Source organism: Vibrio sp. 10N.286.52.C3 (assembly GCF_041468865.1).
GTDB lineage: Bacteria > Pseudomonadota > Gammaproteobacteria > Enterobacterales > Vibrionaceae > Vibrio > Vibrio crassostreae_C.
This window is the reverse complement of sequence record NZ_JBFRJM010000028.1, coordinates 1-113,122: the sequence shown is the minus strand read 5'-3', so window position 1 is coordinate 113,122 and position 113,122 is coordinate 1. Positions and strand designations below refer to the sequence as shown.

110 protein-coding genes, 2 tRNA genes and 7 pseudogenes (1 of these 119 cut by a window edge) are annotated in these 113,122 nt (G+C 43.9%); 60 read left to right on the top strand and 59 right to left on the bottom strand.

Going from position 1 to position 113,122, the window contains the following annotated elements; translation table 11 throughout:
* The 3 genes from AB4138_RS11550 to AB4138_RS11540 form a co-directional block, all read left to right on the top strand.
* Positions 1 to 1,287 carry the 3' portion of a hypothetical protein gene (locus AB4138_RS11550; protein WP_017077908.1) on the top strand. The gene continues 438 nt to the left of window position 1, outside the view, so only the last 1,287 of its 1,725 coding nucleotides appear in the window; its start codon lies off the left edge, out of view; the stop codon is at positions 1,285 to 1,287.
* A 206-nt stretch (positions 1,288 to 1,493) separates the two neighbouring features.
* A complete protein-coding gene (locus AB4138_RS11545; RefSeq protein ID WP_372306130.1) occupies positions 1,494 to 2,366 on the top strand; it encodes an alpha/beta fold hydrolase in 873 nt (290 codons plus the stop codon).
* 296 nt (positions 2,367 to 2,662) lie between these two features.
* Positions 2,663 to 3,589 carry a hypothetical protein gene (locus tag AB4138_RS11540; RefSeq protein ID WP_372306127.1) on the top strand — a complete coding sequence of 309 codons (927 nt, stop codon included), beginning with the start codon at positions 2,663 to 2,665 and terminating at the stop codon, positions 3,587 to 3,589.
* Between the two features lie 122 nt (positions 3,590 to 3,711).
* Here AB4138_RS11540 and AB4138_RS11535 read toward each other — a convergent pair whose 3' ends face one another.
* A complete protein-coding gene (locus AB4138_RS11535) occupies positions 3,712 to 4,092 on the bottom strand; it encodes a hypothetical protein (protein WP_372306125.1) in 381 nt (126 codons plus the stop codon).
* Between the two features lie 607 nt (positions 4,093 to 4,699).
* Here AB4138_RS11535 and AB4138_RS11530 point away from each other — a divergent pair.
* The 3 genes from AB4138_RS11530 (at position 4,700) to AB4138_RS11520 (ending at position 6,838) form a co-directional block, all read left to right on the top strand.
* On the top strand, positions 4,700 to 4,843 hold the full coding sequence (locus AB4138_RS11530) for a hypothetical protein (RefSeq protein ID WP_157938615.1): 144 nt from the start codon (positions 4,700 to 4,702) through the stop codon (positions 4,841 to 4,843).
* A gap of 75 nt (positions 4,844 to 4,918) precedes the next feature.
* The gene (locus AB4138_RS11525) at positions 4,919 to 5,650 is read left to right on the top strand and encodes a GTPase (protein ID WP_065583531.1); all 732 of its coding nucleotides are present in this window, start codon (positions 4,919 to 4,921) and stop codon (positions 5,648 to 5,650) included.
* Positions 5,651 to 5,695: 45 nt separating this feature from the next.
* Complete coding sequence (locus tag AB4138_RS11520; protein WP_372306122.1) at positions 5,696 to 6,838, top strand: MFS transporter; 1,143 nt, start codon at positions 5,696 to 5,698, stop codon at positions 6,836 to 6,838.
* Positions 6,839 to 6,934: 96 nt separating this feature from the next.
* On the opposite strand, the gene AB4138_RS11515 is transcribed toward AB4138_RS11520, so the two are convergent.
* Positions 6,935 to 8,443, bottom strand: a complete 1,509-nt coding sequence (locus tag AB4138_RS11515) for a DUF3360 domain-containing protein (RefSeq protein WP_017087374.1) — start codon at positions 8,441 to 8,443, stop codon at positions 6,935 to 6,937.
* Between the two features lie 317 nt (positions 8,444 to 8,760).
* Here AB4138_RS11515 and AB4138_RS11510 point away from each other — a divergent pair, with 317 nt between their 5' ends.
* The 3 genes from AB4138_RS11510 (at position 8,761) to AB4138_RS11500 (ending at position 10,439) form a co-directional block, all read left to right on the top strand.
* Positions 8,761 to 9,099, top strand: a complete 339-nt coding sequence (locus tag AB4138_RS11510) for a cytosolic protein (RefSeq protein ID WP_372306120.1) — start codon at positions 8,761 to 8,763, stop codon at positions 9,097 to 9,099.
* A gap of 83 nt (positions 9,100 to 9,182) precedes the next feature.
* The gene (locus tag AB4138_RS11505; RefSeq protein WP_372306225.1) at positions 9,183 to 10,055 is read left to right on the top strand and encodes a patatin-like phospholipase family protein; all 873 of its coding nucleotides are present in this window, start codon (positions 9,183 to 9,185) and stop codon (positions 10,053 to 10,055) included.
* A gap of 15 nt (positions 10,056 to 10,070) precedes the next feature.
* Positions 10,071 to 10,439, top strand: a complete 369-nt coding sequence (locus AB4138_RS11500) for a hypothetical protein (protein ID WP_372306117.1) — start codon at positions 10,071 to 10,073, stop codon at positions 10,437 to 10,439.
* 184 nt (positions 10,440 to 10,623) lie between these two features.
* Here AB4138_RS11500 and AB4138_RS11495 read toward each other — a convergent pair whose 3' ends face one another.
* From AB4138_RS11495 to AB4138_RS11485, 3 genes are all read right to left on the bottom strand, one after another.
* On the bottom strand, positions 10,624 to 11,304 hold the full coding sequence (locus AB4138_RS11495) for a haloacid dehalogenase type II (protein ID WP_372306114.1): 681 nt from the start codon (positions 11,302 to 11,304) through the stop codon (positions 10,624 to 10,626).
* Between the two features lie 197 nt (positions 11,305 to 11,501).
* Positions 11,502 to 12,305 (bottom strand): MetQ/NlpA family ABC transporter substrate-binding protein, encoded by an 804-nt coding sequence (locus AB4138_RS11490; protein ID WP_017059075.1) that lies wholly within the window; start codon positions 12,303 to 12,305, stop codon positions 11,502 to 11,504.
* 331 nt (positions 12,306 to 12,636) lie between these two features.
* The gene (locus tag AB4138_RS11485; protein WP_102394668.1) at positions 12,637 to 13,545 is read right to left on the bottom strand and encodes a dienelactone hydrolase family protein; all 909 of its coding nucleotides are present in this window, start codon (positions 13,543 to 13,545) and stop codon (positions 12,637 to 12,639) included.
* Positions 13,546 to 13,953: 408 nt separating this feature from the next.
* Between AB4138_RS11485 and AB4138_RS11480 the strand changes: the two genes are divergently transcribed.
* Complete coding sequence (locus tag AB4138_RS11480; protein ID WP_372306111.1) at positions 13,954 to 14,580, top strand: type II secretion system protein; 627 nt, start codon at positions 13,954 to 13,956, stop codon at positions 14,578 to 14,580.
* An 11-nt stretch (positions 14,581 to 14,591) separates the two neighbouring features.
* On the opposite strand, the gene AB4138_RS11475 is transcribed toward AB4138_RS11480, so the two are convergent.
* Positions 14,592 to 15,047: an Lrp/AsnC family transcriptional regulator gene (locus AB4138_RS11475; protein WP_017059083.1), complete on the bottom strand. Its 456-nt coding sequence runs from the start codon at positions 15,045 to 15,047 to the stop codon at positions 14,592 to 14,594.
* A gap of 142 nt (positions 15,048 to 15,189) precedes the next feature.
* Between AB4138_RS11475 and AB4138_RS11470 the strand changes: the two genes are divergently transcribed.
* On the top strand, positions 15,190 to 17,001 hold the full coding sequence (locus tag AB4138_RS11470; RefSeq protein ID WP_372306108.1) for a PLP-dependent transferase: 1,812 nt from the start codon (positions 15,190 to 15,192) through the stop codon (positions 16,999 to 17,001).
* A gap of 116 nt (positions 17,002 to 17,117) precedes the next feature.
* Here the strand turns inward: AB4138_RS11470 and AB4138_RS11465 are convergent, their stop codons facing one another.
* Positions 17,118 to 17,360, bottom strand: coding sequence for a hypothetical protein (locus AB4138_RS11465; protein ID WP_017059085.1), 243 nt, complete (start codon positions 17,358 to 17,360; stop codon positions 17,118 to 17,120).
* 406 nt (positions 17,361 to 17,766) lie between these two features.
* Here AB4138_RS11465 and AB4138_RS11460 point away from each other — a divergent pair.
* Positions 17,767 to 18,078 (top strand): annotated as a pseudogene (locus AB4138_RS11460) (biotin/lipoyl-binding protein); the annotation flags it as partial.
* Positions 18,066 to 18,881 (top strand): annotated as a pseudogene (locus AB4138_RS11455) (DUF2955 domain-containing protein); the annotation flags it as partial. The pseudogenes AB4138_RS11460 and AB4138_RS11455, both read left to right, overlap by 13 nt.
* Here the strand turns inward: AB4138_RS11455 and AB4138_RS11450 are convergent.
* The gene (locus AB4138_RS11450; RefSeq protein WP_372306105.1) at positions 18,878 to 19,762 is read right to left on the bottom strand and encodes a LysR family transcriptional regulator; all 885 of its coding nucleotides are present in this window, start codon (positions 19,760 to 19,762) and stop codon (positions 18,878 to 18,880) included. The pseudogene AB4138_RS11455 and the gene AB4138_RS11450 overlap by 4 nt on opposite strands.
* A gap of 164 nt (positions 19,763 to 19,926) precedes the next feature.
* Here AB4138_RS11450 and AB4138_RS11445 point away from each other — a divergent pair, with 164 nt between their 5' ends.
* Together AB4138_RS11445 and AB4138_RS11440 are read left to right on the top strand one after the other, a co-directional pair.
* Positions 19,927 to 20,427 (top strand): nuclear transport factor 2 family protein, encoded by a 501-nt coding sequence (locus tag AB4138_RS11445; RefSeq protein ID WP_017059088.1) that lies wholly within the window; start codon positions 19,927 to 19,929, stop codon positions 20,425 to 20,427.
* 197 nt (positions 20,428 to 20,624) lie between these two features.
* Entirely contained in the window at positions 20,625 to 21,371 is a 747-nt protein-coding gene (locus AB4138_RS11440) for a nuclear transport factor 2 family protein (protein WP_372113092.1), read from the top strand.
* A gap of 156 nt (positions 21,372 to 21,527) precedes the next feature.
* Here AB4138_RS11440 and AB4138_RS11435 read toward each other — a convergent pair whose 3' ends face one another.
* The 11 genes and pseudogenes from AB4138_RS11435 to AB4138_RS11385 all read right to left on the bottom strand — a co-directional run bounded on the left by AB4138_RS11435 (position 21,528) and on the right by AB4138_RS11385 (position 32,460).
* Positions 21,528 to 22,085, bottom strand: a complete 558-nt coding sequence (locus AB4138_RS11435) for a GGDEF domain-containing protein (RefSeq protein ID WP_157938577.1) — start codon at positions 22,083 to 22,085, stop codon at positions 21,528 to 21,530.
* Positions 22,086 to 22,406: 321 nt separating this feature from the next.
* The gene (locus AB4138_RS11430; protein WP_240798951.1) at positions 22,407 to 22,784 is read right to left on the bottom strand and encodes a hypothetical protein; all 378 of its coding nucleotides are present in this window, start codon (positions 22,782 to 22,784) and stop codon (positions 22,407 to 22,409) included.
* A 249-nt stretch (positions 22,785 to 23,033) separates the two neighbouring features.
* On the bottom strand, positions 23,034 to 24,203 hold the full coding sequence (locus AB4138_RS11425; protein WP_372306101.1) for an MFS transporter: 1,170 nt from the start codon (positions 24,201 to 24,203) through the stop codon (positions 23,034 to 23,036).
* 128 nt (positions 24,204 to 24,331) lie between these two features.
* Positions 24,332 to 24,670 (bottom strand): annotated as a pseudogene (locus tag AB4138_RS11420) (LysR substrate-binding domain-containing protein); the annotation flags it as partial.
* Between the two features lie 88 nt (positions 24,671 to 24,758).
* A complete protein-coding gene (locus tag AB4138_RS11415) occupies positions 24,759 to 25,484 on the bottom strand; it encodes a metallophosphoesterase (RefSeq protein ID WP_029235480.1) in 726 nt (241 codons plus the stop codon).
* Positions 25,485 to 25,563: 79 nt separating this feature from the next.
* The gene (locus AB4138_RS11410) at positions 25,564 to 26,058 is read right to left on the bottom strand and encodes a YcxB family protein (protein ID WP_017059097.1); all 495 of its coding nucleotides are present in this window, start codon (positions 26,056 to 26,058) and stop codon (positions 25,564 to 25,566) included.
* Between the two features lie 467 nt (positions 26,059 to 26,525).
* Entirely contained in the window at positions 26,526 to 27,365 is an 840-nt protein-coding gene (locus AB4138_RS11405; protein WP_372306098.1) for a hypothetical protein, read from the bottom strand.
* 39 nt (positions 27,366 to 27,404) lie between these two features.
* Positions 27,405 to 28,526 (bottom strand): choice-of-anchor X domain-containing protein, encoded by a 1,122-nt coding sequence (locus tag AB4138_RS11400; protein ID WP_372306095.1) that lies wholly within the window; start codon positions 28,524 to 28,526, stop codon positions 27,405 to 27,407.
* Between the two features lie 12 nt (positions 28,527 to 28,538).
* Positions 28,539 to 30,056 carry a triacylglycerol lipase gene (locus AB4138_RS11395; RefSeq protein WP_171732109.1) on the bottom strand — a complete coding sequence of 506 codons (1,518 nt, stop codon included), beginning with the start codon at positions 30,054 to 30,056 and terminating at the stop codon, positions 28,539 to 28,541.
* Between the two features lie 489 nt (positions 30,057 to 30,545).
* On the bottom strand, positions 30,546 to 31,643 hold the full coding sequence (locus tag AB4138_RS11390; protein ID WP_136982812.1) for a nickel/cobalt transporter: 1,098 nt from the start codon (positions 31,641 to 31,643) through the stop codon (positions 30,546 to 30,548).
* Positions 31,644 to 31,737: 94 nt separating this feature from the next.
* Positions 31,738 to 32,460 carry a DUF1007 family protein gene (locus tag AB4138_RS11385; RefSeq protein WP_136982811.1) on the bottom strand — a complete coding sequence of 241 codons (723 nt, stop codon included), beginning with the start codon at positions 32,458 to 32,460 and terminating at the stop codon, positions 31,738 to 31,740.
* 475 nt (positions 32,461 to 32,935) lie between these two features.
* Here AB4138_RS11385 and AB4138_RS11380 point away from each other — a divergent pair, with 475 nt between their 5' ends.
* Both AB4138_RS11380 and nqrM read left to right on the top strand, forming a co-directional pair.
* Positions 32,936 to 33,382, top strand: a complete 447-nt coding sequence (locus AB4138_RS11380; protein ID WP_136982810.1) for a NifB/NifX family molybdenum-iron cluster-binding protein — start codon at positions 32,936 to 32,938, stop codon at positions 33,380 to 33,382.
* Positions 33,379 to 33,576 carry a (Na+)-NQR maturation NqrM gene (gene nqrM, locus AB4138_RS11375; RefSeq protein ID WP_017059103.1) on the top strand — a complete coding sequence of 66 codons (198 nt, stop codon included), beginning with the start codon at positions 33,379 to 33,381 and terminating at the stop codon, positions 33,574 to 33,576. Before AB4138_RS11380 ends, nqrM begins: the two co-directional genes overlap by 4 nt.
* A gap of 63 nt (positions 33,577 to 33,639) precedes the next feature.
* On the opposite strand, the gene AB4138_RS11370 is transcribed toward nqrM, so the two are convergent.
* On the bottom strand, positions 33,640 to 33,918 hold the full coding sequence (locus AB4138_RS11370) for a DUF134 domain-containing protein (RefSeq protein ID WP_029235478.1): 279 nt from the start codon (positions 33,916 to 33,918) through the stop codon (positions 33,640 to 33,642).
* 34 nt (positions 33,919 to 33,952) lie between these two features.
* On the opposite strand from AB4138_RS11370, the gene AB4138_RS11365 reads away from it, so the two are divergent.
* Both AB4138_RS11365 and AB4138_RS11360 read left to right on the top strand, forming a co-directional pair.
* Positions 33,953 to 34,402: a PaaI family thioesterase gene (locus AB4138_RS11365; RefSeq protein ID WP_102320058.1), complete on the top strand. Its 450-nt coding sequence runs from the start codon at positions 33,953 to 33,955 to the stop codon at positions 34,400 to 34,402.
* Positions 34,403 to 34,436: 34 nt separating this feature from the next.
* A pseudogene (locus tag AB4138_RS11360) lies at positions 34,437 to 34,565 on the top strand (ABC transporter substrate-binding protein); the annotation flags it as partial.
* A 42-nt stretch (positions 34,566 to 34,607) separates the two neighbouring features.
* Here the strand turns inward: AB4138_RS11360 and AB4138_RS11355 are convergent.
* Positions 34,608 to 34,811, bottom strand: a complete 204-nt coding sequence (locus AB4138_RS11355) for a hypothetical protein (RefSeq protein ID WP_017059106.1) — start codon at positions 34,809 to 34,811, stop codon at positions 34,608 to 34,610.
* A gap of 364 nt (positions 34,812 to 35,175) precedes the next feature.
* Here AB4138_RS11355 and pnuC point away from each other — a divergent pair, with 364 nt between their 5' ends.
* The 3 genes from pnuC (at position 35,176) to AB4138_RS11340 (ending at position 37,450) form a co-directional block, all read left to right on the top strand.
* Positions 35,176 to 35,910: a nicotinamide riboside transporter PnuC gene (gene pnuC / locus AB4138_RS11350; protein ID WP_017069647.1), complete on the top strand. Its 735-nt coding sequence runs from the start codon at positions 35,176 to 35,178 to the stop codon at positions 35,908 to 35,910.
* Between the two features lie 8 nt (positions 35,911 to 35,918).
* Complete coding sequence (locus AB4138_RS11345; protein ID WP_372306091.1) at positions 35,919 to 36,647, top strand: nucleoside phosphorylase; 729 nt, start codon at positions 35,919 to 35,921, stop codon at positions 36,645 to 36,647.
* A 125-nt stretch (positions 36,648 to 36,772) separates the two neighbouring features.
* Complete coding sequence (locus AB4138_RS11340; protein ID WP_372306088.1) at positions 36,773 to 37,450, top strand: Crp/Fnr family transcriptional regulator; 678 nt, start codon at positions 36,773 to 36,775, stop codon at positions 37,448 to 37,450.
* A 155-nt stretch (positions 37,451 to 37,605) separates the two neighbouring features.
* Here AB4138_RS11340 and AB4138_RS11335 read toward each other — a convergent pair whose 3' ends face one another.
* The 6 genes from AB4138_RS11335 to AB4138_RS11310 form a co-directional block, all read right to left on the bottom strand.
* Positions 37,606 to 39,309, bottom strand: coding sequence for an FAD-dependent oxidoreductase (locus AB4138_RS11335; protein ID WP_372306085.1), 1,704 nt, complete (start codon positions 39,307 to 39,309; stop codon positions 37,606 to 37,608).
* A 268-nt stretch (positions 39,310 to 39,577) separates the two neighbouring features.
* Positions 39,578 to 40,480, bottom strand: coding sequence for a VirK/YbjX family protein (locus tag AB4138_RS11330; RefSeq protein WP_136974869.1), 903 nt, complete (start codon positions 40,478 to 40,480; stop codon positions 39,578 to 39,580).
* A gap of 320 nt (positions 40,481 to 40,800) precedes the next feature.
* Positions 40,801 to 40,944: a hypothetical protein gene (locus AB4138_RS11325; protein WP_017059112.1), complete on the bottom strand. Its 144-nt coding sequence runs from the start codon at positions 40,942 to 40,944 to the stop codon at positions 40,801 to 40,803.
* Between the two features lie 25 nt (positions 40,945 to 40,969).
* Positions 40,970 to 41,245, bottom strand: a complete 276-nt coding sequence (locus AB4138_RS11320) for an HU family DNA-binding protein (RefSeq protein WP_017059113.1) — start codon at positions 41,243 to 41,245, stop codon at positions 40,970 to 40,972.
* Positions 41,246 to 41,601: 356 nt separating this feature from the next.
* A complete protein-coding gene (locus tag AB4138_RS11315; protein WP_136974849.1) occupies positions 41,602 to 42,297 on the bottom strand; it encodes a VC0807 family protein in 696 nt (231 codons plus the stop codon).
* A gap of 321 nt (positions 42,298 to 42,618) precedes the next feature.
* On the bottom strand, positions 42,619 to 43,191 hold the full coding sequence (locus AB4138_RS11310; RefSeq protein ID WP_017069838.1) for a YceI family protein: 573 nt from the start codon (positions 43,189 to 43,191) through the stop codon (positions 42,619 to 42,621).
* Positions 43,192 to 43,467: 276 nt separating this feature from the next.
* Between AB4138_RS11310 and AB4138_RS11305 the strand changes: the two genes are divergently transcribed.
* Both AB4138_RS11305 and AB4138_RS11300 read left to right on the top strand, forming a co-directional pair.
* Positions 43,468 to 44,184: a DUF1826 domain-containing protein gene (locus AB4138_RS11305; protein WP_372306222.1), complete on the top strand. Its 717-nt coding sequence runs from the start codon at positions 43,468 to 43,470 to the stop codon at positions 44,182 to 44,184.
* A 343-nt stretch (positions 44,185 to 44,527) separates the two neighbouring features.
* Positions 44,528 to 46,414 (top strand): methyl-accepting chemotaxis protein, encoded by a 1,887-nt coding sequence (locus tag AB4138_RS11300; RefSeq protein WP_017069836.1) that lies wholly within the window; start codon positions 44,528 to 44,530, stop codon positions 46,412 to 46,414.
* A gap of 106 nt (positions 46,415 to 46,520) precedes the next feature.
* Here the strand turns inward: AB4138_RS11300 and AB4138_RS11295 are convergent, their stop codons facing one another.
* Positions 46,521 to 46,922, bottom strand: a complete 402-nt coding sequence (locus tag AB4138_RS11295; protein WP_017069835.1) for an ACT domain-containing protein — start codon at positions 46,920 to 46,922, stop codon at positions 46,521 to 46,523.
* A 145-nt stretch (positions 46,923 to 47,067) separates the two neighbouring features.
* Positions 47,068 to 47,961: a LysR family transcriptional regulator gene (locus AB4138_RS11290; protein ID WP_017059121.1), complete on the bottom strand. Its 894-nt coding sequence runs from the start codon at positions 47,959 to 47,961 to the stop codon at positions 47,068 to 47,070.
* Positions 47,962 to 48,121: 160 nt separating this feature from the next.
* On the opposite strand from AB4138_RS11290, the gene AB4138_RS11285 reads away from it, so the two are divergent.
* The 3 genes from AB4138_RS11285 (at position 48,122) to AB4138_RS11275 (ending at position 52,452) form a co-directional block, all read left to right on the top strand.
* The gene (locus AB4138_RS11285) at positions 48,122 to 49,021 is read left to right on the top strand and encodes a Vmh family MBL fold metallo-hydrolase (RefSeq protein WP_372306082.1); all 900 of its coding nucleotides are present in this window, start codon (positions 48,122 to 48,124) and stop codon (positions 49,019 to 49,021) included.
* A 310-nt stretch (positions 49,022 to 49,331) separates the two neighbouring features.
* Complete coding sequence (locus AB4138_RS11280; protein ID WP_372306080.1) at positions 49,332 to 50,147, top strand: TauD/TfdA dioxygenase family protein; 816 nt, start codon at positions 49,332 to 49,334, stop codon at positions 50,145 to 50,147.
* A gap of 256 nt (positions 50,148 to 50,403) precedes the next feature.
* Positions 50,404 to 52,452: a response regulator gene (locus AB4138_RS11275; protein WP_372306077.1), complete on the top strand. Its 2,049-nt coding sequence runs from the start codon at positions 50,404 to 50,406 to the stop codon at positions 52,450 to 52,452.
* Positions 52,453 to 52,602: 150 nt separating this feature from the next.
* On the opposite strand, the gene cqsA is transcribed toward AB4138_RS11275, so the two are convergent.
* Both cqsA and AB4138_RS11265 read right to left on the bottom strand, forming a co-directional pair.
* The gene (gene cqsA / locus AB4138_RS11270) at positions 52,603 to 53,784 is read right to left on the bottom strand and encodes an alpha-hydroxyketone-type quorum-sensing autoinducer synthase (RefSeq protein WP_372306074.1); all 1,182 of its coding nucleotides are present in this window, start codon (positions 53,782 to 53,784) and stop codon (positions 52,603 to 52,605) included.
* Between the two features lie 275 nt (positions 53,785 to 54,059).
* Positions 54,060 to 55,346, bottom strand: a pseudogene (locus AB4138_RS11265) (PLP-dependent aminotransferase family protein); the annotation flags it as partial.
* Between AB4138_RS11265 and AB4138_RS11260 the strand changes: the two are divergent.
* A pseudogene (locus AB4138_RS11260) lies at positions 55,337 to 56,068 on the top strand (DMT family transporter); the annotation flags it as partial. The pseudogenes AB4138_RS11265 and AB4138_RS11260 sit on opposite strands and share 10 nt — an antisense overlap.
* 117 nt (positions 56,069 to 56,185) lie before the next feature.
* Here AB4138_RS11260 and AB4138_RS11255 read toward each other — a convergent pair.
* Positions 56,186 to 56,323 (bottom strand): annotated as a pseudogene (locus tag AB4138_RS11255) (GTP-binding protein); the annotation flags it as partial.
* Positions 56,324 to 56,772: 449 nt separating this feature from the next.
* Here AB4138_RS11255 and ihfA point away from each other — a divergent pair.
* Complete coding sequence (ihfA, locus tag AB4138_RS11250; protein WP_004734853.1) at positions 56,773 to 57,069, top strand: integration host factor subunit alpha; 297 nt, start codon at positions 56,773 to 56,775, stop codon at positions 57,067 to 57,069.
* Between the two features lie 172 nt (positions 57,070 to 57,241).
* Here ihfA and AB4138_RS11245 read toward each other — a convergent pair whose 3' ends face one another.
* Together AB4138_RS11245 and AB4138_RS11240 are read right to left on the bottom strand one after the other, a co-directional pair.
* The gene (locus tag AB4138_RS11245; RefSeq protein ID WP_372306071.1) at positions 57,242 to 58,237 is read right to left on the bottom strand and encodes an ABC transporter substrate-binding protein; all 996 of its coding nucleotides are present in this window, start codon (positions 58,235 to 58,237) and stop codon (positions 57,242 to 57,244) included.
* Between the two features lie 193 nt (positions 58,238 to 58,430).
* Positions 58,431 to 59,207 carry a RelA/SpoT domain-containing protein gene (locus AB4138_RS11240; protein ID WP_017059130.1) on the bottom strand — a complete coding sequence of 259 codons (777 nt, stop codon included), beginning with the start codon at positions 59,205 to 59,207 and terminating at the stop codon, positions 58,431 to 58,433.
* A 324-nt stretch (positions 59,208 to 59,531) separates the two neighbouring features.
* On the opposite strand from AB4138_RS11240, the gene AB4138_RS11235 reads away from it, so the two are divergent.
* The gene (locus AB4138_RS11235; protein ID WP_017065593.1) at positions 59,532 to 60,185 is read left to right on the top strand and encodes a thiopurine S-methyltransferase; all 654 of its coding nucleotides are present in this window, start codon (positions 59,532 to 59,534) and stop codon (positions 60,183 to 60,185) included.
* A gap of 177 nt (positions 60,186 to 60,362) precedes the next feature.
* Here AB4138_RS11235 and purT read toward each other — a convergent pair whose 3' ends face one another.
* The 7 genes from purT to AB4138_RS11200 all read right to left on the bottom strand — a co-directional run bounded on the left by purT (position 60,363) and on the right by AB4138_RS11200 (position 67,537).
* Positions 60,363 to 61,538, bottom strand: a complete 1,176-nt coding sequence (gene purT / locus AB4138_RS11230; RefSeq protein ID WP_372306068.1) for a formate-dependent phosphoribosylglycinamide formyltransferase — start codon at positions 61,536 to 61,538, stop codon at positions 60,363 to 60,365.
* 167 nt (positions 61,539 to 61,705) lie between these two features.
* Positions 61,706 to 62,593 carry a cytidine deaminase gene (gene cdd / locus AB4138_RS11225; RefSeq protein WP_004734864.1) on the bottom strand — a complete coding sequence of 296 codons (888 nt, stop codon included), beginning with the start codon at positions 62,591 to 62,593 and terminating at the stop codon, positions 61,706 to 61,708.
* Between the two features lie 286 nt (positions 62,594 to 62,879).
* A complete protein-coding gene (locus AB4138_RS11220) occupies positions 62,880 to 63,557 on the bottom strand; it encodes an LrgB family protein (RefSeq protein WP_017059134.1) in 678 nt (225 codons plus the stop codon).
* 2 nt (positions 63,558 to 63,559) lie between these two features.
* The gene (locus AB4138_RS11215) at positions 63,560 to 63,931 is read right to left on the bottom strand and encodes a CidA/LrgA family protein (protein WP_086713213.1); all 372 of its coding nucleotides are present in this window, start codon (positions 63,929 to 63,931) and stop codon (positions 63,560 to 63,562) included.
* A gap of 25 nt (positions 63,932 to 63,956) precedes the next feature.
* On the bottom strand, positions 63,957 to 65,381 hold the full coding sequence (gene sbcB / locus AB4138_RS11210; RefSeq protein WP_048617316.1) for an exodeoxyribonuclease I: 1,425 nt from the start codon (positions 65,379 to 65,381) through the stop codon (positions 63,957 to 63,959).
* A gap of 206 nt (positions 65,382 to 65,587) precedes the next feature.
* Complete coding sequence (locus tag AB4138_RS11205) at positions 65,588 to 66,436, bottom strand: sterol desaturase family protein (RefSeq protein ID WP_372306064.1); 849 nt, start codon at positions 66,434 to 66,436, stop codon at positions 65,588 to 65,590.
* 87 nt (positions 66,437 to 66,523) lie between these two features.
* On the bottom strand, positions 66,524 to 67,537 hold the full coding sequence (locus tag AB4138_RS11200) for a DUF2804 domain-containing protein (protein ID WP_017070924.1): 1,014 nt from the start codon (positions 67,535 to 67,537) through the stop codon (positions 66,524 to 66,526).
* A gap of 170 nt (positions 67,538 to 67,707) precedes the next feature.
* On the opposite strand from AB4138_RS11200, the gene AB4138_RS11195 reads away from it, so the two are divergent.
* The gene (locus AB4138_RS11195) at positions 67,708 to 68,742 is read left to right on the top strand and encodes an AraC family transcriptional regulator (protein WP_017059139.1); all 1,035 of its coding nucleotides are present in this window, start codon (positions 67,708 to 67,710) and stop codon (positions 68,740 to 68,742) included.
* Positions 68,743 to 68,746: 4 nt separating this feature from the next.
* Here the strand turns inward: AB4138_RS11195 and AB4138_RS11190 are convergent, their stop codons facing one another.
* Positions 68,747 to 69,697 (bottom strand): chromosome partitioning protein ParA, encoded by a 951-nt coding sequence (locus tag AB4138_RS11190; protein WP_137002070.1) that lies wholly within the window; start codon positions 69,695 to 69,697, stop codon positions 68,747 to 68,749.
* Between the two features lie 39 nt (positions 69,698 to 69,736).
* The gene (locus AB4138_RS11185; RefSeq protein WP_372306060.1) at positions 69,737 to 71,071 is read right to left on the bottom strand and encodes a sphingomyelin phosphodiesterase; all 1,335 of its coding nucleotides are present in this window, start codon (positions 71,069 to 71,071) and stop codon (positions 69,737 to 69,739) included.
* Between the two features lie 415 nt (positions 71,072 to 71,486).
* On the opposite strand from AB4138_RS11185, the gene AB4138_RS11180 reads away from it, so the two are divergent.
* Positions 71,487 to 72,008, top strand: a complete 522-nt coding sequence (locus AB4138_RS11180; protein WP_010441213.1) for a DUF2058 domain-containing protein — start codon at positions 71,487 to 71,489, stop codon at positions 72,006 to 72,008.
* 128 nt (positions 72,009 to 72,136) lie between these two features.
* Here AB4138_RS11180 and AB4138_RS11175 read toward each other — a convergent pair whose 3' ends face one another.
* A complete protein-coding gene (locus AB4138_RS11175) occupies positions 72,137 to 72,358 on the bottom strand; it encodes a hypothetical protein (protein ID WP_017059142.1) in 222 nt (73 codons plus the stop codon).
* A gap of 307 nt (positions 72,359 to 72,665) precedes the next feature.
* Positions 72,666 to 73,550, bottom strand: coding sequence for a LysR family transcriptional regulator (locus AB4138_RS11170; RefSeq protein WP_017068270.1), 885 nt, complete (start codon positions 73,548 to 73,550; stop codon positions 72,666 to 72,668).
* 132 nt (positions 73,551 to 73,682) lie between these two features.
* Here AB4138_RS11170 and AB4138_RS11165 point away from each other — a divergent pair, with 132 nt between their 5' ends.
* Both AB4138_RS11165 and AB4138_RS11160 read left to right on the top strand, forming a co-directional pair.
* Positions 73,683 to 74,693: an aldo/keto reductase family oxidoreductase gene (locus tag AB4138_RS11165; protein WP_017059146.1), complete on the top strand. Its 1,011-nt coding sequence runs from the start codon at positions 73,683 to 73,685 to the stop codon at positions 74,691 to 74,693.
* A 9-nt stretch (positions 74,694 to 74,702) separates the two neighbouring features.
* A complete protein-coding gene (locus tag AB4138_RS11160; RefSeq protein WP_017066157.1) occupies positions 74,703 to 75,095 on the top strand; it encodes a heme-binding protein in 393 nt (130 codons plus the stop codon).
* Positions 75,096 to 75,207: 112 nt separating this feature from the next.
* Here the strand turns inward: AB4138_RS11160 and AB4138_RS11155 are convergent, their stop codons facing one another.
* Both AB4138_RS11155 and AB4138_RS11150 read right to left on the bottom strand, forming a co-directional pair.
* Positions 75,208 to 76,581 carry an L-cystine transporter gene (locus AB4138_RS11155; RefSeq protein WP_372306057.1) on the bottom strand — a complete coding sequence of 458 codons (1,374 nt, stop codon included), beginning with the start codon at positions 76,579 to 76,581 and terminating at the stop codon, positions 75,208 to 75,210.
* 185 nt (positions 76,582 to 76,766) lie between these two features.
* On the bottom strand, positions 76,767 to 77,462 hold the full coding sequence (locus AB4138_RS11150) for an NAD-dependent epimerase/dehydratase family protein (protein WP_372306054.1): 696 nt from the start codon (positions 77,460 to 77,462) through the stop codon (positions 76,767 to 76,769).
* A 718-nt stretch (positions 77,463 to 78,180) separates the two neighbouring features.
* Here AB4138_RS11150 and AB4138_RS11145 point away from each other — a divergent pair.
* From AB4138_RS11145 to AB4138_RS11095, 11 genes are all read left to right on the top strand, one after another.
* Entirely contained in the window at positions 78,181 to 78,792 is a 612-nt protein-coding gene (locus AB4138_RS11145; protein ID WP_372058460.1) for a flavin reductase family protein, read from the top strand.
* A gap of 57 nt (positions 78,793 to 78,849) precedes the next feature.
* Complete coding sequence (cobT, locus tag AB4138_RS11140; protein ID WP_017065520.1) at positions 78,850 to 79,896, top strand: nicotinate-nucleotide--dimethylbenzimidazole phosphoribosyltransferase; 1,047 nt, start codon at positions 78,850 to 78,852, stop codon at positions 79,894 to 79,896.
* Complete coding sequence (locus tag AB4138_RS11135) at positions 79,896 to 80,702, top strand: adenosylcobinamide-GDP ribazoletransferase (RefSeq protein ID WP_017066160.1); 807 nt, start codon at positions 79,896 to 79,898, stop codon at positions 80,700 to 80,702. The genes cobT and AB4138_RS11135 overlap by 1 nt, the downstream gene beginning before the upstream one ends.
* A 9-nt stretch (positions 80,703 to 80,711) precedes the next feature.
* On the top strand, positions 80,712 to 81,332 hold the full coding sequence (gene cobU / locus AB4138_RS11130) for a bifunctional adenosylcobinamide kinase/adenosylcobinamide-phosphate guanylyltransferase (protein ID WP_372306051.1): 621 nt from the start codon (positions 80,712 to 80,714) through the stop codon (positions 81,330 to 81,332).
* Positions 81,333 to 81,341: 9 nt separating this feature from the next.
* Positions 81,342 to 81,959, top strand: a complete 618-nt coding sequence (cobC, locus tag AB4138_RS11125; protein WP_372306049.1) for an alpha-ribazole phosphatase family protein — start codon at positions 81,342 to 81,344, stop codon at positions 81,957 to 81,959.
* A gap of 200 nt (positions 81,960 to 82,159) precedes the next feature.
* Complete coding sequence (locus AB4138_RS11120; protein ID WP_372306046.1) at positions 82,160 to 83,956, top strand: M3 family oligoendopeptidase; 1,797 nt, start codon at positions 82,160 to 82,162, stop codon at positions 83,954 to 83,956.
* Between the two features lie 278 nt (positions 83,957 to 84,234).
* Complete coding sequence (locus AB4138_RS11115; protein WP_017059157.1) at positions 84,235 to 85,263, top strand: succinylglutamate desuccinylase; 1,029 nt, start codon at positions 84,235 to 84,237, stop codon at positions 85,261 to 85,263.
* 133 nt (positions 85,264 to 85,396) lie between these two features.
* Positions 85,397 to 86,392: a vitamin B12 ABC transporter permease BtuC gene (gene btuC / locus AB4138_RS11110; protein WP_372306043.1), complete on the top strand. Its 996-nt coding sequence runs from the start codon at positions 85,397 to 85,399 to the stop codon at positions 86,390 to 86,392.
* Positions 86,379 to 87,137: a vitamin B12 ABC transporter ATP-binding protein BtuD gene (btuD, locus tag AB4138_RS11105; protein WP_136974865.1), complete on the top strand. Its 759-nt coding sequence runs from the start codon at positions 86,379 to 86,381 to the stop codon at positions 87,135 to 87,137. The genes btuC and btuD overlap by 14 nt, the downstream gene beginning before the upstream one ends.
* 58 nt (positions 87,138 to 87,195) lie before the next feature.
* Positions 87,196 to 87,555, top strand: a complete 360-nt coding sequence (locus AB4138_RS11100) for a DUF6559 family protein (RefSeq protein ID WP_017066163.1) — start codon at positions 87,196 to 87,198, stop codon at positions 87,553 to 87,555.
* A gap of 375 nt (positions 87,556 to 87,930) precedes the next feature.
* On the top strand, positions 87,931 to 89,397 hold the full coding sequence (locus AB4138_RS11095) for a lytic polysaccharide monooxygenase (protein WP_372306220.1): 1,467 nt from the start codon (positions 87,931 to 87,933) through the stop codon (positions 89,395 to 89,397).
* 224 nt (positions 89,398 to 89,621) lie between these two features.
* Here AB4138_RS11095 and AB4138_RS11090 read toward each other — a convergent pair whose 3' ends face one another.
* The 3 genes from AB4138_RS11090 to AB4138_RS11080 all read right to left on the bottom strand — a co-directional run bounded on the left by AB4138_RS11090 (position 89,622) and on the right by AB4138_RS11080 (position 91,572).
* The gene (locus tag AB4138_RS11090) at positions 89,622 to 89,855 is read right to left on the bottom strand and encodes a hypothetical protein (protein WP_102427813.1); all 234 of its coding nucleotides are present in this window, start codon (positions 89,853 to 89,855) and stop codon (positions 89,622 to 89,624) included.
* Positions 89,856 to 89,914: 59 nt separating this feature from the next.
* Positions 89,915 to 90,634 (bottom strand): hypothetical protein, encoded by a 720-nt coding sequence (locus AB4138_RS11085; RefSeq protein WP_372181331.1) that lies wholly within the window; start codon positions 90,632 to 90,634, stop codon positions 89,915 to 89,917.
* A 98-nt stretch (positions 90,635 to 90,732) separates the two neighbouring features.
* The gene (locus AB4138_RS11080) at positions 90,733 to 91,572 is read right to left on the bottom strand and encodes a LysR family transcriptional regulator (RefSeq protein ID WP_017068280.1); all 840 of its coding nucleotides are present in this window, start codon (positions 91,570 to 91,572) and stop codon (positions 90,733 to 90,735) included.
* Between the two features lie 192 nt (positions 91,573 to 91,764).
* Here AB4138_RS11080 and gntH point away from each other — a divergent pair, with 192 nt between their 5' ends.
* The 4 genes from gntH to AB4138_RS11060 all read left to right on the top strand — a co-directional run bounded on the left by gntH (position 91,765) and on the right by AB4138_RS11060 (position 95,331).
* A complete protein-coding gene (gntH, locus tag AB4138_RS11075; protein ID WP_017068281.1) occupies positions 91,765 to 93,390 on the top strand; it encodes a guanitoxin biosynthesis MBL fold metallo-hydrolase GntH in 1,626 nt (541 codons plus the stop codon).
* Positions 93,391 to 93,516: 126 nt separating this feature from the next.
* Positions 93,517 to 94,032 carry a hypothetical protein gene (locus AB4138_RS11070; protein ID WP_372134068.1) on the top strand — a complete coding sequence of 172 codons (516 nt, stop codon included), beginning with the start codon at positions 93,517 to 93,519 and terminating at the stop codon, positions 94,030 to 94,032.
* 185 nt (positions 94,033 to 94,217) lie between these two features.
* Positions 94,218 to 94,727: a hypothetical protein gene (locus AB4138_RS11065; RefSeq protein WP_017070904.1), complete on the top strand. Its 510-nt coding sequence runs from the start codon at positions 94,218 to 94,220 to the stop codon at positions 94,725 to 94,727.
* Between the two features lie 115 nt (positions 94,728 to 94,842).
* A complete protein-coding gene (locus AB4138_RS11060; RefSeq protein WP_017109820.1) occupies positions 94,843 to 95,331 on the top strand; it encodes a GNAT family N-acetyltransferase in 489 nt (162 codons plus the stop codon).
* A 207-nt stretch (positions 95,332 to 95,538) separates the two neighbouring features.
* On the opposite strand, the gene AB4138_RS11055 is transcribed toward AB4138_RS11060, so the two are convergent.
* Complete coding sequence (locus tag AB4138_RS11055) at positions 95,539 to 96,114, bottom strand: nucleoside triphosphate pyrophosphohydrolase family protein (protein WP_304564037.1); 576 nt, start codon at positions 96,112 to 96,114, stop codon at positions 95,539 to 95,541.
* A 213-nt stretch (positions 96,115 to 96,327) separates the two neighbouring features.
* On the opposite strand from AB4138_RS11055, the gene AB4138_RS11050 reads away from it, so the two are divergent.
* On the top strand, positions 96,328 to 97,398 hold the full coding sequence (locus tag AB4138_RS11050) for a diguanylate cyclase domain-containing protein (protein WP_017070903.1): 1,071 nt from the start codon (positions 96,328 to 96,330) through the stop codon (positions 97,396 to 97,398).
* Between the two features lie 28 nt (positions 97,399 to 97,426).
* On the opposite strand, the gene AB4138_RS11045 is transcribed toward AB4138_RS11050, so the two are convergent.
* Positions 97,427 to 97,993: a DUF1415 domain-containing protein gene (locus tag AB4138_RS11045; protein WP_017065531.1), complete on the bottom strand. Its 567-nt coding sequence runs from the start codon at positions 97,991 to 97,993 to the stop codon at positions 97,427 to 97,429.
* An 85-nt stretch (positions 97,994 to 98,078) separates the two neighbouring features.
* Positions 98,079 to 99,278: an MFS transporter gene (locus tag AB4138_RS11040; protein ID WP_017065532.1), complete on the bottom strand. Its 1,200-nt coding sequence runs from the start codon at positions 99,276 to 99,278 to the stop codon at positions 98,079 to 98,081.
* A 110-nt stretch (positions 99,279 to 99,388) separates the two neighbouring features.
* On the opposite strand from AB4138_RS11040, the gene AB4138_RS11035 reads away from it, so the two are divergent.
* The gene (locus tag AB4138_RS11035) at positions 99,389 to 100,261 is read left to right on the top strand and encodes a LysR family transcriptional regulator (protein ID WP_017065533.1); all 873 of its coding nucleotides are present in this window, start codon (positions 99,389 to 99,391) and stop codon (positions 100,259 to 100,261) included.
* An 88-nt stretch (positions 100,262 to 100,349) separates the two neighbouring features.
* On the opposite strand, the gene AB4138_RS11030 is transcribed toward AB4138_RS11035, so the two are convergent.
* Positions 100,350 to 100,586: a glutaredoxin family protein gene (locus AB4138_RS11030; RefSeq protein ID WP_016786183.1), complete on the bottom strand. Its 237-nt coding sequence runs from the start codon at positions 100,584 to 100,586 to the stop codon at positions 100,350 to 100,352.
* Positions 100,587 to 100,723: 137 nt separating this feature from the next.
* Between AB4138_RS11030 and AB4138_RS11025 the strand changes: the two genes are divergently transcribed.
* Entirely contained in the window at positions 100,724 to 101,221 is a 498-nt protein-coding gene (locus tag AB4138_RS11025) for a YgjP-like metallopeptidase domain-containing protein (protein ID WP_004734935.1), read from the top strand.
* Between the two features lie 4 nt (positions 101,222 to 101,225).
* The gene (gene rlmF / locus AB4138_RS11020) at positions 101,226 to 102,548 is read left to right on the top strand and encodes a 23S rRNA (adenine(1618)-N(6))-methyltransferase RlmF (RefSeq protein WP_372134065.1); all 1,323 of its coding nucleotides are present in this window, start codon (positions 101,226 to 101,228) and stop codon (positions 102,546 to 102,548) included.
* Positions 102,549 to 102,638: 90 nt separating this feature from the next.
* Here rlmF and pilW read toward each other — a convergent pair whose 3' ends face one another.
* Together pilW and metA are read right to left on the bottom strand one after the other, a co-directional pair.
* On the bottom strand, positions 102,639 to 103,406 hold the full coding sequence (gene pilW / locus AB4138_RS11015) for a type IV pilus biogenesis/stability protein PilW (RefSeq protein WP_372306037.1): 768 nt from the start codon (positions 103,404 to 103,406) through the stop codon (positions 102,639 to 102,641).
* Positions 103,407 to 103,574: 168 nt separating this feature from the next.
* A complete protein-coding gene (metA, locus tag AB4138_RS11010; protein ID WP_017059174.1) occupies positions 103,575 to 104,516 on the bottom strand; it encodes a homoserine O-succinyltransferase in 942 nt (313 codons plus the stop codon).
* Positions 104,517 to 104,791: 275 nt separating this feature from the next.
* Here metA and AB4138_RS11005 point away from each other — a divergent pair, with 275 nt between their 5' ends.
* Both AB4138_RS11005 and AB4138_RS11000 read left to right on the top strand, forming a co-directional pair.
* A complete protein-coding gene (locus AB4138_RS11005) occupies positions 104,792 to 105,160 on the top strand; it encodes an ATP-binding protein (protein ID WP_017070899.1) in 369 nt (122 codons plus the stop codon).
* A gap of 74 nt (positions 105,161 to 105,234) precedes the next feature.
* Entirely contained in the window at positions 105,235 to 105,657 is a 423-nt protein-coding gene (locus AB4138_RS11000; protein WP_017065538.1) for a DUF3859 domain-containing protein, read from the top strand.
* Positions 105,658 to 105,765: 108 nt separating this feature from the next.
* On the opposite strand, the gene AB4138_RS10995 is transcribed toward AB4138_RS11000, so the two are convergent.
* Positions 105,766 to 106,872, bottom strand: a complete 1,107-nt coding sequence (locus tag AB4138_RS10995; RefSeq protein WP_017065539.1) for a M20/M25/M40 family metallo-hydrolase — start codon at positions 106,870 to 106,872, stop codon at positions 105,766 to 105,768.
* A 262-nt stretch (positions 106,873 to 107,134) separates the two neighbouring features.
* Between AB4138_RS10995 and AB4138_RS10990 the strand changes: the two genes are divergently transcribed.
* Positions 107,135 to 109,093 carry a diguanylate cyclase domain-containing protein gene (locus AB4138_RS10990; protein WP_372306033.1) on the top strand — a complete coding sequence of 653 codons (1,959 nt, stop codon included), beginning with the start codon at positions 107,135 to 107,137 and terminating at the stop codon, positions 109,091 to 109,093.
* 135 nt (positions 109,094 to 109,228) lie between these two features.
* Here AB4138_RS10990 and AB4138_RS10985 read toward each other — a convergent pair whose 3' ends face one another.
* Positions 109,229 to 109,414, bottom strand: coding sequence for a hypothetical protein (locus tag AB4138_RS10985; RefSeq protein ID WP_017059179.1), 186 nt, complete (start codon positions 109,412 to 109,414; stop codon positions 109,229 to 109,231).
* Between the two features lie 273 nt (positions 109,415 to 109,687).
* Here AB4138_RS10985 and AB4138_RS10980 point away from each other — a divergent pair, with 273 nt between their 5' ends.
* The gene (locus AB4138_RS10980; RefSeq protein ID WP_017065541.1) at positions 109,688 to 110,347 is read left to right on the top strand and encodes a DUF2726 domain-containing protein; all 660 of its coding nucleotides are present in this window, start codon (positions 109,688 to 109,690) and stop codon (positions 110,345 to 110,347) included.
* Positions 110,348 to 110,474: 127 nt separating this feature from the next.
* On the opposite strand, the gene AB4138_RS10975 is transcribed toward AB4138_RS10980, so the two are convergent.
* Positions 110,475 to 111,488: a porin gene (locus AB4138_RS10975; protein ID WP_229647281.1), complete on the bottom strand. Its 1,014-nt coding sequence runs from the start codon at positions 111,486 to 111,488 to the stop codon at positions 110,475 to 110,477.
* 758 nt (positions 111,489 to 112,246) lie between these two features.
* Here AB4138_RS10975 and AB4138_RS10970 point away from each other — a divergent pair.
* The 3 genes from AB4138_RS10970 to AB4138_RS10960 all read left to right on the top strand — a co-directional run.
* Positions 112,247 to 112,323 (top strand) — tRNA-Val (locus AB4138_RS10970).
* 70 nt (positions 112,324 to 112,393) lie between these two features.
* Positions 112,394 to 112,470: transfer RNA gene (locus tag AB4138_RS10965), tRNA-Val, on the top strand.
* A gap of 498 nt (positions 112,471 to 112,968) precedes the next feature.
* On the top strand, positions 112,969 to 113,122 hold a 154-nt coding region (locus AB4138_RS10960; protein ID WP_372128420.1), incomplete at its 3' end, for a transposase.

Sequence of the window (113,122 nt, the reverse complement as noted above, 5' to 3'; positions counted from 1 at the left end):
AGTTGGGATCAACCATGGGGTGGATTTGAAGGGCTTGGTCAATACAGCAATTTCAAATCTACCCTTATTAAGTATTTTTGCGGCTATTTATCCAACGATCATTTTGTGCTTGAAGAGGATAAGTTTGAACAAAAGGCCATTGAAGTAGAAGCAAACCAGCAAGTAAACCGTATTACAGAAGCAATCAACGTATTTGACGAAGCAGCTCCTGAACAGACTATTGCTGTTTCTCAAGAAGAGTTTGAATCTATCCAGCTAGAGATTGAAGAAGAACTAACATCCTTTTCCGCTCGCCAATCTGAACTGTTTAAGAAACAATCAACACTAGTCAATGAAATCTATGATTTAGAACAACAACACCTTATCGCTAGTACTTCAGCAAGGGAGCTTGATGAAGATTATACTTTCGCAGTAGAGAATGTACCGTCAGACTCTCTAGAATGTCCTTTATGTGGTGTTGAACATGATAATTCGCTTCTTAGTCGAGCGGGTCTTTTAGCTGACAAAGAAGCTTTAGAGCAGCAAGCAAATAGCATTGAGGTTAACCTCAAAGATAAATATCAACAACGAAAAGAGCTTGTTGAAGAGCTTAGTTTTGTTTCCTCTGAAATCGAACGAATTAATGAAAAGTACTTAAATGAGGAAGCTCCAAAGAATAAATGTGAGGAGCTGAAGGTATTTGAGCAGGTACTTCATGCAGTATCACAAAAGAACTTAAATAATAACGTCATTCAAAAAGTTGAGAACTATCAGCTTCAGTCCCAGCAGGCAAAGGAAAAGCAGAGCGATATCAAAAAGGAGCAAGGACAACTTCTCAGCATACAACAGAAGAAGGAACTCAATGAGTTGTTTCTAGGTAATTTAGTTGAAAGCATTAATACATTATCTGCTACAGGTGTGAACCTTGATGGTGTCAAAGCTCCAATGGATTACAAGAAGATCCTCGGTGGAGGAGCTGCTGAAGGAACACGAGGCATATTAGCCTACCAGTTAGCCGTTCTGCGCCAGATAGACAATGCGAATCATTGCCAGCTTGCTCCATTTGTTATTGATACACCGAACCAGCAGGAACAAGCAAAGCACAGATATGAGCAAGTAATGGGCGTAGTAAGTGAGAACATTCCAACAGGCTATCAAGTAATCTTGTGCGCAATGGATAACGAAGCCTTGTCTACGTACAAGCAAGATGCTCATATCATTGAGCTAACCGACAACCGTCTACTTCAACGTGAACCGTATATCAAACTTCGTGCGGAGTATGAGCGAGTCGTGTTAAGTAATAGATAAAACAAAAGCTACCATTGGGTAGCTTTTGTTTTTACAACCTTTAACTAAATCGCTTTGATGCAGAAATTAGTTGGTTAAGTCACCAGCAGAGAGTTGATCTTTATCTAAATCACTATTGACCCGTCTACAGCTTCACACTTTATAGTGGCTACATTGATTGAGAGGGGCGCTTTCTGCGTTCCCTCCAAAGTAAGTAGAGAGACACTATGAAACGTTTAATACTAAACATCACACTCTTGATATTCATGACGCTTAGTAGCGTGAGTGCCATGGCTCATGATTCAAAAGTTAATTACGGTATTGCGATATCTCACGATGGTGAGCAAATTGCGTATGGCAAAAGTGGGAGTGGGGAGACAGTGTTGATCTTCATCCACGGTTGGAGCTTAGACAGTAGGCTTTGGCAAAACCAAGTGAGTGAGTTTTCAAAGCAGTACCAAGTAATCACCATGGACTTAGCTGGGCACGGTAACTCGTCGTTCAACCGTGAAGAGTACACCATGGTTGCGTTTGCTGAAGACATCAAAGCCGTAATCGAGAAAGAACAACTCGAATCCGTCATCTTAGTTGGGCATTCCATGGCCGGTGGTGTGATTGCAGAAGCCGCTAAACTGATGCCGAAAAGAGTTAAGGGTATTATTGGTGTAGACACATCGCAAAACGTTGCACTTGCGGTTTCACAAAGCGACCTAGATGCAATGACCAAACCGTTTGAAGCAGACTTCCAAGCGGGCATTACTATGTTCGTGAAAGACTCGCTACCAAAAGGCGTAGACACGGATTTACTTTACTGGGTAACGCAAGACATGGCATCAGCACCGCCAGCTATCGCGATAAACCAGTTCCGCCATTATCTAGGCCAATACGTAACAGGCGAAGCCCACCGCGTGTATGAGAGCGTGAATGTGCCAGTAATATTGGTTAACGCTCGCCTATGGCCAACGGATTCAGAAGTGAACAAGAAACACATTAAGGATTACACCATTTACTACATTGAAGACTCAGGCCACTTCCCAATGCTAGAACAACCACAGCAGTTCAACGTAACGTTGATGAAAGCGATTAAGTCAGTGAAGTAGTGCGCCGTAGTTAATAAAGGATAATGGTAACTGTAGATAAATAAAACTAAGGCCTCGCGATTGCGGGGCTTTTTGTTAGTTGGAGATTTTGTTAGCTACATTCATTTCAATTTGCGAGTAATGATCACATCGTTCACTCGTTTATGGTCCTTAAACGAGTACCTCATAGTTATATAAATGGTCTATCACCACCCCTAGAAACGTAATTAGCACCACTGTTATTGGTAAGGGGTGACCGAATCTAGTGGTGCTTTCTACTGATAATAATTTTAACTATGTGTTTAGGACGTCCTGCTATGGCTAAGAAAATAATATTCATTCATGGTCGCGCTCAAAAGCCCGATAAAGCTCACCTTCAAGCACTCTGGTATGAGGCTATAGAGCATGGCTTGCAGCGAGATTGTGGACACTCAATTTCATTACAAGCTTTTAAAGATGTCGATAAACGGTTTGTCTATTACGGTGAGCTATCAAATACATTGTTAGACAAACCAACGGAAGATCCTGCAAGTCGACAACAAGCGTTGTCTGAACTCAAAAAGTACAAGACAAGCCAGTTCAATAAAACAACGTATAACAAGGTATCTAAAATTGGTTTTCTGAAAGAGGCGTTAGCAGATACTTTTTCGTCACTATTTGGAAAGCTAGGTGTGGCTGAGACACTGATAACGAAGGTCGCGCCAGATATGGCGAACTATTGGAATGAAGATACCTATTTTGGTAGCGATGTCAGGCATAGGCTAATGGTTGAACTAAAGGAAGCGCTTGATGATAAAGATGACGTGATGATTGTATCGCACAGTCTCGGGTCGATGATCAGCTATGACGTGTTATGGAAATTGTCTCATTACGGAGAGTATAGACACGACTATGGTGCGGATAAGAAGGTCAACTTATTGCTTACGCTCGGGTCACCGTTAGGAGATGAAAACGTAAAAGAAAGGCTAAAGGGGAGCCGCTTGAAAGATGAGAAGAAGTACCCGTTAAACATTCAGCAATGGATAAACATATCGGCAGAAGATGATTTTATCTCTCATGACAGCAAAATTAGAAATGACTTTAAAGATATGCTCAAGCTGGATCTGATACCCGGTGGAATGAAAGATATTCACCCAGTTTATAACCTCAATATTCGCAACGGAAAAAGCAATCCCCATGCTTCTATCGGTTATCTCATTAATCCTAAATTCATCAAAGTATTGGATGAATGGCTCTCGAGTTGATGTGGTTTTACCATCGTAAATTGCTTCGGTGATCGTTCGTTGAAACTTAGATAAAACAAGGCCTCGCGTGTGCGAGGCCTTTTTGTTTGAACTGTCGAAGCAACTGACTTGGACAATATTAACTACTCTGTGTAGATCGCTATTCCATTCACCGTCTGTTCTGAAACAGGGATTAAGTACTGGTAGTCTGTGCCAACACCTCCCAAAACTACAGAGTTGTTGCTTCCTGTCTCTTGAAGTAAGACCCCATTAGCTCCTAATTTAGCCGCCTGATTTTTTAACTCTTCGATTGCATAGTCGATAGAGCCTTGTTTCGTTACACCTGCATCACTAGATGCATCAACCAAAGCTATTTTTTCATAGTTCTCAGGCGCTTCAAGATAAAGCGTAACCTCTTGAGGTGTAATTGGGTCTCTGGCTTCACCGACTAATATTGCTGAACCAGATGCACAGCCAACTAAAAATAGCGTTATAGAAAGAGCTAAGGCTTTAAAGATATTCATTGGTATTAGGTCTGTTTCTGGAATTAGGCGCGGAGTATAGCGAAATAAGACCATCTTTTAATTATGGGTATTGTAACAAGTTGCGTTATTGCTTGTGAATCAGATGCATATGAGACTTGACCTATAATCCCCTCCTAACCTCCCCTTGGTTTACATCTCCAATTTCTTGTTGGTAGCGGGAAAGGGGAGGAACTGAATACAGATCGCTACATGTGCAGCGCCAAAGAATGTTCTCCCCCTCGGACGTATATCTAATGAGATCGGTGAACTCCATTTGAGGGGGAGCTAGAGGGGGGAGGTTTGGGTTTAATTGAACCGTTCCACGGAATTTCATTAACTGCGACAAGTCTGTGACTTTGTTTTACTTATTATTCAATCCAACTGGCACAGACCTGATTTGTACATCATCGTCAGCGACAAATAATAATCTCCAATGAATTTATCAAAGAAGTAAAAGCTCCCTGAATACTTATCAATCCCAAAAAATAACATTCTAAAAATGATCGTGTAACAATTTATTAACGAGTTGTATTGTCTCTGTGTTCTTTGTCTTAGTTGCATATCGTTACCAAGCTCAGAACATACCATTATTTTTGAGGATCTGAATATGAACGGAAAACTAATAGCGGCTTTATCGTTAAAACTTAAGAAGCAAGATATCTCTAGCCAACCTCCAAGACTGGTACGCTCAAATGCTGCTTTTGAACCGAATCCAGCCCCGTCAGAACACCACAAAAAAGAGTCTCGCTAATTAGCTTGCTCCCTCTTAATAAGGCACTCGAGAGAGTGTCTTATTGAAGATGTGTGCTGAGGAAAGGAATGGTTTATGAATAATATACAAAACAGTCTCTATAGTTTATTTGACACCCAAGGTGTGAGTCTTTCAAAAGAATACAAGGATTGCATTGAGAAATATTTAGTATCTGATTTGTCTTTCACTTCTGAGATGATGAATGGTTTGGCTCGAACTATTTTTCAAAATAAAAAGATGATGGCTTACTACCTTTTACACAATGCAATCGATGAGGCTAAAGGTGCGGCAAGGTTACGAATGATCGCAGAGCGGTATGCAGATGATGAATTAAGGCCGCTTATGTTGCGTCATTATAACGATGAGATGAATCATTCTACGTTGTTTGCCAGCCTTATCCCTTTTACTGGGTACGAGACAGAAACGCATGAACATGAAGTTCAATATGAGTTAGATAAAGTCATGAACTTTGACGATGAGCTTAAGACATTCCTGTTTAGGGTTCACTCTATTGAAATACGTTCATGGCGTTTACTGTTACTGCATTTGGCGATCATCGATGAGTCTGACGATGATTACATGAAACAAATGCGTCCAACGATTCAAAAAATCTTAGAAGATGAAATGCAGCATGTGTGTTACACCGGGAAATATGTCAGTCGTTGGTTACATGCTGAGCCACACTTAAGCAAAGTTTTTGTTGAGTGCATTACCCACACGAATAAAGAAACATGGGAAGACCTCTCTTCGATGGCTTTATTCATGCGCGATCATATTCATGATTTTCTTTTAGAATCGGCGGTTTAAATGACTCTCTGGCTTAGGCTTTTAACATCGCGGAGCTCATTCGCGATGTTGGTTATCATCGCTATCGCGTCAGTGATAGCGAATACTGGATGGCGAGTCGTGATGAATAACTTCGCTGTCGACACTGTTGGTATGACCGGGGCTGATGTGGGTGTATTGCAGAGTGTCAGGGAAATCCCAGGCTTGCTCTCATTTACCGTTTTGTTTCTGTTGTTCATCGCTTCAGAACAAAGAGTCGCTGTACTGTCGGTTGCAATATTAGGGCTAGGCGTTGCCGTGACGGGGTATTTGCCTTCGATTTATGGCTTCTATTTCAGCACGACGATCATGTCTATTGGTTTCCATTATTTAGAAGCGGTGAACAAATCACTCTCAACACAGTTGTTAGCGACTAAGAACTTCAGTGAATCAATGGGGAAAATTCGATCTGCTGCCTCTTTCTTCTCGATGGTGACTTTTCTATGCATTATGGTCGCGAGCTATCTTTTTGACGTTTCAGATAAGGCTATTTTCTTTACTTGTGGAGCAATATGTTTCTGGCTAGCGGTGTACTTGGTCACGTTTAAAAATACTCATACAGAGGTTAAACAACACACTAAACTCATTGTCCGACGTGAATACACGACCTATTACATTCTTACCTTTTTGAGTGGAGCAAGAAGACAGATCTTTGTGGCATTTGCTGGCTTACTGATGGTGACCAAGTTCCACTATACGATTGCGATGATGGCCGCTTTATTTATGGTATCCAGCTTAGCAGCAACTCTTGCTCTACCTTATGTTGGGAGATTTATCGACCGAGTCGGAGAGAGGCTAGCTTTGATCATTGAGTATGCCGCGTTAGTGTTGGTGTTCCTATCTTACGCATTTGTGGATGATCATTATGCGGCAACGGGGTTGTATGTTGTCGACAGTATCATTTTTAGTTTTGCGATCGCTTTGAACACCTACTTTAAAAAGACAATTCGGGAAGATGAAGTGGCTTCAACGGCGAGTTTGTCATTCACCATCAACCATATTGCAGCGGTGTTCCTACCATTTCTGTTGGGAATCATCTGGATGTCTGGTTATCAATGGGTGTTTGTTTCTGGAGCAGTGATTGCTTTGATTAGTCTGTTGGTTTCGTTGACTATGGGAACGCAGCTTCATCAGCGAATTAATGGATTCGATAAGCTACAGAAACAATAGCGACACTCATTTATCTCACTGGTTTGATAGATAAAACAAGGCCTCGCGATTGCGAGGCCTTTTTGCGTTCTTACTAAAACTAAATATTAATCGAGCTTAACGAAAACTCGGGATAATCGCTGGTATGCCCGGTAGAAGGCCAACCAGCGCCATTACACCACTTAGCACAATAAACATAATGCCAGGCAATACCCAGCGGCTCATTTTACTCAGTTCACTACTACGTTCTTTACAACCGACTAAGCCTAAGTTGTCCAACAGCATGGTGAGAGCCCAACCAAATGCAGGGTTAACGAGCGCTGAAGAAAATACAACAATCGCGGCCGACTGTGTGGTTTTCCCTTCACGCGTCATTTCCATTCCAGCTTCTAGCAATGGAACAAATACCCCAACAATCAGCGCCACACACAGTACAGGTTGCCAGATAGCTAAATCCATCGGGTAACCCCAAACCGCGGCGATGATACAGAACAGAGCTGTGAGTAGCGCGCCAGCAGGAATAGGGCGTTTAGCAATCGCCGCCGGTACGATGTAAGTACCCCATGAAGACGTAAAGTTAGTACCACCGAGCAGAGAACCGAACGTTTGACGAATTGAAGCCGTGGTCATGGTGTCGTCGATGTTCATGTGTACTTTTTCGGTACGCTCTGGGTAGCTGATCTTTTGGAATACTTGATGGCCTAAGAAATCTGGAGACCACATAGCGACAGCCAAAATTGCAAACGGCAATACCACCATGAAGTGTTCAATCGTCGGTAGGCCTAGCATCCAACCTGTATCTTCTCCCCACCAATACATAGGGTTCATGTTAGGCAAGCCTGGCTCTGTGTGGAAAGCAAATGGGGCACCCATGGCAAATGCAATCGTACCGCCTAGCAAGCAACTAAGAGGGACGGCTAACCAACGTTTACGGAAGTGTTCCAATAGCGCGTACAAAATAATGGTGCAAAAGATCACGACAAAAGCAATGTGGCTCATGCCAATTCCCTCAGCCCAAGCGAACAGCTTTTTCACTTGAGAAGCGGTTCCAACAAAGCCAAGGTAGAGCAATAATCCGCCACATACGCCTTTACTGGTGAGGTTGGCCAACATGCTGCCACCTTTACTGATGGCTAAGATGAGGCCAAAAGCGCCAATCAATAACCCAAACGCCATAGGGTGTCCGCCTGCTGCAACCACAATTGGAATTAAAGGGATGAGTGGGCCGTGTGTACCTGCGAGGTTTGCAGTCGGCAATAAAAAGCCAGAGAAAATAATAATGAAAACAGAGGCGATGAGGAGTTCATAACGAACGTTTTCTAGAATGAAGTCTTCATTTAATCCGAGAGCCCCAGCAAAGGTGGCTGCAATAGCGCCCACCATAACCACTTTACCAATGGTCGCCGCCATCGCTGGGATGGTGTCTTCTATCTCAAATCGATAATCTTTAAACGGCAAATTTGGACGCCAGCGCTTAGGCGACATGATTTGTAATTCATGTTCTAAATACTGTTCTCGGGAATCAAATTCCGATCTTGGTTTATGTTGTTGTTCATAGGTGAGTTCATCCTCATTGGCTTGAGGCTTCTCTGTTTGTATATGTGCGGACTCTAAAGTAGTGCTCATTTTGATTCCTTTCGTTCACACTCTTAGGTGTGTTATTCCAACAAACGTTGTTGACTCACGGTATGAAGTGCAAACAATGCGTCAACTTATAATTAAAAACTCATTAGCATTTAGTTGTTAGTACCTTATACCAAACCAAAAAAAACAAATAGACTCAGTCGGTTAGACATTAGTCGTAGAGTCGGACGACTAGTATTAGACCCTGTAGATAGTATGTGTCTGGTTATTTGTAGTCCCTTAATTTCTCCCACGTTCTGCACTTGATAGTGATAGAATCTCCGCATTAGAGTTATCGAGAAACTAGGTATTTATAAACAATGTTTATCCATCACGTAAATGGCATCGACTGGCTGGTAATTACAGCCTTTGAAGAACTGAAAACTATGTTTATCCAAGATGCAGGCCCAATCCCAGCTTGCTTTTCTACCGCCAGCGAGTTGAGCCTGATTGATCAAGCCAAACGCAGTTATGGATTTTTGCCTAAACTCCGCGGTGTGATCACCGATACCGGCACTTTTCAAAGTAGAGATATTGAAGAAGATTTGAACCCACAGCTTGCGTGTATCGTTGAAGGGCGTGGTCGGGTTTTTATCTATCACGGCGACTACGTGGCTTTTGTCGATGACGAGCAAACCTTCATTACCCGTATGGACTGAGAGTGATTCAGTGAGTTGAGATCGGCGAATTGGTAAATCGGCGAGTTAGCCCACCTAGAATTTAAAACTAAAGGATTAATATGATGGCAAAAACGATCTCATTGGTACTTGGCAGTGGTGGCGCAAGAGGCTTGGTTCACGTTGGAGTCATCCGCTGGTTAATTGAGCATGGCTATCAGATAAAATCCATTTCTGGCTGTTCAATTGGCGCACTTATCGGTGGTGTCTACGCGGCGGGCAAGTTGGATGAATTTGAAGAGTGGGTCACCAGTATCGACCAATCGGATATGGCTATGATGTTGGACTTTTCATGGCAATCGAGCGGTATCTTCAAAGGGGACAAGATCATCGACACACTGCGTGGACTGATCGGCGAAATTTCAATTGAAGATCTGCCTATCCCTTATACCGCAGTTGCTGCTAACGTCGCCGATGAAAAAGAGGTTTGGCTGCAATCAGGTTCTCTGTTTGATGCTATTCGCGCCTCCATCTCTTTGCCACTGTTCTTCACACCTCATGTCATCAATGGTGAAGTGCTGATTGATGGCGGAGTGCTCAATCCCGTACCGATTGCGCCTACCTTTAGTGATAAGACAGACTTTACTCTGGCTGTGAACTTAGGTGGTGAGCCAGAGATGCTTCAACAGGAAGTGATACCGGTTTCCCTACCTACAAAAGAGAGCAATCTGCATGAGAAGGTTGTTCACTTTATCGATAATCTAGGTAGCAGTGTAAAAAGTAAAATGAGCTTCAATTTTGCTGCCTACGACATTGCCAACCAAGCGTTTGATGCGATGCAATCGACCATTGCTCGCCAAAAACTGGCCGCTTACCCCGCCGATATTACGCTTGAGATCCCACGTAATGCTTGTGGCACCTTAGAGTTCGATCGCTCACAAGAGATGATAGACAGAGGTTACCATTTGGCACAGGCTAAACTGGGCAACCGACTTTAATGTATTTTCAGCTGAATGAGGGTATTTATGGAAACTGAACTAAAAGAGCTTGAACTCCACGAGCTTATGGCAACAAAAGATGTCATCGTGCTCACCAGCTCAGAAGAAGCTGCCGTACCTTGGCTGATAGATTGCTATCAAGAGAATACTGATATCCAAATTATCGAGAACGCACACCAACTAGATACTGAAGCGATTTTGCGGCAATGCAGAAGCAGCCTTAACGAAAGTAAAAAGGTCATCCTTACAGCGCAGTTTCGTAGTCAACTGCCTATCATCAATATCGCTTCACTGTGTAATGAGCAGCGCAAATCATTGATCAATATTGAGCTATCAGGCTGGGATGAAGACAAACGCGTTCCTCATTCTTACAGTAGTTTCTAGCTTATATTTGTTGCTAGCTTATATTTGTTGCTAGGTAACTGCAGTTTTTAGGTAACCGACAGCGTCTCTATAACCAGAGCAGTTCAACACAAGGTTGATCAAAGCGGTTAAGTCAGTGTCCGGAATTTGTTGACCACTACAGGGTGGTTGTATCGAATCAGGAGTAGAAAAGTCTCTTGAGATTTTACTTGTCTAAATTGTGCTTAATTATTTGTTCCACCACACCATTCATCGTCTTTGAGCTAATCTCCGGCTTCAAATACAAGGAATGATACTCAACCCCTGTGCGGTCTATATAGGCGGCTTGTAAGCCAGCAGATAGCGCACCATGAGTGTCCCAATCGTGAGTAGCGACAAGACGAAGGTTATCGACAGGCTCTTGTAAAGTGTCTGCTGCAAATTTATACACGTCTGAATTTGGTTTGAAACTGCCTGTTTCTTCAACAGAAATGACGGTGTCGAAATAATCTTCTAAGCCCGAGTTCTTTATTTGAGAAGTGATAAGGTCGAGGGATGAGTTGGAAAAAGCGACTGTTTTAAAACCGTTGTTACGCAATTTAAGTAAAGATTCTTTGATATCAGTGTGCGCTGGTAGATTGGCAAAGGAAGTTAACAAAGCACCTTTGCTTTCCGCCGTTAAATCACACTTGTACCGCTGTGCAATAGTGTCGAGCGCTGCATTCGCTAATTCAGAAAAAGTAGATTTTACGTTTGTTGCGATGCAAACCGTTGAGGAATGTAAAAGCTTTGAAAACCAGAGCGATAATGCATCTTCACTGCCAAACACCGCTTTAAATTTAGGCTGTAATGACTCCAAATTTAAAACCGTTTCGTTTATATCAAAAAGTATCACTTCTTTTTTCATGCAAAGCCCCCAGATTTAATTGAATTTTATGCTTACATAATCTGCTCTGACGATATGGTTTTCAACCTCCATTCAAGTAACTAAAGCTTTGCTCTCTAATTTGAAAAGAAGCTGGAATGCGTCAACGACAACCCGCCAACTCAAATCTGGCGTTGCTTTATGAGTATCATGCAACGCCAAATCTGAAACGATTTAGCTTAATTTGCGGCTTCGATGGTGCCTTTGAAAGTGCTGTCTAAAAAGTCATTGATCTCTTGTGAGTGGTAAATTGAGATAATCTTTTTATACGTTTCATTATTTTTGTCTTCTTCTCGCGCCGCAACAACCATCACTGCTAAAGGTGCGTCTTTTTTCTCTAAGTAAATGCCTTGTTTCTTAGGGTCGAGTCCAGCCGACATTACATAGTTCATGGTGATTGCAGCAGCATCTACATCGTCAAGAGAGCGGGGTAGCTGCGCGGCATCCACTTCAACAAATCGAATGTTCTTCGGGTTGCTAACAATATCGTTTAAAGACGCGTTGAAACCAGCGTTGTCTTTTAATGAGATCAGCCCTGCATCTTCAAGCAGTAATAGTCCACGCCCGCCATTCGTTGGATCGTTTGGAATCGCGATTCGAGCGTTTTCGGGAATAGAATCAAGCGAAGTGTACTTGTTCGAGTAAACGCCCATACGCATCAAAATTGAACGTCCGATAGAAACTAACTGGCTATCGTGATTGGCATTAAAGTTATCGAGGAATGGCTGATGCTGGTAACTGTTCAGTTGGATACTTCCATCATCTAATGCTGCGTTAGGGGTGATATAGTCTGAGAACTCGACGAGTTCAATGTTTATCCCTTGCTTTGCTGCTTCTTTGGCAACAGCTTGTACAACTTGTGCATGTGGGCCAACTGTCGCCCCAATCTTGATGACAGCCTCGTCTTTTTTTCCACATCCTGTTACACCGAATACGAAAGCTAATGCCAACAGGGATGCTGTGATTTTTTTGTAGCTGTTCATGATAACTCCATTTAATAAATAAAAGACATGTAGACGTCTAGCTATCTATATTATCTATTTGCGCGATCGGGTCAATAGGTTTGTTTGAAGCGAAGTTACATTGATGAGCGGTTAAGTCAGTGAATCAACGAGGCTTCTGTACGTGAGACTCGACCGACAATCCCCTTCTAACCCCCTTGGTTTACATCTCAAACCTATTGTTGGTAATGGGAAAAGGGAGGAACTGATTACCGACCAACAAAGGCCTCGCGAGTGCGAGGCCTTTTGGGTTTTGTAGGGAATAGGGCAGTCACTCGGAATCTAAAGAAAACGGGTTCAGTAAAGCTAACTATTAAGAAAGCTTTTGGTTAAAGAACTCAAGTGTACGTTTCCAAGCTAACTCTGCTTCTTCTTCAGCATAGCGGCCAGTTGAATCGTTATGGAAGCCATGGTTCACGCCGTCATATATGTAAGCTGTGTAGTCTGCTTCGTTCTCTTTGAGTTCGGCTTCATAATCTGGCCAAGTCGCATTCACGCGTTTATCGATTCCCGCAAATTGGATGAGCAAGGGGCCTTTTACATTTTTTCTTAAATCTGGTGCGGCAGGAGTACCATAAAATGGAACGCCTGCATCGAGTTGCTCTGGCATGACAGCGGCCAACATATTCACGATATAGCCACCGAAGCAGAAACCGACTGCGCCTAGCTTACCGTTACTTTTTTCATGGGACTTCAAGAAGTTTGCCGCTGCGATAAAGTCTTCTTCGATTTTCTCTTTTGATAGCGACTTCTGCATCGTTCGACCTTCATCATCATTACCTGGATATCCGCCAAGCGAATAGAGTGCATCAGGTGCAAACGCAATAAACCCCGCCGCTGCGAGTCGTCTTGCCACATCCTTTATGTATGGATTGAGGCCTCTATTTTCATGAATGACCAATACAACAGGCGCATTGCCCTCTAACTCTTTGGGTACAACCAAGTAACCATAGCCTTCGCCGTGTCCTTTAGGTGAAGGAAACTTCTCGTAGGTTGCTTTGATGGAAGGGTCATTGAAAGAGACTTGCTCTGCCTGCGCATAATTAGGAATCAGTGCAGAAGTTAGCGTCGTCATGGTTAAGCCAAGTACAGCTAGCCCAGATAGACGAGTCATAAACTCTCTGCGATCAATCAGGCCGTGTGCATATTCGTCGTACCAATCAAATGCTTCTTGAGGGATAGATCGAGTTGGGGCTGATTGAGATTCGGTATTTGGATTCATAACTTTTCCTTGTTGTGAGTTGTTTGACCAATCAACTATAGTGGAAAATTTAATATAATTGAACGATCGCTCAATAATTTTTGGGCTATTTGTTCTATCAAAGTACAAAAATTAGATGACAGTCCGATAAAACGATCACTTCGAATCGATTTCCATCGCTTTGGTTTGTTTTACGGAGCAATTCAATACAAGGTTGATTTGAGGGTTAAGTCAGTGAAGTCGGGTGTGATGATTGTTTGTTTTTAGGGAGGCTCTAAATCGAAGTTGGGCACATTAGAGCTAGGCTTATTTTCCGCAGACATGGACAAGTAAGTTTCAATGCAAAACGCTTGATTTTACTCTGGTATAATCTTTCTCATAGGGACGACCTTAGCGTTATCAGAACCTTCTTGATGAGAGATAAAATAGATGTTGAAACTTCTGCGTCAGATAAAAAAATGGAAACTTGTAACGTTTAGTTTACTCATGCTCATTGCCGCTTTTTTTATCTACAACCAGTTCGGGAACCGTATTTCCCGTGTCGATGAGGCAACATTTTTGATCGGGCAACTGAATACTGTCTTGGATGCAGCGGAGCAATATTCTCATGACAATGGCTCTTTACCTCCAATTACTTCCGATACCGACACGAACTTCGGCTACTTAAACATCAATCACTTAATTGAAAATCCGGGCTTATCAACATGGCGAGGACCATATCTACCTTATGGCGATACATGGATAGGTGGTGATCAGTACATCGATCACCCAGATTACATAGCAACGCAATTACTGCTTAAGGAAAAGGATAGTCTTTGGATAAGAGGAAGCTCCGAGACAGGTTGCGAATCGTCATCATCCACTTGCTCTGTTGCAGCTTGTATCTGGTTGGTACCAACAAAAGTCGCACAAGAAATTAATAAGATTGTGGACGGCAGTTCGAGTATAGAAAGCTCAGATGCGACAGGAAAAATACGTTACGAAAAAGCTTTTGGTGGCGCTCTTATCTGTATGATTGGAGATGACTATCCAATGCCTTCTGCACAGTTCAACTAAGTCGTTTCTAATTATCTCACTGGCAACTTGGTCTTAGTTTTTACTTGACCAAAGGCGAAGCTCGATTCTATAGAAGCGATATTGGGTAGGCGAGTTAATTGCTTACGGATGAACTGCTCGTAGCTTTTGAGTGATTCACTGACTACATGCAATAGGTAGTCGTGATTGCCCGTCATTAGAAAGCACTCTAACACCTCGTCAATCACTTCGATGTGCTGTTCAAAGTCTCGCATGTTCTCTTCTGTCGGCTTTTCAAGTTTCACCAACACAAACACATTGACTGGCAGGCCACACGCTTCTTGGTCGACACTGGCGTGGTAACCACGAATTATCCCTTGTTTCTCTAATGCTCGAACTCGGCGTAAGCAAGGAGAGGGCGACAGTGCTACTCGATCGGCCAACTCTTGATTAGACAGCCGAGCGTTGTTTTGCAGTTCAGCCAGTATTTTCTTGTCGATCTCGTCCATTGGCATAATCCATCAATATTGAATTTAGTTTGGCAATATTATTGCTCAAAGTGTATGTCTTACTTCGCAAATAGCAATTTTTAACATCTGCCCAAAACTAAAATTAAAGAAGGAACAACAAGCATGGAATGACTTAGGAATTATGAATACTTCAACTCAACTTAGCCCGCTGCGTAAAACCACCAAACACGAACAAGCAGAAGCTCTTGCGATTGAGCAAGCAAAGCACTTTGGTATCGACCCAAATAGCGATTACGGCATCACGCTGATTGAACTGGCGACGACACTGTACCAAGCCAATACCAAGACACACGATCTTTGGGCATTGACGGTTGATGGACTTTCAGAGCTCGATAAAAGTGACCGAATCGCTTGGTTTAACGCCAAACGTTTTTTGTCATTCCAGATCGCTAAGATCCTCGATAATCTGCAAAACCCAATGCGCGCCACTTACCAGTCTATTGCCACCAATAATGGTAATTTTGCGTCTAAAGGTGCGTATCCAATTTTCGATAATGTCGCTGCTATATTTTCTGCAAGCCCTGTGATTACACGTACCGCGACCTATTTGTTTGCGTGTACAGAATGGATTGAAGATGCGTTTAACGGTAAAGAGCCGTTGCACGATATATATTCTCGACTGCTTAACCCTACATCGATTTCACTGGCTAACCATATGGTTGATATCGAGGCAGGCTCTAGAGCCAACGAATACCTCGCATGGAACTTTAACTCGGGTATGGCGGCTATTGATGGGTTGTTGAGCCACTTGCTCGGGCATGAAGACATTGTTTTGGCTTCACGCAATATCTACGGTGGTTCTTACCAGCTGTTGGAAGATTGGTTTGGAAAACCTTCTAATCTGAATGTCGCGGTAGAGTGGGTGGATGGTTACTCCGGTGATGAGTTTGCGACGCGCCTTGATGAGGTTGCTGATAAATACGCAGATCGCATCGCTGCAGGTAAGAAAATCTACGTTTACCTAGAGTCACCGTGTAACCCGCATGGATACGTGTTGGATGTTGCTAGCATCAGTAAAGCTGGTCACTCTCGTGGTTGGGATGTGATTGTTGACTCAACAGTGGGTACACCATTGTTGCACCCAGTACTAAAACGTGACGATGTGATGGAAAGACCAGATTATGTGATTCACTCCTACACCAAAGAACTGGCGGGTTCTGGCACCACAACTGCTGGGGTTGTGATTGGTCGCAATGAGACTATGTTTGTGCCAAAAGGAGAGGAGGTCACTTTCACCAAGCCCAACGGTGATGAGGCCAAAATCCTATGGAACGAAACGCTGTTTTGGAATGTGTACTACATTAAGGGTGCATTCCTAGATGCAGATAAAGCGTTTGAAGTGCTCAATGGTATGAAAACGTATGAGATGCGAGTGGTGCAAAAAACGATTAATACACTGACTCTCGCGAAGATCTTTGATGCTCACCCAGACATCAATGTGTCGTGTCCTGCTTTGCCAGATAGTGATAACTATGAACACTGCCAGAACAACATGTACTTGGGGCTACCAGCGGCGCTTTTCACTATCGATATGGAAGGCAATGGCGACCGTGCGCCAATCAATCGAGATGGCTTCAAACAGTTCTTCGACATGCTTGAGCCCGCTATCGGCATGCAAGTAAGTTTAGGGCAAACCAATACAGTGGCGCTGTGTCCAGCACTGACTACGCACTCAGAACTCAGTGATGAAGCGCTCAATGAAGCCGGTATCAAACCGACGACAATGCGTATCTCTATCGGCTTGGAAGATCCTCGAATGTTCATTGCTCATATTGTCGAGGCGGCTAAATTGTCGATTGACCGCAACCACGTAGATTTCTCATCCAGCTTCCCGAGTGGTGACAATATCGATGAAATCTATATGCAAACTTATATGGATGTACACCAGAAGTTTGTGAAAAGCTTGCCGAAGTTCAGTCAGCTGAGTCAGTAACTTAGGTCAGTTAACAAGATTAGTCAGTTAAAGGCCGTCAATAAAAAAGCACCCAGCTGACTCAATAGTCGGTAGGGTGCTTTCTCGATGATCATATTGGTTTACCAAGTCACTTACTATTTAGGCTGGTGGCCTGTCTTCTTCGCAAGTTCTTGCATAGCCTCGGCAAACGTAGTTGTTCCGCCTTTCGCTTTAACCTGAACCACCTTATATCCTTGGCTTTCCAGCGCTTGGCGCTCTTCTAAAACGGCTTTGTCATCTGGTTGACTGCCTTGCACAGGCTGATGAATGTAATACCCTTCTAATTGACCATCTTCGACCAGTTGGTGGTGTTTCAGTGCATTGATATCAAAATTCATAGTAAGTCTTTTCGCTTTAAATGGAGAGTCTCTGTGGCAAAGGCCGCGAGTCTTTATAATTTTATGGTTTGTACAATAGGCATTTTAACCATAAGAAGCTAGCGAAAATTAAGCAATCCAATGGAATGAAGTCGGGTGGTCTTACTTCTTCAATCTCTTATTGAACGCTGGGAAGGAAAGGGGAGGAACTGAATGCGAACGTTTCAATACACCCTTATCTGACCTTTTCGTTCAACCATTGAGCGAAATCGGTACAAATCATCAACCTTTCCAAATGTGGAATCCTCACTTCTTTTATTGGCTCTGTTTTCCATTTGTGAATGGTTATAACCTAGTTTTCGTAGAAAAGAGAATCGAATAAGCCGTGAGCGCGGCGCTTTATAACGAATGAAAACTAGGTACAAGCATGAACGAAAACTTTTATAGATACGCGATTTACACTGTTTTTTCAGCGGCAGCATTGTTCTCCGCTTTTTTAGTCACCTCAGATAATGTTTCCCCTTTTACCACTCAAGCGACTTTGTATCGTAACGTCGCGACCATTGCGCCAGAAGTGTCCGGCGTAATTACCGACGTCATGGTTAGTAATGGCGAGTTGGTTGAAAAAGGTCAACCATTATTTGCTATCGATGCCAGTAGCTACCAATTGAAAGTGGCACAAGCGAAAGCCGAACTGCATCAAGCGCGTGACTCTGATTCAGCAAAATGGCAGCAAGTACAGCGTTGGTGGTGACTGAGGTATTTTCACAGCATCCGTTTGTGGTGTGGACCATCAGCCTGTTCTTCTTCGACTTTATGCGTCGTCGAGCCACTACGCCAGCGAAGAAAGGTAAAATGTTGATGCCAACCTTCAACTGGATTTTGATTGTGGTGTTTGCTCAGCATACCACCATGGATATGCCGATGCGTATTCATGAAATTTTGGTATCCATGTTGATTACCATGGTAGTAGCAAAAACCATGGTGGCTCTGTTCCCTGTTGAGCAAGGAAACAAGCCTCCTGTATTTAAAGAACAGCCTGTCACATTTGAGAGCAGAGCAATTTCACTCGCGTTGATTGGTCTTGGTTTGGCATTCTTGATGATTGTCGACATCATCTCTGCAACGTTCTGCATGGTGCCAGAGATTGCTGCTGCAACCCAAACCACACACAAAAGCTTTATCGACGTGGTTGGCCGCCGTTTTCAAACTCAAGTAGGCGGCTGTGCAGTAGCCGCGGTGTTCACCTTGTTGATGGCAGGGCATCAGTCTACATTCGGTTACTACACCATAGTGTTGGGTTTATTTGCCTTTATGATCACCGCATCAATGGCCAAAGCGAAAGGTTCAGCCAGAGACGTTCATGCCGATGCGTTATTAGCGACCATGCTGCCGATTCAGTTGTACATGACCAGTAGTAATTTGGGGTTGGAAAGTACCTTCCTACGCGCTTGGGAGCTGACTGTGACTTTGTTTGTGCTGTGGGCTTTGTGTCATTTTGTTCGTAAGCCTAATGGTGAAGAGCCGGCACTCGTTCGCTAATAATCAAATCCGGCCAACCGATTATGGTCTGATTTGATTGCGCCTTTCATAAAATTAAAAAATGCTTTTACTTTGGCTGAATCTTCTAAATCTTTATGAGTCATCATCCATAGGTCTGTATTTTGGTGCATCACTTCCATATCTACTCTTTGCAGAGTTCCCTTACTGTTACCTAAAAAGCAGGGTAAGTAGGCTAACCCCATCTGATTTTCAGCCGCGATGATCAGGGGCTCAAAAGAGTCGGCTTTCATGACAATTTTGTCTTCCGAAATCAGTTCAGAAACCTGTAGCGAAGCACTGCCTCTATGCATCATTAACCAAGATGCAGACCTTAAGGGGTGCTTACTCTTAAGGCCATTTATATATTCTGGCGATCCGTAAACACCAAAGGCAATTTTACTTAACTTGGTCCCAACTAAATGGGCTAGCAACTCATTTGCCGGGCGAATCGCGATATCTGCATCTAGGTGTGAAATATCCAATTGACGAGATGTGAGGCTGAGTTCTAACTGAATTTTTGGATAAAGCCGATGAAAAGCAGCCAAATGAGTACCCAGAATGAGGCGAGATAACGCATCGGTCGTCGTTATTCTTAGCGTACCTTCTAGCTTCAATTCCTGTCCAAAAACCTTGTGCTCCAATTCTCTTACTGTGGATTCGATAGCGAGAGCTGACTCCAGAAGCTTTTGCCCTTCAACCGTTAGTTTGTATCCGGTAGGAAGTTTATGGAAAATTCGTAATTTGTGACGATACTCAAAGGTGTCAATACGACGTAAAACGGTGCTGTGGTTTACACCAAGTGCTCTTGCCGCGGCCGACAGGGATCCTTCATTCGCCACTGTTAGAACATATTGCAGGTCATCCCATCTTATGTTGTGCATTTGCGCATATCCAACGTGTTCAATTAGTGAGTTTACCAAAAATTTAGCACAGCTATAGTTATCTCAACAAGGCAATAAACAGAACTGAAGTTCAAAGCATGCACTGATGGCACTTTTAATCTCCCATGCATTGAGCTTCAAAATTGACAATCAGGAGAAAGAAAATGTTAAAGAAAAATCTACTTATCGGTCTAGCGAGTCTTCTGGCTTTCTTTCAATTCACTCCAGCCCTTGCAGATGAAACAAAAGCAGTCGATTCAGCAAAGACACTAGAAACGGCTCAAGCATTCTTATGGGCGGCAGGCTCAGGTGATATGGCAAAACTCGAGTCATTAATGGCCGATGATTTTGTCTGGCACAACGAAGGTGACGCCGACATCCCTTGGATCGGTAACTGGGAGTCAAAAGAAAAAGTGCTCAACACTTTCTTTCCTCTATTTGGCGCAGGTTTGAAAGTCACAAGCTGGTCAACAGACTATAGTTTTGTAAACGGCGACCAAGCAGTATTCATGGGCAGCATGAGTGCCATTGCGAATGAATCTGGTGTAGACACGGGTAAATTCAGCTGGGCGGTTCGAGTTCAGGTTGAAGATGGCAAAGTGAAGAGTTGGAACTGGTTTGAGGATAGCTACGCAGTATCTAAAGCTTATCACGCCAAACAGTAACCACAGTGACCAATTAGGTTGTAAAGGCTCGATATGCTGTAGACGTATATCGAGCTTAACTTGGTTTTGAATAGCGACGCGAAGAGCCTATTCAACAATCCGACAGTTAAAAGGACACCTGAGACAATCTAGTTCTGAGTTTCAGTGTACGAGCCAAATAACGTACTTTGGCACTATTAAGTTTGGAGAAACTATCTATGAGCAATAAGCTAGCGAATGCGACTAATCTGTATATGGAAGGTATCCGAGATGGTCATGCATTAGAGGCGGTAACGAAGTACACCGGTCAACGTTATACTCAACATAGCACTGGGGTTCGCAACGGTATTGATGGTTTTGTTGAGTTCTTCGAACCGTTCTTAAAACGCTGCCCTGTTAGAGACATAAAGATCATACGTTCAATCGTCGATGGCCAATTCGTGTTTGTTCAAGCATTCCAAGATATTAATAATGGCGAATATAAGTGGGTGACTACGGATCTATTCGATACCGATAATGACGATAAAATTATTGAACATTGGGATGTGATTTCTGCCTTCGAAGCTCAACCGACGGAAGGGGAAGGTCGACTGCAAGGGCCAATCAATCATACTGACTTAGATAAAACAGAGGAGAATAAGAACCTTATCCTTGATTTTTTATGTGATGTCATGGTACTAGGGCAGAAAGACAAGCTATCAAAGTATCTCCAGCACGAAGAGCTAGCCGTTTATCAAGCCTCAGATGTGAGCCCTTTAGATAGCTATATTGGTGGCTATGACCAAGTGTTCAAGATTGTCGGTCAAGGTAACTTCGTAGCAGCTTACAGCCGAGTTATTGATAATGGTCTCGAGGTTGCGCGTTTTGATCTATTCCGAGTTGAGGGAGGTCAAATTAAAGAGATATGGGTAAACCAAGAGCCCGTGCCACCAAAAGCAGAATGGGTAAATGGCGGGAAGTTCTAGAGTCGCTTTAAGGGAGTTACGCCAATAATGCTATCGCTAAAACAAACCGAAAAAGCGCATCCTTGCTAACCTTACTGGTTGTGTGTGTTTAACCTCTTGAATCTTAGCCAACATGTTTTGTGATGGAAGAGTATTTACACTGTTTTACAACTCGCCTTAACGCTCAACAATGCAATCGCGCCCTTGAGATTTTGCGTCGTAGAGGGCGTTATCCGCTCTTTTAATTAATGAATTCCAGTCATCGTTTATGAGGGCTTGAGTCACTCCAATGCTGACAGTATACGTGCCAGAAGAGAGCTCTTGATTGGAGTTGTGTTTTGCGTGGTTTCTTATTCTTTCAGCTATCTGCATTGCTTGAACTTTATTCGCTCTAGGTAGCATGACAACAAACTCTTCTCCACCATAGCGAAAACAGAAATCGCTTGTGCGGCATGTATCTTCAAGAATTTGACCAAAGTACTTAATCACATCATCTCCCTTGTCATGACCATAGGTATCATTAATTTTTTTGAAGTGATCTAGGTCGGCAATCAGTACAGAAATGTCACTCTCTCGGCCTGGTTGAACAAGCTTGGGTATCAGTTCTGCTAGGCCTCTACGGTTATAAAGGCCGGTTTGTTCATCAGTGATCGATGAACGATAGGTCTGCTTAAACAAACGATCAGTTAAGATCCAAAACACTGAAAATGCGAGGCTAACAATTGTGATTGTCATGATAACGAAAGACAATTTATGAATATCTGATATCAGGTAATAGTTCGAATTCGTTCCTTTGGTATGAGCAAGTACGCCCCTAATTGCCATATAGAGAATGTTGATAAACAGGGTCAGATTCAACAGACACTTTGCTTCTCTGTTATCGTGCTTTTCCCCTGAATAGTTTGCACAGAGGGCTAAGATACATATCGTCACAACGAGAATACTTCGAGCCTCGATCCTAGAAGTTACAGAAGGCGCAATTAGGGCGCTATAAAGGAAGAAGCTAATGCCAAGGTGCGAGTTATTCAGGAGCCTAACCTTAGCTTTGTTATACTTTTATTTTAGATTCTCTAAACCCGATGTATCGACGCCTTTTAAGGTGTCTTTTGCTACTTCATCTAAATCCGTCGTTGTCGATTTTTGAGGATAACTAGCAGCGGCACCTTTACCGATCGCTGTTGCTTCTGCTTGTAGCTTTTTCCCCTCAGACTCACCCGCGATCCAGCCTTGCTTGTAGTCACTGTCTGATTCAAAACGCTTTCCATCTTTTATGTAGTTTTCGAAGCTATTGCCGCTTTCTTGCATGCCGCTATGCCTACCGTCATGAAAACCTTGTATGTAAGAGGTGTTGTGACCACTCTCAATCAAAGCACTATCACTTGTTCCGCATCCGGACAAAAGAAAAACCAATAAGATTAAAAACAGTTTATTCATACTCAAAGCCTCGGAACTCAGTCGTCTAAATGATAAGAATAGACCAAGATCATCTCGCAAAGGCATAACAGCGCTCTAGGCGGGAAAGCTTGTTTGAGAATCATGATATTCAAAACTTGAGAGAGTAGAGTTACTACTGCCTTATTAGATCTAGAACGATAGCAAATCACTGGGTGGTAATTTGCTATCAATTACAGAGTGAATATCCGTTGTGCATATTGGTAAGTTCAAGAATTAAGATGAGGTGACTTATTGCTTATTTGAACGGTTAACGATAAAACTCAATATCACGACTGCAATACTAAAGCCCACAACACCAATCCAACCCGCACGTTCAAATACCTGAATTCCCACAAATGAACCAAACGCACCACCGAGATAGTAGCCAAGCATATAAATACCGTTGATACGACTTTGAGCTTGTGGGTCAATTGAGAATACGCGTACTTGGTTCGATACTTGAGCGCTAAATACCCCAAGGTCGATGAGAATGATACCGACGATCAATCCAGTCAATGTGTCAGCGAAAAGCCCCGATATAACAAAACCAGCAGTAATAATAACTAACGCCATGCTGATCATGTTTCGAGAGCCAAACTTGCTCACCAGTGACCCTGAAACTTTGGCTCCAATCACCCCAGCAAGTGCAATAACACCAAACATTCCTGCCTGTTGTGCATTGTAGTTAAACGGAGATTCACTGACATGCAGAGCTAACGTCGCCCACAGCGAATTGAACGAAGCAAACCAAAGCGCGCCAGTTAAAGCGGAAGTACGCAGTGTCGCATGCTGCTTGATTAACGTGGCCATGCTCGCAACCAGTTTAAGGTAAGGTATTTTCGTTGTCGGCGTGTTCGTCGGTAAAAAGGCATACAGCAACACACCAAAGACCATCGCAATAATTGCTGACATCATAAATACCGCGCGCCACCCAAACTGCTCACCGATGAACCCACTGAGTGTACGCGAAAGCAAGATGCCCACAGTTAGGCCTGTCATTAATGTGCCAATGACTTTTCCTTTCGTTTCTGGAGTACTTAGTGACGCTGCAAATGGAATCAGCTGCTGAGTGATGTTGGCACTCAAACCAATCGCAAAACACGCAACAACCAGAGCCACTAAGCTAGATGCAGTAAACGCGACAAAAGATGACAACACCAACATGACAGACAAGATCGCTATTAGGCGTCTGCGGGGTAACGTGTCTCCTAAGGGCGATAAGAATAGCAATGCCACGGCATAACCAATCTGACCAGCAGCTGGCACTGCGCCTAGCTGTTCGCTTGTTAACCCTAGCTCTGCGCCGATCTTAGGTAAGATGGGTTGGTTATAATAAAGGTTTGCAGCAGTTGCCGAGACTGCGCTCGACATCAGTAATAAACGTCCTGTGCTCAACACTTCTGTAGTCAATTTTGACATGGTGACACCTTAACTTTGGTTCATCGTTTTAATGAATGATTTCGATGAGCTAAGTCTTAGGTTAGCGATTGAATAACAAAAATAACCATTTGATTTAAATTCTATGCGAATCTGGTATAGATAACTTTCTAAGCCATGTTTTGTTGAATCGCCTCAATTTCACTCTGTACGACAGCAACAAAGACACTGGCTGTAGGGGATAGAGTATGCGAATGGTGTGTCATCACTAATGGCATTTGTACGTCCACAGATTCAAGATTAACAAATACACATCCCTCACTGCGTAAATCACGAATTGCATGCGGTGCGATAGATACACCTAAGCCAGAAGAGACTTGGGTTAACACGGTTTGCATGTTGTTGGGTTGTTTTTTTATATTTGGAGAGAATCCAGATAGGTCACATTGAGTAATGATGGAGTCAAATAATCCTACCGCTTGTTCACGTTCAAATAAGATAAATTGAATCGCCGCAAGCCTCTTCTATTGGCATAGCTCTATATAGTTTGGTTTATTTGAAAGCTAATCTATGAGGTTTAAGACAGTAAGATAGGGTTCAAAAATAGACAGCTTGGTAGTTGATGGAATCAGTACAGAACGAGATTCGACTTAATCCTATCTTCTCGCTGCGATTGTATTCATTGATCGAGTGGTCAAAGCCATAGGCTGTCGACGGGGCCATATATTGAGTTATGCCTTGCTGTGTCGCTGTTATTTCATCATGGCCATGACCGCAGAACACGTCACGAACGCGATATTTTCGAAGCACTTTCATCACATCAGTATCGTTCTCTAGGCGGATCGCTTTCATCCAATCTGCACCGACTGGAATGACAGGGTGGTGAACAACCACGATAGGATCATTGGCCTTTCTCAATTGTTGTTTTAGCTGAGCCATGCCGCGGTTATCAATACGCCCTGAACCAAGTGGGTGGCGGCTGTCTAGCGGCTTGAAGCTTGAGTCTAGGAACACAAACTCTCGTTCACCGATGGTGGCTTTGTCGGTGACATAAATCGTCGAGCCTTTTAGCTCTGTGCGCATTAAGCGAGAGTCATCATGATTACCCGCAATCACGTAAATGGATTGGTCGCTAATGTGTTGCCTAATGAATGCCTCTAATCGAACGTAGTCGCCAGACTTTGGGTTACAACAAATATCACCAGTCAGAAAGATGGTCTTGCATGCCGTGTCTTTGTTGACGTATTCCAGTGCTCTGCGCAGGTTCTCATAGCTGGATTCATCGGAAAGGTGGCAATCACTGATTTGGTACACGGTATTCATTGTTATTGCCCGGTAATTCGATACGTAGAATTAAAAGTGATAGAAAAATGCCTGCTAAATCAGCAGGCATTTATTGGTGTTATTTCGCTTTTGATGCGGCGTGGTGTTCAATCATGAAGGCAATAGCTTCATCGTTTAAACAAGATTTACTCACATATTGGCGCTGTTTACCGATATGCAGGATAAAACCAAGATCGGTCTGCTCAAGTTGGTCGATGTCACTCCACGCGATGGTGTTGGTCGCTTTGTGGTTTTTGTAACTTACTCCGTTAGCGTCACCTTGAAAGACAATTTTGCTGCCTGCGCCTGAGCTGATCTTTTGTCGCCATAACCACCAGGTTCTTTTGCAGTACACACTGAATGCTTCAATCACACTCAAAACGATAAAGAACCAGCCAACATAGCCGTTAGGTAATAGTTCAAACTCCAGTAGAACCACACCAAAAATAAGAAACAGTATTCCTTTTAAGTAGGCTTTTGGAAATTGAGTCGGAAGGCTAGTTTGATCATAACACTCCGCGAAAAACGTCTTGTCGAGTTTGTATTCTGTAGTGAAACCGGGTTCTTTAGACATGTGAGGCTACTTTATGGTTCTCTGTGAATGGGCTGTCAGTGGGCAGGTGTCCCACGCTGCAATTTTGCAACTTGATTATTGTATCGCTTCTCACTGTTTTTATTTAGATATTTTGGCTCTGTTTTGTAAATCGATGATACTTAACGGGTCTATTCTAACTTTAGCTATCAGACTAGTGTAGGGGCATCTTTAAAGTCACCTAAAAAATTGGTGATGGGATGGATAGATCTGTGGAGTCACCCGGCTGTTGGGACTACTGGCCTTTTTGGATAAAACTTCGATCTCATTTTGTTGGTTGATGGAGTCTATAGTGATTAGCGTGCTTTATCACTACTGTTGAGGGGCTGGCATAGTCTGCTCTAACAGAATAAACATATGAAGCTTGCAAAGTTCATCACTGTTCATTCTGAGAGGCCATGCCCAAAGCGATACCTTGGGCATGGCCTTATTCTATTTCAGTTTTAGGATCAGTACTCGATGAATAATGACACCTGCTTAACGTTAATGAAGAAACTTCTTTCATAGGGAGAAGAGGTAAGAGCAATATCTAGTTTGTTCAACCCAGACACTCTCTTCTCATTTAATGCTTCTAATAGTTTAGAGTTGGTAAACCTAAGCGTTTGACCGGCTTCTACGTTGTTGAATGTAGTGAGTGTGAGTGGATTACTCCATGCTGCACATATTGTAAAAGACTCACAGAACGTGTCGTAATCCAGTGTGTTTGGAGACCAAGTTTGATTAACGATATGCGCAGTTACATTGTTGAATGGAAATTGAAGAGTTGAATCTCCGAAATCAACAATAAGCGTTGCCTGTTTAATTTTCCCTCGAACCTCACTTAAGTCAAAACTCGCTAGTGTTTCGTAGTCGTATGGGATTGAAGCCCCCGCTCTTAAGTAACCACCGACACGATGTTGCGTGACATGTGTTGCCGGGGTTGCTTGCCAGTTTTCTCTTTCCAAACCGAATAGGTTAGAGGGGAGGGTCACATTCACTGGCGGACTGAAATCAGAGGCTTGGTATGGTGGAGTTTGACCGAGAACTCCTTGTCGATAGGAGTCAACGCCACTGTAGATTAGCAGTGCGTTCAGTTCATAAGGACCATCGGCTTGCTTAAACGTGTCACCAGGAACGGTAAACTTGATGGTGTTTTCGCCAGCCTCAAGCGGTTCTTGGAAACTCACTAGCTCTAAATACTCTCCGGCTGCACCAACGATATTTACCGAACCTGTGTAAGTTCCACTGCGCGTAACATGGATAGGAAACTCAAAACTCAGCGAATCAATGTAGGTTCCATCTTGCGACATAGTCGGTGTGGTGACTAAACTCCCCGTGACTTCAATCGGTTAGCGGCAACGCTCAAAAGATGCTAAATCAATAAATTCTTCAAACTGAATTCGAGGGGCTGAAATTCGTATGTCATCTTGAGTGATTGCGTAGATGATCGTCGGGTTGGAGGTCAAAGTAGACGCTGAATCAAACGCGCCAAAAATATCTTCAGTTGAGTACTGTAGAGTGACGATTTGCTTCGCAGGTTTGAGTTGCAGACGTTTGCTTGTGTTCAGCTCGTCAATTCCATCGGTGAGGTAACCATGAATGGCAAAATCCCCCGCGGATTTAACATCAAGTTCCAAGCGCTGCTCTAAGGCAATAACACAGCCTTCAGAGGAAAACAGTGGAGCGAGTGAGAGGCTGACAAATTCAATGTCAGAGGGTAGTACGTGGATTTTTTTACTTGTCTGGCGAGTGATAGTTGTTCCATATTCTTCAAAAGACGTTATGCCTTCAATTAGATAATCCCCTTCAGCGGGTGGAACGAAAATATTGCTGTAGACACCATCTTTAGCAATAGCATCGAAATTGACACCCTCATCTTTAAGCGTCAGGCGTGTTTTTATTCCAGCTTCATCAATGATCACTGCGCTGGTTTGGGCACCTGTGATTGGATTCCCTTTGTTTGTCAGTAATGCAGAAACGGGAACTGGTTCACCGACCACAAATTGGTTTGCAGCTATCGCCATGCCAAACGCAATAGGGGATTGGATCGCAACCTGAGCAATAATTACTGTGTTGTAACTTGGGTTTGGAAAATCAACGACGATCTTCCATTCGCCAGGTTCAGGGTTAGTTACTTCAGGCAAAAATAAATAGCTGCCCGGTAGCGGCGGACTTTGTGTGTCACCTGAAAGTATGTTCGCTTGCACATCATTGGATGATGTTGCGACTTGCCCGTTAGGCTTGACTAAATATACGGTTGCATCATCCAACGGCACGATGATTTCTGCTTTTAGGGCTTCCGCTTTGTCGATGGTAAATAGCATTGTGACTTCGTTATCGTTACTAGTCACTGGTTGAGATAGTGTCGTGCTTGTACTCATCCCAACGGGTATTGCATTACTGGCGATAGCCGGTGTGATGAAGGTACAGAAAAGACTGAACACCATCACTAATTGCTTGATGAATTTCATTGTGGCCACTCCTTAGCGCATTGAAATAATTTGTTGTAGAAAGCGTTCAACGTTTTGTCCCGTTTTCATTGTTGAGTGGTTAGCCAATACGTTACCCAATGCATTGGTATAACTTGGGTTAGCGCTTGCCAAGGTCACAACAACATCATTTTCTTGCGGTACTGTTTGAATGGCTTGGTAACTGACTATGGTGATTGGATGAGCTTGTGGTCCATGCACACTTGGCATTGTGACCGATTGAGTTTGAGTATCGAGGTAGGCCGCAGAACTAAAGCTTCTTAGCGCCTGCCAAGCGTTAACGCCTGCCCAACGCGATCCCCATGGGAATAGGCCAACGATATCAGGATCTTTCTCAATAACACCGTCTTGGTTGAGATCGGCATTTGCCCCAATAGAAAATGTATTTGCAATATTGCCGCGAGTACGCATTTGGATCGCGTTTGATGCTGTATCCGTTGTTAGATCACGGATACCAGGCATTTTAGGACCCGCAAACGGAATATTTGGGAGTTGCATGTACTTGCCAGCGTAATTATTTGGATCGGTACTGACGTTACTGTAGATATCGGCGTAGTGGTCCATTTTTATCACCGACAAATCTGCTGCGACGCTACCAAGGTGAGGTGTGGAGAAAGTAGAAAGGGAGGTTATCTCAAAGGAAGGGCTAAGTGCTTTGAGGTTTTGGGTATCTAGCCCGCCTTTACTGTGTGCAATGACGTGAACTTTGTCGGATTTCAACTCATCGAGAAAACCCTGAATTTTGTTGTTCAAGATATTAGCGTTAGTCGCTGTGGTTCCATTTTTGTCAGCAGAGAAACGAGTATAACGAATGCCATAGTCATCAAGTGTAGAAAGCACGCCTGGAGCCGTATCATCATCCCAAGTGTCTGATTGTGCAGCAATGCCATGAGCAAGAATCACAGGAATGGCAACATCAAACTCGATTGAGACCCAATCGACAGACATACACCAGTTGTCTCCCGTATTGCCAGTATCAATATCGACGCGAATCTCATTGTTTTGGCCGAACTTGATATCACTGATATCGACTTGAAGGTTAGTATCCGTCCAGCGGTTATCAGAGCCTTGCAGCGTACCTAAAGACTTTCCGTTAAAAGATACGACATCTATTTCTGGAGCAATATTACTGACGTTGGCATTGGAGTCTATGTCGAAGACCGGCATGCTAATCCTTGCGTTAGAACCGAGAACGCCTTTTTGCTGCATATCGCCCAGTTTACTTGGGGCAATTCTCCCGTCACTTTGTAAAACGTTGGGGCTGACAACCATAGGAACAGGTAAAGAGATAAGTAGAGGTCCGCCAGAAGCATAGGTACAACCGGTATCCAGACCAGGACCAGAATTGACAACATAAACGCCGAGTACTTCTTGCGGTGGGGCTATCCCAGAGCTTTGTGAACGCATCGAGAAATTACGCAATTCGTGTGAATCAGGTATATCTTCGGCACTCGCGAAACTCGGAGAAAGTAACAAAACACTGAGCGTGGCGCTCGGAATGTATAGTTTCATTTGTTTACCTTTGAGTATAGGTTATCCAAGAATTTGGTTGAAGAAAGCTCTATCTGTAGTTGTAAGGTAAAGGCTTGGAGTTTGATGTGAAATTTATTGGGTATAATTTCGGCTTGTTACTCAATTGATAAAACTGCTGCTCTATTTTTTTTCAAAATAGGAAGAGTGCGATCGTAGTTTCTGGATTGCGGAAGTTATGTCCTTATTTTCAAAAGGAGGGGGATAGTGCTCTAATATTGTTAGAACAATCTAAGTTAGTTTATGAAAGAGTAGCTAAGAATAGGAAAATCAAAGTTGGATGTAGGTTTGTTACAGAACTACATAGAGCGCGCTGTTCTGAATGGCTGACTACTAACCTAACTGGCTGTGCAAAGTTAGGTTAGTAGAAATTATGTGGCTGTTAATTCAGATTTGAGAGATAAGGGCTAGTGTTTTTTAGTAAAAATGGTAAAGGTCGCAATAAACTGAGGTTTGTTATTACATCGTTCGCTACATAGTGAAAACAGGCGACATACCGCTGTCTTGTCCACTCATTAGCAACAAGCCAATTAAGACAAGTAAAACACCACCGAATAGCTGTAAATAATGACCTGCGGCTTTTAGTGAAGCACTGTTATTCTTGTTACCTGCTGCCAAATAGCGTTTTACCAAGTTCTTGCCTGTTAGTGTCATTATAGCAATCGTCGAGGTTGTGAAAGCAGTACCAATCGCCATGGCAAAAGCACTGACAACACCCATCCAATATAGGCCAACCATGTTTGCGAAAAGCAGTACCATGATGGCTCCGGTGCACGGTCTTACGCCAATCGTCACTATAATTCCAGCATATTCTCGGAGCGTTGAGGCTTTGTTGATTGCGTCTGCATCGGCTACATGCTGGTGGCCGCACCCACAGTCGGCATGAGAATGATCTGCATGAGTGTTAGCTGCGGCTTGCATTGTGCTAGTAGCGTCGATTATCGGAGAAGGGGCTGATATTGATGAACGAAGTGCCATTGGCGAACGCGCTGAAATTGTCGCAGCTGTGTCTGTTGCGAGTGTAGTGATGGCTTTCACTTTCAGCTTAGGCTTACGCATAGCGGTGTAGATGTTTTTCAAAGCCTTCCAACATATAAGTGCGCCGACGACCGCGACTAAGGCAAAGCTTAATGAAACAAACATATTCGCTTTGTCATTCACTACTCGCATGGAAGCACTAAAGCCCCACAGCAACACGCTTACTAGTAAGATTGCGACCAATGCTTGTAAAAAAGCGGAGACGGCCGTAAGCACTAAACTCGCCTTGGCTTTGGTTGGGTGAGTCGCTAAGTAAGTCGACACGATAACTTTGCCGTGCCCTGGCCCCAAAGAATGAAGCATGCCATAGATAAAGCTGAACCCGATAAGGTAACTGCCTGCGCCCCAAGGGTTGGATTTAGCTTCATAGAGCAGGTCTGCAAGTTCTGAATTGACTTCTCTTTGCCATTGAATGCTAGAGATAACTAACGATGGCCACATGGACCACAGTTGATACGCACCAATAGCAATAAGCACGAACGCGCCAGCACTAATGAGGTAGTGATTGATTTTGGATTGATTTTTCTTCATTTAACAAGAACCTATATCTGAAATCTTTCTGTTAATTAGTTGCCATGCTTAATCAGCTAGACGCTGACTTAAAGGCTGAAACGAACCACTGCGACTAAGAAGCGGGAACCGCCGCACAATGAAGCTCAACCGATTGTGTAAACAGTTGGCCTAGCGTGTTATCTGGATCTGCATCGACAGGTAAAGACATTGCATAACTCATTTGCTCTGGCGTCGGGTTAGGCTCGATTAATTCTAAATGGCATTGTCTTGCTAGTTCAGGTGACAATGTCACGTCGCTGTTGGATAGCCACGACATGTCGACAAAGTAACTAGGGTCAAAAATCAATACGCGAAGCGAGTTTCGTGTCACAGGCTTAGGTTTAGAAAGTGGTAGGTCAAATGTTAGAACCATCTTGGCTTTATCACGCTCAAACTTTGCGTTCTCAACCACCTGATATTTGATGGGCTCTTTACCATCATAAAAGTACGTGAAGTAGTGCTCGTACATCATGTTTTCGATTACAGACGCAGCGAGCTTTTTGAATGTTTCAGTTTCTGTATCGGCAGAGACGTCTTCTCCATCCAACATGTACATCGAGGTCATTGCATCAAAAGACCACTCCATAGAGAGACCGGTGATCATGCCATTCTCTCCCTCAATATGAGTTTTCATCTCTATCCAAGAGTGAGGGTGGGCATATAGATTTGGCGCAAAACACAATAATGCTAGGCCAACAGTCAAGCCCTTGAGAGAGCGAAAGCATGTCGAGAAACGGCTTACATAGCGTGTGGAGAGGCGATTGATGACATCGATTAGAATAAATGGCTGTTTCATGAGAAATGATGGTAATTTAGTGTGATGTTATATTATAACAACCCGATGCGTTGTTCACTTCAAATTATAAGCTTGTTTACATTGAAGCCGACTGCAATTCTTGATTTTCAATCCAACCTATTTTTCCTATAAACATCTTTGATTGGTCCCTAATTCGACATTATTCAGACTAGTGTGTGACGTTGAATAGTCGATTAAGCTCTCGGTTGTGCGAGGCCTTTTTGTAATGGGTTTGAGCTTGGCTCTTGATAACAGGCATTAACAACGCAAAAAATACCCCCAGTAAAAATACTACCCCCTAGTATATATGGTTATTTGAAAGGTAACTGAGATAGGCTGAAGATGACGGTAAGTTTGGGTGCTTGTGATCTTAGTTATCGATCCAGTAAATCTTATTTTTCACATGATAGTTATTGGCATATGCCAATAATGGGGCGTATGCTGAACTCCTGATCATCAATAACAGGAAGTTACTATGTTATACGCAGTACCTTGTCGCGACCTTCATGTTGGCAACCACTTTGCTCGTTCCCCACAGATCGCGATTGTCGATGAACAACGACAGATAAAACAGATTGTTCCTTTGATTGACTCCGACACCTCTTGCAATAAAAAGAAGCAATGGATTTCGGTTCTCCGTTCTTACGATGTGAAATCTGTGGTGGTTCGTTATATTGGTAAGAAGATGCTGGCGCACTTGTTCAATAACGATATTCGAGTCTTGGCATCGACAGGTAAGGCAGAAATCGGGGCTTTGGATTTCGACAATCTACGGGAAGTGACCGATCTCGATTATGGTCGCGAGCCGAGAAATAGTGGGTGTGGCAATAAAACGTGCGGCGAAAACGGGCACAAAAAACAAGCTTCGATTCTAATGGTACAGCCTAATCAGCTAGATGCTATTCGAGGGTTCCGACAATGACCTTTTTGTTGACGCTATTGGGGTTTGTCGGAGTCGTTACATTGATGGCGATAGGCGTGATTTTTTCGCGCAAGCCAATCAAAGGCAGCTGTGGAGGATTGGCGCAGTTAGATATTGAGCGTGAATGCAATTGCAAGGATGTGTGTGAAGGGCAAAGCAAAAAGCTGTATCAGATTACTGAGCCATCAAGCTAAGTATCGAAGTAAGCATCAGAGTTCTCGCTCACTGAGTTAAATAACCTCTGGCTAACACGTTAATTAACTACTTTGAATCACCAACGCGTGACCATTGACGATGCACTTGGCGACTTTAGCTCGTGCACGCTTGATAATGTTGCCGAACGTTTGGCGAGACACCTGCATTTGTTCAGCGGCTTCAAGCTGGCTCAGGCCTTCTTGATCAGCCAAGCGCAAGGCTTCGAGCTCTTCCAATAGCAATTCTTCTTTATGAAGCTCGTCCATAGGAACACCATTGGGCTTAAAACAAGAGTAAGCCGTACGGGTACACAACTGGCGATGTTTTTTTGGTCGAGCCATATCAATCTCTAGCAATCTATGGGTAAAGGTAAGTATGAAGGTTTTCTTTCCACACAATCATCGGCGTTGCCAAGTGTGCAGCCAAGGTTTTTTCAACGACAGCGCCATTTGCTTTGAAGCTATTGGCGAGCATGACACTTTAACTAAGCATGAGGCAGTAGCTAAATATAAAACCAGAGCCAAGATTGTACCAACAGATAAAACTGAGGGCTACGATGGCATCATGCAAGGTGGCATTGTCACTACACTGCATGACAGCGCGATGTTGCATTGTCTATTTCAGAATGATATCAAGGCGATGACGGTGAGTTTAACCTCTCGTTTTCATCATCCGATTTTGATTGGTCAAGAACTGGAAGTTCGTGCCCAGTGGGTGAAAAGTAGACGTAATATCTACTTCCTAGAAAGCCAAATTACTCAGTGCGGAAAGTTATGTTCGTCGGCACAAAGTCAGTTTATGTCAGTTTCTAGCTATCAAACTTAAGCTTGGTATAGCGGTGTTGTTTTATCAGTTATAAAAGTCCAACTACGGTTTCATAATCACTGAAAATAACGTGTACGAAGAAGAGATTAACCGCGCCCTGTTGAAGATTCGTGAGTCACGAAAGTGGCGTAAAATCTTGGTCGATTATTTCGCAGATCAGTAATCGAAATTAGAGGCTTATTCAAAAGCTTTTGGACTTTCGCCGTTACAGTTGATCTGAATCTGAGGCCTTGATCTTTTTGAAGTATTTAAATGCACTCCAAACCGCGTAAGCCGCAACCCCTACAATCAATGCCGAGCGAAGGAGAATAGGCGCATCATGCTCAAGTTGACCAACATGAGGAACAATACTGGCAAACAATCGACTGGTAAAAAGCAGCCCCATTACTAACATAATTACTTTATTCATGTGACCTGCCATTCAATTGAGTACGTTGCACAGAACGAGTTTTGGGGCGATTACACGGTTAACACGCCAGACAACGATTCTGCTCAAGATAAAATCATGCGCTTCTCAAACGTAACCGTCAATGCGATATCGGCGTTAAGCCAGTAAGCTAAAATTTCGTTTTTGGAAGGGGGCTGTTCTGGTGCTGGAGTTTCGAGTTCGAGACTGTGGGAGGGCTATGACATCTTCCCGTGAAATTGATTTTCCGGATTTAATATTCTGATTTATGACCGCATGCATTCTAGGGGGGACAAATGTCCTCCTTTTTATTTGGAGAGGCGCAATAAAATAGGTGCCACTAAAACAAATAATAAAGGACACATCTATGGACCTATTCGCTCTACTTGATATCAACAATACTTTAGTCAATATCCCAATAGGGGATGGCTACGCAATGAGCTGGATTGAAGCATTCGGCACCGTGTTTGGTCTGTTGTGTATTTGGTTTGCAAGCCAAGAAAAAACCATTAACTACCTGTTCGGATTGCTGAATGTCACCTTATTTGCGGTTATCTTTTTCCAAATTCAGTTATACGGACTGCTACTTCTTCAATTGTTCTTCTTCTGTGCCAACATTTACGGTTGGTACGCATGGACACGTCCTAATGAGCAAGGTGAAACGCTAGAAGTTCGTTGGTTGAGCCAAAATAAACTAGTAGCAACGGCCGTAGCGTGTGCGATTTCTATTGCTTTGTTAACTATGTACATCGACCCATTCTTTTTTGCGCTAGCAAACATCGCGGTAGATAGCCTGAATCTATTTGGTGCGGATTTAGCGGAGCCAGTGCTTGAACCGGATGCGTTCCCATTCTGGGATGCCACGATGACCATTCTATCTATTGTTGCTCAAGTTCTTATGACACGTAAGTATGTTGAAAACTGGATACTGTGGATTGTGATTAACATTATCAGCGTTGGTATTTATGCGACGCAGGGTGTGTACGCAATGTCTGTTCAATACGCAATCTTAATGTTTATTGCGGCAAACGGTACTCGTGAGTGGGCACGCACAGCTAAACGAAACAGTGATAAATCGTTAACTCAAGCAACGGCTTCTTAGGAGTGAAGATGGCAAAGCAACCTCATATCTGCGTTGATGAAACGCAAATTGCTCCGTTAGTTATTGTTTGTGGTGAGCCAGATAGAGCGAATCGAATCGCTAACTTGCTTGAACATGCTGAACTGGTCTCTGAAAACCGTGAATATCGAATCTTCACTGGTCAATATCAAGGTAAAGCGATATCGGTTTGCAGCACGGGCATTGGTGCACCTTCAATGATCATTGCGGTAGAAGAGCTTAAGTTTTGTGGTGTGACTCATATTGTCCGAGTAGGGTCTGCAGGCGCGATGCAGTCACATATCGGGCTTGGTGAGCTAATTATTGCAGAGGGCGCGGTTCGCGATGAGGGTGGTTCTACCGCTTACGTTAAGCCGTCGTATCCCGCCTATGCAAGCTTCTCTCTGCTTAAAGAGCTAGACAAGTTCTTGCAGCAGCAGTCAACACCTTACTATTTAGGAACAGTGCGCTCACACGATAGCTTTTATACCGATGATGAACAGGCGCTTTGTCAGTACTGGAATGGCAAAGGCATTTTAGGTGCAGACATGGAAACATCCGCGCTGTTTACCGTGGGACGCTTGAGAGGGCTTAATGTCGCTTCTATCTTGAACAATGTTGTCTTGTACGAACAAGATGTAAAGGAGGGCGTTGGGCAATATGTCGATGAGGCAGAGGTAATGATGCAAGGAGAGCGGCTAGCGTCATTAGTGGCACTGGAAGCATTAATTACTCAATAAGAGCCTGAATAAATGCAAGACGAAAGCGATGGGAGACCGTCGCTTTTTTATTGGGTTCTCTCCTGTGGTTTAAGTGGTTACAATCGTTTGAATATAAACAGCAGTAATGCAATGAGAGAGTAAGTATGAAGATTGCACCATACTCAAGCGGACGCTTTAAAAACTACTTAGAACAAAAAAGCTCTGAATTTAGAGATCTCATCTACCAACACCAAGTTAACTCTCGTTACTTCAATCAAAATGATGAAATCCTACGTCAAGGTGAGCAGCTTCAGTATCTTTATGTAGTGCCCGCTGGAAGAGTCTCTATGAGTATTTCGGCGGCTAATGGGCGACGCTTTCAATTGGGCGAAGTGAATTGTGATTACCATATCTTCGGTGAGATGGAGTTTTTCACGCAGACCCCTTGTCAGTGGAACGTAGTGGCTGATGAACACATGCAAGTTGATGTTATTTGCATTCAGAGATTAGCAGAAGCACTACTTGAAAATCCGGGGATGATGTTCTTCTTTGCCTCTGCATTGGCGGAAGATTATCAAGACTCTATGGGTATTTACACTAACCGTCTTTTACACTCAATTACCTACAATATTGCGTATGATTTATTGGTTCAAAGCGAGACTAACACTGTGTTAGGCGGTTTCGATAAAGTGAATCAAGAAGCAGAACGATTTGGTACATCGAGCAGAGTGTATCGAAGAGCGGTTAAAGACCTATTAGACAAGGGTTTCATCAGAAAAGGAGATCAAGGGTTAGAAATTGTCGATCAGCGAGCACTGCAAGCTTTTATTGACTCCTACTAATAATAAAAGAGCTTGGCACTTACTTAAATGCCAAGCTCGGTTTTTCAATGTTTACTATTAACTACTCGCATCTATTTATGAGCGACTTTCTCTCAGCAACTAGCAACTAGCCCGTAAGTGTCCGCGCACCATTACCGGCGACTAAGTATTAATCCTTAAGCTTTTGCATACATGAGTGTTCTATAACCACCGATTAAGTTGCGTGCTTTAAAGCCGTTGTTGACGAGTTGGCGATAAGCCACGTTACCGCGTAACCCAACTTGACAGTAGATAACAATCTCCTTGTCTTTAGGTAGTTCGTCCATACGCTGGCGCAGTTGGTCGACAGGAATGTTGATTGCGCCTTCAATAAAGCCACCATTTTCTAGTTCGCTAGGGTTACGAACATCGAGTAGGAGTTGGTTGTCGCTTAATGTTGCAATCTCATCGAAATGAATAGGTGTCGCGTCACCTTTAATAATATTGTTGGCAACAAATGCGGCTTGGTTAATCACGTCTTTGGCACTCCCGTAAGGTGGTGCATAGGTTAATTCAAGGTGTTGAAGCTGATCAACGGTCATACCTGCACGTTGAGCTACTGCCATAACATCAATGCGTTTATCAACGCCATCTTTACCGACGGCTTGCGCACCTAGTATTTTCCCTGTCTTAGGGGCGAATAACATCTTGAACGAGACAATCTCAGCGCCAGGATAGTAGCTAGCGTGGCTTGCGGTATGCACATAGACTTTTTCATAGTTGACGCCTTCACGCTTCAACTGTTTTTCGTTTTTCCCTGTTGAGGCAACGGCCAGGTCAAAAATCTTACAGATAGCTGTGCCCTGTGTACCTTGATAGATTTCATTGCGTCCGAGCATGTTGTCGGCAGCCATACGACCTTGACGGTTAGCAGGGCCAGCAAGCGGAACTAGAGTTTGTGCACCTGTGACAAAGTCTTTTTCTTCGACCACATCACCCACAGCGTAGATGCTAGGATCGCTAGTCTGCATCATTTCATTGGTGTAGATACCACCTAGTTCGCCAATTTGAAGTCCTGCTTCTTTTGCTAACTTAGTCTCAGGACGCACACCGATAGCCATGATTAAGATATCAGTAGTTAATGACTCGCCATTATTAAGTGTTAATTCTAATTCACCCTCTATGTGTTGGTGCTTCTCGCTCTCGCCTGAATCAAAACTTGCGATGTGTTCGTTAGGTATATATTTCACAGACTCAAGCGCGACGCCGAGTTTTAGGTCGATGCCTTTGTCACGAATCTCCGCATGGGCAAAGCCGGCCATTTCCCGGTCTACTGGCGTCATTACTTGGTCAGCCATCTCAATCAACGAAGTCTTGATCCCAAGCTGATGAAACGCTTCCATCATTTCCAAGCCGATAAAGCCACCGCCAACAACTGTCGCGTGCTCAGGTTTATTCATTTGGATTGTTTCGATGATGCGATCCATATCTGGAATATTGCGTAGTGAATGGGTGAGGGGGTTATCGATTCCTGAGATGGGAGGAACGACGGCACCGGCTCCAGGGCTGAGTAATAAGAAGTCGTAACTCTCGCTGTAGTGATTACCATCAACAAGATTTTTGACTGTAACGGTTTTATTGGTGCGATCAATAGAGGTAACTTCGTTCATCACTCGTGCGTCAACGTTGAAGCGAGCTAAGAAGCTTTCAGGTGTTTGTAACAGAAGCTTGCTTCTATCCTCGATATCGCCACCTATGTGGTATGGCAATCCACAGTTGGCAAAAGAGACGAATGGTCCTCGTTCAAACATTATGATTTCGGCTTCTTCACTAAGACGACGAGCGCGTGCAGCAGCTGAAGCACCTCCAGCTACGCCACCGATGATTACAATTTTAGTCATACGTTTACCTATTACTGTCTCTAAGTTTAACTATACAAATTGCCGAGCATAGAGCTTGTATCTTCTTAATGATCAGTACTGGCTGGTCGCCGGCGATTGAGTAGTTTTCGAAATACCTAGATACTATAAAGATGTAAATTAGCATTGTCTAATATTTATTTTGAAGCTATCACCTCGGGATTGAGCGTTTGGTCCAAGGGCTGTGATTAGACTAAAGCACGCTAGTAAAGGTAATACGCGTTAGCGAGTCGAGTACAGGTTAGCCAAATTAACTGTCATGAGCATAATGAACAGGATCACGGATGTGCTGACTGATTACGTTCTTCAGATCTTGTTCATACAGATCTAGCCAGGCATAACGCTCGCGATACAACTTACGCTTTTGACGTTTTAGAGCTTCAAGATCTTTCCTGTTCGGGTTTGTCGGGAGACGATAGAAATAGTTATCATGCACCTGTCCATCGTGCTCTTCCCACAGACTGTCGTATTTAAGGCTGATGTCTTTGTTTTTCTTACCGTAGCGTAATGAGTTCGAGACATGACCAGACTCTTTTACCGCATAGATATTGTCGATACCCAAGTTAATAGCGAGCAGTCGTAGTGTTTCTACCATGAAGGATTTAGGTCTTAAACCGTAAAAAGCTTTGGTGAATGTGCGGCTAAATCCATTGTCATTGGCGCCACCCTGTATACCGCCGATGTAGATGTTGTTGTCGAAAACAGTAAACGAAATGGTATACATTTTTTCGAGTTGAGAGTTGGTCAATGAAATTGTCAGTTCACCTTCTTTTCTCGCGTTTCTTTCGAAGCTGAGATTAACCAGATAAACGTTGTCATCTATCTCAAGTTTTAAAAGATTGAGCCTTTCGTTATAGATTTGGTGTCTAGCTTCTGTTGCGAAGGTGTTTTCAAACCAGTCGTAGTGTTTGGATAAGATATCGGTCTTTTCTTTATTGCTAAAGCCAGTACATAAGTAGGGAGTCACAAATTTAGAAAGGAAGTTGGGTTGCTTGATAAATAATAACTTTCTCTCTTCAGAGTTGAAATTATTACTCATTTTTCGAGTAGCTGAATAATAAAACAGGGCTCGAATAGTAAACTTAACTATCGCTTTGTACTTACCCTTATTTTTATGGGTATTTGCTTCAATCCCCATGCGAACGACATTCATAATCACCTCAAAGAAGAAGGATTGCTCGAACATAGTCGTGTCATGAACCCTTCCAATAATCTCACCAATAACAAGAAAATGATGATAGTGAAAAAGGTGATTTGGGTAAGTATGGATATGTATAGCTATGTAACTCAATCAGTTACTTAGCGTTCAGATTTTGGACAGATGTGTTTGTCGCTTTAGTGGGGAGGGGTATCAATGTTATTTATTAGAGGCGCTTGCTCCTAAATCAAAAATGCCACTACAAATCTGCAGTGGCATTAGAACGATAACAAACTATCACCTTGCTTAAACCTAAACTTTAGTTCTTATATAAACTAAAGTTCTAATAGTTTAGCCAGTTCACGCTCTTCGAGAAGCTCTTCAATGCGTTGACGAGTCTTAGGCGTTTCGGCTTGCGCTTTAGTCGACTTGCCTGCTTTTTTGCTTCGGCTCGTTTTCGCTTTTTCCTTAGTCGTCATCGTAATCTTCCTTGTGTTTTTTGTGTTACAGGTTGCACGTCTCTTTTAGTGCCTTGCCCGCTTTAAATGCTGGCGTCTTTGATGCGGCAATCTGAATCTCTTCTCCGGTTCGCGGGTTACGACCAGTGCGAGCAGCTCGAGAGTTAACTTTAAAGCTACCAAATCCAAGGATCGATACGTCATCACCGTTCGCAAGCGAAGTAGAGATACCTTCAACTAGCGCATTTAGTGCTGTGCCTGCTTGGTCTTTTGAGATGTCTGCAGAAGTCGCGATGTGTTCAACTAATTGAGATTTGTTCATTATCTATATTCCTTATTGAGTACGGCTGGCGTCTACCTTTAGCACCTAGCTTATGCGATCTTATCAACAGCAATTGAAATAATGTCAGTGAGCGGGTAGAGCTTTGTAAAGTAACCAACAGAATTGACTATAAAAGCATCTGTCGGTTCAATCAATGCAATTCATTGATTATTATTGGTTTATAGACATGTTGCCCAAATTTACTTGAGAAAAGAGCATTAGGGTTGCCCATTCGATTCATAATCCAAATCGAAGCTGTCATCTATCACGTTGATAACGAAAGAGTAAAAACAAAGAAGCCCAGCTTAATTGCTGGGCTTCATGTTATGCTGTCAGAGCGATTTGTTAATTCAGAACTATTTAGTAATAAAAATTTGTTCTGTTTCTAGTGATGTCATCGTGCGAACTTGACGCCAAATGTAGTAGAAAATACCTAACATCATCAGCATGCTTGGGATGGCGATTGCTGGGTAGCTGTAAAGTGTCAGCTTGCCAAGTTCTTCATTAAAGGCAGCGGTGCCAGCAGGGCTAGTCACAATCCAAGTCGCTAGGAAGTAGTTCATAGCTGAAGAAAATGCGAAAGTACTCGCGAATAGGTAGTTGGATGTCATTAGACAACGATCAAACTTTGCTTGGTTACCGAGCTGCTTTAGGCGCTCTTCAATAAGAGAGATATTTAACAGGGCCGGTGTGAAGATAACTTTCTGGATAAACGGGTAGCGGGTGAAGGTAGAGCCAAGAACCGCCAAACCAATTAGACCAGGGATTAATGCTTCTTTTAGTGCTAACCAACGAGTGTCTAGCTCAAAGAAACCAATACCGCCCGTTAATAGCACGCTGACGAAGCCAAGCGCCGCTATGAAGTTGAACTTCTTGTTGCGGATCAACTCCATGCCACCGTAAGCAATAGGGAAGGCTAGTGCGACAAGTAATGCTAAGCCTGTTCCGAGAAGCTCATCTCCACTGAACTTCATTAAAATGAATGAAGGAAGAAAGACGTTAAACACGACTTCGAAAAGAGGACTCGATTTTTTGTTTTCTGTGTTACTCATAATTTCTAAATACATTATGTTATGGATTTATTCTCAGGGATTGTTGTTTACCTCGCCCAAGATGTAAAGCCTTAAGGCGTCATGCTGTGTAACGACATGTGACATCAACGACATCTCTGAGCCTATATAACGCTCAATTTAATACTTTGTGAGGGATGTTTATACGACCGACTTGGGGAAATGGAGTGGAAGTTTTGGTTTAGTTTATTCAAACCTAATTCAGTTTATTGCGTTGTCGCGTACTCTTACTCACATTCACCGCTCTCAAACGATTGATGAATGTGAAATGAGGGAGAATAGAAAGGAATAGTTATAAGTCCATTATTGGTCGAAAAGTAGGTTAAAGCTTAAAGGGATTTGGTCGGAAATCGCTAATCCACCCACGGTCGCTGAAAGTTTGTTTAGATTCTCTGTCGATATCCCAAAATCAGCGCCGTTGACGATGATTGTCGAAGCTGAGCTAACCATGACAAACCCTGAGGATGGAACCACCACAACTGGGAAATCGATCGTTTTGGTTACGCCGTGTAAAGTAACTTCCGCTGCTACTGTTGTTCTTTTTGGATCACCAGATAGCATCGACGGTTCAACCTTCCCAGAGATCTTCACTTCAGGAAAAGTCATCGATTCAAAGTAGAGTTCATTCAGTCTCTGGTCACGAATAGCGACTCCGGTGCTCACGCTTTTCAAGTCCAATACTATTGAAAACTGACCCTCTTCGGTAAGTCCTCCAGACATAGGTTTGATGGATGCGGGCTCGACAACAAACTGCTTTTTAATGGTCGCGAATGTGATGTTCGATAACTTCGGATCTAATGTGTAGCCCGACTCCGCGAAAGATTGAGCGGAGATAACGGTGCATAGGAGGCCGAATGTAGAGATTAGTTTTTTCATAAGTTGTCACCAGATTGATGAATTCACAGGTTTACGTTCTTGAGTCGTACGTTTTTAAAATGACTTTTTGGAAAGAGTGATTGAGAGAAGCTTAGTTCAGCATTCGAAAAATTACCGCAGGAAAAGAAGAGCGTCGCTGTATTACTGGAATCATGATCGACGAAGTGACTTGTTTATTTTTGGTTATGTTATAACATAACCAAAATCACTCTTGCCAAGAATAATTATTCTGTTGGTAAAAGGGAAGCGATGAGCATGTATCAAGGAGACGACGTAATGAATGCCGTGTTAACCAAGCCTTTGGCTACCAATAGCAGCCAGCCACTCAACATTAGTTCAGCTGTGAGTATGCAGGATCAGGCGAATCACAAGCCAAGCTTGAGTGCTTCTGAGCAGCCAACGGTATTAGCGGATATCTACCAAAGTGATATTAATATAGCGGTGTGGCAGCGACAGTTTGATGAAGGCTTAACGACGGCAATCAGTGAATTTATCGCCTTGAATCCAAACTTTAGTAAGTCTGTTAGCGTATCACCTGATAATGCTTTCGATAAGTTGGAATTTGCCACCGATGGCACCGCCTCTAAAGCGCTGTTAGAAAACATGGCAGAGCTGGTGGATATGTTCTGTTGTTTGTTTGAGCTTGAAGAAGTCGGGTTACGTTTAGCCGTTCTGAATAAAGCGATGTGCCCACGTTTCCATTTTGATCAAGTGCCTTGCCGCTTGGTGACAACTTATCATGGTGTTGCGACTCAATGGTTGCCAAACGACTTAGTCGACCGTTCTAAGCTAGGGCTAGGGGCTAACGGAAAGCCTGATTCTGTTTCAGGCCTGTACAACGACGAATCTGACATCCAGAAAATGGCCAGTGGTGATGTTGCGTTATTAAAAGGGGAGCGTTGGAGTGGCAATGAGAATAGAGGCCTTGTTCACCGTTCACCAGTCACTTCATCTGACGAAACACGATTGCTGTTAACGTTGGACTTTGGTTGATCAACTTTTGACTATTTAGTTCGCAACCTGTTTCTATTCAGACGTTCAACTCATTTAAATACCTTCCTAATGAGCTAACGGCATGGCGCGATCTGTGCTGTTATTATTCTCAAACAGAGACACTCATCAGCTGACCATGTTTAGCACATTAATTCAAAATTTAGAGTTTACCATTCTCTAAATCAATGGGTTACGATGCGTGCACTTACTCACATATATCAATATTTTAGTTCCTCATCGGTTTCTTAATTTATTTTAAAGCGTAAAATATATCCCGCTTGCAAACCGCTTTGGCAATCAATTTGTTCGCCACGGTTTATTACTTCCAAATTATAGGTTTCCTATGTTCAAGAAACTCTCGCTTAAAAATAAGCTGGCGATTTCAGCCAGTATGGCCATTATCCTGGGGGGGATTTTGGTCGAGGCATTGTCTTTTCGTGCTTCACTGCAAAGGTTGGATATTGAAGTTGAACAGCGCTTAGAGGGCGCATCGGCTTCGTACAATCAATATGTATCGGATTGGATCTTATCCAAAGAGCGTGCGCTTACTTCTCTTTCGAAAGAGTCCAAACAAGAAAGCTTGGTGACTCATCTAAAACAGGTTCGTGACTCAGCCTCTTTTGATAATGTCTTCTTGGCATTTCCTGATGGTTCGCAAAAGAACGCGAACGGTGTTGTGTTGCCACCGGGCAATGATGATCCACGCGTATGGGGTTGGTACACCAATGCGGTTGCGAACCCAAGCAAGGTGTTCATGGATAACCCAACGGTTGCTGCAGCAACTGGGGCGAACGTTGTTTCATTAGGAACAGCAATGCAACTGCATGGGCAACAGGTTGTGTTGGGTGCTGATGTAGAAATTACAGACATCTTAAACAGTCTAGAGCAGGTGATTCTTCCAGGTGAAGGTTACATGTTCATCGCGACCAATAAGGGCACGGTTTATACGCACCCTGACACTAAGTTACTGAACAAAAACATCAGCTCACTTGGGTTAGATTTTGCGGATGTACAAAAGGCGCTGACTAGCGGTAAAGACACTTCTATCGAGTTGAACGGCAGCGACTATGTTCTGTACGCACGTGCGATTGATGGAACGAGCCTGATTACTGTGAGCGTTGTTAACCATGACTCATTGGTTGCGCCACTATTTGATGCAGTGATTGGTCAAGTGTTGGTGACGCTACTTGTGGTGATCGTATGTACCATACTGTTTAACCTGTTGTGTACGATTCTATTCCGCCCGTTGAACCACGTTTCTCAAGCACTGGCGCAAATCGCGAATGGTAGTGGTGATTTAACTCAACGCATTCATGTTGAAAACCAAGATGAAGTGGGCGAGTTGGCTCATAACTTCAATACCTTTGTTGGAAGCTTACAGCAGTTGATTGGCCATATCCGTGGGCAGTCAGAACAGCTAAACAGCCAGTCAGAGCAAAGTGCTCAGCGTGCGAACCGTTCGGTGGATGAGCTTAATCATCAGCAGCAAGAAATCACTATGGTCGCGACGGCCGTAACTGAAATGGCGAGCGCCACGCAAGAGATAGCATCGCATGCCGAGCAAACAGCAAAAGCGGCGCAAGATTCAGCGACAAGCACTAACAGTGGTCACGCTCTGGTTGTGGATACCAAAGGTTCAATCAATAACCTAGCCAATGAAGTTAATGAAGCGGGTAGTGTGATTAGCGAACTTAACAAGCATGCTCAAGAGATCTCGACTGTACTCGCAACGATTCAAGGCATTGCAGAACAAACCAACTTACTTGCTTTGAATGCTGCGATTGAAGCGGCTCGTGCTGGCGAACAAGGTCGTGGCTTTGCTGTGGTTGCTGATGAAGTACGTGTGCTTTCGCAGCGCACTCACTCTTCAACAGAAGAGATCAAATCAACGATTGATATCCTGCAGCGTACAACGGCGCAAGCGGTTGAGCTGATGGAGAGCAGTTCTAAGTTGGCAATACATTCAGTAGAAGATGCCGATCGAGCTTCGCATGCGCTTGAAGAGATCAATACTGCAGTTGCTTTGATCAGCGATATGGCGACTCAAATCGCGACGGCTGCTGAAGAGCAAACACATGTGACGGGTGAAATTACCCAGAACGTGACGACCATTAAAGATGTTACCGACCACTTAGTTGTGGGCGCACAGGACAGCTTAACTGAGTCGAACGAACTTAAGAGCCAAGCCGCTGGCTTAAGTGACAAAGTGGCGACTTTTAAGCTTGCTTAACTGGTTCGCTCACTGATGCCTGATCAGTGAGTGCACGTTAAGCAATAAGCCAAAGCGACGTAGATTACGTCGCTTTTTTTGTATTTGTGAGTAATCGAATTCTTTACTAATCTACTTCTGAAAACTCTTTCAGCGCACTCATTGCAGCTTCTGCTTTGTCTTTTTGAACGAAGATGTGGTCGTGATAGTAGCCCGCAACCACGTTAGCGCTAATGCCGTAAGAGCCAAGCTTTGTCGCAAACGCCGCCGTTAATCCAACCGCTTCAAGGCTCGAATGTACCGATAAAGTGATAAGGCTAAATACACCGTCGAAGTTTAGCTGAGCTTTGGTCGCAACGTCTTCTTCCAGAACCAGCGTTAAACCTTCTTTCTCACGAAAAGTTGAGATTGGATTGAGCTGAACATAGTCTGTTAACGCTCCGTCGACAGTACAGAAAACATAGTTGCCTTCAATGAGTTCTGGTGACATGGACTTTAACAAAATGTCTAAATCGGTAATGGCAGTCATAGTCAGTTTCCCTGCGTTAATAAGCTAATTGATGATGTATGCAGTCACGATAGAAGCAACTGACAGTTAAGTAAAATTAATGATTTTAATTCTGCATCAGTTTTACTAATGGCAAGTTTTCCTCCTTAGTGATGGCATCGTACTTCTACCAACTTGTCGATTGTTCCATCTCGTCAGATAAATGGTCGATAAAGGCTCTTAACAGCGGTGTGACTTGTTTACGCGTTCCATAAATAGCATGAACACCGAGCGTTTTAGGTTGCCATTCAGAAAGCAGTGGCACTAATAGACCATCACGCATCAAGGTTTCCACTGAAGGGAAGGGCAGTAAACAGATACCGTTGCCTTTGAGTGTGGCAGAAAGCAGAACCTCTGAGGTGTTTGCACTGATATTCCCTTTAATCGGAACCGATTCGAGCCCATTGGGGCCATTGAACGTCCAAGCGGTTTTGCCAAAGTAACTGAACGATAAACAGTTGTGGTGCGCTAGATCTTGGGCTTCTGTGGGTGTGCCTTTCTCTTTTAGATATTGAGGCGATGCGCAAATCACGGAGCGGCATTCACCGATCTGCTTCGCGACAATATTGGGCGTCAGTTCGTTGGTTATGCGAATGGCCAAATCGATGCGTGACTCAACCAGGTTGACGGTCTGATCAGTCGAGATAATGTCGATAGAAACCTCTGGCCATTTGGCGATGAAGCGACTAATTGATTCCATCAAGAAGCTATCGACAATCGAGTAGCTCGCAGTAATACGCAGCTGACCTTTTAAATGCTCTCGGTTTTGGTTTCTGATCCCAGCTAGGGATGTTTCCAGTGCCAAAAGTTCTCTGGCGACCTCAAGTGTTTCTTTACCTGCGCTGGTTAAACTCAAGCTTCGTGTTGTTCTGTGAAGCAAGCGTGTGTCCATCCATGTTTCTAACTCACCCAAATAACGAGTGACCTTGGTTCGTGAGAGATCAAGGTGCTCTGCCGCTGCGCTCAAACTGCCACGTTCCACTATGGTGACAAAGACATTCATTGCCTCGAGTTTATCCATTGTTTTATTGCCTAGAGAATTAAACCGACCTCAGTATATGTCCGAAAACTGCAACAGTTAAAGTTAATTTGATGTCTATTTCATCTAAAAACAATCAAATAAGATATTTGGACATTCAGCGAGTTGGCAGGTGTTCAACTCCAAATATCGGAATAAAGCCATGAATACGTTATCGAAAACCCTGTTATCAAAAAGCATGCTTTTAGGAACCATAAGCCTAGGAACCGTGCTGGCATCAAGTGTTGCGCTAGCGACAGAACTGAACATTACTCACTATAACCCCGGCGAGAACGCGATATTCCCGGCAAGCTCGGTATTGGTCTCGGGTGAGAAAGAAGTGATTCTATTTGACGCACAATTCAGTGTCGCAGACGGACAAAATTTGGTGGAGCAAATCAAAGCCACAGGCAAAAAATTATCGATGGTTTACATCAGCAGCGGCGACCCAGATTACTACTTTGGTTTGGAACTGATAGTTTCGGCATTTCCTAACGTTAAAGTCGTTGCCAGTGAAGCCGTTGTCGCGCATATCAAACGCACCAAAGATGCAAAGCTTGAATACTGGGGGCCTATATTAGAAGGCAACGCGCCCTCTAAGGTGATTGTTCCAATGGTGATGAACGACACAACATTAAGCATCGAAGGTGAAACCATCGAAGTGAAAGAGATAAATACACACCAAGCTTACCTATGGGTTCCGTCTGAAAAAACGGTGTTTGGTGGCGTGTCGGTGTATAGCGGTGTGCATGTATGGATGGCAGATACTGCATCGAAAGAGATTCGTAGCCAGTGGTCACAATCGTTGGAGCGTATGAAAGCACTAGAGCCAGAGGTTGTAATTCCGGGTCACTATTTAGGTGAAATGCCAACAGGAATAAATGCAGTTCACTTCACGAAGGATTATGTGGCTGATATTGAAAAAGCGTTGGCGAGCAAAAGTAATCCAACATCGGTCGAGATCAGTGATTACATGAAGAAAGCCTACCCGAAATTTGAGGCTACGGAAGGCGATTTAGAACTTGGCGCGAAAGTGCTAAGCGGCGAGATGGCTTGGCACTAGAGTTGATTATCTCGGTTGTGTCCCAGAACAGTCTGAAGATTGTATGCTAGATTTATTGGTGATACACAACTGGAGATATCGATGATCTGGCTTTCAGTGAAAGTACTACAGATTGGACTTGTCTATGGATACAGGAAGTATCAAAAAACGAAAAGAGCTCCAGCTTAGGAGCTCTTTTTTTGTTTCGGAGAGACGACTTTCTATTTCAAGTGAGAAAGAAAATCAGCATTTACCCGGTTTACTGTTAGTAGTCAGATTAGCCTAGTAGCCAGATCCGCCCTGCAACTCAATATCACCAATAAGCGAAAGTATGTTGAAAATAGAACCCATTACTCCTCACATCGGCGCTCGTATTCACGAACTAGAGCTTTCTACATGCAGTGCTGATGAACTCGATAAGGTGTATCAGGCACTTATTGCCCATCAAGTGATCTTTCTCGACGGGCAGACTTTGTCTCCAGAACAACACTTGATGATTGCACAGCGCTTTGGAACGTTAGAACCTGCACATCCTTTCTTCCCTCGCGTGGAAAGTGCGCCACAGGTGAGTGTGATTGAAACAACCCGTGGCAATGCGCCAAAGGAAAGTTATTGGCATACCGACTTAACGTGGCGCAGCTTGCCGTCGAAAGCTTCCCTGTTGCATGCTCAACACATTCCAAGCATTGGTGGTGACACTATCTGGTGTTCTATGACTGCGGTTTTTGAATCTCTACATGAAGATATGAAAGCTAAGTTGAGAGGGTTGTCGGCGACTCATTCGCTTGTGGCCTTTGAAGGTATAAAATCAGAAGACATTGATCTCGATTGGCACAAATCCTTGATTAAAACAGCACAGGAGAATCCGCCAGTGGTTCACTCTGTTGTTCAAGTTCATCCTGAAACGGATAAAGAAACGCTCTGTATCAATGAACAGTTTACTCGTTATATCAACGAACTCGACCGCAAAGAGAGTGATGTTTTACTCAGCCAACTGTTTGAAATTGCGAGACGCCCTGAGTTTCAAGTTCGTTTCAAATGGGACAACGGCTCAATGGCGATCTGGGATAACAGGGTAACGCAACATTACGCAGTGATAGATTACGGGGATACTCCAAGAAAAATGCATCGAGTAACAGTGACATAGCAGTAAGCTGAACACAGTTATCAAAAGAACACCGCGCATGCCCATCCCTGAACCAAGTACTCGTACTTAAATTTAAGCGTCAGCAGGGTGCATCATTCATCTACGCTTAATAATAAAAACAAATGCGTTGGTACATATTTGATAGAAACCTCACTGCTCGGACGTGATGTGTAATATAATCGGCGCCAAAATATAAGTATAAAAACCAAATCATAGAATTAATAAACGTCAGGGCTTAGAGAGCAAAGTATTTCGTATGAACGCGATTCGTAAAGTTTACCAGTACGCAGAACCGAATTTAACCCTCGTGGGTTGGATGGGCTTTGTCGGCTTCCCAATTTACTACATTGTGTGGGAGTTTTTGTTCCCGCAACCCTACGAAAACTTAGCGCTTCGCCTGTTTTGCTCGGTATTGTTCTTTGGCATTATATTTCGCAATCGCGTCCCATTTGAATGGCGAAAATACCTTCCGGCTTATTATCAAGTTGCCGTAACTATCTGTTTGCCAGGTTTCTTCTTCTACATGCTGCTAATGAATAATTGGTCCAACGTTTGGGTTATGTCATTCATGTCGGCTATTTTCCTCCATATTTTATTGGTGCACGTGACGAGAGTGATGTTTGCACAAACCTTTGCCGGTATTGGGATTGCCACCTTGTGCGCTTGGATTGCACAAGGCTTCTACCTCGAACTCACAATGGATTGGACGCATGTGCCAATCTTTTTGTTTATCTACTTATTCGGCAACTTGTTCTACTTCCGCAATCAGGTGGAACATGAAAACAAGGTGTCATTGGCGAAGTCTTTTGGTGCGGGTATTGCCCATGAGATGCGAAACCCTCTAAGCGGATTACTTACCTCTATTGATGTCATGCAGTCCATATTGCCGAACCCTAAAAGTGGCGATCAAAAAGGGCAATATGCGTTAAGCAATGAAGAAGTGATTCAGTTGCGTGAAGTGGGCGATGAAGCGATGGAGATCATTCATTCCGGTAACGAAACGATAGATCTGTTACTGACTTCAATTGATGAAAACCGAGTCTCTCGATCTACGTTTAAGAAGCATTCAGCGCAAGCGGTGGTTGAGGATGCGATAGACAGTTTCAATTACAAGCGCTCTGCTGATAAATCAGCAATCTCTTTAGACGTACAGAGTAACTTTGATTTCTTGGGTAGCGACACTTTGTTGAAGTACGTGATGTATAACTTGTTCAAGAACGCATTCCACCATCGCAGCCCTGAAGATTTTCATATTCATGTCACCATGTGTAGTGATGAAGTGGCCAATCAAATAATGGTTACCGATAACGGATCAGGCATCTCAAATGATGTGATTCGACGCATTTTTCAGGACTTTTATACTACTGGCCAATCGGGTAATTACGGCTTAGGTTTGCCATTTTGTCAGAAGGTAATGCGCTCGTTTGGTGGTGAAATTAAATGTCAGTCTGAAGTGGATCAATGGACACAGTTCACGATGACTTTTCCGTCTTTGTCTTCCCATTCGGTGAAAGAAATCAAGAATGAACTGACTAAACTTAAGACTGTGCTAATGGTGAGTGACCAGAAAGTTCTCACCAATAAAATGACTGAGGTAGCCCGTTTTATGGGGTTTGAGCTCACGGTGTTGGATGTAGCATCAGCGCTTAAAAATAAGGAATACCAGTTCGAATTCGACTTGATATTCGTTGACATGGAGAGCTTGGATTTAAGAGCAAGTTGCCTCGATAAGATTGAATCGTTACTTTCGTTCACTGAGGCGCGAATCATTTACTTGTATGAGCGTCATCCTATCAAGCGTGTACGTAACATTTCTTTCGAGCCTATTTGGGTGGAGACACAAGTTTGGCTACTGAATACCAAGGCGACCATCGAACGCTTACTTTTCGACTCCAACTATGTGATGCCATCAGTTTCTGTAAAACCGTTAGAGGCTACCAATAAGCGCACGATCATGGTGGTCGATGACAACGAATCTCTGCGCCGATTTACGGCAATGTTATTGGAAAAGCAGGGTTTTGATGTCGTACAGAAAGAAGATGGGCAACAAGCCTTAGACGCGTTGGATAGCGATGATATTGATTTAATTCTGATGGATATTGAAATGCCAATCATGGACGGTGTTGAAGCTTCTCGCCGAATTCGCAGTGCCGACAAAGAATACTCTTCGGTGCCGATTATTGCTCACACGGGTGACAGTTCTCCCGTTACCTTGGAAAAGATGGAATCATCAGGCATGTCGGACTTTATTGTTAAACCTGCCGATAAAAACCGACTGTTTGATAAAATTGCTCACTGGATTTAGCGGGTGTAATAGTCTGAAGTTCACGGCCATTGGGTAGACATAGATTCAAGAAAGAGCTCAGCGAATTGCTGGGCTCTTTTTGTATCGCGACATGATAGCGTCCATTCAGTCCTGCCGTTGGTGTTGGTTATAAATATGGTTCGAAAAAGGTTACACGAACTCTAACTCGGGGTGATGGTACGCTTCGTGACAAACCGTGAGCACATGGTCAATGTCTCTTGGCGTCATATCGGCATTCACTGAAAAACGGATGATGTTTTTGTTCTTGCCAGTCGCAGGGCGGCAGAATACCGCACCGAATACATCTCGTTCTTCGAGGAAATCACGAACACGTTCGGTGTTTCTTTCACTACCACACTCTAGTGCCACAATTTGAGACTCGCTGCGGATGTTAAAGCCAATCCGTTTGAGACCGGTAGTAAGCGATTTAGCGCTTTTGAATAAGGCTTCTCGTTTGTCTTCTGCGCCTTTTATTACCTCTAATGTTTTCTCTAAACGAACCACCTCTTGTGGTAACACGGTCGAGCTGAAAATAGCTGGATACGCGACAAAAGGTAAGGTTTCTGAAAGCTGCTTCGGCCCAAGAATAGCGCCTGCACGATAAGCAAAGGTTTTAGCCAAGCTAACGGTAATGAAGTCGACTTGGTTAGTGATACCCAATGCGTGAACTAAGCCAGCACCATTTTCCCCATGCGTACCCAGTGAATGCGATTCATCAACGACAACGGCACAATCAAACTCCTGCGCCATTTCGTAGATGTCGCGTAGTGGGGCGATGGTGCCGATTGTGCTGTAAATCGAATCGACCAAAATAACGCCGGAGCCGTGGCGCTCTAGCTGTTTGCGCAGGTGATTCATATTGTTATGCATAAACGGGTGGGCGAGGGCGCCTGCAGCGCGAATGCCTTCCCATAGCGACATGTGTGCAAAGAAGTCAATGTACACAGGTGTGCCCGGTGGGCAGATGGTTTGCAATAGCCCAATATTAGCAGCCCAGCCAGACTGAGAAAGCAAACAGCTCTCCATTCCGACATAGTTCGCGAGCTCAGTTTCAAACGCAGGTTTAGACTGCTCATCTTGTAAGAAAATTGCAGACATCACTACGTTGTCATCTTGTTCGACAATCGCCGCTTGATGGGCTTGTTGGATCTGTTTGTTGTGTGACAGCGCTAAGTAATCATTGCTCTGCATCACAACGGAATTACGCTGGGGGCGTTTACCCAATACTAAATGCTTCTGGCTTTGGTTCTGGGTAATCAGGTCTTGAATATAGAAGTTCAAGCGTTCTTCGATAAAGGAAGGTAGTGGTTTGTTTTTTGTTTTATCACTCATAATAGTTCTCTTCAAATACAGGAAAACGCCAGCGCTGACGGCTGTATATTGACGATAAAAAGTGATGTGTCATTAGCCAAGTTGCATAATTTTGTGGGTGCTTGCAAACTCAGCATTTAAGGGTTTTGAGGCGAGTGGGTTTCCTTACGGTTCGGGGCTTTACCCGAATTAAGATAGGAATAATAGCCTTCTTTTTTATGACAAAAGGCTATTAGAATTCGGCATTCGAAGGCATTTAAAAAAGCGGATTTTGAAAGGCTACGTGCTACGTGCTGTTAGCTGTGAATATGGATAAGCTCGATTAAGGCATCCAATTGCTGCTTGGCTCCACCCTCTAACGAATACCCAATATTGATGCGTAAGCAATTGCTGTAAAGGTCGAGAGTGCTGAACAGGTGTCCAAGCCTAATATCAATGTTCTTCTCGGTAATGCCCTGAGCAAAGGCTGACTGGTTCAAGCTTGGGATTTGCAGCCAAAGCACCATGCCACCTTGTGGATTACTTATCTTCACATCTTGAGGAAGGTGCTGAGCCAAATAACTTAGGTATTGTTGGCGCAAAGACAAGATCTGAGTGCATCTTCTCCTCACGTGCTTAGCGTATTGGCCAGATCCAATAAAGTCAGCAACCGCAAGCTGAGTGGGCAGGGCAACGCCGTAGCTCGCAGCTGAGAACTGAGCCTTGTATTCGTTGATAAACCTGCCCGGCAAGCACCATCCCAAACGGTAACTCGGTGACAAACTTTTCGATACTGATCCACACCATAAGACAAAACCGCCTTTGTCGTAGTATTTCGCGGGGAGCGGCGTGTGTGAGGAGTAGGACAGTTCCAGATACACATCATCTTCAATGATCGGCACTCGATAGTGATTCGCTAATTCAGCCAGTTTCTGCTTTTGAGTGGCTGACATGTTGATCCCTTGAGGGTTCATATGAGAGGTACAAAAGATCGCGGCATCGACTTGTTTATTTTTCAAATGCGCTTCCAGTTGTTGCAAGTCGACACCATCATCTAGAGACGGGATCTCGATGATTTTTCGCGACATTTGTCCGAGCAATTCCAGAATACCGTTGAAACATGGCGAGCTAATAGCGATGGTGTCGCCTTCTTTAGTGCAAGATTCAAGTGCGGCCTTAATCGCAGACATACAGCCAGCCGTAATCACCATCTCTTCAGGTGAAAAGTGCACATCGAGCTTGGCAAAATGAGTGGATAATGCCTGTCGTAAAATCGGCTCACCTTGTGTATCTGGGTAATGGTTAAGCCTGTTGCTCATACGCCTAATAGCGCGACGAAAACTTCGTTCCAGTTCAACGATCGACTGCTCATCATTAGTGGTGCTCGAAACCCCTAAAGGCCCATTGATTGAGTTGTGAGTCGATGAGGTTTGCCTAACGCTGGACACCTTACTCTCAAACTGTGCCCACTCTGGGGTTGAGTGAGCAGGTTTATGAGGAGAAACAAAATATCCCGCTTGCGGTCGAGAATGAATCCAACCTTGTGATTCCAGTTCTTGGTAGCAGCTCACCACGGTCGACATGCTGATCGCCTGTTGCTTGGCGCTACTTAGTCAGTTATGGCTTTGTGTTCGGTGTGGGTATCTGGGGTATGGCTTCATGGTCGATCACTGCTGGTTTATCGTCTGGGCTTTCATCGGTCTTGCTTTCAACCAACGTATTAATCGGCATGGCGGTTGGCGTGTGGTTGTTCAAGGAGAGTGCTTCTATTCGTAAATTATTGGGTGCGATGCTAGCTATGTGTGCATTGGCGGTATTGGTATCTGCAGCTACGGGTAATGTCACCGTTAATGGCGTGATCTTGATTATGATTGCGGCGTGCAGTTGGACCTTGTTGGGCGTGATTGTTAAGGCATCGAAAACCACTCAAGCTTTTGCGTTCAATGTCTGGGGGATGCTGTTTGCTCCAGTGCCATTAGTGTTATTTGCCGTGATGTTACACGGTGACCAAATAATCTGGCAGGGCATCGAACAATGGGATTGGAACACGACGATTGCGGTGCTGTTTCAAGCTTACCCAAACACGCTATTTGGTTATTGGGTATGGAATAAGCTGCTAATCCAATACCCGTTAAGTACGACCGCGCCGTTAACCTTGTTAGTGCCTATCTTCGCATTGATTAGCGGTTACTTTATGTATGATGAGGTGCTGTCTGTGGCTCAGGTTGTTGCATCAATACTGTTTCTTGTCGGGATTGGTTTGATTGTGAAACCTGCGAATGTAACGAATACCAAAGCGACACAAACACTTGCTGAACAAAAATGATTGAAGAAAGCTGATATTGCATGAGCAGCTTTGAATGACAAATAAGACCTCGCACTTGTGAGGTCTTATTCTATGTCGAAGAAGTGAAGTTATTTAAATAACCAACTTACTAAGCAATCAACTAACCATACACGCAAGTAACTGGCTCTCAAGATCATCGTCTATTTCTAGACCGATCATTTCTATTCTGATTTCGATACACTCATCGAGTTCTGATTCCGTCAAGCCATCCTCTGTTAAGTTGTAACCGAAAACCTCAAAAGAACATAGGCTTTTATAAGTGAATTCGAATTAAATTCTGAAATGATACAAATCTTATATTTAATAACGCTTATTTAGTAACCTTTGTTGAGTCCCATATCAAATCAAGTGGCTGATTTTATTGGGTATCGGAGAAAAGTCTCAAAAATTATTATTTAGTTCGCTAAAGTTTTAAATTCTATTAATGATTGTTTGTATGGAATATAACTCCATTTCGTTACTGTTGAATAGATGGTTTTTAGCTATATATGTGAAATTTGAAGCGAGTTATCTTTCTGATTTGAAAGAATAATTAAATAGTTAAGATAAAAAAGTTGGCGAAAATCAGAAGCTTGGCATACACTTTCCTTGTAAATGACCTTATCTCATTGATTGAATAGGGTAAATGCTTTGGCGCTACTGGCGATGGTAGCAATGTTTAACATAGCTTTGAGGAAAGTTTTATGGCACTCACGAAGGCCGATTTGGCTGAGAACCTGTTTGAGACACTCGGATACAGCAAGCGGGATGCCAAGGAAACGGTGGAAGTGTTTTTCGAAGAAGTTCGTAAAGCGCTCGAAAATGGCGAACAGGTAAAACTGTCTGGTTTTGGTAATTTTGATCTTCGCGAGAAAAACGAGCGACCTGGTCGTAACCCGAAAACTGGTGAAGACATTCCAATTTCTGCTCGACGTGTTGTTACTTTTAGACCGGGACAAAAACTAAAGGCCCGTGTCGAAAATATTAAAATCGAGAAGTAGCCAAGCAATAGACCACGCCTAGCGTGGTCTTTTTGTATCTGCATAGAGTTTAAACTAAACGCATTTCTTTAATTTTTAGTAACCTTTCTCAAACTCCATCTATTTACTGTCCGGTAAGAACTTGCTTTAGATGCGAAAACAGAGGCTAGGCCTCTGACTTTGAATCTTCACTCTAAAGGGCTTGTTGAACCTTACTTGCGATGTCTTCAGACACCCAAGGCTTCCATACCTGTGGTGAGCTTTCTAGAAAGTAATACATGGCTTCTTCGGCGTCGGCTTGGTTGTCTTCCATCCAGGTCAGCAACTCACTCATTTGTTTATTGGTAAAACCACGCTTTTCAAAGTATTGGTAGGCAAGAGGTTCGTTATTAGCAAAGGCTTCTGTGGTGATTGTGTGAACCGGTGCTGGTGGATACATGGTCACTTTAGGAGATTCACAATCAGGTTGTGTCGTACAGTTACGGAATTCCTCAATGTCAGTACCACTTCCGAAATCAACCTTCACCATTTCATACTTACCTAGCACAGGCGTAGGCGACCAGTAATATCCAAACCATGCTTTTTTGCGTTCGTAAGCTTTCGCTATCGTACCTGCTAAAGCGGCGCCTGAGCCGGGATCAACCATTTCAAAATTGTGATCTTCTAACTTAAGCGCATCGAACAGGTGACCGGAGGTAATCTGACAAGTCCAACCCGCAGGGCAGCTATAAAACGCAAACTTCTCATCATCTTCTGGGTGTTCAAACAGCTTTGCGTTTTTAATCACACCTTCAATGGTTGTAAGCTCTGGGTACTGTTCAACAAGGTAGTTTGGTACCCAGAAACCTTCTTCACCGCCGTTGACCAAAGACTTGCCCGCGTAACGTAGACGCTTATCCGCAACACCCTTATCCAACGCTTCTTTGATGCCATTAGTCCAAAGCTCTGGCGCAACATCAGGTTGACCTTTTTCAATCATTGACGTGCCCGTAGGGACGCTATCACCGGGGATTAAGTCCGCTTCACAGCCGTAGCCGTTATTCAAAATGAATTGGTCGACATGAGCAATAAGGCTCGCCGAGTTCCAGTTCATGTCTGCAATGGTGATCTTTCCGCATTCGTCAGCACTAGCGTGTACAGAAAACGCAGCAAGTAGCGCGATGGAAAGCATGGATTTGTTATTCTGCATTGACGTAATTCCTTTTCTTGTCAGAAGCTTATTCGCTATAGAAACAGAAATGTTCGACGGAGAAAAGAGACTGAGATCTAAATTTAAACGATCTGATTATTTGGGATAGGAAGTGGAGAGGCTACTCAACAAGTACTAAAAAGGGCTGCGAGTGCAGCCCTTGTGATGTTTATTGGAATAGCCTATCTATGTGTTAAGCCGCTTTAATGTGCGTTGTAATGTACGGTTGCCATGCTTGTTGGTAAAGCTCTAAAGATTGGCGTCGTAGGCTATTGATTTGTGCCGCTTCGATATCGTTGATTGGGCGATGTTCTGCAATTGCGTGACGCTCAATGCCTTGGATAATTTCGTACAGCTCGTGCTCAGGACCACTTTTCACGTCAGCAATCGCTTTTAAGTGAAGTTGAACCTCTGCAATGATGTTGGTTTTAGGCAAACGAACCAACAAGTTAAGGTCACGGTAACCAGAGTCAGCCGGCGATTTAAACTTATTTTTCAGCTTAACAACGTCTGCTTCACGGCTTAGCGCTTCGTAAACTTCAACCAAGCTCTCTACATCGTTCGCGATGATAGTTGCACGGGCTAAGTCGGTAATTTTTGTCACATCACCATCAAGCTCAAGGGCGATTTTTTCTTCTGCGCGAGCTTGAGATTTAACGCCAGCAAATAGCGCTTCAGAATTGGTGAGTAGGGCAGTACTTTTACAGATAGTTTCTAGTTCAGCTTGGCCTTGATGCGCTTTGCTGTACAAAATATCGAAGTCGGTGTAAGGCTGAGTCGGGCGTGAGTCGAAGGCTTTGATGCCGTAAAGGCCGCTCAAACTATGACGGAATACGTTTGAAGATACTTGGTTTTGCGCAGGAGTGCGCGTTTGATCTGTTGAACTTGTTGAAACAGGTGCTGCTGCGAATGCAGGCGCTCGGCTCAATACCAAAAGCATTAGGGCCGTCGTACGGAGAAATACACTCATTCAAACTCCAAAATACAAGGTTACAAAAAACGGGTAGTCAAAAGGGGTAACCAGTAACGCACAAGAGTAAAAACAGCTTAACTAATTTCACTACATATTAAATGAGGCTAGCTAAGACAGAAACCAATTCTAACGTTTAATATTGCTTTAAAATGTGAAGATATAGCCAAATAACCCAACCGTTAGTTCCGCAATTATCAGAACTTTGAACTTAGCCAGTTTCTGATTTTATCGAAATCAATTTAGTACTTTAAACCAAGCTAAGGTTGCTCTTACCTCTCTATACTGTACCCTTGCATTATGACTGTTTAACATGAACGAAAGATGAATAATCCTGAATTTTGGCACAATAAATGGGCAGCCAACCAAATTGGTTTCCACCTCGAAGATGTAAACCCACTTCTGATTAAATTTTGGGAAAAGACTGAGCCTAGCTACGAGAAGAGTGTGTTTGTTCCACTTTGTGGCAAAAGTGAAGATCTGATTTGGCTAGCTTCAAAGCATGAAGATGTTCAAGGTGTCGAGTTAAGCCAGATTGCGGTTCGCGCATTTTTTGCAGAGCACCTTTATACCCCGACTGTGACTCAAATTAGCGGTCAGCACGAGCTCTACCAATTCGATGAACTGAACATCTACACGGGCGATTACTTTTCAGCGCCAATCCAACCTGTCGATACCATTTATGATCGCGCGTCTTTAGTCGCATTGCCTGAAGAGATGCGAGTGCAGTACGTAGAGCGCTTAAAACAACTGCTGAAACCGGGCGGTAAGATCCTTCTGGTGACTCTGGATTATGATCAAAGCGAGATGGCGGGGCCTCCGTTTAGCGTACCTAAATTAGAGATCGATCAGTTGTTCGCGGGATACAAAATCACATTGTTGAATCAAGAAATTGCAGACGATGAACATCCGAAGATTGCCAAAAAAGGCTTGTCTCGATTTAGTGAAGAAGTGTACTTGATTGAGTCAGACGCTTAAGCGCAGTGAGCTCTCTAGCGAAAAGACCGCTTCAATAAAAAAGACGGGCTCGATAGCCCGTCTTTTTTATTGCTCAGATTTGAAGTCGTGATTGTTCAGATGCGAGAACGTAATGGTTCAGATCTGAGTTAGTCGTTACCAATTAGTAGTCATTAGCTAGAAAATAGTAATTAGCAGCTAGTAAATCACTTTTACTTTTGACGCGCTCTCAATTGCATCTTCAATCGCTGTCTCAGTGCTGTTGCGACGCGTAAGCGCCACACCAAGACGACGGCGACCATCGATATCAGGCTTACCAAACAAGCGAACTTGCGTTTGTGGTGCGTCTAGCGCTTCTGCAAGGCCTTCAAAGCGGATATTCGTTGATGTGCCTTGACCAAGGATTACGGCAGAGGCACAAGGGCCATACTGAGTAATTGATTTGATCGGCATACCTGTAAATGCGCGTACGTGCAGTGCGAATTCCGATGAGTCTTGAGACATCAATGTTACTAGGCCTGTATCGTGTGGGCGAGGGGATACTTCGTTGAAGATAACGTGATCGCCTTTAACAAACAGCTCGACACCAAAGATACCGTGGCCACCTAGTGCATTAACCACTTGTTCAGCCGTGTATTGCGCGGCTTTAAGTGCGTTGTCTGACATCACTTGTGGCTGCCATGATTCGCGGTAATCACCGTCTTCTTGGCGGTGACCGATAGGCGCACAGAAGTGAACACCGTCGACTGCGCGAACGGTAAGTAGCGTAATTTCGTAATCGAAGTCGATGAAGCCTTCAACGATTACACGACCCGCGCCAGTACGACCGCCTTCTTGTGCGTAGTCCCAAGACTTCTGAATGTCTTCCTCTGTTTTGATAACGCTTTGGCCTTTACCTGAAGAGCTCATTACTGGCTTAACAACGCAAGGCATGCCCGCGAATTCAACAGCGGCTGAGAAATCTTCAAAGGTGTCTGCGAAGCGGTAAGGAGAAGTGCTCAGTTTGAGTTCTTCTGCCGCTAGACGACGGATACCTTCGCGGTTCATCGTTAGCTTGGTCGCATTCGCAGTTGGAACGACATTTAAGCCTTGCGCTTCTAGCTCTACCAACTTGCTGGTGGCAATAGCTTCAATTTCAGGAACCACATAATCTGGCTTTTCTAGTTCAATGACTGCTTGCAGTGCATCGCCGTCTAACATGTCTAATACATGACTACGATGTGCAACTTGCATTGCGGGTGCGTCTGCGTAACGGTCACATGCAATAACTTCCAAGCCTAAACGTTGGCACTCGATAGCAACTTCTTTGCCGAGTTCACCTGAACCTAATAGAAGTACACGAGTAGCATTTTCACGAGTAGCAGTACCAAACATAGAAATTCCTTCCGATCTTTTGAGCGATTGATTGAAAACGGGGTGATCATACTTATTTCAATGATAAAAGCAAACGTTTGCGCAAGTTGTTGCGTTAATTACAGGTATAAAAAAAGCAGCCCCGTTAAATAGGGCTGCTTATTTAAAACTTTGTTAATTAGATGTACTTAGATTGCTAAGTAAGTCACTGGAATGTCGGGATTAATCGCTTCTAATGTAGATTGCGTATCCGCTAGGTGACTGATGCTACCTTCGGCAATTTCAACCAACGCTGCACTTTCAATCTGTTCAAAATCGAAGCCAGCCAGTTTAAGTTGAATCAACGCCACTTGTAGAGGAGGTAAGCTCGGGTTGAACGCTGCGTTTTCAGCGTAAGCACCGGTGAAAATCTCACCCGACGTCAATTGCAGTGAAACACCACTTAGGTTTTTGGTGTAAGGAGCATGGCTGCGGTTTAGTGCTGCTAGCGCTTCTACAACAATAGGCGTTGTTTCTTCAGTCGTGTGCTTATGATCAAGCTTAGTCATTAGGCCAGTCGTCACACCTAAGTCAGCAGGGCCGAATGAGTCTGGTAGGTACTCTTGCAGAGACATTTCATCACGTTGTGGAAGCTGAACTTTAAGTTCTTTTGCTGTGGTCAGTTCGTTCATGAATTGACGACAGTGACCACAAGGGCTGAAATTGATTGTGATATCAGAGATACCTTGCTCGCCTTTCATCCAAGCGTGGCTGATTGCAGATTGCTCAGCGTGTACTGTTTGGCCAAGTTGAGCACCAGCGATTTCAAGGTTTGCACCAAAATACAGAGTGCCAGACAAACCACGCACGATTGCACCAACATAAAAGTCAGATAACGGAGCGTAAGAATAGGCTGCGGCAAAAGGAAGTAGCGCAATACGTAGCTCGTCATCCGCTAAACCACTTGCTTGCAGTAGGCTAGCAAATTGTTCTGGAGACAATGTCGCGTCAAAGTTGTCTGCTAATACGATGTCACTCAAAAGTGCTTTGATTGCTGTTGGAGCACTTTCCAGCGCCAGGGTAATACGACTGTTCATGTTGAATCCTTAATTGACCTTAGGCTTTAATTCTATGCAATGCTCAGGATTTGTCTGTGACAATGATCACCATTGCGTTGTTGTTGTTACATTGGCTTGCATAATTAGAGTGAAGTCACAGATGAAATCGATTGCAAGAGCCATTTATACAGCTGATATCGCACTTAGTGCTCGTAAAAGACCGTGACTTGACTGCTATTGCTAAATAAATGCGAATAAAAAGCCCAAACAGACACTGTAATAAACAGCATTCTGGTTGGGCTGAATCGCGTAGTGATCGTTTAGGTTAAGAATAGAACCAAACCACGAGCGAAAATATACTCGGTGCGATGATTGAGGTAATGACGCCACAAAGCACAAGAGCCAAAGAACTGAATGCTGCATCTTCCTGATTCTTTTCCGCACAAGTCGCGGTGCCTAAAGCGTGAGACACGGTACCCATGGTTAAACCACGGGCGATCGGGCTCTTAATACCAATGAGGTTGTAGATTGGGTAAGCAAAAATTGCCCCAAATAGACCCACAATCAATACCAGTATTGCCGCAATCGCTGCTTCACCACCTAAATGGCTCGATACTTCCATTGCAATTGGCGTGGTGACTGATTTGCCTAACAAGCTCGCAATCAAAGTTAAGTCCGCTTTAAATGCTACTGCGATCACTGCCGTTGTTGTCATCGACATCACACTGCCTAGCGTGCACGCAAAGGTAATGATGCGCCAGTTGGCTCTGATTTGAGGTAGCTGCTCATAAAGTGGGTAAGCAAGTGCAACAACCGCAGGCTGCAGCATGTAGGTAATCCAAGTGTTGTCAGCATAGTAAGTCTCAAACGGTACTCTAAAGAACGTGAGAATCGGAATGATGATACCAATGCTGATAAGCAGGGGGTTACACAGCGGCGAGTTTACTTTTTGACTTACCCAGCGAGCAAACAGAAACACCACGATAGTTAATAGAATCCACATGATTATTTACCTCTCGCCAGCAAGCGGTCTAAGAACCATGATAAAGATACTAATACGATGAGCGTGCCACCCACCGCGCTCGCCATAATAGGCAATGCATTCGCGATGAGCATTTCGAAGTGATCCATCAACCCAACACTGATCGGAACGAACAGTAAGATCATTAGGCGGATAATCAAACTTGCACCGGGCTGTACCCAATGCGAAGGCACAATACCAATCACCATGGCGGCAAACAGAATCAACATGCCAAAAATACTGCCTGGAATTGAGGTATCCAAAAAGTGCTGTAACGCGTTACCTGCTGTAAGTGCACCTATGATTAAGGTGAAGGAGATTAAGCAGTAAACCAGTTGGATCAATCTTTCTTTCAAAGTGTTACGTCTCTTGATAATGGAATTAGCTAGCTAACTTTTCTACGTATTGATAAACCGCCTTCAAGATAGCCATTTTCTTCTCGTCACTTTCATGTTCGTGCGCGAGGTTTTCAAGGTTGAGCATGTACTCTTCTAAACGGCACTCATAAAACTCACGACAATGGTTCGCCCATTTCAATTGCTCAGCTTCGTCGAGCGTCCATGGGAAGTTACGCGCACGGTAACGGAACAGTAACGGTTTAATTCGTTCGTCACTGAAGGTGATATCCAAAGCCGCCAAGTTGTTCGGGTCAGTTTCGCGAATGATGTTCATCGCTGTTTTATCAGCAGGTGAAAAGAAACCGTCGTAAAGGTGTGTATCAACATCATCACTCTTTTCGTACTCGCGCTCTTGTGAATACAGGCCGATCAGTTTTTCGCGGATCTCTGGGTGTTCGCGCAGCAGTGCCAAGTTTTTCAGGCATTGTTGGCGATCGATACCGATGGTTTCAGCATTTTCAGCCGTTAGCGTTTTGGCTGGAGCAAGAATAGGGCACTTGTTTAGCTGAACCAATTTGATGGGTACGGGTAGTTCGTCTTCATCCAGTTCACTGCGTTTGGTATAGAGCCTTTCTCTGAGTTCATCAGCGTCCAGTTCTAACAGTGGGCTTGGATCTTTGGCTAAATCAACCACGATAACCGCATTTTGATTGGTTGGGTGCCAAGCCATAGGCACAATCCAGCTGGTGTAGTTGCAGTCACGGCCAAACATGCCCGAAACGTGCATCAATGGTGTCATGTTTACGATATCAACCAGATCATTCAGCTTACGCTTATGACGCATGTTGTAAAGGTAATCGAACATCTTAGGTTGCGCAGCTTTCAGCTTCTTCGCTAACTCGATGGTCGCAATAACATCGGCCATCGCATCGTGCGCGTTCTCGTGTTCAATGCCGTTTGCCACAGATAGGTGTTCCAGTTTGAAGCTTGGGTAACCTTCTTCGTTCTCTGGCCAAACAATGCCTTCAGGACGCAGTGCGTGAACAGCGCGCATTACATCTAATAAATCCCAACGAGAGTTGCCATTCTGCCAGCTCCACGCATATGGGTCGATGAAGTTTCGGTAACAGGTGTAACGCGTTACTTCATCATCAAATCGAATACTGTTGTAGCCAAGGCTTGTGGTGTTAGGTTTCGCTAACTCAGCATGGATCTTAGCGATAAACTCTGGCTCAGGGAGACCTTGTGAAGCCGCTTTTTGTGGTGTGATACGGGTGATCAGTGCAGCTTCAGGCGCAGGGAGGTAATCAGCGGGAGGTTGGCAATAGATAACCAGAGGCTCTCCAATAACATTGAAATCTTGGTCGGTACGAACACCCGCAAACTGACTCGGACGGTCTTTTGCTGGGCTAACGCCCCATGTTTCGTAATCGAAAAAGAAGTAGGTTGGCTGATTATCTGAACTCATTGAATTTCCTGAACAGCAAGCGCGGAACGTTTACTGTGGCTGAAGGTTAGTTTTGTTCAGTATCTGATAGTATGCGGTACGCGTGCAACCCAGATCACAAATAAATTGCCGGAAAACGGTGCTTTACTATTCAATCGAGTCAGTGGGGAAGGTTTTGAAACCAATTGAGGCGGTTTCTTAGTTAATACAATCTGTCTATCGTCCGTTTAATCCGATGGAGGCGAGAGTATCAACTGGACTTTCTGCTTCATGGTTAACTCTCGGTTCTTCAAATCTTTGAATATGGCCTTCCATTCTTGAAAGGTGGCCACTATCGGACTAAAACTGTTCACGGGTTTGGTGACGCCATAACGTACAGTTTCAACTTCAGGTTCGAATGTACCAAATAACTTATCCCAGATAATAAGAACGCCGGCGTAGTTCTTATCAATGTATTGCGGGTTTTTGCCGTGATGTACTCGATGATGCGAAGGGGTATTAAAGATGTATTCAAGTGGCCCCAAGCTTCGTATCCATTGTGTATGGACGAAGAACTGCAAACCTAGATTGAGAAGCACCACAAAGATGACCCACTTAGGGGCAAAACCTATGATGACCAACGGTATCCAGAAAAGCCACATCCCAGCAAGTGGATACATTAAGCTTTGACGGAAAGCCGTACTGAAGTTCATGCTTTCTGAACTGTGGTGTGCCACGTGTGCTGCCCACATCCAGCGAACACGATGGCTTGCTCTGTGGAACCAGTAATAGCAAAAGTCTTGCAACACCATCAATACAACAAAACTCAGCACGCCCATTTCAATGTCCATTAAGCGCCAACCAAACATCCAGAGATACAGCTGCACGACCAATAACCCGGTGAGCAAATCGGAGAGTTGATGCATTCCCGCCAGGGTGAAATTACACATCACTTCTGAAAGCTTATAGCTGGAGTTATCAGGCAGTCGACCTTGCTTCTGACCGATAAAATACTCAGCCAACATGCACACCACGAACAAGGGCGCTAATACCAGCAGTAGCCATTCTGGGTAATTGATTAATGCGTCGATATTCATGTTTTATCCTTGTTGAGACGCCATACGCGTTCTTAGTATCAAGTTTACTTAGACTTGCTCGCCTGAAATTCAGTTAGCAAAATTTCGCTACCAGCGAGCAAAGTGATCTTCTGTTAGGCCAAGAACACCATCGAGTTGATGTGTCACTCCATTGTTGTCTTCAATCGAGCCAGAAAAGTGACCAATGAACTGACGAAAGTTACTTTTTAACAGCCATAAATTGAGCTTTTCGCTGCGATTATTTAAGGGCGTAAAGGTCAGGTTTATACGTCCATCTTGTGATGTTATCTGCCAAGGTAAATTGGTGTCTTGGCGACTAAACGCAAACTGTACCGGGTTAAGTAAGTGCCGAGTTCCATTGATCCATAAAACGTTCTCGCAGCCTCCGGTTTCATTGACGCCTGCTGCGAGGTTCAAGCCAATATCTGTCCCATTGGATTGCGTGTTGATGCTTGCCCAGCGCCAACTGGTTTCACGTCTCATGTAACCCGCTGAAAAGTCATAACCGGCACGAGCTTGTTCGAGAACGAGTGATTCTCCCTTGATTTGGATTTCACCGCTGATGCGCAAAGCATTGTGCTTTTGGGTGTAAGTCCAACCTGAATAACCCGTTGGGCTGCACATCGCCATGGGCAAGCTGTCGGTTTCAGGCTCTAAAGAAATATCGGCCTTGATGAATTTCGTATTCAAGCGAACTCGCCATTGTCCGCCCTCGATATAGAAAGCAATGCTTTGATCTGCAATGCTTGTCTTTCCTTCAAATGGTGAAGGCGTTACATGCTTATCAAACCCTAATGGCCTCAACCAAGATGACTCTTGCAGATGGTTGTTTTCTATGTCGTACAGATAACAAAATGCCGAGCCTAAGTAGCGAATATCCGCGATCGCGACGCCGATAATGTGTGTGTCGGTGACGATGCTGACAAACTGGAATTGCTTATAGTGGAAGTGCTTCTGCCAAGGGTTTGCTTTTGAATCCATCGAGTTTCGGTAGTCAAAGTTCTCGATGTTTAGGTGTTTAAGGATGCCATCGAAATGCCCAATGATCGGCTGACCATTAGAATTAATCAAACTGTGTGGGGCTGGGTTGGTTTTTATCATTGCGATGGTTCACATTATTTTAACAACTAAAGCCATTGTGCGATGAGTAGCGTAGAATTGGGAGGTCATATTCGGACAAGAGCGCGTTACCAATCACGATTTTGTCAGCATGTGTTGTTAAGGCTGAGTAGTCATGTTGATGGGAATGGGCTCGATATAAGGAGAGACGATTGGAGATTATCGCGGAGTATAAGCCAACCGGACATAGGCACCAGTTAGGTACATTAGATATCGCGCTGCTGTTGAATACGCTAGAGCAACGAGGTATCGATATTGAAAGGCTACTCAATGATGTGGGTTTGCCGAACATGGATTGGCGAGATCCGAATGGAAAACTGACTTACGCTGACAAGCTTTCGTTGTTTAGCGCGGCTAATCAGAGTTTTCCTCACGATGGTTTGGGGCTTTGGTTGGGAGAGCACGCTAGCTTGAGCCACTTTGGTGTGTTGGGTTATGCGCTATCAACCAGTCAAAATGTCGGGGAGGCCATCAAGTCGGGCTTCAAGTATTTGCGCCTGAACGGTCCTATCTTCTCGGTTAAATTGTTTCTAGATTCCGAGCAAGCAGTGATTCAGATTGAGAACACATTGGAAGTGGGCGATCTGCTTCCTTTCTGCAGTGAATATTTCTTGAGTTCAATCGTCTCTTTATTCAAAGAGCTGACTGGTCATGAGTTGGATATTCATATTTTGGCTTTGCCTTATACACGCACTAATTACGCCAAGCTCTATGACGATCGTTTCCAGTGCCCTGTAGTTTTTGAGCAGAGCCATTGTGAACTGCGTTTTGATGTATCGGTTTTGTCGCAAACCTTATTGACTCATGATGCAGCGACACTGAAGCGCTATCTTGCGTCTTGCCAGTCGATAATGGAAACGTTGGACTCTGAGCATCTGCTGACTAACCAGATCAAAACGATCTTTTATCAAACCGCAGGCAGTTTCCCGAATATTGAACAACTCGCGGATGAGTTTGGTTGTAGCTCTCGTACACTCAGGCGAGAGCTAGTGACCCATGAATCCAGTTACCAAATATTGCTTACCGAAGTTCGAGTGGAGCTGGCCAAAGAGCTATTACTCGGCACAACCATGAGCATTGATGACATCGGTGAAAGGCTCGGTTATAGCGACCCAGCAAATTTCAGAAGGGCGTTTAAAGGTTGGCTCAATAAAACGCCCGCTCAGTTTCGTGATGGTTTAAGTTAAGGCGTTACTTGCTAAAGAACTGCTCCCTGAAATCGGTGACTTGCTGTTGATAATAACTGTCCCAATCTTGTTGAGTCCAAGTGGCATAACTTGATGAGTGCTGAGAGTCTAAGGTTGCTTTGAGCTGATCCAGTTGCTCGTGATAACTCATCACGGTTTGTTGCTGTTGTGCGACTTGTTGTTCTCGCGCGGCAATGTTGCTGGCCTGCGCTTCATCTAAGTAGGCATCTTGAAGGTCGGCTTTGACTGATGCTACTTCAGCAGGGCTATAGCTGCTGGGTATCAAAGATACTGCCAGTTCATATTTTTGAAGCTGTGTTTCGGCGTTTAACGTGCCCGTATTGTTTTGCCATTCACTAAGCAAATCTTGATAGTTGGCCAAAAACTGGCTCGCTTCGTTCTTTTCAAGGGTGTTAGCGTCAAGCGTAAAATCCAGATGAGCAAACTGGTCAGCGAATAGCTGGTGGGCCAACTCTCCCCATACTTGTTGTGCAGATTGCTTGAATAAGGCTACACGATCTTCAAGAGTCTCTATGGATTCAAGTGGGATAGTGCTTTGTGTTAATTGCCAGTCAGCCGATAGCTGCGGATAGTCGCTCAGTAACTCAAACCATATGCCCGGCAATTCTGATTTCAATCGTGCGAGTTGCTCTGCGCAGTCATCGCGTTGTTGGCAAAGCTTCCAGAACCCATCGAGTTCATCGAACAAAGCCTTGCCTTCAAGCTCACTCAAGTTTTCAGCAAGAATTTTACCGTCCAGTGCTCCAGCTTGGGCTTGATTGCTGTGCGATGCGGAGTTTTCCGAACTAGCGGTTGCAGTAGGCGTGGAATTATCGTCATTAGTTGTCGTAGAAACACGCGGATTAGGTTCTGTGTGTTGAGCAGAAGATAGCGCTGTTTCGTTCGTTTTTGATGACCACGAATAGCCAATAATGCTCGCCGTTAAGACGAGCATTAGGATTAATATAACTCGATGCATTATTGGTTCACCGAGTTACTTGATCACGGCGCTAACAGGGAAGTGGTCTGAAAGGTTGTAGTGCTTCCATAACTCACTGCTTGTTGATCTTGGGACATCCACGCGATTGTCGTTATGAGCTTTGGCGGTATACTCTGAGCTCACTACCACATAATCGAGATACTCAACGTTCTCGCCACCCGACATAGGCTCTCCCGCAAAGTTGTTGATGCGTGGGTCAAAGGTAGAAGCGGTGTAACCTGAGTATGTTGGTTCATCAGCCTGCAGGTTAGCAAACATCTGTTGGTAGTCGTCTGGGAACTTGAGCTTGTTCACGTTGAAGTCACCGCTGTAAACCACAGTTTCTGATGCCGGGATATTCAGAGACTGCGCCAGTGCACGCATCTGCTTGAATTGACGTTGTCGGTAATCACGAGCGGTGTCCGTATCGAATGATGCCGTGTGGGTACCGAAAACATGGTAAGCCTGACCATTCTTGATAACTTCCGCGTAGTTAACGCCTTTATCTGCAAAGCAATCTGTGCCCGTGCAATCAGGGAAAACATACTGCGCTTCATTAACGATAGGATAGCGGCTGACAATGATCACACCACCGTCGTATATGTTAATCCCATCTTTATCGAGCATTTTAGTTTGATAAGGATACTCTTTCGCAAGCTCACGCAAGAACTCATCTCTGCCGTTAGCAAACACCTCTTGAAGCGCCAACACGTCATAGCCCTTTACATATTGAGGGAGTAGGTCATAGCGGTCACCAATATGTGAAGCGATGGCAGGCAGCGCCCAGATGTTGTAAGTCATGACCTTGAGTGTATTGGCATCAGGCTCTGGTTGCTCATCCACTTTTGGTGGGGTGATGGTGTAATAAATATCATCATAGCGCGCTGTAGAATCGGCTTTGAGGGCTAGCTCTGCATTGACCCCGAACGCATCGGTTGTGCTGCGATGAATATTACGATCGTCATGCAATGTTAGGTTGACGTCTGCGGCACTCAAACCATGTTGCAGTGTCGAGTTATACCAATGTCCCTTCATGGTTTGGTTGAGCGTGACACTTTCGCCCACAGCGTTTGATGCCACAGTGTCAAACTCATAGGTCTTCCCAGATTTCACACCAGTCCAGCGGTTGAAACTTATCAGCTTCTTCGTCTCCCAAGGACCAATCTGTTCAACATGCTGTTGCCACTCATCACCGAGTTGAAGCAGGTCGGTACCAGTGTGGTTGGCTTGAATGGTCATCACTTGATTGGTGTTATTGGTGAGATACACGTCGGTGTCTGCGATCGCAGAGGTCGAAGCGATTGATGTGGATGCCACAAGTGCAGCTAACCAAGTCCATTGAGTTTTCATTTTCACGTTATCCTTACTGATTGGTTTAAAGAATAACGTAGTAAAGAGTTATGACATTGGAGTTATAACTCTATGGCATTTATTCAAATATGAGATATATGCCAAGGTTTTATAAAATTGATTAACCATTGAAAATTAACATATTGTCTTATCGGAATGATAAGTGGTACGCGCGCGAATAATTAGGGTCAGTTAATGCTTTCGAGTCGGTGGAACAGCCAATATTGGCGTGCTTAAGTGAAAACTGTGTGTCGCGGTAAAGTGGAGGTTGTGAGCAACAAGAAGGGAATATGGACACAGCTTAGAGCTATCAGCATAAATTTTGCGATTGTTCTGTAATTTACTCTTGTTCAGTAAACAGAAACCTCAAAAACAGGTATGATAGTGCCGTTTTTAATCCTGAACTGGGAAAGTCATGGCAAAGTTAACACTCCAAGAGCAGATGCTTAAAGCTGGCTTGGTAAATGAGAAAAAATTAAAGAAGGCGAAGAAAGGTTCTAAAAAGTCTCGCGTTCAGTCTCGTGAAGCAAAAGCGGCAGCTGAAGAAACTAAACTGGCGCAGCAAGCGAAAGACAAAGAGCTAAACCAACAGTTGAAAGAACAACAGTTGAGCAAAGAAATTAAAGCTCAAGTGAAGCAACTGATTGAGATGAACAAGATCGAACAGAAGAACGGTGAGATCAAATACAACTTCACCGACGGTACGCTAGTTAAATATCTTTACGTAGAAGAGCTGACTCAAAAGCAACTAAGTAAAGGCATTCTAAGTATTGCTCGTCAAGGCGAGAGCTATGTTGTTATTCCAACAGCAGTAGCGAACAAGATTGCTATGCGCGACGAAGAATCTATCGTTGATACGCAGGCAGGTAGCACAGACGAAGTAGACGAAGATGACCCGTACAAAGACTTCGTGATCCCAGATGATCTAATGTGGTAATCCGTTTTACCTAGCTCCATTTTAATGGTTAGCTAAGTTTACAGGATCTAAGAATGCAGCGAACAATCACTCGATTGGCGCTGCATTTTTTTTGGCGCGAAATGACTTCAACAAATCTTGAATAAAGCTTAGTGTTCTGACATACCGTAAACAAGGCTATCATTGGCACTTGCATGATCGATAAAATCGGTATTAGCGCGCTGTTCGTGTTGGTCATAGCCATCGAAGTAACAGTCGCCAATTTCATTGCGCGGGCAAACGTGAATGTGGTCTTTGATGACCAGTTCGGTAGAGCAGCATGGGCAGTGTTTTACATGTCCAGTGAGTACCGTAGATCGATTTGGTTTCATACATCCTCCTGATAGGCACTGTAATCTGATTGCCTATTTGCACCCTAAGTTACGCAAATTAGTGTGTCGTTATGATTTCATTTTTAAGTCAATAAAAAACGATTCGTAGAGTGAATGTTTAGGTATTAATGTAAATGTAAGAGCAAGAAAAAATAAAAGAACTAGGACGAGTAGGCTTGAAAGTAGATCGGCCATATAGTCGACTTTCACTGGTATCACATTCAGCCGAAGAGGTTGAAGTAGAGCTCGCTACGACGAATATGTTGGCCAGATGAAACCAACAAGCCCTAGTGAGCTGTGCATCATTTTATCGACTTAAGCTTTCAAAGTAATGCTGAACAAATTTAACGAACACTTGGTGTTTCTTTGCCGGATAAATAACTTGCGGATAGAAAAGGTAAATACTGTTGCCTTGTTGCAGACATTCATCAGGCAGCACTCGCTCTAATTCTCCCAGTTCGACCTCTTTCGCAACGTAGTAACTTGCAATACGGATGATGCCACTGCCTGCCATAGCTTGTTGCTTAAGCAGGTGGTTGTCATTACTTGAAAGCCAGCCGGACACATCAATATTTACCGATTTTAAAGGCCACTCGGTTTGGTGCAGAGTTGCTAAGCATTGATGATCACTTAAGTCACTCACATTGGTAGGGCGACCAAATTGGTTAAGATAACCGGGAGTCGCGACTAAATCATGTTGATAGCTAATCAAGTGTTTCGCCACCATGTTGTCAGGTGGCGTATTGGTGGCACGAAACGCGATATCGATATCATCTTGATTGAGATTAAAGTTGGTGTAGCTACTGTTTATCTCGAAACGAATCTCAGGGTATTGCTGCCTAAACTGTTGGCAGATATCGAATAGATATACCTCAGTAAACATCTTTGGCGCAGTGAGGCGTAATAGGCCTTTGACGATGTCGTGTTGCTCTGAAACGCTGCGTTCAAGTTGTAAGACTTGCGAGCGAATCGTTAAGCCTTGTTGTAACGCGCGTTCGCCTTCTTGGGTTAAACGAACACTGCGCGTGGTTCTGACCAAAAGCGGGCACTGTAAATCATTCTCTAGACGTTTGATCTGCTCAGAAAGGTAGCTCTTAGAGATACCGAGCTTTTCGGCTGCCTTGGTAAAATTAAGTTGCTGAGCAAGTTCTACAAACAGGATCAGTCGTTCTATTCTTTTGTGTTCGTTCATTCGCGCGTTCCTACCAATCTATTGTTCGTCATATCAAACAATCATTTCGTAACTAGCATATTCTGTTTTTTAAAAAGAACAATATGATAGAGGCATATTTCTGGTCAGCAAATCTTCTAAGCGAGAATCGATATGACGAACAGCACTGAATCTACAAACAAAACGAATGACAAAAAACGTATCCCATTATCAAATTATCTACCGAATGTTGGGCAAATTGCCTATGGCTGCATGGGGTTAGGTGGTGGCTGGAATGATAATCCAGTGACGAGTGCGGATGTTGCTCAAACACGAAGCGTAATCGGCACCGCACTAGAATCGGGCATTAACTTATTCGACCATGCGGATATCTATACCTTCAGCAAAGCTGAGCAAGCCTTTGGTCAAGCATTACAACAAGCGCCTGATCTGCGTGAACAGATGTTCATTCAATCTAAGTGTGGGATTCGTTTTGAAGGCGAGGGCAATGTTGGTCGTTATGATTTCTCGGCTGATTGGGTAGGCCAATCGGTAGACGGTATTCTCAATCGATTGAATACTGAAAAGCTTGATGTGCTGTTATTGCACCGCCCTGATCCTTTGATGGAACTCGATGAGCTAGCAAGAACGTTAGAGAACTTAAAAGCGCAAGGTAAGGTCGATTATTTTGGTGTGTCGAACATGAACAGCCATCAAATTCAGTACCTGCAATCTGCGCTTGGGCAACCCATCGTCGCGAATCAAGTTGAGATGAGCTTAGCCAAATTGGATTGGTTGAATGATGGGGTGATGATTAACTCGCAAGGGCACCATCAATCAGACTTCGCCGCAGGCACTCTTGAACATTGCCAATTGAATAACATCCAACTGCAAGCTTGGGGCTGTTTGGCACAAGGCCGATTTGCTGAGCAAGGTTTGTATTCAGAACATGAAAATGTGAAAAAGACAGCGCACTACGTGGCTCAGTTAGCGAACCAATATGGCGTAGAAAGTGAAGCGATTGTGTTGGCATTTTTGCTTCGTCACCCTGCTCGTATCCAACCTGTAATTGGCACCACAAATCTAGAGCGAATCAAAGCTTCGGCAGTCGCGACTCAGATAAACCTGTCTCGTGAAGAGTGGTACAACCTATACGTGTACTCACGTGGTCAAGCACTGCCATAAGGAATGAATATGTTGAATCAAAAGATCGCGCAACAACTGGTGTCTAACGCTCTAGACATTGCTGAGCGTAATCAACAAGCAATCGCGGTGAGCGTGTGTGATACGCACGGTGAGTTACTGGCGTTTATTCGCATGGATAATGTGAGTGTTCAAGCCGGATTGTTAGCACAGAACAAAGCTTATACATCTGCAAGAGATAGACAGCCAAGCGGTAACTTAGGTGCTTGGGCGAGAGAAACTGGTAAAGACTTAAGTTACTGGACTGACCCAAAGATCACTGGCTTTAAAGGCGGTGTTCCCATTGAATTAAATGGGCAGGTGATTGGCGCTATTGGTGTCAGCGGATTAAGTGAAGACGACGATGAAGCACTTGCCGAAAAAGTCATTCAACTTGTGTTCTAAGCTGTTGCTCGTGAAGTAATGGAAGTTAGAAGTAACAGATAATAAAAAACCGATGCATGTGCATCGGTTTTTTTGTTTAACGAGACTCAAGTGCTTGAATCAATCGAACCCATTAAGCGTTCGCTTGTTCCAGATCTTGTTGCTTGTCTTTCTTGCCTAATAGGCGGCTTGTGATCGTACCGGCTGTCATAGCACCAGATACGTTAAGCGCCGTACGTGCCATATCGATAAGTGGCTCGATAGAGATAAGCAGTGCTGCAATCGTTACAGGAAGGCCCATAGCAGGAAGTACGATAAGCGCCGCGAACGTTGCACCGCCACCTACGCCAGCAATACCGAATGAGCTCACTGTGATAATAGCAATCAGAGACAGAATGAAGTTGATGTCCATTGGGTCGATGCCAACTGTAGGCGCAACCATGACTGCTAGCATTGCAGGGTAGATACCCGCACAACCGTTTTGACCAATCGTCGCACCGAAAGAGGCAGACAGGTTAGCAATCGCTGGTGGCACGTTTAGCTTAGTGATTTGAGCTTCAACGTTCAGTGGAATTGTTGCTGCAGAACTACGAGACGTGAAAGCGAACGTCAGTACAGGCCAGATCTTTTGGAAGTACTCTTTCGGGTTTACACCAACAAAAGAAACCAACACACCGTGTACGACGAACATCAGTAGAATCGCAACGTAAGATGCAACGATGAAACCCAGTAGGCTGAGGATGTCAGAAGCACTTGATGTTGCAACTACCTTCGCCATTAACGCTGCGATGCCGTATGGCGTTAGTGCCATGATCATCTTAACTAAGCGCATAACGATAGATTGTGACGCTTCAACGAAAGTACGGATTGGAGATTCTAGTTCTTCTTTCTCTGCCATCACTTTACGAGCAGCGATGCCCGTTAGCACACCAAAGATAACAACCGCGATGATAGACGTAGAGCGAGCCCCCGTTAGGTCTGCAAATGGGTTAGTCGGAATAAAGCTGATCAGCATTTGTGGAATTGTTAGGTCTGAAACGCTACCGATGCGGCTTTCAAGTGTTGCGATACGTGCTGTTTCGCGAGCGCCTTCTGTTAAACCTTCAGCAGACAGGCCGAATGCTTGCGTTACAACAATACCAACAATCGCAGAAATCGCGGTTGTTGCTAACAGTACAGAAATGGTGATACCAGAAATCTTGCCCAGTGAGCCGCCTTTTTCAAGCTTCACTACTGCTGCAATCATTGAAACCAAGACTAATGGCATGATCACCATTTTCAGTAGGCCAACATAACCACGGCCAACGATGTTTACCCAGTCTAGTGTCTCTTTGATGATGGGATTGCCTTCACCAAATAGCAGCTGTAGACCAAGGCCAAATGCACTACCAAAAACTAAACCGAGTAAAACGAGGCGAGAAAGTGTGTTTTCTTTTTTCTGCTGTCCGTAGAGAAAAAAGAGGATACCAGTGAATACCGCTAAGGCAGCGATAGCTGAAAATGACATTTGTTTTCCTTATGAATCTCTTTAAATCGATAGGGCGCTTAGATATATGGGCGCAAATACTGTTAGCTACAGTAGCGACCTGTAACAAAACGTAAAATAAGGAAAAGTAATTTATTAGAACGATTAGTAATATCCACTCAATAGGATGGGTGGATATTCAACATTGTGATGAATAGGTGAGCTTTTTAGCGATATTTTGCCAATAAATTGAGCATGTCACTTGACGAGTAAATTTCGATATTTTGGAAATTATTTTCGAATAACCGGAACAACATTGCTTTGGCTACGTCTTCCGACTGAATAGGGCGTAGGTTTTTGAACTTACCAAGCATAAATGGAGACAGCAGAGGAAAGACACTTTGCAGGAGTTTTTCATCAGCTCTAGGTTCATCACGCTCACCCACCAGAGGCCCAGGGCGTGCGATGAAAAGCTGCTTGAAGCCAATACGTTTTAAATTTTGTTCCATTTGTCCTTTACAGCGAAGGTAGTGCGAATAGGAATCTAGTGAAGCGCCATAGCTAGAAACGACCGCTACGCGTTGAACCCCAAGAAACTTCATCGACTGTGCGACTTGGCTAACCAGTTCCACATCGATTTTGCGAAGCGCTTCTTTTGATCCTGCCTTTTTCTTAGTCGTACCTAAGCAGATAACGCCAAGATTAGGCGTCGCATTCGTGTCATCCCAACTGGTAACTTGCAGGTCGCTGTGAATGAGTGTGTGGAGCTTGTTGGAATCAAACTGTGAATCTAACGCTCGGCGAGATAGGGCATAGATATGATCAACGGCGGGTTCATCGATGAGCAACTTCATCACATGATGACCAATTAACCCGGTTGCACCAGCCACCACGACCGATGTTTTGTCTCCAGAAATGCTCATTTTAATCCCTTCTTCACTCCACAAGTGCTTGTTTAATATAAACAGTGTTTGAATTTTAAGCGAATAAAAGTTTGTTAAACGAGTGGTCAGTAGTATGTGGGGAGTCGCCTGTTTATGGAAAAAGAGATGATTTAGTTTGGCTCGACGCATAAGTACGGTCTGAAGCATAAGTACGATATGAAACATAATGGCGGTGGGAAAGATAAATGCGGTTTGAAACTTAAGTTAGGCGTTAAACATAACAAAGCCCGCTGGGCGACGGGCTTTGTTACTTTTCTTGCTTCTTACTAGGTAAAGGACAGTGGGATTTTCCTTACCTTTTTGCTAGCTTTCTTACTTGATTTATTTGGTTTTCTTTTACTTGAATTTGGAATCATTACACCTCCTAAATCGTTGTTCTGTTTTGTCTTTCAATCGATTGTCTTTCTTCGTGTAGCGTCAGTGTTGTGGGCATTCACTGTATGGGTACTTATCAATGGAGAGATTAATAAGTAATTTAGATAAGGCATAAACGATGCCAAAATGTAAGTTATTGATAAATCTATTATCAGTATTATTTGTGTTTTAGGGTTCGTCAATTTGACTGTCAATCTGAGAAAAAACCAGTGTGATCTGTTTAAATTAAGAACACTCTCTGCGGTTTCTGCTACTTAGGCATAGATACAGCTTTGCTTAACACGTAAACTGAGTCGTAATTCACATAGACCAAGGACGTGCTATGAACCTCAAGCTTGATACTCTTGCTCCCACTCAGATTTATCACCTGATGACACAAACCGTCGTTCCTCGCCCGATTGCGTGGGCATTGACGGAATCTTCTGACCAAGAGTACAACCTAGCGCCTTTCTCTTATTTCACGCCTGTTTCCAGCAATCCGCCGCTACTGATGCTATCGGTCGGGAAAAAGCCATCGGGCGAAATCAAAGACACCACTCGTAATGCCCTTGAAACGGGTAAGTTGGTCATTCATATCGCGTCAGCAAGTTCTGCAGAAGTAATGACGGCGACAGCAGCCACGCTCGACCATGGTGAGTCTGAAGTAACCGCGAATAATATCGAGTTGGTTGAATTTGAAGGCTTCTCTTTACCGAGAGTGAAAGAGTGCGCGGTCGCTTTTGGCTGCACCTTATACGAAGTAAAAGAGGTTGGAGAGGTGCCACAAAGCCTCATCTTTGCTCAAGTCGAAACCGTGTACATTTCCGAAGACGTGATCGATAAAGAGAGTGAACGTCTTAAGATTGATGCGTTGGCATTAGACCCTTTGTCTCGCCTTGGTGGCGGTGAATACGCGACGCTTTCCAATGTGTTTTCTGTCGCACGCCCTAAGTAGCAGTACCTAAGTAGCAGCCCTATATCAACGTACCCAGAATAAGCGTTTTTAAAAACTATGTTAGATACCCAATACTCGCAGTACATCCAACACCGAATTGACCAAAAAACCAAGCCACTTGGCGCACTTGGCTTACTAGAAAAAGTCGCACATCAACTGGCTTTGATTCAGAGCCAAGGCAAAGAAGCTGCGGTTGAACACATCGAATTGAATAAGCCAAGTATCATCATTTTTGCTGGCGACCATGGCATTGCTGACGAAGGCGTGAGTATTGCTCCAAGCGCGGTAACACAACAGATGGTGTTGAACTTCTTAAGCGATGGCGCGGCGATCAATTGCTTCTGTGCGGTGAATAATATCGATATCACGGTAGTCGACACGGGGATATTGTTGCCTGTGGAATCAGACAGTGACATGTTGATCTCTCAGCGTTTGGGTACGCGAACCAATAACTTTGCCAATGAAGCGGCAATGAGTTTAGAAACGGTTGAACGTGGGATTGAACTGGGTACAGATCTTGTATCTAAAACCATTTCGAATGGCACCAATATCATCATGTTTGGTGAAATGGGTATCGGAAATACCAGCAGCGCATCAGCGATCTTAAGTGCATTAGCGAATCGTGCTGCAGCGGAGTGTGTTGGCCTAGGCACTGGCATCAACAATGAACAGCTTGCACGTAAAGTGGCTGTGGTTGAGCAAGGTGTCGCGCGTTGCAAAGGTTTAGATGCGAATGAAGTTAAAGATATTAAAGAGGTACTCGCACAAGTCGGTGGCTATGAAATCGTTCAAATGGTCGGTGCTTTCCTTGGCGCTTACCAAAACAAAACCCCAGTATTAGTCGATGGCTTTATCGTGTCGGTTGCGGCGTATGTTGCGACTTTAATTGAACCGAGTTGCCGAGACTATATGATCTTCGCCCATCGCTCTGAAGAGTCAGGACACAAAATTCTGTTAGAGCTGCTCGACGCTGAGCCACTGCTCGATCTTGGATTGAGATTAGGCGAGGGCACAGGTGCTGCGCTAGCTATGCCAATCATTCGTGCGGCAGCCGAGTTCTATAACAACATGGCGAGCTTCGAAAGTGCTGGAGTCACGGTTTAATGAGTGATGCACCAGAAAGATCGTTGAAAGATCGAGTTACTTATCAGTGGGAGCTTTTTGCGCTGGCGATGGGTTTCTTTTCTCGCTTGCCAATGCCGAAAAACACGCCCTATTCTACAGAGCGAATGAACCGTTCTGGTCGCTACTTTTCAACGGTTGGTTTGTTGCTTGGTGTTCTGTGTGGCGGTGTGTTCTTGCTACTTGATGTGGTACTGCCGAGTGCAGTAGCGATCTTTTTGATGATGAGTTTTAGCCTGATGCTCACTGGCGCATTCCATGAAGATGGTTTGACTGATATGGCCGATGGCATTGGTGGCGGCATGACCCTAGAACGCCGTTTGACCATCATGAAAGACAGTCGAATCGGTACTTATGGTGCGTCTGCTCTGATTATGGCTCTGCTTGGCAAGTGGGTGCTGTTGAATGAACTCATAAGCATGACGGGACTGTTTATGGTAATCGTGACCAGTTATACCTTTAGCCGCGCGATTGCTGCATCGCTAATTTACGACATGCCTTATGTCAGTGATTTAGATACCAGTAAAAGTAAACCATTGGCCAACAAGCAAACCAAAGGCGAACTTGTCTTCTTGTTGCTGGTAGGCGTGCTGCCTAGCCTGTGGTTTGGTCTTGAATTCGCTTTGGTTTTATCTGTCGTCGCCTATCTGTTCAGAACAGGTTTTAAAACGTGGTTAACGGCTCGAATTGGCGGCTTTACTGGGGACTGCTTGGGTGCGGCTCAACAGTTAATGGAGTTGCTGACTTACCTTGTATTCATTACTGCATTTTACAATGGCTTTCTATAACGGCTTCCTATGACCAACACGAATGAAACTATTCAAGCTAATCAAATTAATCAAGCAAGTCAGCGAAACAGCCATTTGGTATTGGGCGGGGCTCGTTCTGGTAAGTCTAGTTTTGCAGAGCAACAAGCATTATGTGCGCTTGAAGCATGTTCAAATGGACGCCTCAATTATATTGCGACAGCGACATATCTTGATGATGAAATGCGAGAACGAATCGCGCACCATCAACAACGTCGTGGCGAGCAGTGGATTGAGCATGAAGTACCCGTCGAATTAGCCGAAAAACTGCAGTCTTTTGAGAAAGAAGATGTGGTATTGATTGATTGCCTAACCTTGTGGTTGAACAACATCATCTTTGAACTGGGTGATGACGCAACTAATGAACAGGTTGAAGCCGTGGTTGAAGTCTTGGTCAAAAGCGTCGAGCAAAGCCCAGCGCAAATTATCATGGTGTCTAACGAAGTCGGTTTAGGTGTGGTGCCACTGGGTAAAGTATCGCGCTTGTTTGTAGACAATGCGGGACGCATGAACCAATCGCTAGCTCGCGTCGTTGAACGCGTTACGCTGGTTGCTGCAGGATTACCACTGAGCTTAAAACCATCTAATCACTTGCTTAATACTCAAGGCTAGGTCGGAAACATGGTCAATGGAACAACCAAAAACATCTATTTGTTAAGACATGGCAAAGTCGAAGGAAAAGCTGCGCTCAATGGTTTATCTGATGTGCTGGTCAACTCTGATCTTCAAGAACAGATATGTGAGGCACTAACTACACAAGACATTACCTTTGATAGCGTGGTTAGCTCTCCACTAAGACGATGCAGTGACTTGGCAACCCTGTATGCCCAGCGTATGTCCGTGCCTTTGTCTATTGCGCCAGGCTTTCAGGAAATGAACTTCGGTGAAGTAGATGGTGTCCCATTTGATGAACTTGAAGATAAGTGGGAAATGTTAGAAACCTTTTGGCAAGATCCTGCTAATCATCAATTAACTTGTGCAGAAAGTTTACAGGGCTTCCACGACAGAGTAACTCAAGCTTGGTCGCAACTTTTGAATGATTCAAGTGACAACATATTGTTGGTTACTCATGGTGGTGTGATTCGCATACTGCTAGCGCACTGCCTTGATATTGATTGGAAAAACCCGAGTTTGTACTCGAAGTTATCGATAGAAAACGCATCGATAACGCATATTCAAATCACTCAGTTTGCGCAGAGTTTTATCAGCGTTAAATCAATAGGGCTACCTGTTCTCTGAGTGTTAAAAATACACGGTTTTAAGAATTAACAATCTATTAAACCTGTTAATAGAAATAGAAATAGAAATAGAAATAGAAATAGAAATAGAAATAGAAATAGAAATAGAAATAGAAACAGAAATATAAATAGAAGTATAAAGCGGCGTTCACAGCCGCTATACCTGATTGGTATTACTACCTACGTGAAAGGAATTTAGTCATGACAACACCAAGTTGGGATCTAAGCATTGCTTATAGCGATCTTAATGATGCAAAAATCGAACAGGACATTGAACTCATTCAGCAGTGCATTGAGCTGTTGAACCTACACGTTGAAAAGCGTCATATCATTCTAGCGATGCAAAACGCGATTCAGACTTCAGAAGCGGCAGGCACGTTACTGAGTACAATCAACACCTTCGCTAATTGCCACGCATCGGTCGACGCGACACACACAGAAGCGAAAGCATTGCTTGGTCGTGTAGCGAAGCTGAACTCTGAAATGTCTCAAGCGTTCAGCCCTTACGAAGATACGCTAATTCACGCAGAACCAGAATTTATTGATGCAGTATTAGAGCATGATAGTGCAGACGTAGCAGGGCAGCGCTTTGCGATTGAAAGCTCTCGTAAGTTATCAAGCAGCCGACTCAGTGTTGCTGAAGAGCAGTTATTGGCAGCGATGAAGGTTGATGGTCGTGACGGATGGGGTCGTTTATACGATAACCTAACCGGATCTTTAAAACTGTCGCTAAAGCTGGACGGTGAAGAGGAAGCCCTAGGCTTTTCACAAGCCGCGAGCCTGTTGTACGGCAGCGAATTCGACAAACAAGAACCAGCATGGCGCGCGGTTCAAGGTGCGATGAAAACGCACCAAGAGTCTTTTGCTTCGATTCTAAATGCATTGGCGGGTTGGCGACTGACTGAAAACAAAAAGCGTTCGAAGATTAGCGATGTGCATTTCCTAGAACCAAGCCTACACGGCAGCCGCATTGTGCCAGAAACGCTAGACACCATGATGTCGGTAGCGAAAGCTAATCGAGCTGTTGGTCAGAAAGCAGGTTTGTTAATGGCAAGAGTTCACGGGCTAGATGAAATGAAGCCTTGGAATCACTTAGCTGCGATGCCGCCGCTGGGTGACGCTGAATCTAAGGTTTACCCATTTGATGAGGCGATCGACGTGATCAAAACTGCGTTCGCTGAAGTAAATCCAGAGATGGCTGATTTTGTCGCTTTGATGGTTGATAATGGTTGGATTGATGCCGCACCAGCAGCCAACAAACGTTTAGGCGCTTACTGCACCAAGTTTGCTGCTACACGCACTCCGCTTGTGTTCATGACATGGAGCGGTAGCCGCTCAGATTTAATGACATTGGCACACGAGTTAGGCCACGCGTTCCACAACTGGGTGATGAAAGACATGCCGTTGTGTCAAACACGCTACCCAATGACGCTAGCAGAAACCGCTTCGATCTTTGCTGAAAATATCGTTCGAGACCATTTGTTAAAACAAGCACAAACACGTAATGAGAAACTTGAAATGCTGTGGGAAGAGCTTTCTTCTTCTTTGGCATTAATGGTGAACATTCCCGTTCGTTTTGAGTTTGAAAAAGCCTTCTACGAGCAGCGTGAAAAAGGCGAGCTAACGGCTCAGCAGCTGTGTGACTTGATGGAAACGACTTGGAAAGAGTGGTATGGCGATGCAATGACAGAAGCTGACCCTTACTTCTGGGCGAGCAAACTGCATTTCAGCATCTCTCAAGTAAGCTTCTACAACTACCCATACTTGTTCGGTTACCTGTTCAGTAAAGGTGTTTACGCTCAGCGCGATGCGAAAGGTGAGCAATTCTACGGCGATTACGTTTCGTTGCTTCGTGATACGGGCAGCATGATGGCGGAAGAAGTCGTTCAAAAGCACTTAGGAATGGACCTGACTCAAGCTGATTTTTGGCAACAAAGCATCGACATGGTCAAAGTTCAAATCGATGAATTTGAAAGATTGCTCGATCAGGAAGATTAATTGATCTCAATCTGTTCATAGCAGGTAAGAGCTGTGTTAGCTTACGTGGCTCTTATCTTGCTGGCATAACCTGAGATAAGCCGAAACAACCAAAAGTCTCTTTAAATAGAGAAAGTTATTTGGAACAGATGTCGGTTAGTAAAGTCAGCAGGTAATATAAAAATATATGGGTAGTATTTGTGAGTGATAACGGAGTTTCTGTTGATAAGTGCGATCCTAGCAACACAATTTCTATGTACAATTTATTAACATACGGCCGTGCAATTAAGGAGTAGCGCATGACGAAGACCCTCTTTCGCCAATCATTTCTTTTTGACAGCCTAGATCTTGAGCAAGAAGTGTTTGCAGGACAGACCGTACTGAGTAACGGTGTTCAAATTAAGCTTCATCAACGCGGTGTCTTGGAAGTGATTCCCGCGGATTTTAATTCTGAAACCAAGAACATCATTTTTTCAACCGGTGTTCATGGCGACGAAACTTCACCAATGGAGCTGATCGATAAGCTCATTGAGGATATTGAAACAGGTTTCCAAGTAGTAAACGCGAGATGCTTGTTTATCATAGCTCACCCAGAAGCCACTAACGCGCATACTCGTTTTCTTGATGTGAACATGAATCGTCTGTTTGATGAAAAGCAGTACGAGAGCAATCGAGAAGTGGATATCGCGAAGAACTTGAAGTTCTTGGTGACTGAGTTTTACAAAGAAACGGAACCTGCCACTCGTTGGCATCTAGATTTGCACTGTGCAATCCGTTTATCTAAGCATTACTCGTTTGCAGTGAGCCCTAAAGTTCGCCACGAAGTACGCAGTAAAGAGCTGTTTGATTTCATTAACAGTGCGCACGTGGAAGCAGTGTTGTTGTCAAATGCGCCAACCAGTACATTCAGTTGGTACAGTGCTGAAAACTTCGAAGCGCAAGCACTGACAATGGAACTAGGGCAGGTCGCGAGAATTGGTGAGAACCAACTTGATAAGCTAACGGCTTTTGACTTGGCGATGCGTAACTTGATTGCTGAAGTTGAGCCAGAGCATTTACCTAAGCGAACCATCACTTATCGCGTGAGCAGAACCATTGTTCGTTTACATGATGACTTCGATTTCATGTTCTCAGATTCTGTAGAGAACTTTACCGCGTTCAAGCACGGTGAAGTATTCGGTCATGATGGTGATAAACCGTTAATGGCTAAGAATGAAAACGAAGCGGTGGTGTTCCCTAATCGTAATGTTGCTATCGGTCAACGAGCAGCCTTAATGGTGTGTGAAGTTGAAACGCGATTCGACCATGGTCAGCTTGTGTACGATTAATATCGACTCGGGTTTAAACGACGAAAACAACCGCTCAACTGGTTGAAATATCAAGGTTCACATTACGGTGTGAGCCTTGAGTTTATTTGGGGATACAGGTAAGGTTACGCGAACATTTTCAAAGTAGCTTGATATGGATTTCCAACAACTTCTTCACCAAAAACAGCGCAAATGGACTAGAGCCATTTATCTGATGGCAGCACTGCTTGTCGCGCTGAGTGCGATTTACCTAATGGTTGGCGATCTTTTCATTTCCCCTCTGGGCACATTGTCCACGTTAGAACAAAAACTACTGATTGATTTACGCTTACCTCGACTATTGGCGGCTATTGCTATCGGGGCAGGGTTAGCCGTATCTGGCGCAAGTTTACAAGTCTTATTGGGTAACGTATTAGCAGAGCCCGGTGTGCTCGGCATTTCTGGCGGTGCAAGCTTAGCCATGGTTATTGTGCTGTTCTTCTTGCCGTTTGCTCCGACTCCAGAACTGTTCATGATTGCCGCCGTTTTAGGCTCGCTCTGTTTCACCGTGATACTGGTAAGCATGGTAAAAACGATGCGACTCACCACGGCTAAATTACTGCTGGTGGGTGTCGCGTTAGGCATTCTTTCTGGCGCGATGGTGACATGGGCGTTCTATTTTAGTGATGACTTAAGTCTACGCTTATTGATGTATTGGCTGATGGGCAGCTTAGGTGGCGTGACTTGGTTTCAACACTCGCTCACGTTAGTGATGATCCCCGTGATTATTTGGCTGTGTCTACAAGGTAGCAAGCTAGACAAGCTGATGATTGGCGAAACGCATGCCGCGCAACTGGGTGTGAACGTTCCGAGATTACGTTGGCGTCTAATTTTCGCTGTGTCTATTTTAGTCGGCTGTGCGGTTGCCTTAGGTGGCGTGATCAGCTTTGTTGGCTTGGTTGTGCCACACTTATTGCGTTTAGCGATTGGTACCGATAATCGATACCTTCTTCCTTTGTCTGCTGTTGCTGGCGCTGCGTTGTTGGTGTTTGCTGATATTTGCGCACGTACATTACTCGATTCCGCAGAGCTACCTTTGGGTGTGATGACCACCAGTATAGGTGCGCCTATCTTCATTTGGATGTTAATTAAAAATCATGATTCAAATTAAGAGCCTGAGCGTTGGCGCTCGTTTATTACCACTATCATTTGAGCTCAAGCAAGGGCAGGTGACTCACGTTATCGGCCCGAATGGCAGCGGTAAAAGTACCTTACTCGAATCGATATCTGGCATTGGTGATGGTTACAAAGGTGATATCAAGATCGACGGGCAGGATTTGTCGGAGCTGTCTTTACAAGATTTATCATTGCATCGTGCTTACTTGTGCCAAAGCGCAAGGCCAGCCTTCAACTTAGAAGTGTTCCAATATCTTGCATTGTCACTGCCAAGCTCCTCACACGGCCTTGATGCTGAAATCAACGCAGCTTTGGAAGAAATCAGCCAGATGCTAGACATTGCAGACAAACTTCATCGCTCAATTCAGACACTGTCTGGTGGTGAATGGCAACGCGTACGTTTGGCGGGAATGTGCCTGCAAATTTGGCCGACACTTAACCCATACGCGAAGCTGCTGATCCTCGACGAACCCGCAGCTCCGTTGGATATTGCTCAAGAAGCCTTGTTGTACAAGCTCATTGAACGAGTGGCAGAGAAGGGCATCGCTGTGATCATGGCTAACCATGATTTGAACAGAACACTAAGACACGCAGACCAAGTGTTGTTGCTCGATAAAGGTGTACTTCAAGCATCAGGCTCAGCTGATCAAGTGCTTACCCCTGAGCAGCTAGAGTCCGTGTTCAACACCGAAGTCAAAAGTATCTCAGTCGACAATCAGACCTATCTTTTGTTTGGTTAAAAGACTAATTAGTTAAGCTGCTCATTGGGTTTAAGGCGAGTTAGTAAAGGAAGCAAATATGTTTAGATACATCCAAAGAAGAAGAATCAAAAAGGTGATTAAGTCATTGTCTGCAAAGATGGTGAAGAGCTACGGAAGCCGTGATTTCTTCTCTATTGGGCAGGTTGAAACAAGTTCTCGTGAGTTGAGTAAACGCCAACAACAGATTGCTTTAGCCTTGTTTGCGGATCCACAAGATCTTGCTGTTGAATTAGCTCCAACTATTCAGTTGCTGCGTAATGATGTGTCTAATGACTTCTTTGGCGGAGAAGACTACACAGCGCGAGATGTACTTAATCTATTGGGTGGCGGCGGTTGGAAGGGCGGTCGTATGGACGATGACATGTCACATCGCATGGGCATGCATAGCCGTTATTAAATATCTTCTTACTACCTAACGCCTTTATATCCCCAAAGCGGCTTAATCATAAAGCCGCTTTTTTATTCATTCCGAATAATGTTCCCTCAATCAACATAGAATACTGAAATGTCATAATTCGAAGCAACATCATCTATCTACAACGCATTTGTTTGAGTTGTGTGATGCTGATTCCTATCAATATAAAACCCGCTGTTATTGATAAAATTGACGTATATATTTTTCGTTGTTCTTTAAGTCAGAAACTATAAACCTTCGAATTACAGTGCTGGTTGGTTAGTAACCAATTGGTTTTGTGTTTAGGGTAAAATAATAGAGAGTGGGAAAGTGACAACAATAAATAATAATATTCTAAAAATAGCAGTGGGTATGGCTATGCTATCGAGTGTGCCGTCAGTGGCAAATGCTCATGGTTGGTCTGAGTTTCCAAGCGCGCGTCAGAACACGTGTTACGAGCAAGGCGGGATTTGGTCGGGTACACCACCTAATGCTGCGTGTGCTCAAGCAAAAGACATTTCGGGTTCATACCCGTTTGTTCAACGTAACGAGTACGCGAAAAATATCCAAGATTTCAACAACATCAATGCTGTAAAAGCGGCGATTCCTGACGGCACGTTATGTTACGCCAATGATTCGCAAAAACGCGGCATGGGTGCACCTCATACAGGCTGGACTCGTACCGAGCTAAATACTGGTACATTTGAATATGTATTCAACGCGACTGCACCACACAACCCGTCATTCTGGGAATTCTACCTAACGAAACCAAACGCAGACCTGAGCAAAGGCCTAGCGTGGGGAGACTTAGATCTTATCCAAGAAGAGGGTAACGTTCCGGTTAATGGCGGTAAGTACCGCATTAATGTCACTATTCCTTCAGACCGTTCTGGCGATGCGATTCTATTCGTTCGTTGGCAACGTGATGATGCTGCGGGCGAAGGCTTCTACAACTGTTCAGACATCACTATCGCGGGTGGCACAACCCCTCCACCAGAGCCGGGTCCAGAACCCGATCTCGTACGTGGCGACCTATTCATTTCAGAAGGTTTTGGAACTCCACAAGCTGGCGACACCGTTAAGTACGACATCATCAACAAGTACGGTGAAGTCGCGCGTAGCTTCGACATCGTTATCGACGCTTCAAACGTTAACGATTGGGCTCGCTTGTTGGCTTCAGAGATTAACGGCTGGCACGAAGAGTTTAAAGATGGCGCGATCTTCATTGGTGATTGGCACGCTGAAATGCAGCACTACATGTACTTCCAAAACGATCCTTCACGCAACTTCTTCAACTCAAAAGATAGCCGTGCTTCTGGTCAGTTAACGCTGATTGACGGTGGCGACGGTGGTGTTGAACCACTGAAAGGTGATATCTACGAGCTAGTGAAGAGTGACAACGTAGTGAATGCTGGCGACAAAGTTGTAATTGCAACAAGCGAAGCGGCGACATTGACTCAAACTCAAGGTACTTCTGTAAGCATTCAAAATAACGGCACGGCTTCTATCGTAGTTGATACCACTGGCATCACTGCAAACGAAACTTTATCGTTTATGGCTAGCTCGATTGAAAGCGACAGTGTTGAAACCTTCACTTTTGAAGTAATTGCTGATGACGGTGGCGTAACACCAGACCCAGATCCAACGCCGGATCCTGATCCGACTCCTGACCCAGACCCTACGCCAGATCCAGGTACGTGGGACTCATCAGCGACTTACCTTGGTGGCGAAGTCGTGACTTACTCGAACCAGTCATGGAAAGCACAATGGTGGGTTCAAGGTGGTACTAACCCTAAAGCGACTTACGAAAATGACAAATGGGGCGTTTGGCGTCCAGCCAACTAATCTTAACTATTGTTAGTTAATTAGCCTTGCAATAATAACCAAGACACCACACTTTTTGACGAGTGTGGTGTCTTTTTTAGCGTCTGCATTTGCGGTTTTGAATGTCATCAGCCTAGAAAAAGTGATTCAGGAACGAAGTCTTAATCACTCAGCACGGCTCTATAAGAAGATGAGAGTTATATAGAAAACAAGAGCTATATAACGTTTTGTAATGTGTTGAAGAATTATTCCAGAGTAAGGTTTTGCTTAATCTCATCGTTAAGATACCCCTGATCAAAATCTGGTGTCATGAATTCGACGAAGGAGGAGTCTAGATAGCTGGTTTCTAGATAACTCGGCTCTAGATAATGGGAGTCTAAGTGATCAGCACTTACGTAGGTGGGAATCGCAGAAAACAAAACGATACTGATCGCTGCAGCGATATCAATGGCTTTGTTACGTTGAGAAGTAATTTTCATAGTAGTGCCCTCGAAAGGTGGGCAAATCCATCTGCCTATGAGAATTGAATCTGAGATATTTAGAAGTCGTAAGACAAACCAAGTGTGATGATGCTGTCGTTGTCGATCGGGCCCATCGATTGGCCGTTCAAGTAAAGGTCACCTTCGTTGGTGTTGAAATAGGTGTATTTCACGTAGGGTGTCCAGTCGTCGATGCTTTTAGAGAGAACGACTTCGTGCTCATTGGTACGGTAGTCGCCTTGATGAAAGATTACGTTGTCATCGTTGTGGGTAAACCCGCCATTGGATCCATCACTGTTTTCGTGAGTGTATTGATAAGCTAAATCCCAGCCTGCGAGTGAGTACCCCGCACCGGCGATGAACTTATTGGTGTTGATCGTGGTGTCGCTTACATTCTCGAGTACTTGCCCTGACTGGTTATATCCCAATCCACCGAATACATTGAAGTTGTCGTTCACTTGATAATCGATAATACCTTCGATTAATAACTCTTCACCGTTGTCCCATTTACTAAGTTCACCGTATAAGTTGAACGTGAAAGATTCGCTGATGTGAAAATCGTGCCCGTAACCCGCTGCCAACCAACCCTGGTCATCAAAACCTATATAGACTTGTCCATTTTCTGAGGTATCGATTAATGCGCCAGCTTCTGTGGTGTAGACACCGTTATCAGCAGCATTAGAGGCAACGTTTTGTTCGATGTAAACTTGAGTCGAAGTCGCAAACGCTGCGCTGCTGAGTAACGTAAGTGGTAGAGCAATAAGGTTAAGTTTTTTCATGGATTCTCCAGTGTCGTTCTATTGAATTAACTTGCTGGAGAGTATGTGATTAAACTGAATTTATATTAATAGGGTTAACTTTAGTTAAAACCTCAGTTTCATTTATGTTTCCTTAATGCTGATTTGATTGCTTCACGGGTTTTGATGTGCTGTTCGTCTTTAGCGTAGCGGCGGTGATAGAGCATTCGAAACGTGATCGGTCTTAATTTGATGGGGATAGGGTGAACGCGTAAGCCAAGCGCTGGTGCAAGCATTTCTGCAAAAGAGCGAGTAGAAGCGGCGATATAATCTGTCGTGCTTGCCAAAATCAGCATGCTTGAAATTGAGCTGGTTTCAATTCTGACTTTTCTCGGCTCGATATCGCTCTCTGATAAAAACTCGACCGTGTTCATGTTGGCGCGTTTGATCTTGAGCGCAATATGTTCCTCTTGGAAATACTCTTCTTTACTTAGTGTCTCACCAATTCGAGGGTGGTTGATTCGAGTCAGACACACGGGCTCCTCATCGACGATGGTTTCTTCAATCAATGAGTGTTTCTTACTCGAAAGTACATCAATGACGATATCTACTTTTTGTGCAGTAAGCGCATCAAACAGTTCTTCCTCTTCGAGTGGCGCTTCCGTAAAGCTTACGCCTTCAACCTGGCTAACGAAATGAAGCAAGCTCTCTGTGCAATAGACTTTAAGGTCATTCTTTTGCTGCTCAACCGTTCCAATGATGTTCAATGGGTCTTCTATCTTATTAGCGAGTGATACCGCTGCTCCAGTGGGCGCGATACCTCGTCCTTCTCTCACAAATAAAGCCTTGCCCACGACACCTTCGAGTCTCTTAATAGCCGCGCTTACCGCGGGTTGAGAAATATCGAGCTGCTCTGATGCCACGGTGATAGAGCTGTGTTTGTAAACGGCCAAAAATGTCGTCAGTAGATTAAGGTCCAAATTCAGTTCCCTCTATTCTTATTGCACTCATCCAAATCATGGTGGAGTCGTTATTGACTCATAAATGAAATGGAGGTTTTAAGTAAAGTTTACACTATATATCAAGGTTCTGTTTATTAATAAACTTGTTTGCATCGGAGTGAGGAAGGAACTTCATTCATTTACTAAATACTCAGACCGATAGGTGAAACTATGAGAACTTTCGCAAAATTATCAATCATCTCTACAGCAATGATCATCACGACAACCGCTTTTGCTGCTGACCCAATGATGCAATACAACACCAAGCAGACTAACTCTGATATTCAAAAACTCGAGAAATTTGAATATCACGAGGGTGAAACCCTTGAAGAGTATCTGAGCACTCAACCTAAGGGGAACTTGTACTCTTCAGAAGAAGAAGTGCTTTCTGTGTTAATGGGCGGTGTAAACAATGGTGACTATCGCAAAGAAACCAATTCAGGTTGGAAAGAAGGCCTGATGTTTGAGGGCATTGCACCTTATGGCGATCACATGGTGTCGGGCGCAAACTGGTTCCCACGCACTGAAGAAGTTCAACCGGATGAAATGCGTGTCACGTTCATGGGGACATCACCAATGATTCGCCCGGGGCAGGCAAACACCTCGATATACGTAGAACTGGGTAACGGCTCTAACTTTGTTTTTGATTTAGGTGAAGGATCAATTGCGAACTACGTAGCGGCGGGTGTCGCGATGAATGAACTCGACCATATCTTCATTACTCACTTACACGTAGATCACTACGGATCATTGCCTTACCTGTATCAATTTGGTGGTTGGAATGGTCGCTGGGAAAAGCCGCTTAACATTTATGGCCCGAGTGGTGCGACTCCAGAATATGGCACTCGTCATATGATTGAAGGCATGCAGCAAATGTTGAACTGGCACACCGATGCATTTGATGTGTTCCCATCAGGCAACGACATAGTGGTACACGAGTTTGATTTCCGCGACGACGGTGGCGTTATCTATGACCAAGACAATGTGGAAGTGATTCACTGGCGACGCAGTCACGCAAAAGATGGCGCGTCTGGTTACCGCTTGAATTGGACTCAAGATGACGGCCGAGTGCTTTCATTTGTTTGGACAGGAGACGGTCGCCCAACCGAGTTGGATTTGAAATATGCGAAAGGTGCAGACTTGTTCATTACTGAGCTGCAAACCGAAACGTTTGGTGTGTCTTCGATTATTCAAGGTGTGCCGCCATTCTTAGCACGTTACACCGTTGATACTCACCATACACCAGCGTACGCGGCGGGTTATGTGGCGAATGAAGTACAACCGCGCTTGTTCATGACAACGCACATGACATTCGACCCATATCTCAATGAGGAAACCGTTGCAGAGGTTCGCCACCATTGGCAAGGGCCTTACCACTTCGGTGCGCCAGATGGCATTGTCGTTAACATGACTAAAGATAATGCGTGGGTTCGTGAAGGTATTTTACCTGATTTCCCGAATGCGCGAGCGCCACAATTTGATATGGCCGATGGGTCTGACTTTAGAATCCCGCTGCCGAAAAACAGCCGTGAAGACATACAAGAACAAGAGATTCGTGATTTAGAGTTAGATCCTAAACTGTACTACCCAGAAGGCTACCATCCAGAGCTGTTAACTGAGTGGCCAGTCGACCGTGACATCGTGATCCCAGCTGAACAAGTACCAGAAGCAATGAAGCAAGGTATGAACACCAAGCAAGAATACATGGATAGAGTGCGTGCTCACCACAACCTTGAGCGCAAGTCGGTAAGTCGTCCAACTGAGCCTGGTGAAGGAGCAGGAACCGATAACAAATAGGGTATTTGCAGTGAGGGCTGATATTGCCCTCACATCCTAAAAAGTTAGGTAAATAAACCCATTCTCTTACTCAATCATAAAAACTATTGCTTACAACATCTTTGCTTAGAATATCTGGAGTTCATTATGAAAAAATCAATTTTAGCGGTCGTCATTCTATCTTTAGTGTCAGCGTCTGTTTTCGCTAACGGACAATCAAATGCTCACAACTATCAACCTGGTGCGACGAATAACTCAGAACGTTTAGCGGATATTGATCCTAACTACGAACTGACCTTACCTTCAGAAAAAGAAGGCTACACCATGTATGACAACCAATCCATGTCTGATGGCGGGACCTACACAACGTATGTCAAACCGAATCCTTCCGATGCAATGCATGTCGCCGATGAAGGCTCGCTAAAAATAACGCATGGAGAAGGTGGTGTCATTATGACGGAATACACCACAAAGAATGGGCAACACTCGTTTTCAGTGATGTGCGGCTACACTTCGGGTCCATCATACTGGGCTGACGGAAAACCAGCGAAGGTATGTGAAGAGGCGCAAGCACTAGCGGTTGCATTGGAAGCAAAAGGTGAATGGGAGGTGAAGCCAATGACTTACACCATCGCACCAGCAAGAATCGTAGTTGATAAGTGATTTTTGTCTATAGAACGCTCGTTATATCGAGCCTCGTTATCCAATCATATTGATTATTTGTAGTGAGACAGAGGGGTACTCAGGCTGAAATGGTCTTGAAGTTCCCCTTAACTTAGCTCATCTCACAAGAAGCTAAGTCAGCCAACTAATCAAATTTGTATTCGAAAATACAGAAGGTCTATCCCATGAAAAATACCATTAAGCTACTGGCTATCGCATGTGTTTTACTTACTCCAATGCTTGTCGCCGCTGCCGAACATAATCATAGTCACAATCATTTTAACCCTGAATTAGAGAAACTTGGCGACGATATTATTGGTCTAACCGTGTGTTACAAAAATGGTCATCTATCAGATGAGAATCAAGAGCCTGCGTTTATGAACCTTATCAACCACGCCAATGTAGAAGGTGAGGAGCTGGGGATGTTCTACATGGACAAATTGGGCCCTAAAGCCGAGCAAATCATGAGTGATGATGAGGCTCGACGTTTATGGACCGAAGAATATTGTGCTGATTTAACTGATACCTATTTGGACTCACACAAGTTAGCTCAAAGAGCAAATGAACACAAAGGTTATTCCCACGGACACGATCATGGTCATCACCATAATCATGACCACCATGGACATGGCGATTTAACGCCGGAGGTACTTGAGCAAGATATTGAGAGAGGGCGTTTACTCAGTATCAATTAAGCCCAATAAGATAAGTTCATCTAACCTATTGTTAAATATTCACTATTTGATAGTGTGTCTAGGTGCACATTAAGGATGTGTTTCATATTTAGCGATGAAAATAGTAGGAGTTGCGATGAGTATTATAGTGAGACGGTCTGAGCCGTCAGATGCAAAGGGAATAAAAGAAGTTTACGAATGCACTAATGCTTATACCGGTACGCTGCAACTCCCAAATCCATCTCTGGAAAGCTGGCAAAAACGAATCTCTAATATGCCTGACAACGTGTACTCGTATGTCGCGATGATCGACGATGAGATTGTTGGCAACTTGGGAATGGAAGTGTGTGTGAACCCAAGAAGACGACATGTTGCTTCATTTGGTATGGGTGTTAAAGACGATGTGTTAGGCAAAGGTGTGGGTAGTCAGTTGCTCGCGACCGCGATCGACTTGTGTGATAACTGGATTAACATCAAACGACTTGAGCTAACGGTCTATACCGATAACGAAAGAGCGATCAGCCTGTATAAGAAATTTGGCTTCGTGATTGAAGGGGAGTCAGCAGGATTTGCCTTTAGAAACGGCGAATATGTAGCGGCTTATCATATGGCTCGACTGGTATAGCATTTAGCTGCAATTAACACTCGGCTACAATTAACACACAGCTGCATTTAACACAAAGCTACAACTGACACTCGGGTACAATAAGCACACAGCTACGATTAACACAGTTAGAATTAACTGACAGATAATAAAACGCCACGTTATTTAAACGTGGCGTTTGCTATTTTAGTGAGCTGCTCGTTTTAACAGCTTCATACTCAGTGCAACTTAAGCCGTTAGTGGCTCAAGGTTCGCAGGACGGTAGTGTACAGATTTTAGTACTTTACCTTGGCGAACTGTCTTGCCTTCAGATACGAAATCTTCCGCACACTTAGCGATGATGTATTCGCCTTTTTGAACCGCCATCAGCTTGATGTTCTGCTCAGCATAGAAAGCTTCTGTTTCAGCGTATTCAGTTTCGTTGCGACATACTTTACTCATGTTGCTTGAGTGTACTTCGTCCCAGCAAGGTAAGAAGTCAATTGAGCGGTTTTTAGAAACATTCAACAGTAAGTCGATCAGGTAGCTGATTGCTAGGTTGTCTTCAACCTTAGCTTGGCCAAGGTGAACCAGACGCCCCATCAAAACATAAACGCTGTCTACAATAGCGTCCGCTTGTTCGATTTTTGAGTCAGCTTCTGCAAGTTCTGTCAGTTCTTCGATCGCTAGAGAGGTATGTAGCGTATCGCCCTTTTCGTCCATTGTTTCAGGAGCAGCAACCGGCAGATCAAAAGTACTGCGGAACTCTTCAATGTCGCGGTAAAGGTGATCGTAGATTTCTTGGTTTAGTTGAGAAAGGTTCATATTCCTATCCATTCTGTTTCGTTAATGGACCATTTTAACAAAGGTAGTAATGGGGTGCTAACGCAAAGTGGAAGAACGCGACTTTTATTCATTGGACCAATGAGGTATTTTGCATACAAACTAATTGATTATTATGTTTTTTTACACTTTACTCTTCTTAATATACGAAATATTAATGTTGCCATTAATGTCAGCAGTAGTGGAATCCCATTTATGAACCAAGCCAGTGAAAGCGAAATTGTTATACGCCGCTTGTATCAAATCACCAATGATTATCGAAAGGGCTTCGATATTCAGATCGCTCAGCTGCTTATTATGGGGCTTGAACGCTTCAACCTTGATATTGGTATCTTATCGAAAGTCGATGGCAATACTTATGTTGTTGAACATTGTGTTACGCCTGAAGGGGTAGAACTCAATAGCGGTGACACTTTTGATTATCGTTCAACCTATTGCGAAATTACCTGTAAATCGATTGGTCCTATCTGTATTGAGCATTGTGGCAAACACGATAAGTATGCGAAGCATCCTGCTTACCAGTCTTTTGGCTTGGAGTCTTATATTGGGGTTCCCATTTTCGTTAATGATGAGCTTTATGGCACCTTAAACTTTTCAAGCCCAGCACCCTATCATCGTGAGTTCAAAGAGTTCGATGTCGACGTGATGAGACTAATGGCATCATGGATCGAAGTGGAGCTGGTTAGAAGGCAGCAAGAACGAAAACTCAAAGAGTTGAATGAGAAATTGGAGTATCAAGCTCTGTATGATCCTCTGACACACTTGCCAAATAGACGTTGCTTGTTTAAAACGTTGAATGCGGAAGTCGAGCAGTTAAAAGGCTCTTTAGGAAAGGGAACCTTGGCGGTTGTCGACATCGACTTCTTTAAACAGGTTAACGACATTTACGGTCACCAAATGGGCGATGTTGTATTAAAGAAAGTGGCGAGCGTGCTGAACAATAACACTCAAAAGGGTGAGTTTGTGGCGCGTTTTGGTGGTGAAGAGTTCATTCTTTGGTATCCAAATAAAACACCAAATTATGTTGAAGATAAGTTCATGACTCTTTTGCAAGAGATGAAGAAAATCACACTGGATCGAAAGCCTGTCACTATATCAATTGGTGCGTGTCATTTTGAGTTGAGTACAGGGGATACCAAAGGGGAAAGGATGTCGGCGTTAGATAAGCTCATCAAAGTTGCCGATGAGTGTCTGTACATTGCGAAACAAAATGGACGAGATCAGTTCATTTCTCGTCCATATCATCAAGAGCGCTCAGGAATATGAGCCATCATGTTAGCGATTAACTGAACTATTAACTAAACAAGTAAGGGAACAGTTGACGGCGTTCTTCTGGCGTTAAAGACTCAACTCTTGCGATGTTGGTGTCTGGGATCGCTTCAGGGTTAGGGTAGTGCTTCAGTACCTTTTCCATGCTCGCTTCACGAATCAAATGGTAAACCGGATACGGAGAACGGTTCGTTAGGTTTTCATCGTCTTCTGGATCCGCACCACCAAAACAATAGTCTGGGTGGAAGGTTGCTACTTGGTAAACGCCTTCCCAATCTTCTTGCTTGATCAACGCTTCAATCCAATCAATGAACATGTTGTAGTCGAAGAAATCTTGCAGCATGTTAGGTACAACAACCAAAGTCGTCTCTAATTCCGCGACTGGCGTGTTATCTAACTCTACGAAATGCGTCATGATGTCTTGCAACAACGCTTCTTCCGTATTTGCTTCACTCACAAAGATCTTAATCTGTTTATTACGTTGTGGCTTGGCTGCGAATGGACACAGGTTTAGGCCAATAACGACATCGTCTAACCACTGTTTTACTTGGTCGTGGATGGTTTGAAGATCTGTGCTTTGAGTGTTCGACATAACAGGTTCCGAAATGAAATTTTGCGTAGGATATCAGAACGGACGTCAATCAAAAGCAATAATTGAGTTACAACCTTAGTCGTACTTATGCTTGTGCAAGTTTAGACGCCGATACTTGTAGCTGTTTCAACTGGTAGACCCAAGCAAATATCGCGACATAGAAGATTGAACCGCCCGCAATCACGCCATTCCAACCGAACAGCTGCCAACAATATAAGAGTAAGAAACCACCTAAGCTCCCGCCAATGTAGTAGTGAACTAAGTAAAGTGCCGTTGCTGTCGCTTTGGCGCTCGGTGCTTTTTGACTTACCCAAGAGTAGGCAAGGGTATGGGCGAAGAACGCGCCGCCACTAATCAATAACAAGCCTGCTAGCATGAACGGAACTTTGTCGACTGCAGAAATTAGCATTCCGATTAAGCTAATACACACGCCCATCAATATTCCGCTTAACGGGTCAAAGCGAAGTGTCCATTTGTTGGAGAGCTTAGAGCTTACCGTACCGGCCAAGTAACATAGGAATATCAGTGAAGCTAAACCAACGGGTACCGAGTGAGGTTCGGATACTAGCCTAAAGCCCATTACAGAGTACAGGTTAACAAACAGCGCGAAGTTAGCACCACCAATCAACATGGCAAGCCACAAGGTACGGTTTCTTAAGTGCATTACAACGGAGCGGTTGTGATGGAAGAACAGCCCTTTTTGAGGTTTGAAGTTCTGTTGGTCAGGTAGGCGATAGGCAATAAAGAGTGCACCAAGCAATGAACCGACAACGAAAAACAGTACAGTTGCATGCCAATCGAAATAGTCTGTAATTAAGCCGCCTAATACACGTCCGAAGATTCCACCCAATGAGTTGGCCGCAATATAACCTCCAATCGCGACAGCAAAGGCTTTGGGTGTTAACTCCTCAACCATATAGGCAACCGCCACACCAGCAAACGCCGCCACAGCGATGCCCATAAATGCGCGGGCAATAACGAGTTGCAACAAGGTAGTCGTGAACACCATGCTTAACCCTATTAATGGGATAGCGAACAGACTGAACAGAATAATGGGTTTACGACCAAAGGTTTCAGAGGCAATTGCCCAAGGTACCAAGCTAATCGAAAGGCCGAGTGTTGTAGCAGCAAATAACCAGTTGATCTGAGTTTCAGATACTTGGAAGTGCTCCGCCATGTGCGGCAAGATAGGCTGAAAGAGGTAAAGGTTACAGAAAATGATAAATGAACCAATCGCCAATGATTGAGTGATACGTTTGTATTGAGGACTGCCTTTATCAAACATTTACGTTGTGCCTGCGCGAGTTAGTAAGCTATTTGTGAACAAGTTATCAGTACAGGTGTGATTAAAGAAATATATTAAAAATATCACCTCTATATATTAAATATATCGCCATGCTTGAATCAAAACCACTTCGACATTTTCTGGCTGTTGCTCAGTTTGGTAACTTCACCCAGGCGGCCAAAGCGCTGCATATCGCACAGCCTGCATTGAGTATCTCCATTAAAAAACTAGAACAGACACTAGAGTTGATTCTATTTCGTCGAGGCGATAAATCCGTCACTTTAACGGAGGAGGGCAAAGTACTGTTTGAGCATGCAAAGCGAATCGCCCAGCAGTTTGATGATGCTCAGCTCGCGATGAATGAACTAAAGGGGCTAGAAAAAGGCGAGGTTCGATTAGGCGCTCCAAGTATGATGGGCAGCTACTTTTTCCCCCAAGTCGTGATGGCATTTAAAAGCCAATACCCAAACCTAAAGTTGACCTTGATTGATGCTGGTACCGCTTCGATTCGTGAAATGCTGTTAAACGGCGAACTCGATATTGGCGTAATTAATCATGAGAACGTTCCAGATGATTTGGAAACGGATCATCTGTTAAGCTCAGAAATGTTAGCTGTAGTTGGCAAAGATCACCCACTGGCAACGCAACCATCCATCACCTTTGAAGAATTTTTTGCTCAAGAGCTGATCATGTTCAAATCGGGCTACTTCCACCGCGATTTTATCGATGCGACTTGTAAGAAGTACAATCTCGATATGACCATTGCGTTCGAAACCAATTTATTGCCAATGATTCTTTCTATCGTGAAGCGAGAGTTTGCCATCACCGCGTTGCTTAGCTTGGTGACAGAATACGAGGAAGATGTCGTAGGCGTGCCATTTAAAGACCCTGTGAAACTGAACCTATCTTTGGCGTGGAGAAAGGAAGGGTATCTGTCAAAAGCAGACCGAACCTTTATTGATTTCGTTAAGCGGTATGTGTGATTTAGTAAGATTTAAATAAACAAAGCCCGAACATCCTAGGTTGGACATTCGGGCTTTGTTTGTAGAAATATAAGTCTCTTAAATCACGTTAAGTGTTCTTTGAGTTATACATCTTATCGAAGTTCTTCTGATTCCAACCGACCATCACTTGATCGCCGATCTTAAGCACGGGGATAGAACGAGCACCCATCGCTTGCAATTCTTTACGACCACGCTGCATCTTTGCATTCGTTAGGCGGTAAACAATTTTCTTAGAGTCTAAATACCTTTGGGCATCTTTACAGTGCGGGCATTTGTCTGCGACGTACAATACAACACGTTTCATTTTTTCATTCTCTTGGTGAATCTCGCTAAAGTGTAACGAATCCTAGGTGATTAGAAAAGTGTGATCAGTTACACTATGCGGCTCAATTTTCAAGACCACAACGTATTGTCGTGGTGTAACTTGTACGGTCTTTCAGCATGCATCCTTCTTTACGCTATATTCAAGGCTATCCTAAGCACATTCTTGATCCTGTTACTCAACTTGTAGAGTCGGGTAAATTGGTGCCTTGGTTTGAAGCTCGCTACCCAAAGAATCATGAAATAAAAAGCGAGAAAGCCCTGTTTGACTATGCGATTGAGATAAAAAATCGCTACATGAAAAAAACACCACCGATCAGCAAAGTGATTTACGACGGCAAGATACACCTAATCAATAATGCGTTAGGTCTGCATTCTTACGTTGCTAAGAATCACGGTGGAAAGATCAAATCAAAGAATGAAATTCGTATCGCCAGTGTTTTTAAAAATGCACCAGAACCTTTGCTAAGAATGCTGGTGGTACACGAACTGGCGCATATCAAAGAGAAAGAGCACGACAAAGCCTTTTACCAACTATGCTGTCACATGGAACCGGAATATCATCAACTTGAGTTGGATGCCCGTTTATTCATGATGTATTTAGATTTAAAGAAGTAGCCCAATGAGCCAATCACAAAATAGAACGACGCTAAGCCTGTCGAAAAACAGCACTTCATCAGCAAAAACAAAAGACAACCAAGCTGATGTTAAGCCAAGTACAGCTAAGCCAAGCAGCGACAAGCGTATTTCTACAAAGAACACATCTGATAAAAGCCGCAAGAATAGCGCACCTAAAGGCGCGGGCAATAACAAAGCAAAGCGACCTTTTGCAAAAGACAGTAAAGGGAAGCAGGGTGCAAATAAAGGATCATCGAATAAGGGTTCTTTCAATAAAACGGCTTTTAACAAGAACGCAGCTCAGAAAAGACGCTCGGCTGAAAAACCTCAAGGTGGATTACACCCAAGAAACCAGCACACTGGCCGCTATAACTTCGAGTTACTAGTTGCAGCTTTGCCTGAGCTAAAAGAGCATCTGATCAAGAATCCGGTTGGCGAAGACACCATTAATTTCTCTGATCCATTGGCCGTTAAGCTACTCAACAAAGCTTTGTTGGCGCATCACTATGGCGTTAAACATTGGGATATTCCTGCTGGTTACTTGTGCCCGCCAATTCCTGGTCGTGCAGACTACATTCACAGAGTGGCCGACATCCTTAATAGCGATGGCCAAGGTGAACCCTATAACCACGCGTCTGTGAAAGCATTAGATATTGGTGTCGGTGCAAACTGTATCTACCCAATCATTGGTGCGACAGAGTATAAGTGGCGTTGTACAGGGACAGATGTTGATTCAGTCTCCATCAAAACAGCGAACTTCATAGCGGAAAGCAACCCTAATCTAAAAGGTAAGATCCGCGCTCGCCTACAAGCTGACTCTGAATCTATCTTTAAGGGCGTGATTAAGGATAATGAACGTTACGATGTCACTATTTGTAACCCGCCATTCCACAGCTCTCTTGAAGAGGCTGAAAAGGGGTCACAACGTAAACTGGATAATCTAGCGGCGAACCGTGCTAAGAAAGCCGGTCAGTCGTTCAAGCCAGAAATGAATAAGAAGCCAGTTAAGTTAGATAAATCAACTAAGCAAGATAAACCAACCTTAAACTTTGGTGGTCAAAAAGCCGAGCTTTGGTGCCCAGGTGGTGAAGCCGCTTTCATTATGAAGATGGCGAGAGAGAGTCAACTTTTTGCTACTCAAGTTTTGTGGTTTACGACATTGATTTCTAAGAAAGATAACGTCGATATGGTTCGTTCAGAGCTTGGCAAGCTTAGAGCTAAACAAGTGAAAGTCGTCGAGATGTCACAAGGCCAGAAGGTAAGTCGCTTTATCGCATGGACCTTTATGGACGATGAGCAAAGACAAGAGTGGATCGCGCTAAAATAGCGGCTGCACTTAGTTAAGATATTAAGCTGAAATACGGACGGGCTTGTTGTTAACGCAACAAGCCCGTTTTTTTTGTGTTTTGCATATAACCTAAGCAGAAAGCAACTCATCTAACTTACTCTGATATTTCTGCTCTAGAGCTTTGTTACCTGCTTTGTTTTCGAGATCGACCAAGATTTTAAGCGATGGAATTTGATAGCCATAACGCTGGTGGAATTTGAATAAACGGATTCGAGCTTCATTGTAATCGGCGTCACTCACTTCAATCTTTGAAAGCTGCAGTATCGATTTCACGCGGTTTGGATCGTGGTCAATTGCTCTGCTAAAGTAGTACTTCGCTTGGTCCGTATTGCCAGCCTTAAATGCGCAAAACGCGGCATTTTCATAACTTGCAGATACCAAGTAGTAGTAAGGTTGATCGATAGCGCGATTAAAGTACTTATCAGCTTGCTCGTATTCGCCCTGTTTACACAAGAAGGTACCGTAGTTGTTCAATACATTGCCGTTTCTTGAATCAAGACTGAGTGCTTTACGGTAAGTGGTTCTCGCTTCGTCTACTTCGCCCACTTGTTCGTAGTAATGCGCCATTGAAAGCCGAGCACGGTAGTAGCTAGGTGCGTGTTTAATCGCGAGCTCTAGGTTTTCACGCGCTCTCACCATATTGCCTTGTCCCATATAGCCCAAACCTAATTCGATTCGAGATTCAGACATCGCGATAGGATCACTTTCAATCTTTGGCGGTCCTTCAGTGACAGAGACACAACCGGCCAAGGAAAGCGAGGCAAGTAGTACCACACTTGATAACGAAAGAGGGCGGGACAACGAAATCGGATTTGAAAATGATGGCTTGGCAGGCATGTGAAGCTCCTTATGAACACCAACCCATCATATGAAATCAAACCCATTGAAGTCGTAAATCTATCATGGAATGCGACCCACACACCATAAAAAAACCGCGTCCAATTCGTCGTTTTATCAACAACATACTGAACACGGTTTATGTGTTTGTGAATCGGAAGAAAGAACTTAATCGTCTTTGGTAAAGTTGTCTTCGCTGAAATGATCCAGATCGTAAGGCGTTTGTTGGTAAACGCAGTAGTTTAGCCAGTTTGAGAACAACAAGTGTCCGTGGCTGCGCCAGCTTGCAACCGGTTTGTTGTCTGGATTGTTATTCGGGTAGTAGTTGATTGGTATCACAGGCTCCATGCCTTCACCCAAATCTCGAATGTACTCATTGTGAAGTGTGTGAGAGTCGTACTCAGGGTGACCCGTTACAAACACGTTTCGCTTATCTTTGGTCGCCGCTAGGTATACGCCTGCAACATCAGAAGTTGCAAGAACATCAAGGTCAGTATGTTCCGCTAAGTACTCTTGAGAGAAGTCCGCATAGCGAGAGTGCGGAGCTAAGAATGTATCGTCGAAGCCACGTAAAATAGGGTGGTATGGGTTATGTATCTCGTGGTTATAAACACCAGACAGCTTCTCTTTACGAGTGCGTTTTGGCAAATCATATAATAACTTCAAACCAGCCTGAGCCGCCCAACACACGTATAGCGTTGAAGTAACGTGCTTGTTTGCCCATTCCATGATGGTTTTCAGGTGGTCCCAGTAGATCACATCTTCAAATTGAACCAAGCCAAGCGGTGCACCAGTAATGATCAATCCATCAAAGTTTCTCCCTTTGACCATTTCAAATTGGCGGTAGAAGTTATCAAGGTGTTCAGTCGGTGTGTTCTTGCTTGGTCGATCATCAATGCGTAGCAGCTCTACATCCACTTGCAATGGACTGTTCGATAGTAGGCGTAAGAATTGAGTTTCAGTTTCAATCTTCTTCGGCATCAGGTTGAGGATCAAGACTCGAAGTGGACGAATTTCCTGTGTCGATGCTCTTGATAACGGCATAACGAAGATGTTTTCTTCACGAAGAACATCGGATGCTGGCAATTGGTCTGGAATGCGAATAGGCACAGCTTTCTCCCTAAGCTAGATATGTAGACGTCTATACATCTAAATCTATAGTAGTTTGATACGCTTGTCGATATGCAAAATGGATAGATGTAAATTATTTGTGTTTTCTATCAGAAGCAATCCACGCGCTTCGAGGGGAGTCTCATTGTATTCAGTGATTGTCTGAGTCGTGTGTAAGTACTTGGTTTTCGTATGCTGAGCAGAGGCAGTTATCAGAGCAACTCGTTACTATTTACGATAAACTCATGTTTTCAAATTAGCCTGTAAAGTGACAGATGAAGTTAATACTCATTCGAGGGTTGCCCGGCTCTGGCAAATCAACAAAAGCAAAAACCTACGATGTATTGCATGTCGAAGCCGATATGTATTATGTGAATGAGCAAGGTGAGTACCATTTTGATCCTAGGCAGCTGCAACAAGCTCATGAGTGGTGTCAAAACACAGCTGAAAACGGCTTAAAGCAAGGGCTTGATGTGGTGGTTTCAAATACCTTTATTAAGCATTGGGAAATGAGAGCCTACCGCCAACTTGCACGCAAATATAAAGCAGAATTAATTATCGAAGTCTGCCGAGAGCAATATGGCACGATTCACGACATTGAGCCGTCGGTGATTAAACGTATGGCGAAAGACTGGCAAGAATAGCCTCGTGCTTATCCAGCTTGGCTGAATGGAAAATTGAATCAAATTAATAGAACAACTTCAAGGTAACGATTGAAATGGCAAAGCGCTCTGTTGTGGTCGACATGACTTCTTATGGTATCTATTCCACATGGGATTCCAAATCTAAAGATCTTCCAAAAATCCAAAAGTTCACCACTACCGTTGATGCCGAAATCGATGTGGAATTTGGCTATATCTTGAATATCAAGAAAGCCAAAGGCGAAAAGATTCGTTACTGCATTTATCACCCAAACATCACCACAGACAAAGGTGAAGTGCTCGAACCGTTTGATGGTGAGGAGTATGTTGGTAACAATGACTGGGATTTCTACTTAGGTGACACTATCTGGGCTCCTGTCTCGAACAAGCTAGGAAAGTGGCGCATGACGGTTGAGCTAAAAGGCAACATCATCGCCGACAAGACATTCGACCTAGTAGCAAAAGACGAAGGCCAATTCTGGAAGCGTAGAGGGTTTTAGGTTCGACCTACTATGTTCACCTAAACAACAAAAAGCCGAGCATCGTGATGATGTCTCGGCTTTTTTCATTGTGCTAGATAGAAGTGACTACCCAACTAATGGATTCGATTATTGCGTTACGTAAGCCACAACAAACTCAGTGATTGCGACCATGTCTTTCACTGCAATGTACTCTTCAGTGGTGTGAACTTTCGCCATACCAGTAGAAAGGTTAACTGTTGTCAGGCCTTTTGCGTTGAAGTTGTTTGCATCGCTACCGCCGCCAGTGCGTTTAGTGTTCGCTGTGACGCCAAGCTTCTCAAACGCCGATTTGATAGAAAGAATGTGCGGATGATCGTCTGCAATAACGAATGCATCGTAAGCACGAGTTGATTCGATTTCTACTTCAGCGCCGAACTGCTTAGCACTTTCTTGGAATGTAGAGATCATATGTTCAACTTGAGCCGTTAGCTTTTCGCCGTTTAGAGAACGTGCTTCAGCCACGACTTTAAGCTCTGGCATTACGATGTTAGTTGCTTGACCACCTTCAACAATACCAACGTTTGCTGTCGTTTCTTCATCGATACGAAGTAGGTTCATCTTAGTGATTGCGTCTGCAGCAACCTGAATTGCGCTGATGCCTTCTTCTGGTGCTAAGCCAGCGTGAGCAGGGCGACCTTTGATGTTAGCTACAATCTTCTGTTGGCCAGGCGCTGCGTTTACGATGGTGCCAATTGGGCCGCCTGTATCAAGTACGATTGCGTGCTCAGATTGAATGTAAGACATGTCGAAGTTCAAAGAACCAAACAGACCGCCTTCTTCGAATACAGTAAACGCAATCTCGATAGTTTTGTGCTCTTGGCCTTCTGCTTTGATGCAACGAACCGCTTCCATGATAGCTGCGATACCAGACTTGTCGTCACCACCTAGAATTGTGTTGCCTTTTGAACGGATGATACCGTCTTCGATGATTGGTTCAATGCCGATGCCTGGCGTTACTGTGTCCATGTGGCAGCTGAACACTGTGCTACCTGGAAGAGTGCCATCTAGACGAGCGTAGATGTTGAAACCGTTAGATACTTCTTCAGGAACCGCCAGTTTGTGAACTTCAAAACCTAGTTCACCGAGTTGCTCAGCCAAAGCTTCAGCAATCGCTTTTTCGTTACGAGATTCACTATCAATTTTCACTAGATCGCAGAAATGTTCTACAAGACGTTGTTCATTAATTTGGGTCATTGTTAATTCTCATTATGCTTCCGCTTGTTCAAAAAGAAGCCGCGGAGGTAGGAACAGGAAAATCACTATAACGCCAATGAGGTAGATGATTGTCTGAGTTAAATCAAGAAAGTTGCCTGATTATTCTAATTAATGAGAAAAACCCAATTCAGATCCACCAGTGCGCAGGATTTTAATCTGTATATCTGTCGGGTATAATGTTTGACCGCTCTTAAAAAAAACGTCAATAAAATTGGAATTCAATCAATAATGGCCCTGATAAATGAATAGAAACAATGTGTTAGGTTCATTCCTTTTCGTGGTGCTGATGAGTATTGTGCTGGGGCTGTATTTGCTCTATCCAACTTATGACGACGATTTAAAGCATATTCGCCCTGAAAACCCGAGTGTTTATAGTCCAGAGAAAGAGTTATCACTCTCTCAATATGGATCTGCGTTGATCGATATTCTCGATGTATCTCGCGGTGACCCTAATTTAGCTTCCCAACAACTTGAGGCTCTCCAAGCCAAGTTCCCAGACCAAGATAAAGCCATCTATCGTGCTTACGAATTGATGATTTTGTCCAACCTCGCGCAACATAAGTTGGATACCGAAGCGGTTTCCGAATACGTCAGGCAGATTAAAGCACTCGCACAACACGAACATATGGGTTGGCTAAAGGCCCAATCTCTCGTTGAATTGGCGATTGAATACATCAGTAAGGGTGAGCTAGCGGAATCTGAAATCCAAATCAGAGCAGCGATAGATATCGCAGAATCGCTTCACTATGAAGAGTTGTTGATTAAGGCCTATAACACGGCTGGTGTCATCAATAACATCCGCAATGACTTTCCTGAAGCTCAATACTTTTTCCATAAAGGTTTAGACCTTGGTAAGAAGTACCCTCATCACATCTACAACAGCAAGTTAGTGTCAAATATGGCACTGCTTTATATCTATTTGGAAGACTGGCCTAAAGCGCTCAAGCTGATTAAAAGAGCCAAAAAGCTCTATTACAAGAGTGGACTACTCGAAGCGTCTACCATCGGCGTGCTGCATGTGAATGAGTCTTTTGCTTATCTGCGCAGTGGTGATTTAGTCAAAGGCCGAGAAGCATATCAAAGTGCGGCTAAGCTAAATGGCGATAACGTGAGTGAACGATACAAAATCATCCTATTAAAAGCAGAGAGTGATGTGTTGTTGGCGGAAAAGAACTTTGAGTCAGCACGACAAGTCGCAAACTTGTGTCTTAGATACCCAGGCGTGGACAAATACACACTTCAATTGGGGCAGTGTTACCTAAATAGAGCCTTAGCGAACATTGGTTTGAACCGAGATAATTTTGTTTTTGCTGATCTAAAGCGATCGTCTGCAATGTTCGATGTTGTGGGGACTCACAGCTGGAAGGTCCTCGGCTTAAGAACACTTGCTGAATACTATGATTCAAGAGGCGACAGCGAGAACGCACTTCGCTACTTCAAGCTCTATTACAAGGGTAATAAAGCGCTGCTATTTGATAAGCGCCAGAGTGATATCTTTTTACTCGAGCAAGATTTCGCTACGGCATCATTAGCTCAAGAAAACGAACTGCTTAACGCAGAAAAAGAGTTGGGTGAGCTGACATTAGATAAGCAGCAATTACGGAATCGAATCGTCGTCGCTTTGGGTATCATGGTGATGATAAGCGCCACGTTACTATTGATAAGGTTACGCTCGATCCAGAAGACCAACAAAGAACTACTTAAGCAATCAACAAGATGCGAACTGACAGGCTTATACAATAGGCGTTACTTAGAGCAACGGTTAACTCAGCCGATGCCACATCATTTGTCGTCGTTTGGGTATACGCTCGCTATTCTAGATTTAGACCGCTTCAAACAAGTTAATGACACTTATGGCCATGATATTGGTGACCAAGTGCTGGTGGAAGTCGCTAAGCGTTTAGAGAAAATCTTATCAACAAACGATGTAGTGGCAAGATGGGGTGGGGAAGAGTTTGTTTTGTTGCTGGCTGGGAATCAAGATCCTAATAAAGAGCTTAAGCTTATAAGGCAAGCGATCGCTGACCGAGCGATTGAAACGCATTCTGGCCCATTAGAATTAACCACATCGATTGGTGCGACGACTCATCTAACGGAGCAACAGTTGAATAGCCGTACCTATAAGAAACACTTGAAATCGGCAGACGATGCTTTGTATCAAGCTAAGCAGTCAGGGCGCAATAAAGTCGTTATCATTTGAGTTCCTAAACTTAGTTAATCCCCTGCAATCAAGAAACCTGAACTTCAATAACTAAGCGAATAAGAGTGCTTATCTGAACTAATACGGCTATTTACTCTTATTCGCTTAATTCATACTGTGATTTGGCTTGGTGGGTTACTTAGCGACACCTTGAAGCATTTCAACCAATTCGCCTTCTGTCGCTGGTTCGCTAGCGAGTTCAATCACAGCCGAAGCTCCTCCCTTTAACATGTAGGCTTGGGTTCCGCAGTGGTCATAGTGGAACCATTTACCATCTACACATACGTCGGTATAACATCTTGGGTCTTGTTTAAGTTCCATATCAATTTCCTTATTAACATTTGCCTAACGTTTTTCAGACTAGTTGATCACAAATCTAGGTAAATTGATCTAAATCAATCTAGAGTGTAATTGATGATTTAATTATCAAAATAAGAGAGGTGTGTCTAGCGAAGGAGCGACCTCTCGTTGGGCACTGCGCTCAAAGGTCGTGATTCTGGTTGGCAACTCTCGCTCTTTTGCTTGCCAGGTGATGCTTTTCTACATACGCTAGCTACTCTCTTAATCCCTATACAGACTTGATTGTGTTGGAAAATGACTAATATCTTTATCGTTGTAATTGTTCTGGTTGTGTTCTTTTACTTTATTCAAAAGTATGTGGTGAAACACGATGACACCAAAGACCACGCTTATCAGAAGAAAGGCGCGTTGATGTCGGCGCAACAGGCGACATTCTATAATGCGCTAAAATCAGCTGTGGGCAACCATGGGGAAGTGTTTGCTAAAGTCAGCATGTCGAACGTACTTGTTCCTGCTAAGACGAACAATAAGAAGAATTGGTTTATCGCCAACAACAAGATCTCACGTAGTTACTTCGACTTTGTTGTTTGCGACCCGCGAACGCTAGAGCCCCGCGTTATTATCGAACTTGATAACGGCAAAGAGCTCAATAAAGGGAAAGTCGATCGCGAAAAGCTACTAATTCACGTGTGTAAATCGGCAGGTTTACCTCTGATTGGTGCTTCTATTAAACACAGCTACCAAGTGAGCCGTTTGAAGAGGTTACTGGCAGCACACATCGATTTAATCGAGCCATCAAAAGAAGTGCGATTTTGTAAGAAGTGTGGTAGCCCAATGATCATCAAACTGGCAAGCCAAGGCGATTACAAAGGCCGACGCTTCTTCACTTGTAGCCGCCAGCCAAACTGCACCTATACCGAAAACTACAACGTTGTATTCGATGTTGAAGAATAGTTGGTATCGATAGTAATGCATCCGGTTGGACTCCATTCAATCGCTTAGATACGAATAAGTTATACAAACTAAAAAGCCGAGCATTGATTATGCTCGGCTTTACTAATATTAAGTGGATTGGTTTAGACTAAAACGCGTAACGCATACCGAGCTGTAGCTCATCTTCGTCGTTATCGCCTTGCCCACCTTCGCCCTCGTCTAACATGTTAAACTTATAACTACCAAAGAAGGCCACATCGCCAATATAACGTGCGTATTCTAGACCGATAAAGTTAATGTCGTAATCTGCAATATCGTCAGCTTCAAAGTAGCTGTAGGTCAGGTTGACGGTGTTGACACCAAACGAGTATCCCAAGTAAGCATCGGCAGAATCGTAGTCTGAATCTTTTACGCCTAGACCTGAAATACTACCAAATTGATAGAGTGCGGCGAACCAAACCCCCTGATCGTTGGTGTACTTAACCGCACCAATATAGGCATCAGAAGTTTCTGTATCTGTCCCAACGCCATAGGTTTCATCACTTGACGCATAACCGACGCCAATATCTAACCCAATCGAAGTGCTGCCGGCGACAACTGCACCGAAGCCGTCACTTTGTGCTGATTCACTATCTGAATTGAAATTGCCATCAATTTGAAAGGTGATGTTGTCGCTTGTCAGTTCATAACGTAAAACATTTTTTGCTCGATCAGCAGTCGACACCGTGTATTCATTGATATAGCCGCTGAAGGTTTCAGCCATATCCGTCCAATCGGTTAAGTAGGTAACGGCATTATTTTGGTGGCCATAATAGACGTTACCGTGATTGGTTTGAACACCCGTATATAAGAATCGAGTGTTAATGCCGATATCATCTGATGCGCCATCTTCAGACTCTGTTAGTTCGAATTCATATTTCCCAAAAAAGGAAACATCGTCCGACGCTTTTTGTGTGCCATCGACACTTAAGCGGACACGTGATCTATCACTATAGGTGCTACTATTACCAGCACTTTTATTCGCATCAGAGAAATTCCCTCGAACTTCTGCGCGGCCGCCGATATTGAATACTGTTTCATCTGTCTCATAAATGGTCGCCGCCGATACGGCAGATGTCGATAGTATGCTCACCACTGCAATGGCGATATGTGATTTTTTCATAATTTATTCCCTATTTTTCACACTTGTATTTATCGCAAACCATAAATTCACGTATAGCATTGAATTTAGATTATTGATTCCTACAGGTTATGAATATAGGCGCGCTTTACCATTATGCAAATTTCATTATGTATTACTGTGCTGTATGTATTCAAAATAGCTATGATGTGTGGGGTTGGGTTTTGAATTGCTTATAGATTGTTGCTCTTGAGGGAGATTAATTGTAGCTGATGTTTTTCGACTATAGAGTGCTATCGTATTTATGTATGTTGGTAATAACCCGGCCACTTTATATGAAAAATCCGAATTTAGTCATTGCGGCCTAGTAATTCGATGACGACGATTACAAAATCGTGGTGATTTTTATGAATGATGTATTTCAGTGAGTTACAAAGCCTCTGCGTGCCTTTCACTTATAATGATCAAAATACTACGGTAACCCAATGGGCAAGCAAAATTTTTGACACTAAATATAGGCATTGATCTATACCTGTATGGTTACTGTAAAGGCCAAGAAAAACGGTATAGACAACAAAAATCCCAAATTGAACACATTAGGTTAGTTAATTGGTTGTCATCAAGGATTAGAATTTTTTCTAACTAAACTTTGTTTTTCAGCGGTTTGACGATAATCTGGGTGTAAAATCGACATGTTGTTATGTCTTTGATTGCAAAGTGAGCAAACGAATCGCAAGATGCCAGTTAATACTTGCACCATCTGTTTATCATGGATATCATCGTTGGCGTTCTAAGGGAATGCGTCCGTAGCTCAGTTGGTTAGAGTACCGCCTTGACATGGCGGGGGTCGGTGATTCGAGTTCACTCGGACGCACCATTCCGTCTTTAGTTTTTATTGCATAACTATTGAGTTTGTCACAATGGTAGTAATAAGAAATTAGAACATCGCCCGCTTAGCTCAGTTGGTTAGAGTACTTGCATGACATGCAAGGTGTCACTGGTTCGAGTCCAGTAGCGGGCACCAAATTCGTTCTTTATGAACAAGCAAAAAAGCCCACCTAGCGTGGGCTTTTTTGTGCCTGTCATATTTACATAGTTATTCATTTCGTTTCAGCCTCGATAGTTTAGTTTCAGCAGACTCTTGTCTGGTTAGGCACAATTAGTTCCTTTCGTGCCCATGCAGTGCCCACGTTCAACTAACACGGCAAGTTTAGGCTGTCGCTACGCTCTCACCACTAAGAACTTAAATCTCAGCTTACTTTTAATCTTCCAACTAATGGTCTTCGGACTACGTCTACTATTGAAAATAACTAAAGGGCTGTATCATTCACCTTGAGTCAATGCATAGATTCAGCTGAGGGCTGTGACAGGTCTTACATTAGTACCGCTTGTGTTTATATACGTATGGTTTTTTTAATTTAGAACTAGGGCGTGTTGATCTTTCGTGAGTGTTTTTTGAACAGCATGGTAAAGAGTTATAATTTGCTTCGCCAAAAGTAAAACCATAACCAATACCAATACCATGCCAAGAACAATGCTAACTGATATTCGCTGGGAACTGCTACTCCAAGTTATGAAAAGTACAGGTCGTATTTACGATAAAACTGAACATCGAATGACATTTGAAGGAATACTTTATCGAATGAGAACAGGTACTCCTTGGCGAGATCTACCCT

What these genes read in the sequence shown, in the direction of transcription:
- AB4138_RS11545 (WP_372306130.1), top strand. Translation starts at nt 1,494, where the DNA reads ATGAAACGTTTAATACTAAACATCACACTCTTGATATTCATGACGCTT.
- AB4138_RS11540 (WP_372306127.1), top strand. Translation starts at nt 2,663, where the DNA reads ATGGCTAAGAAAATAATATTCATTCATGGTCGCGCTCAAAAGCCCGAT.
- AB4138_RS11535 (WP_372306125.1), bottom strand. Translation starts at nt 4,092, where the DNA reads ATGAATATCTTTAAAGCCTTAGCTCTTTCTATAACGCTATTTTTAGTT.
- AB4138_RS11530 (WP_157938615.1), top strand. Translation starts at nt 4,700, where the DNA reads ATGAACGGAAAACTAATAGCGGCTTTATCGTTAAAACTTAAGAAGCAA.
- AB4138_RS11525 (WP_065583531.1), top strand. Translation starts at nt 4,919, where the DNA reads ATGAATAATATACAAAACAGTCTCTATAGTTTATTTGACACCCAAGGT.
- AB4138_RS11520 (WP_372306122.1), top strand. Translation starts at nt 5,696, where the DNA reads ATGTTGGTTATCATCGCTATCGCGTCAGTGATAGCGAATACTGGATGG.
- AB4138_RS11515 (WP_017087374.1), bottom strand. Translation starts at nt 8,443, where the DNA reads ATGAGCACTACTTTAGAGTCCGCACATATACAAACAGAGAAGCCTCAA.
- AB4138_RS11510 (WP_372306120.1), top strand. Translation starts at nt 8,761, where the DNA reads ATGTTTATCCATCACGTAAATGGCATCGACTGGCTGGTAATTACAGCC.
- AB4138_RS11505 (WP_372306225.1), top strand. Translation starts at nt 9,183, where the DNA reads ATGGCAAAAACGATCTCATTGGTACTTGGCAGTGGTGGCGCAAGAGGC.
- AB4138_RS11500 (WP_372306117.1), top strand. Translation starts at nt 10,071, where the DNA reads ATGAGGGTATTTATGGAAACTGAACTAAAAGAGCTTGAACTCCACGAG.
- AB4138_RS11495 (WP_372306114.1), bottom strand. Translation starts at nt 11,304, where the DNA reads ATGAAAAAAGAAGTGATACTTTTTGATATAAACGAAACGGTTTTAAAT.
- AB4138_RS11490 (WP_017059075.1), bottom strand. Translation starts at nt 12,305, where the DNA reads ATGAACAGCTACAAAAAAATCACAGCATCCCTGTTGGCATTAGCTTTC.
- AB4138_RS11485 (WP_102394668.1), bottom strand. Translation starts at nt 13,545, where the DNA reads ATGAATCCAAATACCGAATCTCAATCAGCCCCAACTCGATCTATCCCT.
- AB4138_RS11480 (WP_372306111.1), top strand. Translation starts at nt 13,954, where the DNA reads ATGTTGAAACTTCTGCGTCAGATAAAAAAATGGAAACTTGTAACGTTT.
- AB4138_RS11475 (WP_017059083.1), bottom strand. Translation starts at nt 15,047, where the DNA reads ATGGACGAGATCGACAAGAAAATACTGGCTGAACTGCAAAACAACGCT.
- AB4138_RS11470 (WP_372306108.1), top strand. Translation starts at nt 15,190, where the DNA reads ATGAATACTTCAACTCAACTTAGCCCGCTGCGTAAAACCACCAAACAC.
- AB4138_RS11465 (WP_017059085.1), bottom strand. Translation starts at nt 17,360, where the DNA reads ATGAATTTTGATATCAATGCACTGAAACACCACCAACTGGTCGAAGAT.
- AB4138_RS11450 (WP_372306105.1), bottom strand. Translation starts at nt 19,762, where the DNA reads ATGCACAACATAAGATGGGATGACCTGCAATATGTTCTAACAGTGGCG.
- AB4138_RS11445 (WP_017059088.1), top strand. Translation starts at nt 19,927, where the DNA reads ATGTTAAAGAAAAATCTACTTATCGGTCTAGCGAGTCTTCTGGCTTTC.
- AB4138_RS11440 (WP_372113092.1), top strand. Translation starts at nt 20,625, where the DNA reads ATGAGCAATAAGCTAGCGAATGCGACTAATCTGTATATGGAAGGTATC.
- AB4138_RS11435 (WP_157938577.1), bottom strand. Translation starts at nt 22,085, where the DNA reads ATGACAATCACAATTGTTAGCCTCGCATTTTCAGTGTTTTGGATCTTA.
- AB4138_RS11430 (WP_240798951.1), bottom strand. Translation starts at nt 22,784, where the DNA reads ATGAATAAACTGTTTTTAATCTTATTGGTTTTTCTTTTGTCCGGATGC.
- AB4138_RS11425 (WP_372306101.1), bottom strand. Translation starts at nt 24,203, where the DNA reads ATGTCAAAATTGACTACAGAAGTGTTGAGCACAGGACGTTTATTACTG.
- AB4138_RS11415 (WP_029235480.1), bottom strand. Translation starts at nt 25,484, where the DNA reads ATGAATACCGTGTACCAAATCAGTGATTGCCACCTTTCCGATGAATCC.
- AB4138_RS11410 (WP_017059097.1), bottom strand. Translation starts at nt 26,058, where the DNA reads ATGTCTAAAGAACCCGGTTTCACTACAGAATACAAACTCGACAAGACG.
- AB4138_RS11405 (WP_372306098.1), bottom strand. Translation starts at nt 27,365, where the DNA reads ATGTCGCAAGATGGAACCTACATTGATTCGCTGAGTTTTGAGTTTCCT.
- AB4138_RS11400 (WP_372306095.1), bottom strand. Translation starts at nt 28,526, where the DNA reads ATGAAATTCATCAAGCAATTAGTGATGGTGTTCAGTCTTTTCTGTACC.
- AB4138_RS11395 (WP_171732109.1), bottom strand. Translation starts at nt 30,056, where the DNA reads ATGAAACTATACATTCCGAGCGCCACGCTCAGTGTTTTGTTACTTTCT.
- AB4138_RS11390 (WP_136982812.1), bottom strand. Translation starts at nt 31,643, where the DNA reads ATGAAGAAAAATCAATCCAAAATCAATCACTACCTCATTAGTGCTGGC.
- AB4138_RS11385 (WP_136982811.1), bottom strand. Translation starts at nt 32,460, where the DNA reads ATGAAACAGCCATTTATTCTAATCGATGTCATCAATCGCCTCTCCACA.
- AB4138_RS11380 (WP_136982810.1), top strand. Translation starts at nt 32,936, where the DNA reads ATGTTATACGCAGTACCTTGTCGCGACCTTCATGTTGGCAACCACTTT.
- nqrM (WP_017059103.1), top strand. Translation starts at nt 33,379, where the DNA reads ATGACCTTTTTGTTGACGCTATTGGGGTTTGTCGGAGTCGTTACATTG.
- AB4138_RS11370 (WP_029235478.1), bottom strand. Translation starts at nt 33,918, where the DNA reads ATGGCTCGACCAAAAAAACATCGCCAGTTGTGTACCCGTACGGCTTAC.
- AB4138_RS11365 (WP_102320058.1), top strand. Translation starts at nt 33,953, where the DNA reads ATGAAGGTTTTCTTTCCACACAATCATCGGCGTTGCCAAGTGTGCAGC.
- AB4138_RS11355 (WP_017059106.1), bottom strand. Translation starts at nt 34,811, where the DNA reads ATGAATAAAGTAATTATGTTAGTAATGGGGCTGCTTTTTACCAGTCGA.
- pnuC (WP_017069647.1), top strand. Translation starts at nt 35,176, where the DNA reads ATGGACCTATTCGCTCTACTTGATATCAACAATACTTTAGTCAATATC.
- AB4138_RS11345 (WP_372306091.1), top strand. Translation starts at nt 35,919, where the DNA reads ATGGCAAAGCAACCTCATATCTGCGTTGATGAAACGCAAATTGCTCCG.
- AB4138_RS11340 (WP_372306088.1), top strand. Translation starts at nt 36,773, where the DNA reads ATGAAGATTGCACCATACTCAAGCGGACGCTTTAAAAACTACTTAGAA.
- AB4138_RS11335 (WP_372306085.1), bottom strand. Translation starts at nt 39,309, where the DNA reads ATGACTAAAATTGTAATCATCGGTGGCGTAGCTGGAGGTGCTTCAGCT.
- AB4138_RS11330 (WP_136974869.1), bottom strand. Translation starts at nt 40,480, where the DNA reads ATGAATGTCGTTCGCATGGGGATTGAAGCAAATACCCATAAAAATAAG.
- AB4138_RS11325 (WP_017059112.1), bottom strand. Translation starts at nt 40,944, where the DNA reads ATGACGACTAAGGAAAAAGCGAAAACGAGCCGAAGCAAAAAAGCAGGC.
- AB4138_RS11320 (WP_017059113.1), bottom strand. Translation starts at nt 41,245, where the DNA reads ATGAACAAATCTCAATTAGTTGAACACATCGCGACTTCTGCAGACATC.
- AB4138_RS11315 (WP_136974849.1), bottom strand. Translation starts at nt 42,297, where the DNA reads ATGAGTAACACAGAAAACAAAAAATCGAGTCCTCTTTTCGAAGTCGTG.
- AB4138_RS11310 (WP_017069838.1), bottom strand. Translation starts at nt 43,191, where the DNA reads ATGAAAAAACTAATCTCTACATTCGGCCTCCTATGCACCGTTATCTCC.
- AB4138_RS11305 (WP_372306222.1), top strand. Translation starts at nt 43,468, where the DNA reads ATGAATGCCGTGTTAACCAAGCCTTTGGCTACCAATAGCAGCCAGCCA.
- AB4138_RS11300 (WP_017069836.1), top strand. Translation starts at nt 44,528, where the DNA reads ATGTTCAAGAAACTCTCGCTTAAAAATAAGCTGGCGATTTCAGCCAGT.
- AB4138_RS11295 (WP_017069835.1), bottom strand. Translation starts at nt 46,922, where the DNA reads ATGACTGCCATTACCGATTTAGACATTTTGTTAAAGTCCATGTCACCA.
- AB4138_RS11290 (WP_017059121.1), bottom strand. Translation starts at nt 47,961, where the DNA reads ATGGATAAACTCGAGGCAATGAATGTCTTTGTCACCATAGTGGAACGT.
- AB4138_RS11285 (WP_372306082.1), top strand. Translation starts at nt 48,122, where the DNA reads ATGAATACGTTATCGAAAACCCTGTTATCAAAAAGCATGCTTTTAGGA.
- AB4138_RS11280 (WP_372306080.1), top strand. Translation starts at nt 49,332, where the DNA reads ATGTTGAAAATAGAACCCATTACTCCTCACATCGGCGCTCGTATTCAC.
- AB4138_RS11275 (WP_372306077.1), top strand. Translation starts at nt 50,404, where the DNA reads ATGAACGCGATTCGTAAAGTTTACCAGTACGCAGAACCGAATTTAACC.
- cqsA (WP_372306074.1), bottom strand. Translation starts at nt 53,784, where the DNA reads ATGAGTGATAAAACAAAAAACAAACCACTACCTTCCTTTATCGAAGAA.
- ihfA (WP_004734853.1), top strand. Translation starts at nt 56,773, where the DNA reads ATGGCACTCACGAAGGCCGATTTGGCTGAGAACCTGTTTGAGACACTC.
- AB4138_RS11245 (WP_372306071.1), bottom strand. Translation starts at nt 58,237, where the DNA reads ATGCAGAATAACAAATCCATGCTTTCCATCGCGCTACTTGCTGCGTTT.
- AB4138_RS11240 (WP_017059130.1), bottom strand. Translation starts at nt 59,207, where the DNA reads ATGAGTGTATTTCTCCGTACGACGGCCCTAATGCTTTTGGTATTGAGC.
- AB4138_RS11235 (WP_017065593.1), top strand. Translation starts at nt 59,532, where the DNA reads ATGAATAATCCTGAATTTTGGCACAATAAATGGGCAGCCAACCAAATT.
- purT (WP_372306068.1), bottom strand. Translation starts at nt 61,538, where the DNA reads ATGTTTGGTACTGCTACTCGTGAAAATGCTACTCGTGTACTTCTATTA.
- cdd (WP_004734864.1), bottom strand. Translation starts at nt 62,593, where the DNA reads ATGAACAGTCGTATTACCCTGGCGCTGGAAAGTGCTCCAACAGCAATC.
- AB4138_RS11220 (WP_017059134.1), bottom strand. Translation starts at nt 63,557, where the DNA reads ATGTGGATTCTATTAACTATCGTGGTGTTTCTGTTTGCTCGCTGGGTA.
- sbcB (WP_048617316.1), bottom strand. Translation starts at nt 65,381, where the DNA reads ATGAGTTCAGATAATCAGCCAACCTACTTCTTTTTCGATTACGAAACA.
- AB4138_RS11205 (WP_372306064.1), bottom strand. Translation starts at nt 66,436, where the DNA reads ATGAATATCGACGCATTAATCAATTACCCAGAATGGCTACTGCTGGTA.
- AB4138_RS11200 (WP_017070924.1), bottom strand. Translation starts at nt 67,537, where the DNA reads ATGATAAAAACCAACCCAGCCCCACACAGTTTGATTAATTCTAATGGT.
- AB4138_RS11190 (WP_137002070.1), bottom strand. Translation starts at nt 69,697, where the DNA reads ATGCTCGTCTTAACGGCGAGCATTATTGGCTATTCGTGGTCATCAAAA.
- AB4138_RS11185 (WP_372306060.1), bottom strand. Translation starts at nt 71,071, where the DNA reads ATGAAAACTCAATGGACTTGGTTAGCTGCACTTGTGGCATCCACATCA.
- AB4138_RS11180 (WP_010441213.1), top strand. Translation starts at nt 71,487, where the DNA reads ATGGCAAAGTTAACACTCCAAGAGCAGATGCTTAAAGCTGGCTTGGTA.
- AB4138_RS11175 (WP_017059142.1), bottom strand. Translation starts at nt 72,358, where the DNA reads ATGAAACCAAATCGATCTACGGTACTCACTGGACATGTAAAACACTGC.
- AB4138_RS11170 (WP_017068270.1), bottom strand. Translation starts at nt 73,550, where the DNA reads ATGAACGAACACAAAAGAATAGAACGACTGATCCTGTTTGTAGAACTT.
- AB4138_RS11165 (WP_017059146.1), top strand. Translation starts at nt 73,683, where the DNA reads ATGACGAACAGCACTGAATCTACAAACAAAACGAATGACAAAAAACGT.
- AB4138_RS11160 (WP_017066157.1), top strand. Translation starts at nt 74,703, where the DNA reads ATGTTGAATCAAAAGATCGCGCAACAACTGGTGTCTAACGCTCTAGAC.
- AB4138_RS11155 (WP_372306057.1), bottom strand. Translation starts at nt 76,581, where the DNA reads ATGTCATTTTCAGCTATCGCTGCCTTAGCGGTATTCACTGGTATCCTC.
- AB4138_RS11150 (WP_372306054.1), bottom strand. Translation starts at nt 77,462, where the DNA reads ATGAGCATTTCTGGAGACAAAACATCGGTCGTGGTGGCTGGTGCAACC.
- AB4138_RS11145 (WP_372058460.1), top strand. Translation starts at nt 78,181, where the DNA reads ATGAACCTCAAGCTTGATACTCTTGCTCCCACTCAGATTTATCACCTG.
- cobT (WP_017065520.1), top strand. Translation starts at nt 78,850, where the DNA reads ATGTTAGATACCCAATACTCGCAGTACATCCAACACCGAATTGACCAA.
- AB4138_RS11135 (WP_017066160.1), top strand. Translation starts at nt 79,896, where the DNA reads ATGAGTGATGCACCAGAAAGATCGTTGAAAGATCGAGTTACTTATCAG.
- cobU (WP_372306051.1), top strand. Translation starts at nt 80,712, where the DNA reads ATGACCAACACGAATGAAACTATTCAAGCTAATCAAATTAATCAAGCA.
- cobC (WP_372306049.1), top strand. Translation starts at nt 81,342, where the DNA reads ATGGTCAATGGAACAACCAAAAACATCTATTTGTTAAGACATGGCAAA.
- AB4138_RS11120 (WP_372306046.1), top strand. Translation starts at nt 82,160, where the DNA reads ATGACAACACCAAGTTGGGATCTAAGCATTGCTTATAGCGATCTTAAT.
- AB4138_RS11115 (WP_017059157.1), top strand. Translation starts at nt 84,235, where the DNA reads ATGACGAAGACCCTCTTTCGCCAATCATTTCTTTTTGACAGCCTAGAT.
- btuC (WP_372306043.1), top strand. Translation starts at nt 85,397, where the DNA reads ATGGATTTCCAACAACTTCTTCACCAAAAACAGCGCAAATGGACTAGA.
- btuD (WP_136974865.1), top strand. Translation starts at nt 86,379, where the DNA reads ATGATTCAAATTAAGAGCCTGAGCGTTGGCGCTCGTTTATTACCACTA.
- AB4138_RS11100 (WP_017066163.1), top strand. Translation starts at nt 87,196, where the DNA reads ATGTTTAGATACATCCAAAGAAGAAGAATCAAAAAGGTGATTAAGTCA.
- AB4138_RS11095 (WP_372306220.1), top strand. Translation starts at nt 87,931, where the DNA reads ATGCTATCGAGTGTGCCGTCAGTGGCAAATGCTCATGGTTGGTCTGAG.
- AB4138_RS11090 (WP_102427813.1), bottom strand. Translation starts at nt 89,855, where the DNA reads ATGAAAATTACTTCTCAACGTAACAAAGCCATTGATATCGCTGCAGCG.
- AB4138_RS11085 (WP_372181331.1), bottom strand. Translation starts at nt 90,634, where the DNA reads ATGAAAAAACTTAACCTTATTGCTCTACCACTTACGTTACTCAGCAGC.
- gntH (WP_017068281.1), top strand. Translation starts at nt 91,765, where the DNA reads ATGAGAACTTTCGCAAAATTATCAATCATCTCTACAGCAATGATCATC.
- AB4138_RS11070 (WP_372134068.1), top strand. Translation starts at nt 93,517, where the DNA reads ATGAAAAAATCAATTTTAGCGGTCGTCATTCTATCTTTAGTGTCAGCG.
- AB4138_RS11065 (WP_017070904.1), top strand. Translation starts at nt 94,218, where the DNA reads ATGAAAAATACCATTAAGCTACTGGCTATCGCATGTGTTTTACTTACT.
- AB4138_RS11060 (WP_017109820.1), top strand. Translation starts at nt 94,843, where the DNA reads ATGAGTATTATAGTGAGACGGTCTGAGCCGTCAGATGCAAAGGGAATA.
- AB4138_RS11055 (WP_304564037.1), bottom strand. Translation starts at nt 96,114, where the DNA reads ATGAACCTTTCTCAACTAAACCAAGAAATCTACGATCACCTTTACCGC.
- AB4138_RS11050 (WP_017070903.1), top strand. Translation starts at nt 96,328, where the DNA reads ATGAACCAAGCCAGTGAAAGCGAAATTGTTATACGCCGCTTGTATCAA.
- AB4138_RS11045 (WP_017065531.1), bottom strand. Translation starts at nt 97,993, where the DNA reads ATGTCGAACACTCAAAGCACAGATCTTCAAACCATCCACGACCAAGTA.
- AB4138_RS11040 (WP_017065532.1), bottom strand. Translation starts at nt 99,278, where the DNA reads ATGTTTGATAAAGGCAGTCCTCAATACAAACGTATCACTCAATCATTG.
- AB4138_RS11035 (WP_017065533.1), top strand. Translation starts at nt 99,389, where the DNA reads ATGCTTGAATCAAAACCACTTCGACATTTTCTGGCTGTTGCTCAGTTT.
- AB4138_RS11030 (WP_016786183.1), bottom strand. Translation starts at nt 100,586, where the DNA reads ATGAAACGTGTTGTATTGTACGTCGCAGACAAATGCCCGCACTGTAAA.
- AB4138_RS11025 (WP_004734935.1), top strand. Translation starts at nt 100,724, where the DNA reads ATGCATCCTTCTTTACGCTATATTCAAGGCTATCCTAAGCACATTCTT.
- rlmF (WP_372134065.1), top strand. Translation starts at nt 101,226, where the DNA reads ATGAGCCAATCACAAAATAGAACGACGCTAAGCCTGTCGAAAAACAGC.
- pilW (WP_372306037.1), bottom strand. Translation starts at nt 103,406, where the DNA reads ATGCCTGCCAAGCCATCATTTTCAAATCCGATTTCGTTGTCCCGCCCT.
- AB4138_RS11005 (WP_017070899.1), top strand. Translation starts at nt 104,792, where the DNA reads ATGAAGTTAATACTCATTCGAGGGTTGCCCGGCTCTGGCAAATCAACA.
- AB4138_RS11000 (WP_017065538.1), top strand. Translation starts at nt 105,235, where the DNA reads ATGGCAAAGCGCTCTGTTGTGGTCGACATGACTTCTTATGGTATCTAT.
- AB4138_RS10995 (WP_017065539.1), bottom strand. Translation starts at nt 106,872, where the DNA reads ATGACCCAAATTAATGAACAACGTCTTGTAGAACATTTCTGCGATCTA.
- AB4138_RS10990 (WP_372306033.1), top strand. Translation starts at nt 107,135, where the DNA reads ATGAATAGAAACAATGTGTTAGGTTCATTCCTTTTCGTGGTGCTGATG.
- AB4138_RS10985 (WP_017059179.1), bottom strand. Translation starts at nt 109,414, where the DNA reads ATGGAACTTAAACAAGACCCAAGATGTTATACCGACGTATGTGTAGAT.
- AB4138_RS10980 (WP_017065541.1), top strand. Translation starts at nt 109,688, where the DNA reads ATGACTAATATCTTTATCGTTGTAATTGTTCTGGTTGTGTTCTTTTAC.
- AB4138_RS10975 (WP_229647281.1), bottom strand. Translation starts at nt 111,488, where the DNA reads ATGAAAAAATCACATATCGCCATTGCAGTGGTGAGCATACTATCGACA.